The sequence below is a fragment of the Streptomyces sp. NPDC087844 genome (assembly GCF_044742785.1).
In the GTDB taxonomy this organism is placed as follows: Bacteria; Actinomycetota; Actinomycetes; order Streptomycetales; family Streptomycetaceae; genus Streptomyces.
Genome location: NZ_JBIUVD010000002.1, coordinates 230,686 through 344,607 on the forward strand (window position 1 = coordinate 230,686; position 113,922 = coordinate 344,607).

At 70.6% G+C, this 113,922-nt stretch carries 102 protein-coding genes (1 of these 102 only partly in view); 54 read left to right on the forward strand and 48 right to left on the reverse strand.

The annotated features are described in order from the left end of the window. The first annotated feature begins 257 nt into the window (after positions 1–257). Entirely contained in the window at positions 258–662 is a 405-nt protein-coding gene (locus ACIOKD_RS04640; RefSeq protein ID WP_402078129.1) for an ATP-binding protein, read from the forward strand. Positions 663–909: 247 nt separating this feature from the next. Here the strand turns inward: ACIOKD_RS04640 and ACIOKD_RS04645 are convergent, their stop codons facing one another. Next, positions 910–2,352 carry an ATP-binding protein gene (locus tag ACIOKD_RS04645; RefSeq protein ID WP_402079177.1) on the reverse strand — a complete coding sequence of 481 codons (1,443 nt, stop codon included), beginning with the start codon at positions 2,350–2,352 and terminating at the stop codon, positions 910–912. Next, positions 2,352–3,041, reverse strand: a complete 690-nt coding sequence (locus ACIOKD_RS04650; RefSeq protein ID WP_402078132.1) for a response regulator transcription factor — start codon at positions 3,039–3,041, stop codon at positions 2,352–2,354. Before ACIOKD_RS04650 ends, ACIOKD_RS04645 begins: the two co-directional genes overlap by 1 nt. A gap of 185 nt (positions 3,042–3,226) precedes the next feature. On the opposite strand from ACIOKD_RS04650, the gene ACIOKD_RS04655 reads away from it, so the two are divergent. Further along, a complete protein-coding gene (locus tag ACIOKD_RS04655) occupies positions 3,227–5,695 on the forward strand; it encodes an MMPL family transporter (RefSeq protein WP_402079180.1) in 2,469 nt (822 codons plus the stop codon). Between the two features lie 43 nt (positions 5,696–5,738). Here ACIOKD_RS04655 and ACIOKD_RS04660 read toward each other — a convergent pair whose 3' ends face one another. From ACIOKD_RS04660 to ACIOKD_RS04680, 5 genes are all read right to left on the reverse strand, one after another. After that, positions 5,739–6,545: a TetR/AcrR family transcriptional regulator gene (locus tag ACIOKD_RS04660; RefSeq protein ID WP_402078134.1), complete on the reverse strand. Its 807-nt coding sequence runs from the start codon at positions 6,543–6,545 to the stop codon at positions 5,739–5,741. Between the two features lie 10 nt (positions 6,546–6,555). Further along, on the reverse strand, positions 6,556–7,077 hold the full coding sequence (locus ACIOKD_RS04665) for a thiol-disulfide oxidoreductase DCC family protein (protein WP_402078136.1): 522 nt from the start codon (positions 7,075–7,077) through the stop codon (positions 6,556–6,558). After that, on the reverse strand, positions 7,074–7,481 hold the full coding sequence (locus ACIOKD_RS04670) for a hypothetical protein (RefSeq protein WP_402078138.1): 408 nt from the start codon (positions 7,479–7,481) through the stop codon (positions 7,074–7,076). Before ACIOKD_RS04670 ends, ACIOKD_RS04665 begins: the two co-directional genes overlap by 4 nt. 140 nt (positions 7,482–7,621) lie before the next feature. Then, entirely contained in the window at positions 7,622–8,032 is a 411-nt protein-coding gene (locus tag ACIOKD_RS04675) for a VOC family protein (RefSeq protein ID WP_402078139.1), read from the reverse strand. Positions 8,033–8,481: 449 nt separating this feature from the next. After that, positions 8,482–9,219: an SDR family NAD(P)-dependent oxidoreductase gene (locus ACIOKD_RS04680; RefSeq protein ID WP_402078141.1), complete on the reverse strand. Its 738-nt coding sequence runs from the start codon at positions 9,217–9,219 to the stop codon at positions 8,482–8,484. An 84-nt stretch (positions 9,220–9,303) separates the two neighbouring features. Here ACIOKD_RS04680 and ACIOKD_RS04685 point away from each other — a divergent pair, with 84 nt between their 5' ends. Further along, on the forward strand, positions 9,304–10,002 hold the full coding sequence (locus ACIOKD_RS04685) for a TetR/AcrR family transcriptional regulator (protein ID WP_402078143.1): 699 nt from the start codon (positions 9,304–9,306) through the stop codon (positions 10,000–10,002). A 108-nt stretch (positions 10,003–10,110) separates the two neighbouring features. Here ACIOKD_RS04685 and ACIOKD_RS04690 read toward each other — a convergent pair whose 3' ends face one another. Then, positions 10,111–10,410 carry a lysine transporter LysE gene (locus tag ACIOKD_RS04690; protein ID WP_402078145.1) on the reverse strand — a complete coding sequence of 100 codons (300 nt, stop codon included), beginning with the start codon at positions 10,408–10,410 and terminating at the stop codon, positions 10,111–10,113. Between the two features lie 97 nt (positions 10,411–10,507). Then, positions 10,508–10,708, reverse strand: a complete 201-nt coding sequence (locus ACIOKD_RS04695; protein WP_402078147.1) for a DUF397 domain-containing protein — start codon at positions 10,706–10,708, stop codon at positions 10,508–10,510. Positions 10,709–10,951: 243 nt separating this feature from the next. Between ACIOKD_RS04695 and ACIOKD_RS04700 the strand changes: the two genes are divergently transcribed. The 3 genes from ACIOKD_RS04700 (at position 10,952) to ACIOKD_RS04710 (ending at position 12,404) form a co-directional block, all read left to right on the forward strand. Next, the gene (locus ACIOKD_RS04700; protein WP_402078149.1) at positions 10,952–11,506 is read left to right on the forward strand and encodes a TM2 domain-containing protein; all 555 of its coding nucleotides are present in this window, start codon (positions 10,952–10,954) and stop codon (positions 11,504–11,506) included. Further along, the gene (locus ACIOKD_RS04705) at positions 11,499–11,909 is read left to right on the forward strand and encodes a DUF2752 domain-containing protein (protein ID WP_402078153.1); all 411 of its coding nucleotides are present in this window, start codon (positions 11,499–11,501) and stop codon (positions 11,907–11,909) included. Before ACIOKD_RS04700 ends, ACIOKD_RS04705 begins: the two co-directional genes overlap by 8 nt. Positions 11,910–12,140: 231 nt before the next feature. Beyond that, entirely contained in the window at positions 12,141–12,404 is a 264-nt protein-coding gene (locus ACIOKD_RS04710) for a TM2 domain-containing protein (RefSeq protein ID WP_398286529.1), read from the forward strand. Between the two features lie 93 nt (positions 12,405–12,497). Here ACIOKD_RS04710 and ACIOKD_RS04715 read toward each other — a convergent pair whose 3' ends face one another. The 5 genes from ACIOKD_RS04715 to ACIOKD_RS04735 all read right to left on the reverse strand — a co-directional run bounded on the left by ACIOKD_RS04715 (position 12,498) and on the right by ACIOKD_RS04735 (position 16,833). Beyond that, entirely contained in the window at positions 12,498–13,277 is a 780-nt protein-coding gene (locus ACIOKD_RS04715; RefSeq protein ID WP_402078155.1) for a succinate dehydrogenase iron-sulfur subunit, read from the reverse strand. Then, positions 13,277–15,031, reverse strand: coding sequence for a succinate dehydrogenase flavoprotein subunit (gene sdhA / locus ACIOKD_RS04720; RefSeq protein ID WP_402078158.1), 1,755 nt, complete (start codon positions 15,029–15,031; stop codon positions 13,277–13,279). The genes ACIOKD_RS04715 and sdhA overlap by 1 nt, the downstream gene beginning before the upstream one ends. Positions 15,032–15,050: 19 nt before the next feature. Continuing rightward, a complete protein-coding gene (locus ACIOKD_RS04725) occupies positions 15,051–15,545 on the reverse strand; it encodes a succinate dehydrogenase hydrophobic membrane anchor subunit (RefSeq protein ID WP_402078161.1) in 495 nt (164 codons plus the stop codon). 8 nt (positions 15,546–15,553) lie between these two features. Further along, positions 15,554–15,934: a succinate dehydrogenase, cytochrome b556 subunit gene (gene sdhC / locus ACIOKD_RS04730; protein WP_210880708.1), complete on the reverse strand. Its 381-nt coding sequence runs from the start codon at positions 15,932–15,934 to the stop codon at positions 15,554–15,556. Positions 15,935–16,221: 287 nt separating this feature from the next. Beyond that, positions 16,222–16,833 carry a 2-oxo-4-hydroxy-4-carboxy-5-ureidoimidazoline decarboxylase gene (locus ACIOKD_RS04735; RefSeq protein ID WP_402078163.1) on the reverse strand — a complete coding sequence of 204 codons (612 nt, stop codon included), beginning with the start codon at positions 16,831–16,833 and terminating at the stop codon, positions 16,222–16,224. Between the two features lie 279 nt (positions 16,834–17,112). Here ACIOKD_RS04735 and ACIOKD_RS04740 point away from each other — a divergent pair, with 279 nt between their 5' ends. The 4 genes from ACIOKD_RS04740 (at position 17,113) to ACIOKD_RS04755 (ending at position 20,998) form a co-directional block, all read left to right on the forward strand. Further along, the gene (locus ACIOKD_RS04740; RefSeq protein WP_402079183.1) at positions 17,113–18,696 is read left to right on the forward strand and encodes a glycoside hydrolase family 20 protein; all 1,584 of its coding nucleotides are present in this window, start codon (positions 17,113–17,115) and stop codon (positions 18,694–18,696) included. Positions 18,697–19,031: 335 nt separating this feature from the next. Continuing rightward, positions 19,032–19,703: a DUF4328 domain-containing protein gene (locus ACIOKD_RS04745; RefSeq protein ID WP_402078165.1), complete on the forward strand. Its 672-nt coding sequence runs from the start codon at positions 19,032–19,034 to the stop codon at positions 19,701–19,703. Positions 19,704–19,793: 90 nt separating this feature from the next. Next, a complete protein-coding gene (locus tag ACIOKD_RS04750) occupies positions 19,794–20,309 on the forward strand; it encodes a hypothetical protein (RefSeq protein WP_402078167.1) in 516 nt (171 codons plus the stop codon). 98 nt (positions 20,310–20,407) lie between these two features. Further along, entirely contained in the window at positions 20,408–20,998 is a 591-nt protein-coding gene (locus tag ACIOKD_RS04755; protein ID WP_402078169.1) for a hypothetical protein, read from the forward strand. Positions 20,999–21,108: 110 nt separating this feature from the next. Here the strand turns inward: ACIOKD_RS04755 and ACIOKD_RS04760 are convergent, their stop codons facing one another. Next, the gene (locus ACIOKD_RS04760) at positions 21,109–23,856 is read right to left on the reverse strand and encodes an FG-GAP-like repeat-containing protein (protein WP_402078171.1); all 2,748 of its coding nucleotides are present in this window, start codon (positions 23,854–23,856) and stop codon (positions 21,109–21,111) included. A 397-nt stretch (positions 23,857–24,253) separates the two neighbouring features. On the opposite strand from ACIOKD_RS04760, the gene ACIOKD_RS04765 reads away from it, so the two are divergent. The 6 genes from ACIOKD_RS04765 to ACIOKD_RS04790 all read left to right on the forward strand — a co-directional run bounded on the left by ACIOKD_RS04765 (position 24,254) and on the right by ACIOKD_RS04790 (position 30,690). Beyond that, entirely contained in the window at positions 24,254–24,697 is a 444-nt protein-coding gene (locus ACIOKD_RS04765; RefSeq protein WP_402079186.1) for a hypothetical protein, read from the forward strand. A gap of 115 nt (positions 24,698–24,812) precedes the next feature. Then, positions 24,813–25,430 (forward strand): RNA polymerase sigma factor, encoded by a 618-nt coding sequence (locus ACIOKD_RS04770; protein WP_402079188.1) that lies wholly within the window; start codon positions 24,813–24,815, stop codon positions 25,428–25,430. 39 nt (positions 25,431–25,469) lie between these two features. Next, positions 25,470–26,282 carry a hypothetical protein gene (locus ACIOKD_RS04775; protein ID WP_402078173.1) on the forward strand — a complete coding sequence of 271 codons (813 nt, stop codon included), beginning with the start codon at positions 25,470–25,472 and terminating at the stop codon, positions 26,280–26,282. A gap of 271 nt (positions 26,283–26,553) precedes the next feature. Continuing rightward, positions 26,554–28,059, forward strand: a complete 1,506-nt coding sequence (locus ACIOKD_RS04780) for an ATP-binding protein (RefSeq protein ID WP_402078176.1) — start codon at positions 26,554–26,556, stop codon at positions 28,057–28,059. Between the two features lie 751 nt (positions 28,060–28,810). After that, positions 28,811–29,500: an RNA polymerase sigma factor gene (locus tag ACIOKD_RS04785; protein ID WP_402078180.1), complete on the forward strand. Its 690-nt coding sequence runs from the start codon at positions 28,811–28,813 to the stop codon at positions 29,498–29,500. Continuing rightward, the gene (locus ACIOKD_RS04790) at positions 29,500–30,690 is read left to right on the forward strand and encodes a hypothetical protein (protein WP_402078182.1); all 1,191 of its coding nucleotides are present in this window, start codon (positions 29,500–29,502) and stop codon (positions 30,688–30,690) included. The genes ACIOKD_RS04785 and ACIOKD_RS04790 overlap by 1 nt, the downstream gene beginning before the upstream one ends. Before the next feature lie 209 nt (positions 30,691–30,899). Here the strand turns inward: ACIOKD_RS04790 and ACIOKD_RS04795 are convergent, their stop codons facing one another. Continuing rightward, complete coding sequence (locus tag ACIOKD_RS04795; protein ID WP_402078185.1) at positions 30,900–31,766, reverse strand: L,D-transpeptidase family protein; 867 nt, start codon at positions 31,764–31,766, stop codon at positions 30,900–30,902. Between the two features lie 143 nt (positions 31,767–31,909). On the opposite strand from ACIOKD_RS04795, the gene leuE reads away from it, so the two are divergent. Then, positions 31,910–32,563 (forward strand): leucine efflux protein LeuE, encoded by a 654-nt coding sequence (leuE, locus tag ACIOKD_RS04800; protein WP_402078187.1) that lies wholly within the window; start codon positions 31,910–31,912, stop codon positions 32,561–32,563. 56 nt (positions 32,564–32,619) lie between these two features. On the opposite strand, the gene ACIOKD_RS04805 is transcribed toward leuE, so the two are convergent. After that, positions 32,620–34,131, reverse strand: coding sequence for an FAD-dependent monooxygenase (locus ACIOKD_RS04805; protein WP_402079191.1), 1,512 nt, complete (start codon positions 34,129–34,131; stop codon positions 32,620–32,622). A 129-nt stretch (positions 34,132–34,260) separates the two neighbouring features. On the opposite strand from ACIOKD_RS04805, the gene ACIOKD_RS04810 reads away from it, so the two are divergent. Next, on the forward strand, positions 34,261–34,902 hold the full coding sequence (locus tag ACIOKD_RS04810; RefSeq protein ID WP_402078190.1) for a TetR/AcrR family transcriptional regulator: 642 nt from the start codon (positions 34,261–34,263) through the stop codon (positions 34,900–34,902). A gap of 51 nt (positions 34,903–34,953) precedes the next feature. On the opposite strand, the gene ACIOKD_RS04815 is transcribed toward ACIOKD_RS04810, so the two are convergent. The 3 genes from ACIOKD_RS04815 to ACIOKD_RS04825 are packed head-to-tail and all read right to left on the reverse strand — an operon-like array spanning position 34,954 to position 38,440. Beyond that, positions 34,954–36,135: an acyltransferase family protein gene (locus tag ACIOKD_RS04815; protein WP_402078192.1), complete on the reverse strand. Its 1,182-nt coding sequence runs from the start codon at positions 36,133–36,135 to the stop codon at positions 34,954–34,956. Next, positions 36,132–37,466 (reverse strand): alpha-2,8-polysialyltransferase family protein, encoded by a 1,335-nt coding sequence (locus ACIOKD_RS04820; protein ID WP_402078195.1) that lies wholly within the window; start codon positions 37,464–37,466, stop codon positions 36,132–36,134. The genes ACIOKD_RS04815 and ACIOKD_RS04820 overlap by 4 nt, the downstream gene beginning before the upstream one ends. Then, positions 37,463–38,440 carry a glycosyltransferase family 2 protein gene (locus ACIOKD_RS04825; protein ID WP_402078197.1) on the reverse strand — a complete coding sequence of 326 codons (978 nt, stop codon included), beginning with the start codon at positions 38,438–38,440 and terminating at the stop codon, positions 37,463–37,465. The genes ACIOKD_RS04820 and ACIOKD_RS04825 overlap by 4 nt, the downstream gene beginning before the upstream one ends. A gap of 198 nt (positions 38,441–38,638) precedes the next feature. Between ACIOKD_RS04825 and ACIOKD_RS04830 the strand changes: the two genes are divergently transcribed. From ACIOKD_RS04830 to ACIOKD_RS04890, 13 genes are all read left to right on the forward strand, one after another. Then, complete coding sequence (locus ACIOKD_RS04830) at positions 38,639–40,024, forward strand: DUF6716 putative glycosyltransferase (protein ID WP_402078200.1); 1,386 nt, start codon at positions 38,639–38,641, stop codon at positions 40,022–40,024. 133 nt (positions 40,025–40,157) lie between these two features. After that, positions 40,158–41,468, forward strand: a complete 1,311-nt coding sequence (locus ACIOKD_RS04835) for a cytidylyltransferase domain-containing protein (RefSeq protein ID WP_402078203.1) — start codon at positions 40,158–40,160, stop codon at positions 41,466–41,468. Positions 41,469–41,482: 14 nt separating this feature from the next. Then, positions 41,483–42,421: an N-acetylneuraminate synthase family protein gene (locus ACIOKD_RS04840; RefSeq protein ID WP_402078206.1), complete on the forward strand. Its 939-nt coding sequence runs from the start codon at positions 41,483–41,485 to the stop codon at positions 42,419–42,421. 66 nt (positions 42,422–42,487) lie between these two features. After that, positions 42,488–43,720: a hypothetical protein gene (locus ACIOKD_RS04845; protein ID WP_402078208.1), complete on the forward strand. Its 1,233-nt coding sequence runs from the start codon at positions 42,488–42,490 to the stop codon at positions 43,718–43,720. A 364-nt stretch (positions 43,721–44,084) separates the two neighbouring features. Beyond that, positions 44,085–45,350: an amidohydrolase gene (locus ACIOKD_RS04850; RefSeq protein ID WP_402078211.1), complete on the forward strand. Its 1,266-nt coding sequence runs from the start codon at positions 44,085–44,087 to the stop codon at positions 45,348–45,350. A gap of 209 nt (positions 45,351–45,559) precedes the next feature. Then, positions 45,560–46,639: a BMP family protein gene (locus ACIOKD_RS04855; protein ID WP_402078213.1), complete on the forward strand. Its 1,080-nt coding sequence runs from the start codon at positions 45,560–45,562 to the stop codon at positions 46,637–46,639. 421 nt (positions 46,640–47,060) lie between these two features. After that, a complete protein-coding gene (locus ACIOKD_RS04860) occupies positions 47,061–48,110 on the forward strand; it encodes a BMP family protein (RefSeq protein ID WP_402078216.1) in 1,050 nt (349 codons plus the stop codon). 317 nt (positions 48,111–48,427) lie between these two features. Next, complete coding sequence (locus tag ACIOKD_RS04865) at positions 48,428–50,080, forward strand: ABC transporter ATP-binding protein (protein WP_402078218.1); 1,653 nt, start codon at positions 48,428–48,430, stop codon at positions 50,078–50,080. Continuing rightward, entirely contained in the window at positions 50,077–51,207 is a 1,131-nt protein-coding gene (locus tag ACIOKD_RS04870; protein ID WP_402078221.1) for an ABC transporter permease, read from the forward strand. Before ACIOKD_RS04865 ends, ACIOKD_RS04870 begins: the two co-directional genes overlap by 4 nt. Beyond that, the gene (locus ACIOKD_RS04875) at positions 51,204–52,466 is read left to right on the forward strand and encodes an ABC transporter permease (RefSeq protein ID WP_402078224.1); all 1,263 of its coding nucleotides are present in this window, start codon (positions 51,204–51,206) and stop codon (positions 52,464–52,466) included. The genes ACIOKD_RS04870 and ACIOKD_RS04875 overlap by 4 nt, the downstream gene beginning before the upstream one ends. Next, positions 52,463–52,876: a cytidine deaminase gene (locus ACIOKD_RS04880; RefSeq protein WP_402078227.1), complete on the forward strand. Its 414-nt coding sequence runs from the start codon at positions 52,463–52,465 to the stop codon at positions 52,874–52,876. Before ACIOKD_RS04875 ends, ACIOKD_RS04880 begins: the two co-directional genes overlap by 4 nt. A 109-nt stretch (positions 52,877–52,985) precedes the next feature. Then, positions 52,986–54,272 carry a thymidine phosphorylase gene (locus ACIOKD_RS04885; RefSeq protein WP_402079194.1) on the forward strand — a complete coding sequence of 429 codons (1,287 nt, stop codon included), beginning with the start codon at positions 52,986–52,988 and terminating at the stop codon, positions 54,270–54,272. A gap of 107 nt (positions 54,273–54,379) precedes the next feature. Then, the gene (locus ACIOKD_RS04890) at positions 54,380–54,964 is read left to right on the forward strand and encodes a Uma2 family endonuclease (protein WP_402078229.1); all 585 of its coding nucleotides are present in this window, start codon (positions 54,380–54,382) and stop codon (positions 54,962–54,964) included. Between the two features lie 17 nt (positions 54,965–54,981). Here ACIOKD_RS04890 and ACIOKD_RS04895 read toward each other — a convergent pair whose 3' ends face one another. Continuing rightward, positions 54,982–55,902 carry an AEC family transporter gene (locus ACIOKD_RS04895; RefSeq protein ID WP_402078232.1) on the reverse strand — a complete coding sequence of 307 codons (921 nt, stop codon included), beginning with the start codon at positions 55,900–55,902 and terminating at the stop codon, positions 54,982–54,984. A 286-nt stretch (positions 55,903–56,188) separates the two neighbouring features. On the opposite strand from ACIOKD_RS04895, the gene ACIOKD_RS04900 reads away from it, so the two are divergent. Continuing rightward, entirely contained in the window at positions 56,189–56,575 is a 387-nt protein-coding gene (locus ACIOKD_RS04900; RefSeq protein ID WP_402078235.1) for an STAS domain-containing protein, read from the forward strand. On the opposite strand, the gene ACIOKD_RS04905 is transcribed toward ACIOKD_RS04900, so the two are convergent. Both ACIOKD_RS04905 and ACIOKD_RS04910 read right to left on the reverse strand, forming a co-directional pair. Continuing rightward, the gene (locus tag ACIOKD_RS04905; protein WP_402078238.1) at positions 56,459–57,481 is read right to left on the reverse strand and encodes a sigma-70 family RNA polymerase sigma factor; all 1,023 of its coding nucleotides are present in this window, start codon (positions 57,479–57,481) and stop codon (positions 56,459–56,461) included. The two genes, ACIOKD_RS04900 and ACIOKD_RS04905, sit on opposite strands and share 117 nt — an antisense overlap. 187 nt (positions 57,482–57,668) lie before the next feature. Further along, on the reverse strand, positions 57,669–58,979 hold the full coding sequence (locus ACIOKD_RS04910; RefSeq protein WP_402078240.1) for an MFS transporter: 1,311 nt from the start codon (positions 58,977–58,979) through the stop codon (positions 57,669–57,671). A 62-nt stretch (positions 58,980–59,041) separates the two neighbouring features. Here ACIOKD_RS04910 and ACIOKD_RS04915 point away from each other — a divergent pair, with 62 nt between their 5' ends. Beyond that, positions 59,042–60,004: a LysR substrate-binding domain-containing protein gene (locus ACIOKD_RS04915; protein ID WP_402078243.1), complete on the forward strand. Its 963-nt coding sequence runs from the start codon at positions 59,042–59,044 to the stop codon at positions 60,002–60,004. Here ACIOKD_RS04915 and ACIOKD_RS04920 read toward each other — a convergent pair. Then, positions 59,958–60,989 (reverse strand): helix-turn-helix domain-containing protein, encoded by a 1,032-nt coding sequence (locus ACIOKD_RS04920; protein ID WP_402078245.1) that lies wholly within the window; start codon positions 60,987–60,989, stop codon positions 59,958–59,960. The genes ACIOKD_RS04915 and ACIOKD_RS04920 overlap by 47 nt on opposite strands. 368 nt (positions 60,990–61,357) lie before the next feature. Between ACIOKD_RS04920 and ACIOKD_RS04925 the strand changes: the two genes are divergently transcribed. Continuing rightward, a complete protein-coding gene (locus ACIOKD_RS04925) occupies positions 61,358–61,831 on the forward strand; it encodes a hypothetical protein (protein ID WP_402078247.1) in 474 nt (157 codons plus the stop codon). 42 nt (positions 61,832–61,873) lie between these two features. On the opposite strand, the gene ACIOKD_RS04930 is transcribed toward ACIOKD_RS04925, so the two are convergent. The 3 genes from ACIOKD_RS04930 to ACIOKD_RS04940 all read right to left on the reverse strand — a co-directional run bounded on the left by ACIOKD_RS04930 (position 61,874) and on the right by ACIOKD_RS04940 (position 63,838). Beyond that, on the reverse strand, positions 61,874–62,080 hold the full coding sequence (locus tag ACIOKD_RS04930) for a DUF397 domain-containing protein (RefSeq protein WP_402078249.1): 207 nt from the start codon (positions 62,078–62,080) through the stop codon (positions 61,874–61,876). Continuing rightward, positions 62,077–62,955, reverse strand: coding sequence for a helix-turn-helix domain-containing protein (locus ACIOKD_RS04935; RefSeq protein WP_402078252.1), 879 nt, complete (start codon positions 62,953–62,955; stop codon positions 62,077–62,079). The genes ACIOKD_RS04930 and ACIOKD_RS04935 overlap by 4 nt, the downstream gene beginning before the upstream one ends. A gap of 121 nt (positions 62,956–63,076) precedes the next feature. Further along, positions 63,077–63,838: an alpha/beta hydrolase gene (locus ACIOKD_RS04940; RefSeq protein ID WP_402078255.1), complete on the reverse strand. Its 762-nt coding sequence runs from the start codon at positions 63,836–63,838 to the stop codon at positions 63,077–63,079. 113 nt (positions 63,839–63,951) lie between these two features. Between ACIOKD_RS04940 and ACIOKD_RS04945 the strand changes: the two genes are divergently transcribed. After that, positions 63,952–65,106, forward strand: a complete 1,155-nt coding sequence (locus ACIOKD_RS04945; RefSeq protein WP_402078258.1) for an adenosine deaminase — start codon at positions 63,952–63,954, stop codon at positions 65,104–65,106. 125 nt (positions 65,107–65,231) lie between these two features. Next, the gene (locus ACIOKD_RS04950; RefSeq protein WP_402078261.1) at positions 65,232–65,585 is read left to right on the forward strand and encodes an ATP-binding protein; all 354 of its coding nucleotides are present in this window, start codon (positions 65,232–65,234) and stop codon (positions 65,583–65,585) included. A gap of 139 nt (positions 65,586–65,724) precedes the next feature. Here the strand turns inward: ACIOKD_RS04950 and ACIOKD_RS04955 are convergent, their stop codons facing one another. From ACIOKD_RS04955 to afsQ1, 5 genes are all read right to left on the reverse strand, one after another. Next, the gene (locus ACIOKD_RS04955; RefSeq protein WP_402078263.1) at positions 65,725–65,928 is read right to left on the reverse strand and encodes a PspC domain-containing protein; all 204 of its coding nucleotides are present in this window, start codon (positions 65,926–65,928) and stop codon (positions 65,725–65,727) included. Positions 65,929–66,029: 101 nt separating this feature from the next. Then, on the reverse strand, positions 66,030–66,596 hold the full coding sequence (locus ACIOKD_RS04960) for a VanZ family protein (protein ID WP_402078265.1): 567 nt from the start codon (positions 66,594–66,596) through the stop codon (positions 66,030–66,032). A gap of 146 nt (positions 66,597–66,742) precedes the next feature. Then, positions 66,743–67,507 carry a hypothetical protein gene (locus ACIOKD_RS04965; protein ID WP_402078268.1) on the reverse strand — a complete coding sequence of 255 codons (765 nt, stop codon included), beginning with the start codon at positions 67,505–67,507 and terminating at the stop codon, positions 66,743–66,745. Then, a complete protein-coding gene (locus tag ACIOKD_RS04970; protein WP_402078270.1) occupies positions 67,507–69,102 on the reverse strand; it encodes a sensor histidine kinase in 1,596 nt (531 codons plus the stop codon). Before ACIOKD_RS04970 ends, ACIOKD_RS04965 begins: the two co-directional genes overlap by 1 nt. After that, positions 69,099–69,776: a two-component system response regulator AfsQ1 gene (afsQ1, locus tag ACIOKD_RS04975; RefSeq protein WP_402078273.1), complete on the reverse strand. Its 678-nt coding sequence runs from the start codon at positions 69,774–69,776 to the stop codon at positions 69,099–69,101. Before afsQ1 ends, ACIOKD_RS04970 begins: the two co-directional genes overlap by 4 nt. A 318-nt stretch (positions 69,777–70,094) precedes the next feature. Between afsQ1 and ACIOKD_RS04980 the strand changes: the two genes are divergently transcribed. Continuing rightward, complete coding sequence (locus ACIOKD_RS04980; protein WP_402078275.1) at positions 70,095–70,859, forward strand: SigE family RNA polymerase sigma factor; 765 nt, start codon at positions 70,095–70,097, stop codon at positions 70,857–70,859. Between the two features lie 265 nt (positions 70,860–71,124). Here the strand turns inward: ACIOKD_RS04980 and ACIOKD_RS04985 are convergent, their stop codons facing one another. Then, positions 71,125–71,856, reverse strand: coding sequence for a uridine kinase (locus ACIOKD_RS04985; RefSeq protein ID WP_402078278.1), 732 nt, complete (start codon positions 71,854–71,856; stop codon positions 71,125–71,127). A 52-nt stretch (positions 71,857–71,908) separates the two neighbouring features. Here ACIOKD_RS04985 and ACIOKD_RS04990 point away from each other — a divergent pair, with 52 nt between their 5' ends. Further along, a complete protein-coding gene (locus ACIOKD_RS04990) occupies positions 71,909–72,313 on the forward strand; it encodes a hypothetical protein (RefSeq protein WP_402078280.1) in 405 nt (134 codons plus the stop codon). 136 nt (positions 72,314–72,449) lie between these two features. On the opposite strand, the gene ACIOKD_RS04995 is transcribed toward ACIOKD_RS04990, so the two are convergent. The 3 genes from ACIOKD_RS04995 to deoC are packed head-to-tail and all read right to left on the reverse strand — an operon-like array spanning position 72,450 to position 75,782. Further along, positions 72,450–73,376 (reverse strand): aldehyde dehydrogenase family protein, encoded by a 927-nt coding sequence (locus tag ACIOKD_RS04995; RefSeq protein WP_402078283.1) that lies wholly within the window; start codon positions 73,374–73,376, stop codon positions 72,450–72,452. After that, positions 73,369–74,805: an aldehyde dehydrogenase family protein gene (locus ACIOKD_RS05000; RefSeq protein ID WP_402078285.1), complete on the reverse strand. Its 1,437-nt coding sequence runs from the start codon at positions 74,803–74,805 to the stop codon at positions 73,369–73,371. The genes ACIOKD_RS04995 and ACIOKD_RS05000 overlap by 8 nt, the downstream gene beginning before the upstream one ends. A 17-nt stretch (positions 74,806–74,822) precedes the next feature. Continuing rightward, on the reverse strand, positions 74,823–75,782 hold the full coding sequence (gene deoC, locus ACIOKD_RS05005; RefSeq protein ID WP_402078288.1) for a deoxyribose-phosphate aldolase: 960 nt from the start codon (positions 75,780–75,782) through the stop codon (positions 74,823–74,825). A gap of 781 nt (positions 75,783–76,563) precedes the next feature. Here deoC and ACIOKD_RS05010 point away from each other — a divergent pair. The 3 genes from ACIOKD_RS05010 to ACIOKD_RS05020 all read left to right on the forward strand — a co-directional run bounded on the left by ACIOKD_RS05010 (position 76,564) and on the right by ACIOKD_RS05020 (position 80,231). Continuing rightward, positions 76,564–77,241, forward strand: coding sequence for a PH domain-containing protein (locus tag ACIOKD_RS05010; RefSeq protein ID WP_402078291.1), 678 nt, complete (start codon positions 76,564–76,566; stop codon positions 77,239–77,241). A gap of 248 nt (positions 77,242–77,489) precedes the next feature. Next, entirely contained in the window at positions 77,490–79,187 is a 1,698-nt protein-coding gene (locus ACIOKD_RS05015) for a hypothetical protein (RefSeq protein WP_402078294.1), read from the forward strand. Between the two features lie 204 nt (positions 79,188–79,391). Further along, on the forward strand, positions 79,392–80,231 hold the full coding sequence (locus ACIOKD_RS05020; protein ID WP_402079197.1) for a hypothetical protein: 840 nt from the start codon (positions 79,392–79,394) through the stop codon (positions 80,229–80,231). Between the two features lie 55 nt (positions 80,232–80,286). Here the strand turns inward: ACIOKD_RS05020 and ACIOKD_RS05025 are convergent, their stop codons facing one another. The 3 genes from ACIOKD_RS05025 to ACIOKD_RS05035 form a co-directional block, all read right to left on the reverse strand. Continuing rightward, positions 80,287–81,918 (reverse strand): phospho-sugar mutase, encoded by a 1,632-nt coding sequence (locus ACIOKD_RS05025; RefSeq protein WP_402078297.1) that lies wholly within the window; start codon positions 81,916–81,918, stop codon positions 80,287–80,289. A gap of 215 nt (positions 81,919–82,133) precedes the next feature. After that, entirely contained in the window at positions 82,134–82,958 is an 825-nt protein-coding gene (locus tag ACIOKD_RS05030) for a purine-nucleoside phosphorylase (RefSeq protein ID WP_402078299.1), read from the reverse strand. Positions 82,959–83,102: 144 nt separating this feature from the next. Next, the gene (locus ACIOKD_RS05035) at positions 83,103–83,540 is read right to left on the reverse strand and encodes a gamma-glutamylcyclotransferase (RefSeq protein ID WP_402078302.1); all 438 of its coding nucleotides are present in this window, start codon (positions 83,538–83,540) and stop codon (positions 83,103–83,105) included. Positions 83,541–83,680: 140 nt separating this feature from the next. On the opposite strand from ACIOKD_RS05035, the gene ACIOKD_RS05040 reads away from it, so the two are divergent. Beyond that, positions 83,681–85,129, forward strand: a complete 1,449-nt coding sequence (locus ACIOKD_RS05040) for an NAD(P)H-quinone dehydrogenase (RefSeq protein WP_402078305.1) — start codon at positions 83,681–83,683, stop codon at positions 85,127–85,129. Between the two features lie 246 nt (positions 85,130–85,375). Next, positions 85,376–86,338 carry a DeoR/GlpR family DNA-binding transcription regulator gene (locus tag ACIOKD_RS05045; protein ID WP_402078307.1) on the forward strand — a complete coding sequence of 321 codons (963 nt, stop codon included), beginning with the start codon at positions 85,376–85,378 and terminating at the stop codon, positions 86,336–86,338. A gap of 112 nt (positions 86,339–86,450) precedes the next feature. Here ACIOKD_RS05045 and ACIOKD_RS05050 read toward each other — a convergent pair whose 3' ends face one another. Next, the gene (locus tag ACIOKD_RS05050; protein WP_402078310.1) at positions 86,451–87,017 is read right to left on the reverse strand and encodes a TetR/AcrR family transcriptional regulator; all 567 of its coding nucleotides are present in this window, start codon (positions 87,015–87,017) and stop codon (positions 86,451–86,453) included. Between the two features lie 197 nt (positions 87,018–87,214). Continuing rightward, complete coding sequence (locus ACIOKD_RS05055) at positions 87,215–88,987, reverse strand: acetyl/propionyl/methylcrotonyl-CoA carboxylase subunit alpha (RefSeq protein ID WP_402078313.1); 1,773 nt, start codon at positions 88,985–88,987, stop codon at positions 87,215–87,217. Positions 88,988–89,360: 373 nt separating this feature from the next. Here ACIOKD_RS05055 and ACIOKD_RS05060 point away from each other — a divergent pair, with 373 nt between their 5' ends. Further along, a complete protein-coding gene (locus ACIOKD_RS05060) occupies positions 89,361–89,882 on the forward strand; it encodes a hypothetical protein (RefSeq protein WP_402078316.1) in 522 nt (173 codons plus the stop codon). Between the two features lie 60 nt (positions 89,883–89,942). On the opposite strand, the gene ACIOKD_RS05065 is transcribed toward ACIOKD_RS05060, so the two are convergent. Then, positions 89,943–90,563, reverse strand: coding sequence for a Maf family protein (locus ACIOKD_RS05065; RefSeq protein ID WP_402078319.1), 621 nt, complete (start codon positions 90,561–90,563; stop codon positions 89,943–89,945). 31 nt (positions 90,564–90,594) lie between these two features. Next, positions 90,595–90,723, reverse strand: a complete 129-nt coding sequence (gene mmpB, locus ACIOKD_RS05070; protein ID WP_307537137.1) for a morphogenic membrane protein MmpB — start codon at positions 90,721–90,723, stop codon at positions 90,595–90,597. Positions 90,724–90,880: 157 nt separating this feature from the next. On the opposite strand from mmpB, the gene ACIOKD_RS05075 reads away from it, so the two are divergent. Beyond that, complete coding sequence (locus ACIOKD_RS05075) at positions 90,881–92,023, forward strand: SGNH/GDSL hydrolase family protein (RefSeq protein ID WP_402078323.1); 1,143 nt, start codon at positions 90,881–90,883, stop codon at positions 92,021–92,023. A gap of 97 nt (positions 92,024–92,120) precedes the next feature. Here ACIOKD_RS05075 and ACIOKD_RS05080 read toward each other — a convergent pair whose 3' ends face one another. Continuing rightward, positions 92,121–92,330 carry an acyl-CoA carboxylase epsilon subunit gene (locus tag ACIOKD_RS05080; RefSeq protein WP_402078326.1) on the reverse strand — a complete coding sequence of 70 codons (210 nt, stop codon included), beginning with the start codon at positions 92,328–92,330 and terminating at the stop codon, positions 92,121–92,123. A gap of 189 nt (positions 92,331–92,519) precedes the next feature. Beyond that, on the reverse strand, positions 92,520–94,118 hold the full coding sequence (locus tag ACIOKD_RS05085; RefSeq protein ID WP_402078327.1) for an acyl-CoA carboxylase subunit beta: 1,599 nt from the start codon (positions 94,116–94,118) through the stop codon (positions 92,520–92,522). Between the two features lie 136 nt (positions 94,119–94,254). On the opposite strand from ACIOKD_RS05085, the gene ACIOKD_RS05090 reads away from it, so the two are divergent. Next, the gene (locus ACIOKD_RS05090) at positions 94,255–95,160 is read left to right on the forward strand and encodes a biotin--[acetyl-CoA-carboxylase] ligase (RefSeq protein ID WP_402078329.1); all 906 of its coding nucleotides are present in this window, start codon (positions 94,255–94,257) and stop codon (positions 95,158–95,160) included. A gap of 473 nt (positions 95,161–95,633) precedes the next feature. Beyond that, a complete protein-coding gene (locus ACIOKD_RS05095) occupies positions 95,634–96,740 on the forward strand; it encodes an adenylate/guanylate cyclase domain-containing protein (protein ID WP_402079199.1) in 1,107 nt (368 codons plus the stop codon). 139 nt (positions 96,741–96,879) lie between these two features. Here the strand turns inward: ACIOKD_RS05095 and ACIOKD_RS05100 are convergent, their stop codons facing one another. Beyond that, positions 96,880–97,743 carry an enoyl-CoA hydratase/isomerase family protein gene (locus ACIOKD_RS05100; protein WP_402078332.1) on the reverse strand — a complete coding sequence of 288 codons (864 nt, stop codon included), beginning with the start codon at positions 97,741–97,743 and terminating at the stop codon, positions 96,880–96,882. Between the two features lie 126 nt (positions 97,744–97,869). Here ACIOKD_RS05100 and ACIOKD_RS05105 point away from each other — a divergent pair, with 126 nt between their 5' ends. From ACIOKD_RS05105 to ACIOKD_RS05120, 4 genes are all read left to right on the forward strand, one after another. Beyond that, entirely contained in the window at positions 97,870–99,036 is a 1,167-nt protein-coding gene (locus tag ACIOKD_RS05105; protein ID WP_402078335.1) for a diguanylate cyclase domain-containing protein, read from the forward strand. A gap of 99 nt (positions 99,037–99,135) precedes the next feature. Further along, entirely contained in the window at positions 99,136–100,674 is a 1,539-nt protein-coding gene (hutH, locus tag ACIOKD_RS05110) for a histidine ammonia-lyase (protein WP_402079201.1), read from the forward strand. 211 nt (positions 100,675–100,885) lie between these two features. Beyond that, positions 100,886–101,089: a cold-shock protein gene (locus ACIOKD_RS05115; protein WP_006126182.1), complete on the forward strand. Its 204-nt coding sequence runs from the start codon at positions 100,886–100,888 to the stop codon at positions 101,087–101,089. Positions 101,090–101,229: 140 nt separating this feature from the next. Further along, positions 101,230–102,891, forward strand: coding sequence for a DEAD/DEAH box helicase (locus tag ACIOKD_RS05120; RefSeq protein WP_402078338.1), 1,662 nt, complete (start codon positions 101,230–101,232; stop codon positions 102,889–102,891). A 30-nt stretch (positions 102,892–102,921) separates the two neighbouring features. Here the strand turns inward: ACIOKD_RS05120 and ACIOKD_RS05125 are convergent, their stop codons facing one another. Continuing rightward, complete coding sequence (locus ACIOKD_RS05125; RefSeq protein ID WP_402078340.1) at positions 102,922–105,024, reverse strand: glycosyltransferase family 4 protein; 2,103 nt, start codon at positions 105,022–105,024, stop codon at positions 102,922–102,924. Positions 105,025–105,040: 16 nt separating this feature from the next. Further along, positions 105,041–105,937 carry an alpha/beta hydrolase gene (locus ACIOKD_RS05130; protein ID WP_402078342.1) on the reverse strand — a complete coding sequence of 299 codons (897 nt, stop codon included), beginning with the start codon at positions 105,935–105,937 and terminating at the stop codon, positions 105,041–105,043. Between the two features lie 418 nt (positions 105,938–106,355). On the opposite strand from ACIOKD_RS05130, the gene ACIOKD_RS05135 reads away from it, so the two are divergent. The 3 genes from ACIOKD_RS05135 to ACIOKD_RS05145 form a co-directional block, all read left to right on the forward strand. Beyond that, positions 106,356–107,912, forward strand: coding sequence for an FG-GAP and VCBS repeat-containing protein (locus ACIOKD_RS05135; RefSeq protein WP_402078344.1), 1,557 nt, complete (start codon positions 106,356–106,358; stop codon positions 107,910–107,912). A gap of 80 nt (positions 107,913–107,992) precedes the next feature. After that, complete coding sequence (locus ACIOKD_RS05140; RefSeq protein ID WP_402078346.1) at positions 107,993–111,595, forward strand: LamG-like jellyroll fold domain-containing protein; 3,603 nt, start codon at positions 107,993–107,995, stop codon at positions 111,593–111,595. Between the two features lie 119 nt (positions 111,596–111,714). After that, positions 111,715–113,922 carry the start of a polymorphic toxin-type HINT domain-containing protein gene (locus ACIOKD_RS05145; RefSeq protein WP_402078348.1) on the forward strand. 4,704 nt of this gene lie beyond the right edge of the window, so only the first 2,208 of its 6,912 coding nucleotides appear in the window; it begins with the start codon at positions 111,715–111,717; its stop codon lies beyond the right edge, outside the window.

Consider the following 113,922-nt stretch of genomic DNA (forward strand, 5'->3'; position numbering starts at 1 on the left):
TGATCCGGTGAACCGTGACGTGCGGGACGCCGGCCGTCGCGCCGCGACAGGGCCTGAATCAGCGGCTGAGCAGTGCGTACGTGGGAGGCCGGGGTGCCTGTCGGACGGCAGGTGGCCCTCCGGTTGTGGAGCCCCGACGGGGCCGGCACGGCGACCGGCTGTCGCGTTCACGCGGGGTTGCAATTGCGCGCGTGACGCATCGGGTCCGCGTCACGCAGCATGATGTGACGGAGGCGTGCGCGGGGGGAGGAGCAAACGTGTTGAGACGCAACTCCTTCCGGCTGCCCCGGCACCCGGCTTCCGTCGGGCTCGCGCGGCGCCGGGTGCGTGACCATCTGTCGAACTGGGGTCACAGTTCCGGGGAGCGGGCGTTCGAGGACGTGGTGCTGCTCGTGTCCGAGCTCGCGACGAACGCGGTGCGGCACGCGCCGTTGCTGGAGCGGGAGTTCGAGGTCGCGGTGACCACGCTCGCGGACGGGTCGTGTCTCATCGAGGTCTCCGACGAGAGCGCCGCGCAGCCGCGGCTGCGGTCGATCGGGGAGGACGGCGAGGAGTCGGGGCGGGGGTTGCGGCTGGTCGACAGCCTCACGACCGCGTGGGGAGTCTGGAGCCGGGGCCGCCACGGCAAAACGGTCTGGGCCCTGGTCCCGGCCCCGCGGTAGTCCCCTGGGCGCGGCCGATCTGTGGCCGGCCGCGCAGTTCCCCGCGCCCCTGGGTGAGAGCGGGCCCCCGTGAATGACTCTGCGGGCCGGTGGGGGGTGAGCGCGCAGTCCCCCGCGCCCCTGAGGGCGCCCCTCAGGGGGCAAAGCTGGGGCGTAGCCCCGCTCTTGAGGGGCGCGGGGAACTGCGCGGCCAGCCCCCACCGGGGCAGCGCCCTCGCGACTCGCCGATCGCCCCCCAGGGGAGAACTCACCCCGCACACAGCCCGGAGGGCAGCGTCACCGTCACCGCCAGGCCCGCCCCCGGCGAAGTCGTCACCGCCACCTCACCCCCGTGCGCCGCCGCGACCCCCTGCACGATGGCCATCCCCAGCCCGCTCCCCGCACCCCCACCCGCCCGGAAGAACCGGTCGAAGATGCGGGCGGCATCCTCCTCCGCCAGCCCCGGCCCCTCGTCGGCGACCCGCACCCGCACCACCCCGTCGACCCGCTCCAGACCGAGGGCGACCGGGACGTCCGCGGGCGTGTGCGTGCGTACGTTCGCCACGAGATTGCCCAGCACCTGCCGCAGGCCCGACTCGTCCGCCCGTACGAGGAGGGCCCCCTCGGCGCTCACCGACACCGGGCGGCCCGGTTGCTGGGCCCGCAGATCCTCGGCCGCGTCCCGCACCAGACGGCTCAGGTCGACGTTCCGGAACCGCAGTTCGGGCTGCTGGTCGAGGCGGGCGAGCGTGAGCAGCTCGTCGACCAGGCGGCCCATACGGTCCGCCTCCCCGGTCATCCGGTCCCAGGCACGCTTGCGCTCGGCCGGCTCCCGCAGCATGCCCTTGTCGTACAGCTGGAGATAGCCACGTATCGCCGACAGCGGTGTACGCAGCTCGTGCGAGGCGTCCGCGACGAACCGCCGCAGCTGGGCCGCGCTGCGCTCCCGTGTCCGGTACGCCACCTCGACCTGCTGCAGCATCGAGTTGAGGGCGAGCCGCAACTGCTCGACCTCCTGCGTGGGGTGGTGGCTGGACGGCACCCGGCGGGCCAGATCCCCCTCGGCGATCGCCGACGACGTCTCCACCATGTCCTCCAGGGGGCGCAGCCGCCGGCTCACGCTCAGCATCGTCAGGACGGCGAGCAGCGCCAGCAGCAGCACCCCGAAGAACAGATCCAGCTTGAGCGCCTTGGCCATGCCCTTGTGCAGCGCGTCGGTGGAGCCGGCGACCAGGATCACGGACCCGTCGGGCAGCGAGGCGCCGATCACCCGGAACGGGGAACCGTCCACCGTCACGTCGCGCGGGTCCGTGTCGCCGGTGAGCGCGCGGGGATCGCCCACCGCCGCGGCGAGCGCGCGCTGGTTCGCGGTCGGTTCGAAGGTGCCGAGCGTGAGGGCCCGGCCCCCGGAGTCGACCACCGCGAACAGCGAGTCCGCGTCCGGCGGGCCCTGCGCCTCCGGCGCCCTCCCCTCCCGGATGAAGGCCAGCGCGCTCAGCGAGTCGATCTGGCGCGCCGTCAGCTGCGTACTCTCCAGGGAGTCCCGCATCCTCAGGAGCTCCGAGTCGACCTGGTCCAGCAGGTAGTACCGCATGCCCATCAGGCTCACCGCCGTCGCCACGACGATGCCGAGTGCCAGCAGCGCCACATTGGCCACCGTCAGCTTGCCGCGCAGGGAGTGGATGCCGTGCCCGCGGCAGCGCCGGAGGATCACGCGAGCCCGTATCCGACGCCGCGCCGGGTCGTGATCACCGGGGCGCCGAGGGAGTCGAGCTTGCGCCGCAGATAGCTGATGTACGTCTCCACGACGGTCGACTCCGCCGGATGCTCGTACTGCCAGACGTGCCGCAACAGCTGCTCCTTGGGCACGATCCGGCCGCCGTTGCGCACGAGGAAGCGCAGCAGCGCGTACTCCGTGGGTGTCAGCTCGACCGTGCGGCCGGCGCGGTGCACCGAGTACGTCGTCTCGTCCAGCTCCAGGTCGCCGTAGCGCAGCGGCGGGCGCTCGGGCAGGACGTCGGAGGGGCGGGTGCGGCGCAGCACGGCGGTGATGCGGGCGATCACCTCGTCGATGTTGAACGGCTTGGTGATGTAGTCGTCGCCGAAGGCGAGCGCGCCGACCACCTCCGTGGGCGCGTCGCGCGCGGTGAGGAACACCAGGGCCAGATCGGGCTGTCCGACGCGCAGTTCACGGCCCAGCGCCCGGCCGTCGCCGTCCGGGAGCATCACGTCGAGGAGCGCCGCGTCCGGGCGCGTGCGCTCGGCCAGCGTCAGCGCCTCGCGGACGGTACCGGCCGTCATCACCTCGAAGCGGTGGTAGCGCAGGGCGATGGTCAGCACGTCCGCGATGCTCGGCTCGTCCTCGACGACCAGCACGGTCGCCCCCTCGTGAGCGGTCATGCCCCCAGTATCGGCGCGAGCACCGACAACGGGACCGGCTCTCCCTTGGGAGTTCCTTGTGAGTCATGGCCAGGTCATGTTCAGCGGCCCGCGCCGCGCCCGATGCTGTGCCGCAGGACCTGGGGGACCGACCGATCGACCGAATGAACAACCAAGCAACTAAGGGGCGTTGAGGCGTGACGACATTGGCACGGTGGTGCTATCGGCACCGGCTGGTGGTCCTGATTCTGTGGGTGGGGGCGCTGTTGGGGCTGGGCTTCGCGGGCTCCGCCGCGGGCACGAACTACGCGGACACCTTCACCCTTCCGAACACGGACTCCACGCGCGCGTACGACCTGATGCAGAAAGCGTTCCCGGAGCGGTCCGGCGACACCGACACGGTGGTGTGGAAGGTCGACGAGGGGACGGCGCGGGACGCGTCCGTACGCTCCCGGATCGAGCCCGCCCTCGAAGAGATCGGGCGCATGAAGGGCGTCGGCGAGGTCAGCAGCCCGTACGCCGCCCAGGGGGCCTCACAGATCAGTGAGAACGGGCGGATCGCGTACGCCCAGGTCACTTTCACCGAGCAGGCCAACGGTGTGCCGAAGGCGCTCGTGGAGGACGTCGTCGACACGGCGCGGGACGCCGAACGCGCCGGGCTCCAGGTGGAGCTGGGCGGCCAGGCCATCACCCGGACCCAGGAACCGCCCACCGGCATCGCCGAGACGGTCGGCATCCTGGCGGCGGCGGTCGTCCTCTTCCTCGCCTTCGGCTCGCTCTTCGCGATGCTGCTGCCCCTCATCGTGGCGATCGCCGCCCTCGGTACCGGCCTGATGGCGACCTCGCTGCTCAGCCATGTCACCGACGTGCCCGAAGTGGCGCCGCTGCTCGGCTCGCTGATCGGCCTGGGCGTCGGCATCGACTACGCCCTGTTCATCGTGACGCGGCACCGCCGGGGCATCCTGCGCGGCATGGAGCCCGAGGAGTCCGCCGTCACGGCCCTCAACACCTCGGGCCGCGCGGTCCTGTTCGCCGGCGGCACCGTGTGCATCGCGCTTGCCGGGATGCTGGTGATGAACATGCGCTTCCTGGACGGTGTGGTCGTCGCGACCTCGCTGACGGTCGTGCTGAGCGTGCTCGCCGCGACGACCCTGCTGCCCGCGCTCCTCGGAATGCTCGGCATGCGCGTGCTCAGCCGCAGGCAGCGCCGTCGGCTCGCCGCCGAGGGACCGGAGTCGCAGGAGGCGAGCGGACTCGCCGCCCGCTGGTCCGCGTACGTGCAGAAGCGGCCGCGGTCGATCGCCGCCGGGGCCCTGCTCGTGATGGTGGTCCTGGCGCTGCCCGTCCTCTCGATCCGGCTCGGCGCCACCGACCAGGGCAACCATCAGGACTCCACGACCACCCGGCAGGCGTACGACCTGCTGGCCGAGGGTTTCGGACCCGGCTTCAACGGCCCGCTCCAGGTGGTCGTGGACGGCGGAGACAGGGCGGACACGGACGCGCTCGTCGCGACCATCCGCTCGACCGACGGCGTCGCCCAGGTGGCCGCCGCGCCGCCCGCCCGGGGCGTCACGGTGATCCAGGTGGTGCCCACCACGTCACCGCAGTCCGAGAGGACGGACCAGCTGATCGACCGGCTGCGCGACGACGTGATCCCGGAATCCGGGACCGACGCCCACGTGGGCGGAGTGACCGCCGTCTTCAAGGATTTCGCTGCCGTCACGGGGGAGCGGCTGCCCTACTTCGTCGCGGCGATCATCTCGCTCGGCTTCCTGCTGCTGATGGTGGCCTTCCGCTCCCTGGTGGTGCCGCTGACGGCGGCCCTGATGAACCTCATCGCGGCAGCCGCCTCCTTCGGAGTGCTCGTCGCGATCTTCCAGTGGGGCTGGGGTACGGAACTGCTGGGCGTCGGCAAGGAGGGGCCGATCACCGCGTTCCTGCCGGTCATCATGCTGTCGCTGCTCTTCGGGCTCTCGATGGACTACCAGGTGTTCCTGGTGAGCCGTATGCACGAGGAGTGGGTGCACACCAAGGACAACGCGCGTGCGGTCCGGGTCGGCCTCGCCGAGACCAGCCGGGTCATCAACTGCGCGGCCCTGATCATGATCTGCGTGTTCTCCGCGTTCGTCCTCAGCGGTGACATGGAGGGCGCGATGGCGGGCATCGGGCTCGCGGCGGCGGTCGCGCTCGACGCGTTCATCCTGCGTACGGCCCTGGTGCCGGCCGCGATGCACTTCCTGGGCAACTCCAACTGGTGGCTGCCCGCGGGCCTGGAGAAGCGGCTGCCGCACCTGGCGGTCGAGCCCCGGGAGGAGACGGTCGACGGGCCTCACGCGCGCGTGCCCGACGCCGGGACCGGCACTGGCTCGGGTACTGGCACCGGTACCGGTACCGACGGCGGTTCCACCGTGATCCACGGCTTCGTCCGCACCCCGGACGGGGCGCCCGTCGAGGGTGCCGCGCTGACCCTGCTCTCCAAGGGCGGCCGCCAGCTCGACCGGGTGACCTCGCTCGCCGACGGCTCGTACATCGTCTCGGTCCCTTCCCCGGGCTCGTACCTGCTCGCGGTGACGGCCCAGGAGCACCCCTCCCGGGCCCGCCATGTGATGGTCGGCGCGGAACCGCTGGTGTACGACGTGGAGCTGGCGGAGGACGAGGTGGACGCGGTGAACTGACCGCGTCGGACAGGTACAGGACGCCGGAGACGCCGGAGAGGCACTATTCCGGAGACTGTTTCGCGGAGGGTTTCGCGGACTTCCTGGTGGGTTTGGCGGGGTCGGGCAGCGCGTTCGTCATCCCCGGCAGGAAGTCCGTGAACAGTTCGTGCACCTCGCGGACCAGAGGCCGCAGTACCCGGAAGCGGGCCAGCGAGACACCGAGGGAGGTGAGGCGGGCGCCGCGTTCGGCGAGGCGGTAACTGCGCTCGCGGCCCTCCGTACGGTCGAAGATCCAGTACAGGACCAGCCCCATCTGGGAGAGCCACAGCAACTCGGGCAGTACCTCCCGCAACTCCTGTGGAATCTTCGCCTTCGAACCGCTCAGCACCTCGCGGCAGACGCCGATGGCCTCCACGCGCGCGTGCTCCGACTCGGGCGAGAACGGGCTGAGCGGACTGTCCGGATCGGCGGCGTTCTTGAAGAACTGCACGGCGAACTCGTGGTACGGCGTCGCCACGTCCAGCCACGCCTTGAGGACCCCGGCGATCCGTTTCTCCAGATCCCTCTCGTGGTCAAGGACCTCTCGGACCGCCGCCCGGTGCTCGACGGCCATGCGGTCGTAGAAGCCCTGGATCAGGTGCTCCTTGCCCGCGAAGTAGTAGTACGCGTTGCCTACGGAGACCCCGGCCTCCTTGGCGATGGCCCGCATCGTCGTCTTCTCGTAACCCCGTTCCTGGAACAGGAGCATGGCGGTCTCCAGGATCAGGGCCCGGGTCTGCTCGCTCTTGCCGGGCGTTCGCGGGGCGCCGGGGCCTTCGGGCACCGCGGGACCGTCCGGGCTGGGGGCACTGTCGTTCGCTGCTGGCACGGGACAGAGCCTAACGAGGCGGACAGGTGCCGCCGTCGCAGGCGGGCGGGTCGTGGATCCACCCCACGGCCGGGTCGTACGACCATCCGTCGGCCGCGGTGTACGTACGCCCGCCCCAGTACCCCTCCCGGCGGGCCCGCTGCCCCTCGCGCCACTTGGCCGCGGCGAGCACCGCGCCCCGCGCGAGCCGGGCCCCGGCCGGGGTGCTGAGCCGGTGGGCCATCGGGCGGTGGTCGGCGAGCGCCCACAGAGTGACGACCCAGGCGGCGGTTCCCCGGTAGACCTGGCCCGCGTCCCCGATCACGGTGATCTCCTCCAGCGTCGCGGTGTGGTCGAGCCCCGGGTAGCGGCGCCTCGCCTCCGCCGACCCGGCGGCCACCAGTTCCAGGGGCACCAACTGCCGCTGCCGTACGAGCCAGTCGCGCAGGAAGGCGCAGAGCGAGCAATGGGCGTCGTACAGGACGGTGAGCCCGCGGACCGGGACGCGGGCGGCGTCCCGGTCCGGGCCCGTGGCGGTCGCCACCGGGGTCACGCCCCGGCCGTCGGCGCGACCCAGCCCTGCGGCGGCACGGGCGGCTGCTGCTCGCGCTCCATGACGCCCCGGCGCCGGATCCTGTTGAGCACGTACACGTTCCCCAGGTGCATGGCGCCGAGCACCAGGAGCACCACACCGAGCTTGGTCGACAGGGCCTCGAAGACCCCGCGGGCGTCGGCGATCTCGTCGTCCTGGTTCAGATAGAGCGCCACGAAGCCGAGGTTCACCAGGTAGAAGCCCACCACCAGGAGGTGGTTGACGGCGTCCGCGAGCTTCTCGTTCCCCTGCAGCACATCGGCCAGGAAGATACGCCCGTTGTGGCTGAGCGTCCGTGCCACCCAGACCGTCAGCGCGACGCTGATCAGCAGATATATGACATACGCAACGACCGTGAGGTCCATGGTCCCCGCCCCTTCTCGACTGCATCACTGTCTGCTCGACTGCCTTCTTGAACATGTTCAAAAGGCTGTCGAGAGAGAATGTAGACCTGTTTTTGAACACGTTCAAGCTGTGCGCGGGGGGTGTGGATGTGACGTGCGGCTCAGCCGGTGCGGGCCAGCTCCGGCCGCTTGGTGTAGTCGGTGAAGCCGATGACGTTGCCCCAGGGGTCGGCGACCTCGACGGTCCAGCCGGTGGCCACGGAGAGGGGCGCGTCGAGGGGTTGGACGCCCGCGGCGGCGAGGGCGTCGGCCATGGCCCTGGCGTCCCGCACCTCCAGCCACACCCGGGGGCACGCCCAGGCGGGCGGCCGGTGCCCGAGCTCGTCCTCCAGTCGCAGCAGCACGCCGGGCGTCTCCTTGCCGACCTTCAGCACGGCGATCCCGGCCTCGTCGAGCCGGAACCCGACCGTGAACCCGGCCCGCCGGTAGAAGTCCACGGCCTCGTCGAGGTTGCCGACGGGGAGGAGGACGTTGTCGAAACCGAGCAGTTCGTACGACTCTTCGTCTGACATGTCGTCAGATTAGGTGGTGGGGTGGGGGCGAGGGGGGAGGCGGCGGGGAGGGGCTGGGGGAGTCACCCGTGTGGCGTCTCGGTCACTCGTTTTGCTGGGCACGCCGTCATCGCCCCTGGGTGCGCTGAACCCACCAGGCGGGACTCCGTCCCGTGGGGGCAATGACGAGCGCCGCATCTGAACACGGGCTCGACGACGAGCCTGCGTACCGCTGGCCGATCCCGCCCCCCCTCCGGAGGGTTGGACCGCGGACGATCTCGATCCGACTTCGGCTCCGGTCGAGGCCGGCGTTGCCGGAGCGGCAGTCGGGGTGGCGGTCGCCGTCATCCGAAGCGGCCGCGGCCACGATCTCGTCGCTTCGAGAGTGCTGGGCTCGTACGACGCACGCGCGCGGCCGGGAGTGCGCCCCATCGCTCCGACGGAACCGGATGCGCACCACCGGCCGTCGGTCAGGCGCGGGTGTAGCCGCCGTCGACGAAGAGTTCGGCGCCCGTGACGAACGAGGAGGCGGCCGAAGCCAGGAAGAGGGCGGCCTCGGCGATTTCCTCGGCGTCGGCCAGCCGCCCCAGTGGCACGACGGCCTCGGCGAACCCGTCGACGTCCGGCCCCGCGGCGCGCAGCAGGGCAGGGGTCCGCGTGGGTCCCGGGCTGAGGACGTTGACCCGGAATCGACGCTCTCGCGATTGCCGGGCCCAGTTGTGCACGAGGTTGCTCAACGCTGCCTTCGAGGCGCTGTAGACCTCAAGGTGCTCATTGGGGCGCACGCTGTTGCTTGAGCCGATGACCAGGATGGAGGCGTTCTCCGCCAGCAGCGGAAGCGCCTTCTGGACGGTGAACAGCGGGCCCTTGACGTTGACGGCGAGTGTCAGGTCGACGTTCGCCTCGGTGTGGGCGCCGAGCGCGGCGTCCGCGACGATTCCCGCGTTGGCCACCAGCACGTCGATGCGTCCGGCCTCCTCGCGGACTCGCGTGTAGAGCGCGTCCAGGTCGGCCAGGACCGAGACGTCGGATCGTACGCCGGTGGCCGCAGGACCCAACTCCTTGACTGCCGCTTCGAGGCGGTCGATGTCCCGGCCGGTCACGAAGACCCGTGCGCCCTCCCGGACGAAGCGGTGGGCGATGGCCAGCCCGATCCCGCTGGTCCCTCCGGTGATCACGGCCACCTTCTCCTGCAGCACGCCTGGCATGTCGAACCCCTTTGGTTATGGAATGGATCGTCCATAACGTAGGCGGTAATGGACGATCGAGTCAAGAACGGATAGGCTGAGACCATGCCGAGACCACGCGCATTCGACGAACGCCAAGTCCTGGGAAGGGCCCGGGAACAGTTCTGGGCGACCGGCTACGCAGGAACCCGGATGGACGACATCGCCCAGGCGACCGGCCTGGGCAAGGGCAGCCTGTACGGCGCGTTCGGCGACAAGGGCAAGCTGTTCCACCGTGTGTTCGGCGACTGGTGCACCGCAGTCGTCGAGGTGGCCGAAGGGCGGCTGGCAGGTGGCCCGGACGCGGAGGCCTTGGTCCGGCTGTCGGGATACGTGCACCTGATGGCGGAGAACACCGCCTCCGACAGCGAGCGCCGCGGGTGCCTGTTGGCCAAGGGCGTGGCGGAACTGGCCCAGCACGATCCGACGGTCGCCGGACGGTCGGCCGAGACCATGACGGCACTGCTGACCCTGCTGCGGACGGAGATCAGCGCAGCCCAGCGCCACGGCGACATCGACAGCACTGCGGATCCGGAGCGGTTGGCGGCACTGCTGCTGACGGTGGTCCGCGGTATCGAGGCGGTGGGCAAGGCCGGCCTGGCCCCGGAGACGCTGCGGACTATCGCGGATACCGCACTGGCGGTCCTGCCCATGCCCGAGGGGCGGAAACGCCTAGCGACCGGGCTCTCCCACGGTCCCGACACCGGTGATCGCGCGACGACCTCCCCCTCCCCGGCCTCTCCCCGGAGGCCGCTCCGTTCTTGACCTGCCGTAGCTGATCGTTTCGCGCTCATGACCCGCAGCCTGTGCGGCCGGCAAGTGCGAACACGGTGGCCGCACTCTCCCTGGCCGCCGTCGAGTGCGCGAACGACTTCACAGGCAGTCGCAGCCCGGGGCGTAGAACAGCAGGAAGACGGCCGTAGCCGCGGTCAGGACGAAACCGGCCGTGGCCACGGCGGTGAGGCCCCGGCGGCGGTGCCCTTTCGGGGAGTCGCGCAGGGCTCCCCAGGCGCCATGGGCGAGCGAGAGGCTGAGCAGTCCGGCACCTGCGGCGGTCAAGCGCGGACTGAAGGACCAACTCAGGTAGGCGACCTGGGCCAGGCAGAGGAGCAGGGCGCAGGCGAGCACGCTGAGAAGCACCTCGGTGACGGCTTCACCGACCGTCTCCGTCAAGAACTTGCCGACCCCTTTCACCACCCCGCGACCCCTCATGCCGCACCGCTCGTCTCATCTACGACGCGGCCCCGAACCCGGCCCCGAACGGCCGCGCTCAAGGGCGCTCGGCTATCTCCTGGCGGACTGCGCGGACGGCGACCAGCAGTGAGTGGAGGCCCGGGGGGTGGAGGGTGAGTGTGGTGGTCGGGTCGTCGGATTCGCGGAGGCGGAGTGTTCCGTCGGGGGCGGTGGCGAGTTCCAGGCAGTTGCTGGCCTCGCTGCTGAACGAGGACTTCTGCCAGCGGAGTTCGGTCATGACGGGTCCTTTCGCAGATCTGCGATGAGTCCGTGGATGAGGACGGCGGCGGCAAGGAGGTCTGGGTCGAGTGGCGTGCCCTGGATGAATGAGGGCGGGCCCCGCATCGGGCCGGTCACCCCCTGGATGCGGAAGGTGCGGACATGTCGTGACCGAACCGGCTTCTCTATCGACCGTTCTCTCCGGCAAGATGACCTGAACTGATTCTTTTCATACATCATCCCGTCCCCAGGAGCAGTCACCGTGAGCGAGCAGCCGTCTCAGCCGCAGCAGCCCCCTAACCAGCCGCCCGGCTACGGCTATCCGAACTCCGGGGACACCCCTCCCGGTTACGGGTACCCGAACCCGGGCGCCGTCCCGCCCGGCGACGCGAACCCGTACGGGGGCGGGCAGCCGGGCTCCGGGCCGTACCAGCAGCCCGGACAGCCCGGACAGCCGGGGCAGCCGTACGGGCCTCCGCAGTCCGGGTATCAGCAGGGGCCGGGGTACCCGCCCCCCGGCGGTTACGCCCCGCCCGGCGCGTACCCTCCTGGTGCCTTCACCGGTGACCCCAACGCCCCGTACGGCTACGACCCTTACGGGCGCCCGTACTCCGACAAGTCGAAGATCATCGCGGGTGTCCTCCAGCTCTGCCTGGGAAGCCTCGGTGTCGGGCGGTTCTACATCGGCAGCGTCGGTATCGGGCTCGCCCAGCTCTTCACCTGCGGCGGGCTCGGGATCTGGGCCCTCATCGACGGAATCATGCTGCTGACGGGGCACAACGCCACGGACGCCCAGGGCCGCCCCCTGCGTGGCTGAGACGGGCCCCGTGCGCGCGGAAACACTGCGGCGCCCGGCGGCGGCACCCCTCGCGGTGCTCGTCGCCGGGGCCGTCGGCGCGGGCTATCTGTACGGCACCGACCCGCACGAGCCCGGTCACGTCCTGCCCGCGTGCCCGTTCCGCTTCGTCACCGGGCTGCTCTGCCCGGCCTGCGGCGGCACCCGGATGACGTACGACCTGATGCACGGTCAGTTCGCCGCGGCCTGGCTCGACAACAGGGCGCTGCTGCTCGCCTCGCCCTTCGCCCTCGCGTTGCTTGCGCGCTGGATCGTGGAGGGGCTGCGCGGGCGTCGCTGGCGGCCTGAACTCAGTCCCCGCGTACAGGTGTTGGTGCTGTCACTGGCCGTGGCGTGGACCGTGGTTCGCAATATCCGGAGCTGATTCAGGCATAACTTGATCACGGGATGGGAACAATAGAACGTTTACCCTCCCAGTCGCCCCTGTGTTCTCCGTACGCTCACACGGCACAGGGGGGATGACGTGTACGCGGCTATGCCGTTACGCGCTTTTTTGGCGGTCTCCGTCATGGGTCCTTCCTGGTACCTCTCCGGAGCGGGTCCGCTCTCGCTCCGGTCTCATTCCGCGCCATCCAGTCACCCAGGAGCACGTCTCATGACCGTCCCCACCCCCTCTGCCCCGTACGGCGTCGACCCGCAGGGCCGCCCCTACTCGGAGAAGTCGAAGATCGTCGCGGGCATCCTGCAGATCTTCCTCGGCACGCTCGGCATCGGCCGTTTCTACGTCGGCTCCGTCGGCGTGGGTGTCGCGCAGCTGCTCACCTGCGGTGGCCTGGGCTTCTGGGCGCTGATCGACGGCATCCTGTTCCTCACCAGCAACGACCGCACCGACAAGGAAGGCCGCCCGCTGCGCGGCTGAGTCGGCAGAGGCATGAAGAGGGCCCCACTCCGGCGGGAGTGGGGCCCTCTTGCTATCGGTCCTGCCGGCGGTCTCGCCAGCAGTTCCAAGACCTCAGAAGCGGCGCGTGATCAGCGCCCTCTTCACTTCCTGGATCGCCTTCGTGACCTCGATACCGCGCGGGCAGGCGTCCGTGCAGTTGAACGTCGTGCGGCAACGCCACACGCCGTCCTTGTCGTTGAGGATCTCCAGGCGCTGCTCTCCGGCGTCGTCACGCGAGTCGAAGATGAAGCGGTGGGCGTTCACGATGGCGGCCGGACCGAAGTACTGGCCGTCGTTCCAGAACACCGGGCACGAGGACGTGCAGGCGGCGCAGAGGATGCACTTCGTCGTGTCGTCGAAGCGCTCCCGGTCCTCCGCCGTCTGCAGGCGCTCGCGCGTCGGCTCGTTCGTCTCCTTCGTGACCAGGAACGGCATCACGTCGCGGTACGCCTGGAAGAAGGGCTCCATGTCCACGACCAGGTCCTTCAGCACGGTGAGGCCCTTGATGGGCTCGACCGTGATGGGCTTGGCCGGGTTGATGTCCTTGATCAGGGTCTTGCAGGCGAGACGGTTCTTGCCGTTGATGCGCATGGCGTCCGAGCCGCAGATGCCGTGCGCGCAGGACCGGCGGAACGTCAGCGTGCCGTCCAGGTCCCACTTGATCTTGTGCAGCGCGTCGAGGACACGCTCCTTGGGGTCGATCTCCAGCTGGAAGTCTTCCCAGACCGCTTCCGCCGAGTTCTCGGGGTTGAAGCGGCGGATGCGGAACGTGGCCGTGATGTACGGGGAGTCGGCGAAGCCGGGCTCGGGGGTGCCGGCCGCGTCTGCCTTGTCCAGGGTCGGGGTTGCCATCAGTACTTACGCTCCATCGGCTGGTAGCGGGTCTGCACGACCGGCTTGTAGTCGAGACGGATCGACTCGGTGCCGTCGTCGCCGACCTCGCGGTACGCCATGGTGTGGCGCATGAAGTTGACGTCGTCGCGGTTGGGGTAGTCCTCGCGGTAGTGACCGCCGCGGGACTCCTTGCGGGCGAGCGCGGACACGGCCATGACCTCGGCGAGGTCGAGCAGGTTGCCCAGCTCGACGGCCTCAAGGAGGTCGGTGTTGAACCGCTTGCCCTTGTCCTGGACGGACACGTTCAGGTAGCGCTCGCGCAGCTCGGCGATCTTCTCGACGGCCGTCTTGATCGTCTGCTCGGTGCGGAACACCATGACGTTGGCGTCCATGCACTCCTGCAGCTCGCGGCGGATGTCCGCGACCCGCTCGTTGCCCGTGGACGCCCGCAGCCGTTCGATCTGCGCGACGACCAGCGAGGACGGGTCCACGGGCAGATCGATGTGCGAGACGGTGGAGGAGTACTCCGCCGCCGCGATGCCCGCGCGCTTCCCGAACACGTTGATGTCGAGCAGCGAGTTCGTGCCCAGCCGGTTGGCGCCGTGCACGGAGACGCACGCGACCTCACCGGCCGCGTACAGGCCCGGGACGACCGTGGTGTTGTCGATCAGGACCTCACCCTGGACGTTCGTCGGGATGCCGCCCATCGCGTAGTGCGCGGTGGGCTGGATCGGGATCGGGTCCGTGTACGGCTCGATGCCGAGGTACGTACGCGCGAACTCCGTGATGTCCGGGAGCTTGGCGTCCAGCTGCTCCGGCGGGAGGTGCGTGAGGTCGAGGTAGACGTGGTCGCCCTCGGGGCCGCAGCCACGGCCCTCACGGATCTCCGTGTAGATGGAGCGGGACACGACGTCACGGGACGCGAGGTCCTTCATGACCGGCGCGTACTTCTCCATGAAGCGCTCGCCGTCCTTGTTGCGGAGGATGCCGCCCTCACCGCGGGCGCCCTCCGTCAGCAGGATGCCCATGCGCCAGATGCCGGTCGGGTGGAACTGGAAGAACTCCATGTCCTCCAGCGGCAGGCCCCGGCGGTAGACCGCGGCCTGGCCGTCACCGGTCAGGGTGTGCGCGTTGGACGTCACCTTGAAGAACTTGCCGGTGCCGCCGGACGCGTAGATCACGGCCTTCGCCTGGAAGACGTGGATCTCACCGGTCGCCAGTTCGTAGGCGACGACGCCCGCCGACTTCTTGACGCCGTCGACCTCTACGATCAGCTGGTCGAGGACGTAGAACTCGTTGAAGAACTCCACACCCTCCTTGACGCAGTTCTGGTAGAGCGTCTGAAGGATCATGTGGCCGGTGCGGTCCGCCGCGTAGCAGGACCGGCGGACCGGGGCCTCGCCGTGGTTGCGGGAGTGACCGCCGAACCGGCGCTGGTCGATGGTGCCGTCCGGGGTCCGGTTGAACGGCAGGCCCATCTTCTCCAGGTCGAGGACCGCGTCGATGGCCTCCTTCGCCAGGATCTCGGCGGCGTCCTGGTCGACCAGGTAGTCGCCGCCCTTGATCGTGTCGAAGGTGTGCCACTCCCAGTTGTCCTCCTCCACGTTCGCCAGCGCGGCGGCCATACCGCCCTGCGCGGCGCCCGTGTGGGAGCGGGTGGGGTAGAGCTTCGTCAGCACGGCGGTCCGGCTGCGCTTCGTCGACTCGATGGCCGCGCGCATTCCGGCGCCGCCGGCGCCGACGATGACGGTGTCGTACTTGTGGATCTTCATGATTCTCGCAGCCCCGTGCCTAGCGGATGTTCGGGTCGAAGGTGAAGATCACCAGCGTGCCCAGCAGGATGGTGAACACCGTGGCGGTGTAGAGCAGGCCCTTGAGCCACAGCCGGGTGTCCGCGCGCTCCGCGTAGTCGTTGATGACCGTACGCAGGCCGTTGGCGCCGTGCAGCATCGCCAGCCACAGCATCAACAGATCCCAGACCTGCCAGAACGGGGAGGCCCAGCGGCCCGCCACGAAGGCGAAGCCGATCTTGGAGACGCCGCCGTCGAGGACGAGCTGGATGAGCAGGTGGCCGAGGACCAGGACGACCAGGACGACGCCGGACAGGCGCATGAAGAGCCAGGCCTGCATCTCGAAGTTGCCGCGGGAGGACTTCGGGGTCTTCCTGGTCCGCTTGCGCGGGGGTTCGATCAGGGGGGCCGGGTTGTCGACGTCGTAGAGGGACGCGCCCTCCACGGGGCCGATACCGGACGCGGTCTTCTCGGTGGTGCCTGAGTTGTTCGACATCTTGCGCGTCAGCTCCCGAAGACTTCACGAGCGGCGTGGCCGAGGACGGGGTACAGGGCCCCGATCATCAGCACGACCCAGATGCCGACAACGGTCCAGAGCATCTGCTTCTGGTAGCGCGGGCCCTTCGACCAGAAGTCGACGGCGATCACCCGCAGGCCGTTGAGCGCGTGGAAGAGGATTGCGGCGACGAGGCCGTACTCCAGCAGCGCGACGATCGGCGTCTTGTAGGTGGCTACGACCTTGTCGTAGTCCTGGGGAGAGACACGGACAAGAGCGGTGTCCAGCACGTGTACGAACAGGAAGAAGAAGATGAGGACGCCGGTGACTCGATGAGCCACCCAGGACCACATTCCTTCCCGGCCGCGGTACAGCGTTCCAGCCGGCACGGAAGAACCCTCCGGGAGCGGGGATTGGGGCCTGCCGGCTTCGATGTCGGTCGGCCCGGCCGGGTACGGTCCACCGGCCCTGGCCATCGTAGCGACGTGTTGTCGGAACGTTTACGGCGGGCCTACCGATGTGATCGAACTGGCAGGCAAAGGGGTACGTATGGGCTATTCCGGATGTGGTGTGGCTGGCTGCGTCGTTCCCCGCACCTCTGGAAAGGCTGAAAGACCGCGCCGTTCCCCGCGCCCCCGAAGCCAACGACTGCGCCGTTCCCCGCGCCCCTGAAAGGCTAAAGGCCCAAGACTGCGCCGTTCCCCGCGCCCTTCGGGGTGGCTTCCAGGGATCTGGTCAGGCGGCCTCGGGTCAGGTGGCGTAGTTCTTCGGCTGCGAGGGTCAGTTCCTTGTCCGGGTCGTTGGCCAGGCGGGAGCTGATTTCGGTCAGGACCAGGTCGGGGGACTCCTCCGGGGGCGTGTCGTCCAGGCAGATGACGAAGACATGACCGAAACGGCTCTCGTACGCCGCGTGGGCGGCGCTCAGTGCCATGTGCGCGGCGGAGTACGCGCCGTCCGGGAGGAGCGTGAGGGATTCGCAGGCCAGGGCTTCGGCGACATCGGCCGGCGTCAGGTCGTACGCCGCCTCGTCGGACGCGGCCAGCAGGGCGTCCAGGTCGGGATAGGGGCGGTGCGCGGCGATACGGCGGGCCCAGTGGCAGCTGCCGCAGCAGGCCAGCAGCGTGCGCTCGGCCTCGTCGGCGGGCATGGCGTTGAACCGGGCCAGGCCGGTGGGGTGGCGCCCGGGCGATGCCGGTGTGGCGACGGCCTGGCCGGGGAGACGGGAAGGACGGTGCGCGGGCAGCGTGGGTTCCTCGGCGGTTCGGCGGCGCCGGGAGGTGCGCCACACGTGGTTCGGCAGGGGGTCAGGAGGAGCGAGAGGGTCAAGTGAGAGATGTGTTCTCAACGGTATCGAGGCTTGGCCGGAGCTGTCCGAGAGATGCCCGGACTTCACCCGTAAGGGAGAGTTTCAGGACAGATGGTGGACGGCGGCACCGGGAGCCGGGGCTTAGGTTCACAGCGGAGGTACAGCCTACGGGGACGGGCCAGGGCGAGTGATCGGGAGAGTGAGTGATCTGTGGTGAACGGGCGTAGACGCAAAAGGCCGGCATCGGTCCACAAAAAGCCCCTGTTGGTCGGCGCGGGCGTCGTGGCGGTCGTGGCGGGCGCCGCGCTGACCGTGGGGCTCTGGCCGAGCGGCGACGCGGGCACGCCCTCGACGCGGCGGCCCACCGGGGAGAGAAGCGCCCTGGTGCCGGCCGCCTCCCCGGCCCCGTCACCCGATCGGACGTATCCGATGTCACGGACGCCCCGGACGATACCGGCCGTGCGCGAGCACACCCCCGCGCGCGGACCAGGCTGGCGGCCCGCGAAGGGCGGCCGTGTGGTCGTGGGCGACGACGCGCTCGCCGACGAGGGGCGGCTTCTCGCGAAGGAGCTGGGGCTGACCTACGCGGGGCAGGGGCAGGCGCGTGCCGGGGACGTCGGGCTGAACCTCACGGACGAGGACGCGAACGCCGAGTCGTACACGCTGCGGGTGGCGGACGGGCGGGTGCGGATCAGCGGTACGCAGGAGGCGGGCGTCTTCTACGGCACCCGCACGCTCAAGCAGGAGGTCCACGGGAACGCCACGGCGCCCGAGGGGGTCGTACGCGACTCGCCTGCCAAGCCGCAGCGCGGGTTCATGCTGGACATCGCGCGCAAGCATTTCACCGCCGCCTGGATCGAGGACCGGATCCGTGAGCTGGGCGATCTGAAGTACAACCAGCTCGGGCTGCACTTCTCCGACGACCAGGGCTTCCGGATAGCCTCCGACTCGCACCCCGAGGTCGTCTCGGAGGAACACCTGACGAAAGCAGAGGTGCGGCGCATCCTCGCGCTGGCGAAGAGCCGGCACATCGCCGTCGTGCCCGAGATCGACTCGCCCGGACACCTCGGCGCGGTGATCGCCGCGCACCCGGACCTCCAGCTCCGTAACACCGCGGGTGTCGTCTCGAAGGGCGCGATGGACATCTCCGAGCCCGCCGCCGGGAAGATCGTCGACGAGCTGCTGAACGAGTACGCCGACCTGTTCCCCGGGCCGTACTGGCACCTCGGCGCCGACGAGTACCAGGCGCTGACCGTGGCGAACCCGGCGGCCTCGTACCCGCAGCTGGCCACCGCCGCGACGAAGGCGTACGGATCCGGCGCCGGGATAGCCGACCTGGCGACCGGGTGGCTCAACGACCGGGCCGACACCATGCGCGGGCACGACCGGACCCTGCGCGCCTGGAACGACGGGATCTTCGCCGGGGGCACCGTCCAGGCGGACAAGGACCTCCAGGTCGCGTACTGGACCGGCAAGGAGATCGGCGCGCGGCAGCCGACGGAGTACCTGCGGTCCGGGCGCGAGATGCTGAACTACAACGACGAGTACCTGTACTACGTCCTCGGGCAGCCCAACACCTTCGTCTACCCGACCGGGCAGCGCATCTACGAGCAGTGGACCCCCCTCGTGGTGCGCGGCACGACCCCGGTGTCCAAGGAGTACGACGACCAGATCCTCGGCGCGTCCTTCGCCGTCTGGTGCGACCTCTCGGGCTCCCAGACCCAGGCCCAGGTGGCGGCGGGCATCCGGATGCCGCTGCGGGCGCTGACGCAGAAGCTGTGGGATCCGCGCAGGCCGGGGTCGTCGTGGGCCGACTTCAAGGCGCTGGCGGGGAAGCTGGGCTGAGGGCCCCGCCGGCTCCGGCAGGCATGGTGTCCGGCCGGCATGGTGTCCGGCCGGCGTGACGGTCGAATCCGAGTGGACGGGCGGGGCGTGCGAACCGTATGTTCCGGGGGCCGCGCGAGGCCTCTGGGGAGAGGGCGCGCCCGGCCTCTCCGCGCGCCTCTTCAGCGCGCCCTGTCCACGCACCTTCGGGGGACCGCTCGCCCATGCTCTGTGCCCACTGCCGTCAGAACGCCGCGACACCGGGCGGCACCCTCTGCGAGAACTGCGCCGGCGCCCCGGCTCAGCCCGTTCATCCTTTTCAGCCCGTGCAGGCGGGGGCGTACGGCGGAACGCCCATGAACCAGCCGCACGGCCCCGCCTGGCTGCGTTCGCCCGTCGGGCTCGGGAAGGCCGCCGCCGTGGCGGTCGGGGTGGCCGCCGTGACCGATCTGTTCGCGGTCTGGGCCGGCCTGCTGACGTACGACGTCGCGGACCGGCTGGCGGGCGACGGGTTCGGCGCGGTGGTCGCGACGGAGGTCGACCGTGCGGACGTGACCTACACCGTGGCCGGGATCGTGCAGACGGTCGCGTTCGTCGTGGCCACCGTCCTCTTCCTGGTCTGGTTCCAGCGGGCGCGGGTCAACGCCGAGGTGTTCGACCCGTTCGGGCACCGGATGAAGCGCGGCTGGACCTGCTGGAGCTGGTTCGTGCCCGTCGTCAACCTGTGGTTCCCGCGCCGGATCATGGAGGACGTCTGGGAGGCGAGCAGCCCGGCGGGGCGGGCGTCCCACGGTCTGGTCAACGCCTGGTGGACGCTCTGGATCGTCGCGCTGGTCGCCGACCGGGTGGGCGCCACCTCGTACCGCCTGGCCGAGACGCCCGAGGAGATCCGGGACGCCGCCGGCCATGTGGTGTTCGCGGACGCGGCCCATCTGGTGGCCGGTGTCCTCGCCGTCCTGGTGATCCTGCGCCTCACGCGCATGCAGGACGAGAAGGCCCGTGGCGGCGCCTTGGCCGTAGCTGTGTAGTTTCTGGCGCCTTGCGTGTTCCGGTGGCGAACTACTGTGCGTGTGTGGTGTATTCGGCGCTGGCCGGACCGACACACCGGGGGGAGCGGCATGGGCTACTGGGGATATTTCGTCGTGGGCAGAAGCGAGCGCCCGCTCGCGGAGCTGGGCGCGTTATCGGGTGCGGCGGGCATGACGCTGCACGAGACGGCGGACGGCGGCTGGCAGGTCTGGGAGTACCCGAACGCTCCCGACGGGGGCGCCTCGGACGTGGGGAACATGAACGCCCTGGCGGAGGAGACGGGCGCGCCCGCGCTCTTCGGATACGTCATGGACAGCGACTGCGTGGTCGTCGAGGCGGCCGCGCCCGACAGCGGGGCCTGGACGACCTGCCTGGCCAGGGACGCGATGGCCGGGTACCTGGGCGGGAACAAGGACGGACTGGCCGTCGACGACTTCTTCCTGGACCCGCGGGACGCCGTCGTGCGGGCCCTTGCCTGGGCCGCCGAATCGGGCCGTGACGCGTCGGAGGAACGTCTCCTCGACGTGCTCAGTTCCGACGCGAACCCCTCGGCCGAGATGCTGTTCTTCCGGTTCCTGGACCGACTGGGCGTCATCCCCATGTAGATTTCGGCCACTTCGCACTGTGACGTTCCGGCCACTGTGCACGCAGTAAGGGGAAGTGCGGGCTCCGCAACCAGCGGCGGCCCACCGAGGGAGGCGTGATGAGCCTGGTGGAACTGATCGCTCGGGCCGACGAGCTGGGTCTCGCGGCCGGCGGTCTGGCGTGCCTGGACAGGTGCGTGCCCCTGTTGGGCGGCGACGACGAGATCCTGCGCCCCCTGTGGGCGGGCCTCGCCGAGTCCGAGGAGGGGTTCCGGGACTGGGGCGAGTGCGTCGAGCAGGTGCGCGCCAAGCTCTATGTGGCGGACGGCCCGGGCAGCGGCGCGTCGGCCGAGGGCGAGGCCGTCGCCCTGGCGCACCGCATGCTCGGCACGGCTCCGGCGGAGCGGACCACCGCGAACCTGCGGGAGTGGGCCGACGCCTGCTCGGTCGCCGCGCTCCAGATCCACGGCCTCCTCGACGCCACGGCCCGCGCCGAGTCCGACGGCGCGGCCTCGGCGCGGGACCGGCGCGAGGGCCGTACGCAGGACATGTCGCCGCTCGTCGCCGCCGAACTGCGCCGCCAGGTCAGCGTTCTGGAACTGGTGTCGGCGCACGGCCCGGCGGGTCTGCGTCAGGCGCGGGAGCTCACCACCGAGGGCCGGCGCGTTCTGCGCGCGGTGGTCTCCCGACGGGCCCGCGGACGCACCTGAGCACCCGGACGAACCCCCTACGAACCCGTACGCGAGCGCTCGCGCCGACGCGGAAGGCCGGGACCCTGTTCCGTACGGGGTCCCGGCCTTCCGGCTGTGCCACGTGATGCCTACGGGGTCAGGACCTGGCCCAGCCGCGTGCCCGTCGCCGTGCCCAGCTGGGTGACGCCGTAGTACGCCGACTTGGCGACGGAGACGCCCGAGGCGGTGCTCGGCAGGTACAGCAGCGTGCCGTTGTACGCGTCCTCGCCCTCCGCGCCGACGAGCAGGTGGGCGCGGCCGTGGCCGGAGAAGTCCGTCAGTGAGACGGACGAACCCAGCTTGTCGTCCTTCTCCGTGGACCCGGCGACGCCCGTCGTGTCCTGGGAGAAGGAGAGCGAGCCGGTGCCGGTCAGGCCGGCCGAGGCGCCCTTGAGGAGCCAGACCGCGCCCGCGTTGGCCTTGTTGGCGCCGCTGCGGGTGATGTCCTCGTTCGGGGCGCCGGTGAGGACGTCCGCGAAGCCGTCGGCGTTGAAGTCGCCCACGGAGACCGAGGTGCCCATCGCGTCACCGGACTCGTTGGCGCCCTCGACGCCCGCCGTGCTCTGGGTGATCTTCGTCAGCCCGGTGGTGGTGAAGCCCGTGGACGTGCCCGGGACCATCGTGACCTGGCCGCCGGAGATCGCGCCGGACTCGGACGCGTACGGCTGGCCGATGACGATGTCGTCGTAGCCGTTGCCGTTCACGTCGCCCGCGGCGAGCGAGCGGCCGCCCTTGACGGAGAGCGTGGACACCTTCGACAGGCCCAGCGACTTGGACCCCTTGAACCAGGTGACCTTGCCTGCGCCGGACGCGTCGCGGTAGTTGAGCGCCACGTCCGCGTAGCCGTCCCGGTTGAAGTCACCGGTCGCGGCGTCCGCGTACGCGAGGGCGCCGGAGGCGGTGGTGAGGTCGCCGGCGACCTCGTGGCCGTCGTCGAAGCGGGCCGCCCAGTTGCCGCCCGTGCCGGTGGCCGCCGTGAAGACGTCCGCCCTGCCGTCGGCGTTGAAGTCGCCGACCGCGACCGTCGCGCCGAACCGGGCGCCGGCCGGCTCGTAGTCGTCGCCCAGCGCCATGGTGTCGGCTCCGAGGTCGAACTTCGGGCCGTACAGGATCGTCACCGCGCCACGGTCCGCGTGACCGGTCGTGTCGTCCTCGCCGGGCGCGCCGATGGCGATGTCCGCGTAGCCGTCGGCGTTGATGTCGCCCCAGGCGGTGGCCGTGCCCCACTGGTCGCCCGACTCGGCCGCGCCCGGAACGTTGGCGGTGCCCTGGTTGAGCTTCACCTTGGAGGCCGATACGGGGCCGTTCAGACCGCCGGGCACGAGGGTGAGCCAGCCGCTGCCCTGCTTGGGCGTGGCGGCGACGAGGTCGCTGACGCCGTCACCGTTGAAGTCGGCGGTCGGGACCGCGGAGTTCCTGGCGGGACCGGAGGCGTACCGGCGGATCTCGCTCAGCTTCGAGTAGAGGTTCTTGCCGGGGCACTCGGTGGCGAAGCCGTCACGGTGACCGGAGATCGTGTTCAGCGTGGCCGGCTGGCCCGACTTCCACACACCCGTGTCGGCCGCGGCGGTCAGGGTGACCTGGCCGCTCGGGCTGCCGCCGTACTGGCCGAGCTTCCACGCGGCGACGCGCGCAACGGACTCAAGGGCGGCCCGCGTCGGCTTGCCCGCGGCCTTCGCCGCGGTGGTGGAGGTGGCGGCGGCGCCCTCGAAGTCACCGAGGACGGCGATGCCGGCCGAGTCGCCGTTGAAGCCGTACGTGTGCGCGCCGCGCACCGGCAGGTCGACGCCGCCCGCGCGGCCCTCGAAGATCCGGCCGCACTTGTCGACCAGGAAGTTGTAGCCGATGTCGTTCCACAGCTCGGTCTGCACGTGGTACGCCATGATGCCGCGCACCAGCGCGGGGGACTCGGCGCAGCTGTAGTCGTTCGTACCGACCGTGTGGTGGACGAAGACCGCGCTGACCTTGTCGATGTACTCCGGCGCGTCCTTGACCGCCGACTCGGCGGCGCCCCACTGGGCGCGGGGGACGATCGGCGGCTGCGTCACCGTGGACGGCGGCGGGGACGGGACCGGGTCGGGCGTCGGGGAGGCCGGCGCGCTCTCCGACGCGCTCTCGGACGCGCTCTGCGAGGTGCTCTCGGCGGGCGACGCGGGAGCACCGGTCGTGTCGGTCGGGTCGGCCGTGCCCGTGGGCTCCGTGCCCGCCGAATCCGCCGGGGACGCGGAACCCGGGGCGGCGTCGGCCGGGGTCGGCGAGCCGGTCGGATCCTCGTCGGCGAAGGCGGCGCTGTCCATCGAGAGACCCGTGGTCGCGCTCAGCGCCTTGTTCTTCGCCTCCGCCGAGGTCACGCCCGGGTCCACGAGGCTCAGCTCAAGTCCCTTCGGCAGACCGGAACTCGCCGAACTGTCGGCCGCGACCACCCGCGCCTCGACACCGTCGCTCGGGCCGACCCAGAGCGGATCGGAGGCGCCGCGCGCCTCCTTGGCGCCCGGCTCGGCCTTGTCCACCGGATGGAGTTCCAGGTCCAGGCTCTGCCAGCCGGTCCACTCGTCCGAGCCGAGCGCGCGGGTCCTCACCTGGGCGGTGCCGTCGAGTTCGGCCTTCGCGCCGGTCCAGGAGATGCCCAGCAGCGAGAACTGAGCGGTGCTCGTCCGCTCCACCTCGCGGCGGCCCGTGCCGTCGCTGCTCATCGCGAGCTCGTGGACCTTCACGGGCCGTTTGCTGCGCGCCGCGTCCACCGACGGGTCGTCGCCGGGGTTCGCGACCGCGTACGTCACGGCGCCCGCTCCGGCCAGTACGACGGCTCCTGTCGTCAGCCACGCTCTCCGCTTCAAACTCAGCGGTTTGTACGCATGGTTCGTCCGGCGACTCAAATACCCCACCCCTAGAAAAGCAGCACAAAATGCCCACCCGTCACAGGGGTGGCTTCTTAGTTCAGCGCCAACTCCGGACCGAACATCACCCAACAGGGCTGTGCGGTACGTCACCCCAGAGCGGGTACGACGCTTGAAGAGAGTGGATGGTTGTACGGATTCCGGTGAATTGCCGCGTGACTTTTGTCACCATGGGGACGTGTGATGTTCGGGTCACCCGGCCCGCTTGGTGTTGCGGACCGGCCGTGGCTCTCGCGGCCCGGACGTGACCGAGTGAGGGGGCGCAGGCGTGGTGGGGACGAGCGCGGAGTCGGGAGAACCCCCGCGCGTGACCCGCAGGCTCTCGGCCGACCTGCGGATGCGGCAGCACGCGGCACGGTTCGTACGGGACGTCACGGCCCGCAACCAACTGCCGCTGGACTACTCCGTCGCGAGCCTGCGCGTCGTCGACTTCATAGTCGACGGACTGCGCAGGAGCGGCCGGGACCACGCGGCCGTGGGACGCGTGCTGTTCGGGCTCGGGGTGTACGCGGGGGAGGTGCTGGTGCGGCGGGCCGGTGCCGCGTGGATCGAGTTCGACCAGGGGCAGCGGGAGTTGTTCGGCCAGCCGGTGGGCGTACGGATGCCGGACGGGCGGGTGTGGAATCCGCTGGGCAAGGTCGTGAAGCGGTTCGAGGCGGGGGAACGGGAATCCCTGCGCACGTTCTATCTGCAGTTGCACGGGCGGGCGCGGGCCGGACCGCCCGGGTCGCCGGGGCGGCCCGGATGCGTGGAGGCGGGCGGTTCGGCTGACGAACTGTGACGTTTCCGCGCCGCCCGGCGCAGATGACCTTGAGGGTGTGTGCGATCGCAGCGGTCCGCGCCGCGTGGTGCGGGTGCGGTACGGGAAGTCCGAACCCGGTGCGAACGAGGCAGTGTTGGGCCAGGGAGGGGAGTCCCGCCGCGTGCGGTCGTCCGACGGGGAGCTGGGCCTGGCCGTCGCGCGGGCGCAGCAGGGGGACGAGGACGCCTTCGCGGTCGCGTACCGGATCGTGCAGCCCGGACTGCTCGGGTATCTGCGGGGCCTGGTCGGCGCCGAGGCGGAGGACGTGGCCTCGGACGCGTGGCTGGAGATCGCCCGGGATCTGGGGCGGTTCCGCGGGGACGGGGCGGGGTTCCGCGGCTGGACCGCGACCATCGCCAGGCACCGGGCGCTCGATCAGCTGAGGCGGCAGAAGGTACGGCCGCGGGCGTCCGGGCTCGAACAGGACCTGCTCGACCTGCCTGCCGCCCAGAGCACGGACGGCCAGGCCCTGGAGTCCCTCGGCACGCAGTACGCCCTCGAACTCCTCGCGACCCTGCCGCGCGACCAGGCCGAGGCCGTGCTGCTGCGGGTCGTCGTCGGTCTCGACGGTCCCGCGGCCGGGCGGGTCCTCGGCAAACGCCCCGGCGCGGTACGCACCGCCGCCCACCGGGGCCTGAAGCGGCTGGCCCGCCGCCTCGGCGCCGAGGGTGTGACGGAAGACGGGCCCCGGACGCTGGGGGAGTCGGGATGAACGGCAGACAGTCCTTCGGCGGCGAGAGTGGATGCGGACATGGGTGAACGAGAGGGCGACAGCACCCGGCCGGACCTCGGCGCCCTGCTCGCCGCCGCCGTACGGGGCGAGGAAGCGGACGCCGACGCCGACGCCGACGCCGACGCCGACGCCGACGCCGAGAAGCGGGCACTCGCCGCGTTCCGGGAGGCCCGGGGCGAGGGGGCGCGCGGGGCGGTCCGTACCCGGCGGCGGGACGACTGGCGGCCCGCGGGCGAGCGGCGCGCCTGGTCGCTGCGGACGACGCTGGTCGCGCTGGCGGCGAGCGTGACGCTCGGCGGGGTGGCCGTCGCGGCCATCGGCTCGGGCGTGGGCGGGCGGGACGACGGGGGTGAGGTCGACAGGGCTCGGCGGCCGTCGAGCAGTTCCGCGGCCGACCCGGGTGTCCCGGTCGGTGCCGGCACACCCGGTGCGTCCGGGCCCGGCCCCACCGACCGGCCCTCCGCCGCTCAGGACACCGAGGCCCACTGTCGCGCGTACGACTCCGTCAAGAAGCGGGGCAAGGCGCTCGACTCGACCGCGTGGCGGCGGCTGGTCCGGGCCGCGGGCGGCGAGGACGAAGTGGCGGCGTACTGCGCGGCGCGGCTGGCCGAGGCGAAGGAAAAAAAGAACGCCAAGAACGCCAAGAACGCCCAGAACGCCAAGGGCGGCAAGAACAGCAAGAGTTCCAAGGCAGCCGAGAAGGCGGAGAAGGCGGTGGGGGCCGAGGGGAGTAGATCGGCCAAGCCGTCGAAGACACCGGGCAACGGCGTAACGAAAAGCTCAAAGGACGCAAAGAGCGCAAAGAGCGCGAAAAGCGCGAAGAGTGGTTGAGGATGAGGGAGCGCAGGCTGCTCCGCCGATGGCAACGGCCGGGGCCGCCACCCTGGCCTGGCAGCAGGATGAAGATCCATGGCCAAGCATTTCGTCGTCCGTGTGCAGCTTCTCACTGTCCGTCTGCATCAGTCCCGATCCAGGTGTTTCTGGCTGCTCCTGGCCGCTGCTGAGGGTGCTGCAAAGCTGATCTGCGGTTCATTCGAGTACGACGACTCCCGTCGAAGTAGACTTAGACGAGATTCGTCACAGTCGATGTGCAGGAGAGCGAGTGAAGAAAAGCCTGTCGGCCAAGCCGGGCGACGTGGTCGACCGGGACCGGGAGTGGGATCTGCTCGTGGAGTTCCTCACCGATCCGGATCCGGCGATGCGGCTCGGCATCGTGTCGGGGCGGCGGCGGCACGGGAAGTCGTACCTTCTGCAGGCACTGTCCGAGCAGGTCGGCGGCCTGTACGTCACGGCGGTCCGGGAGGAGGGGCGACTGCCCGCGATCCAGCGGTTCAGTGACGCGGTCGCTGCCCATGCCGGCCTGCGGCAGGGGAGTCTTCGTCTGTCCGACTGGCGTGACGTCCTGTCCAACGCCCTTGATGTGACCTCCCGTTCGCCGCACCCGCTCCTGGTGATCGACGAACTGCCGTACTTGCTCCAGCACTCGCCTGAAATCCCGGGACTGCTGCAACAGCTCTACGACGAGCGTCAGCGGGGTGCCAGGCCCGGTGCAGGGCCGGGCCCGCGTCTGATCCTTTGCGGCTCGGCGATGAGCGTCATGCACGAACTGCTTTCGGGGACCAAGCCGCTGCGGGGACGTGCCGTGGTCGATCTACGACTGGGCGCCTTCGACTACCGTGGCAGCCGGACCTTTTGGCAGATCGCCGACCCGCTGACCGCGCTGAAGGTGCACGCGGTCCTGGGCGGAGCCCCCGGCTACCGGCCGGTGGCTGCCCGGCCGCATCCAGGAGGCGGCTTCGACAGCTGGCTCACTCGGACACTGCTCGACCCGGGGCGGGCGGTGTACTCGCGTACCGAGACCGAGTACCTGTTGCGCGAGGATCCGAGAATTACGCAGCACACGCTGTACTACGACGTCCTCACCGCCATCGCCAACGGCGCCACCACCCCCAGCAAGATCGGTGCCGCTCTTGAACGTCCGCGCAACGCCGTCGCCCACCCTCTCGGAGTCCTGGAATCCACCGGCTACATCCGGCGGGAACAGGACATCCTCCGCTCCAAGCACCCCGTCATCACCCTTGCCGACCCTGTCATCCGCTTCAACCAGCTCATCACCCTCCCGCAGGCCGCCGCCGTGGAGCAGGGCTTCGTCGAGCAGGTGTGGCAGCAGGCTGCACCGACCTTCAACTCCAAGATCCTCGGACCGCACTTCGAGGATCTGGCCCGAGACTTCACCCGTCGTTACGCCCACACCCTGCTGCCTGGTGGACTGCCCGGACCGGTCGGCACCACCGAGGTCGCCGACCAGGCCGCCCGCACCAAGCACGAGGTGGATGTCATCGCCCTGGCCGCCGGCGAGCGCCCGCAGGCTCCCCGCGCGAGGATCGCGCTACTGGGCGAGGCCAAGGCGACTGCGGCCCGCCGGGGTACCGGCGACCTGGAGCGCCTGGAACGTATCCGTGCCCTGCTCACGGATCAGGGGTACGACACCACTACCACCACGCTGGCCCTGTACTCCCTGCACGGCTTTTATCCCGATTTGGTCGACCTGGCCGACCGGCGTGACGACATTCTGCTGGTCGATCTGCCCACCCTTTACGGCAGCTGACACGCGAGTCGCCGGCTTTGAACCAGGGGAGCGCGAGTGCGCGACCCACGGTGCCATCACCCCCAGGTAGAACGCGGCCCGGAGAGCGCCGCCGAGGGTGATGGCGGCGCAGTCCGTGAACCCGAGCCTGTCAGCAGGCCGGCGACGGTCAAGGCGGTCGAGACGCATGAGCTCAGCGTCCGCGCCCCGCCGGTGACCGTCGACCCGGCGAAATCCTCATACCTGGCAGCAGCGCGCTACCGTGTGTGGCTCGGAAAGTGGACGGGTCCGCGTCGAATCGGTGGGGGCCGGGCGTAGGTGTCACGCACCGCAGGTGGGACAGGGCGGGGAGTGCCTGAAGTGCGGTGGAAAGTCGCCGCTACCGTGGGCCAGGTCTCCTGCCGCCGGGCTGTCGGTCGGTCACGCGTTGGCCGCGGCGGTCACGGATTCCGAGCATCGCCCCAAACCAGATCCTTGAAGCCGAGGCAACGGCCGGGGCCGCCACCCCCCACAGGAGAGGCCCCGGCCGTCGCGCGGCACGGGCCGCGCGGCGGCCCGTACTCTCCTCAGCGCCGACGGTGCGTTTTGTGTCACACCCAACGCCGCAACGAGTTAGTTGCAAGTTGTACGGACATGGACGCGCCCCGGTTTCAAGCCGTAACGTGCATTTCGCGCCGGATGCGGGGCAGGACCGCAACCATCGACCGAGAGACCACGACGGAGACGACCCGGTCCGCGAGAGCGGCGCCGGCCGGGCGCGATAAGGGGCGCGGTGCTGGGGGACGACGCGGAGCTGACCGCCGCGGTGGTTGCCGCACAGTACGGGGACGAGACCGCGTTCCGTACTGTGTACCGAGCCGTGCATCCACGGCTCCTGGGGTATGTGCGGACGCTGGTCGGTGACCCGGACGCCGAGGACGTGACGTCCGAGGCCTGGCTGCAGATCGCCCGGGACCTGGAACGGTTCAGCGGAGACGCCGACCGGTTCCGCGGCTGGGCGGCCCGGATAGCCCGTAACCGCGCGCTCGACCACATACGTATGCGCGGGCGGCGCCCCGCGACGGGCGGCGACGAGAGCGAACTGACCGGCAGGGCGGCCGAGTCCGACACCGCCGGTGAGGCCATCGAGGCGCTCGCCACGGGCCGTACCCTCTCCCTCATCGCCCAGCTCCCGCAGGACCAGGCGGAAGCCGTCGTGCTGCGCGTCGTCGTCGGTCTCGATGCCAAGACCGCCGCGGACACCCTCGGCAAACGGCCCGGCGCCGTCCGCACAGCGGCGCACCGCGGGCTGAAACGCCTCGCGGAACTGCTCGGCGCGGACCCGGAGGCGGCTGCTCCGGAATCGGTGGGCTCCCTCGGCTCGGTACCCCAGCAGAGACCCCCGCACACAGGGCCGCGTACCCGTGCGGTGACGTCGGCCGGTGTGACGCATACGCCTTCGCGTACGCAGAAGGACATGTGATGGCCGACGAGCGCTCTGTCTTCCCAGGGGACGATCCCACGCCCCCGGGCCGGTGGCTGGACCGCGACGCGGCGGAACGACTGCTGCGTGGCGAACCGCTCGAAACCGTCGACGCCGGCATCCGCGCCCAGGCCGACCGACTGGCCGAGGCACTCGACGAACTGGGCGCGCTGGGTGCCGTGGACGCCATGGGTGCGCTCGGCGCCGGGCCCGCGCCGACCGGTGGTGAACGCGTTGCCGATCGCGGTACCGAACTCCCGGGCGAGGAAGCCGCGTTGGCCGCCTTCCGCTCGGCGAGTTCAGGCCGGAGCGAGGAGACGGTCCTCGCCGGGCCCTCCCGTACGCGTTCCGCGGCGCCCTTCCCGTCCCCGTCGACCTCCTCGTCCCCAGGGGCTTCCCCGGACGCGGGACTCGTCCGGCTGGGCCGTTCCACTCCGGACCGCCGTGCCCGCTCCCCGTGGGGCCGCCCGGTGCGCTACGGCCTCGCCGCCGCGCTGGCCGCCGGGATGATCGGCGGGGTCGCCGTGGCCGCCACCGCCGGTGTCCTGGCCTTCGGCGGGGACGGGCCGGAACCGGGTGCCTCCGCGACGGCCGACGTCACCGAGAACCGCCCGCTCCGCACGCCGTCCCCCGGGACGACCCGGCGCGGCGATGTCCCGCGGCCCGAGGGCAGCGCCGGTGCACCGACCGGCGAGGGCTCCGCCCCGAGCGGCGAAGCCCCCGAAGCCACGGGTACGGGCGCACGACCCGACTCCGACGACACCGGGCGCGAGAACCGGCAGGGTCAGCGGTGGGCCAGGATCGCCTCGGCCTGCCGTGACATCCGCGACGGCAAGGACCTCGACGCCGGGCGCAGACGCACCCTGGAGGACGCGGCCGGGGGTGCCGAGCAGGTGCGGAAGTACTGCAGAGGCGTCCTGAAGACCGGGAACCGCGACTCCGGCGACGGCGGCGACTGGAGCGACCCCGGTTCCGGGCACACCGACTCCGGCAAGGGCGACAACGGCAAGGGCAACGACGGCAAGGGCGACAACGACGACGACGGCGACGTCGGCGATGGCAGCGGCGGCGGTAACGGTGGTGACGACCGCGGCGGCCACCTGGGTGCGGGCACGTTCCAGGGTGACGAGGACCAGGCGACCCCGACCCCACGGATCAGTGCGCTCGCGGAACTGACCCGCCGCTTCTGACCTGCGCTTCCGTTCGGTTCACACGCGTGTGCCGGCCAGGTGTGACGTTTCCAGCCGTCCCGACGCAGTAGTAAGCGAGCCGACTGGTCATCGGCTGTCGCACGAGCCGGGGTTCCCCCCGTACTCACGGCTCAGTGCACAAAAGGCGCGGGCGGGACACGTTCCCCCGGTCCCGCCCGCGCCCGCACCTCTTCTCCGCCGCACGGCGCTCACCAGTAGATGACGACCTTGTCGCCGTCCCTCACCTGCGAGAACAGCGCCGCGATCTTGCCCTCGTCCCGTACGTTCACACAGCCGTGCGAGCCGCCGTAGTAGCCCGTCCCCGCGAAGTCCGCGGAGTAGTGGACCGCCTGGCCGCCGCTGAAGAACATCGCGTACGGCATGGGGGAGTCGTAGAGCGTCGACACATGATGGCGCGACTTGAAGTAGACGTTGAAAACACCTTCGCGGGTGGGCGTGTACTGCGAGCCGAAGCGCACTTCCATCGTCGAGACGGTACGGCCGTCGATCATCCAGCGCAGGGTGCGGCTGGTCTTGCTGATGCACAGCACCCGGCCCGTCAGACAGCGCGGGTCCGGCTTCGCGGCCGGCTGGCCACCCGACGCGTACAGGTCCCACTTGCCCGGCTCGCGGGTCATCCCCAGCAGCCGCCGCCAGGTCACCGAGTCCGTGGTGCCGGTCTTCGGCAGGCCGCGCTTGCCCTGGAATCCCTTGACCGCGTAGACCGTCGAGGCGTCGTACGTCCCCGTGGGCCCCTCGTAGAGCCACAGCACCTGCCGCAGCCGGGCCTGCAACTCCCTCACGTCCCCGCCCCGGTCGCCCGGCGACCACAGGACCTTGGGCGCGGGCTGCCCGCCGGAACCCGGCGGCTTGGCGTCGCCGGGAGAACGGCCGGCTGGTGACGACGCGCCCGCGGACGACGGCGCACCGGCGGACGGCGAACCGGCCGGTGACGCGCCCGGCGGGCCCGCCGGCTGGATGGTGCACCCGCTCACCACGGCGAGCGCTGCCAGCGCCGTCGCCGCCGCGACTGATCTCCACACACCTGATGTACGCAACACACCTGATATACGCATTTGAACCCCCCGCCGCTCATCGATCCGCTCATCGATCCGGTCGTCGATCCGGTCATCGGTGTGCCGTGGTGACATCCGAGCGGCCTTCTCATCCGGCGGAACCCCGTCGTGCGGTGTCATACCCGGATGCGACACTGCCTCTCATGCTTGGCGTAACCGATCTGCCCACCTACCTCGTCGGTCTCGTGCTGATTGTGCTGTTGCCGGGGCCGAACTCGCTCTATGTGCTGTCCGTCGCCGCACGGCGGGGTGTGCGGACCGGGTATCAGGCCTCCGCCGGTGTCTGGTGCGGTGACGCCGTGCTGATGACGCTGTCCGCGGCCGGTGTCGCGTCCCTGCTGCAGGCCAACGCCCTGCTGTTCGGGATCGTGAAGTACGCGGGCGCCGGTTACCTCACCTGGCTGGCGTTCGGGATGCTGCGGGCGGCGTGGCAGATGTGGCGGACCCGGCGGGAGCGGGGCGAGGCCGAGGAGGCCGCCGCACCGGCCGTCGAGGAGCGGCCCTTCCGGCGGGCGCTCGTCATCAGTCTGTTCAACCCGAAGGCGATCCTGTTCTTCGTGGCATTCTTCGTTCAGTTCGTGGATCCGGGCTACGCGTATCCGGCCCTCTCGTTCGTCGTGCTCGGCGCCTTCGCCCAGGTCGCGAGCTTCCTCTACCTCAGCGCGCTGATATTCGGCGGGACGAAGCTGGCGGCGGCCTTCAAGCGGCGCAGGCGGCTCTCCGCGGGGGCCACCTCCGCCGCCGGCGCCCTCTTCCTGGGCTTCGCCGTCAAACTGTCGCTCGCCAGTTCCGTCTGAGGCCTGCTTGCAACAGCTCTTGCAACAGCTCTTGAAACAGCTCTGCTGACACAGCTCTAGAGGGCGCCCACCCGCGCCGCGTACTCCGCCAGGCCCCGCGCAGACCCGCCCGACTCGCTGGATTCGCCCGCCCAGCCCACGTAACCGTCCGGGCGGACGAGGAACACCCCGGTCCCGTAGGCCTCGTAGGCGGGGAAGCGGACCGTGCGGATGCCGGGGAGGTCCGGCGCCTCCGTGTCCGTGCCGACCGTGAGCAGTGTCCAGTGCGGGCCCCGGAAGGCGTCGAAGAGGCGGATCCCGGCCCGGCTGCCGTCCGGTGCGCGGTCGCCGGCGCGCAGGGCCCCCTCGGGCAGGTCCGTGCGCGTCTCCACCGCGAGCGCCGAGCCCCGGTAGCCGAGGCCGAGTTGCTGGGTGGCCGCGCCGCGCCGCACCTCACCGCGGTGGATGCCGGTGGACAGGCCCAGCATCTGCGCGGCGATGGGCATCCGCTCCTCCCCGTACGAGTCGAGGAGGGCGGCCGGGGCGGACCCCCGCAGCACGGCCGCGAGTTTCCAGGCCAGGTTGTAGGCGTCCTGGACGCTGGTGTTGAGGCCCTGGCCGCCCGCGGGCGAGTGGACGTGCGCCGCGTCGCCCGCCAGGAAGATCCGCCCGTCCCGGAACCGGTCCGCCATCGCGGCGCGCGGCCGGAACTCGGAGGCCCAGCGGACCTCGGTCACGTCGTCCGCGGACAGGTGCGTGCGCGTGGCGACCAGCTTGCGGATGCCGTCGAGGGACAGGTCCGGCTCGGCGGACGGGTCCGCGAAACCGGCCGTCAGCTGGAAGTCCTCGGTGTGGGGGAGGGGGCAGATCCCCAGGAAGCCGCCCCGGAGGCCCTGGCCGCCGCCCTGGCCGCCGCCTTCGCTCGCGCCGACGGCGTCGGTGGGCGGGAAGAAGTGCCAGTTGTCGCGGTCGAGGCCGGTGACGCGGATGTCCGCGACCAGCGCCGGAGCCGGGTCCACGGGCTCGCCGGTCATCCCGATGCCCAGCGCGCGCCGCACGGCCGACCGGCCGCCGTCCGCGGCGACGGCGTAGCGGGCGCGCACCGGGGCGCCGGACGCGAAGCTCGCCGTCACCCCGTCGGCGTCCTGGACGAGACCCACCAGCTCCCGGCCGAAGGCGACGCCGCCGCCCAGCTCCGCCAGGCGCGCGTGCAGGATCTCCTGTGTCCGCCACTGCGTCACCATCAGCGCGAAGCCCGCGTACGGTTCGGCCTCCGTCGCCTCGACCTCGTCGAACATCCGGTGCTCGCCCTGCCGTTGCCCGTCCTTCCAGACCATGCCGACGGGGTACGTGCCGCCGCCCGCCCGGAGCGCGTCCAGCACGCCGAAGTCGTCGAAGACCTCCTGCGTGCGCGGCTGGATCCCCTTGCCCCGCGAGCCGGGGAAGAGGGTGGCGGACCGCTCCACGACGAGGGCGCGTACGCCGTGCCGGGCGAGGTCGAGCGCGAGGGCGAGTCCGGTGGGACCGGCGCCCACGATCAGGACGTCGGTCTCGGCCGGTACGGCGGGGGTGTCCACGACGGCATCCATGACGGCATCCACGGCGGGATTCGCGGAGGCATCCACGGCGATCTCCTTAACGTCGTTAAGTTCCATGCGCCGAGGATGCACTTAACGACGTTAAGCTGTCAAGGCGGGACCTCCGGATAGGGTGCGAACGTGGCTGCAGGGAAGATCGACCGAGCGCTGGTGGCCGACACGGCGCTGCGTCTGCTGAACGAGGTCGGCCTCAACGGCCTGAGCCTCCGTGTCATCGCCAAGGAGCTGGACGTCAAGGCGCCCGCCCTCTACTGGCACTTCAAGGACAAGCAGGCGCTGCTGGACGAGATGGCGACGCAGATGTACCGGCGGATGCTCGCCGGTACCCCGATCCCACCGGGCACGGACTGGCGCGAGCGGCTGCTGGCCGCCAACCGGGGCCTGCGTGCCGCGCTGCTGAGCTACCGCGACGGGGCCAAGGTCTTCAGCGGCTCGCGCTTCACCGGCACCGAGCACGCCGCTCAGATGGAGGAGAACCTGCGCGCCCTGGTGGACGCCGGGTTCACCCTCCGGCAGGCGGTACGCGCCTTCACCACCGCATACCTGTACACGCTGGGCTTCGTCACCGAGGAGCAGGGCGTGCATCCCCTGCCGGGGGAGCGCCGCGAGGGGTACGACGTGGACGCGCGCGCCGAGAGGCTCGCCGGCCATCCCCTGTCGGCGGCCGCGGGCCCGCTGATCTTCGAGGGGTACGACGAGGGATTCGAGGAAGGGCTCATGCTGCTGCTGGATGGGATCGAGGCACGCTTCGGAGCCGGCTGATCCGGTTGTTCCGGCCGGCCGACCCGAGCGTCCGGCGCGTTCAGCGCGCGTTCAGCGCGGCTTCGACAGTGCCGAGCGCAGCCGTGGGGTCAACCGGTCCTCGACCAGGCGGTTCAGCAGCCAGGCCAGGATCAGCATCGTCACGACCGTCAGCAGTGCCGTCGCGTACGACGGAAGGCCCAGGCTCTGGTGGTAGGCCTTGATGGCGACCCAGCCCAGGTGCTCGTGGACCAGGTAGAAGGGGTACGTCAGCGCCCCGGCCACCGTCAGCCACGGCCAGTTCGCCCGGTTCAGCAGGCCCAGCGCGACCGCGGCGACCGCCATGAAGCCCAGGGTGACGACCAGGATGATCCCGGTCGAGCTGCGGTTGGAGAAGAACTGCGGGTCGGGCGCGTGCCACAGCCTCGCCACCGCGTAGTGCTGGCCGATCAGCCAGCTCACGAGCACGATGCCCCAGGCGTACGCGTCGCGCCGGTCGCGGTGGACGAGGTAGAGGCCGATGCCGCCGATGAAGAACGGCGCGTACTCGGGCATCAGGATGAGGTCGAGCAGCGGCTCCCGCGCGGCCTGGGCGATCGCCGCGGCGAGGGTCCAGCTCGCGCAGAACAGGATCACGCGCTGCCGGGTCGCGCCCGGCAGGACCACGCAGAGCGCGAACAGGGCGTAGAAGCGGACCTCGGCCCAGAGCGTCCAGCAGACGCCGAGCACCCGGTCGGCGCCCAGCGGTTGCTGCATGAGCGTCAGGTTCACCAGCGCGTCACTGGGCGAGACGGCGTGGTACGCGACCACGGGCAGCGCGAAGACGGCCGTGACGAGGACGATCGCCGCCCAGTACGCCGGCATCAGCCGGGAGACCCGCGAGGCGAAGAACGAGCGCAGACTCCGTCCCCAGCCGCTCATACAGATCACGAAGCCGCTGATGACGAAGAAGATCTGCACGCCCAGGCAGCCGTACGCGAACCAGGTGTGCAGGGTCGGGAACTGGAGCTGTGGAGAGGTGCCCCAGGCCCCGCTCACCTCGCCGTCCCGGCCGCCGTAGTGGTACGCGGCGACCATCAGGGCGGCGATCAGCCGGAGCCCGTCCAGCGCGCGCAGGCGCGGGACGTGCTTCTTGGGAACTATCCGGGGAGGGACAGAGGCACTGTCGCCCGCCTCGGTGGAGGGGCCCGCCTCAGCAGAGGCGTCCGCCCCCGGAGAGGACGTCAGGGCGGGCGACGATTCCACGGTGCTCATCCGAGTGTGGCCCTCTTCAGGGATCGGGCGCGCTTGGCCACACGGCGCACGGTCGCGTTGCGCGGGATGAAGGCGAGCTGGGCCGGTACCGCGCCGGGCAGGCCCAGCGAGGTGAGGCGCCGCCGCTTGAAGTAGCGCCAGGTGTGGTCGTTCAGCCGCCGTGTCAGATACTGCTCGGCGCCCGGCCGGGTGTCCGGGTAGATCTTGGGCTGCATGGCGAAGCCCACGGCCCTTACCAGCTCGGACAGTTCGCCGGCGGTCATGCCCTGGCGCTGTTCGGCGACCGCCGTGCGGTCCGTCAGCTCCGGCAGCAGCGCGTCCACGATCGTGACGGGGACGCGGTTGCTGTTCTCGTACGGGGTGAGGCGTTCGAGGAGGGGCTCCGTGCCGATGCGGGCGACCGGGAGGCCGTACAGCGCGGAGGCGGTGAGCAGTGCGGTGGAGAAGCAGCCCACGACCAGCGCGGGGCGCATCCGCTGGTAGAGCACCTCGGCGAGGACCGGGGTGTCGAGCACCGTGAGGTCGGCGCCGATCCGCTTCGCCTCCTTCTCCAGGGCGCGCGACCAGCGGGCCGGGGCGCTGGGGTGCGGCTTGAACACGATGCGTTCGTGCCCGAGTTCGACGGCGCCCTTGAGCATCCGTACGTGCAGGTCCTCCTCCTCCTCGGAGGTGAGGATGCCGAGGGCGGAGAGGTACTGGCCGAGCAGCAGGGCCGGTTCGTCGATGGCGGGCAACTCGTCGCCTGTTTTGACCAGTTCGGTCAGGACGTCGGTGAAGACCGCGGTCGGCACGATCTCAGGGCCGACACCGAACTCCGTGAGCAGCAGGGGGGTGAGGCCCGGCACCAGGTCGAGGTGGAGGAGCCGGTCGATCCGGGTGCCGACCAGCGGGTCGATCTTGTTGCGGGTCGGGCCGTAGCTCATCAGGCCGTCGGCGTAGACGGTGACGGGGGCGCCCGTGAAGATCTGGGTGAGGCCGAGTGCCGGGTTGACCTGGATCGACTCGACGACCAGTTCGACGTCGTCGTCGCCGAGTTCCCAGGCGAGCCGCAGATGCCGCTCCCACAGCGGTACGTCGTCGAGCCGCGGGGCCCAACCGCCCGGGTGGAACGGGGAGATGGTCTCGTTCCACGAGATCACGTCGTCGAACCGGCCGCGCAGTTGCGTGAAGCCGGGCATCTCGTCGACGCCGGGTGTCGTCTCGGGCGTCGCCGCGTTGTTGGAGACCAGCAGGACGCGCCGGTCCGCGGGGCGGAAGCAGCCGGCGTCGACGGCCGCGGCGAGTGTCGCCGTGCCGTACAGCGTCGACGCCATGAAGATCTGGGTCGTCACGCGGACACCCCCGCGGCGGCCGGCCGGCGGCGCAGTCGACGCAGTCGCGTCGCGCGCTGTATGTCCATGGAGTCGAGGGCGTCATCGAGGACGTCCTGCGGCATACGCCGCAATGCGACGGCACTCATCGACTTCAGTTTCCGTGCCACGGGCGGCTCGAACCTTTCGATGGATCCCAGGTGATGGGAAATAATCGCACAGTAGGTCCGCACGGCCTTCGGGAGGAGTTTATCCGCGTCCCGGTCCTGTGCCGTTTCGCTTACCACCTGGTCGAACGCGCGAATGAAATCCAGCTGCCGTACGTCACCGATCTGCGTGAGTGAGGAGGCGACACCGCGCCGGTAGAACACCCCGAGGAGGCCCACCGTGGCGAACGACTCCGCCTCCCGGTGCAGCTTCCAGATCCACGGCCGGTCCTCGGCCGTGCGCAGCCCGTCGGTGAAGTGCAGCAGGCCCCGGTCGGTCAGCCTGCGGTGGTAGATGCCGGCCCACGCGTACGCGTAGTCGACGGAGGTGGAGCGGTCGGCGGGCAGGATCGCCTCGCGCGGATCGAGGACGACACCGCGCCTGCCGTGCGGCACGCGGTGGACGGTGCGGGCCCGCGCGGTGCACTGGACATGGTCCGTGCGCACGAAGTCGCAGCCCAACTCCTCGATGGAGGCGAGCAGTTGCTCGTAGTAGCCGGGGGCGAGCCAGTCGTCCCCGTCGAGGAACGTGAGGTACTCGCCACGCGCCGCGTCGATGCCGGTGTTGCGCGCGGTGGCCAGTCCTCCGTTCTGCTCGTGTCGGACATGCACCGCGCCCGGGAGCTCGCGCTCCGCGCGCGCGAGGATGTCCGGCGTCTCGTCGCGGGAGCAGTCGTCGACGAGGATGAACTCGAAGTCGTCGCGTGCGTTCGCACGCAGACTCTTCAGGGTGTCGGGCGCATATTGCTGCACGTTGTAGAACGGCACGATGACGGAGAGCTTGACCACCCGTGTGACGTTAGGCGGCGGCCCGGCATTCGTCTTGACCGTCGGTGAGATGCCAGGTGAACGACACGTGGCGGAATGGTGAACCGGGCCTTATTGCGGGCGTATCCGGGGTCGCAGCGCCATTCGGCGGTGTGCTGTTAACCCTTTGTTGTATTCCGGTTGGGCCGGTGCTCGGAATCGGTTCCTAGCGTCTTGGGTGTGCCAGCAAGTACCAAGAAGTCCCTGCGAGTGGCCGTCCTCGCCGATTCCGATACCCGGTGGAAATGGGGCGCGCTCACCGCGAACCGTATCGCACCGGCCGATTCGGACATCAGGCTCGACGGCTACCTCCTGCGGGGCCGTGCGACCCCCACCGCCCGTCAGCTCGAAGAGGTCGGCGTGCGCGCCGACTCCCTCCGGGAGGTCACCTCTGTCGAGTTCCTTCGGGAGATGGCCCGCGAGGAGGCCGCGTACGACGTCCTCGTGCTGTCCCTCGTCGGGGGCGGGGTCCAGGCGATGCTGCACGGGCTCTCCCACCAGTGGCGGGAGCGCGCGGCGACGGGGAGCACGAAGCGGCCCGTGGTCGTCACCGGCTATGTCGGCGTCGTCTACGAGAAGCTCGCCGACGGACTGCTCCTGCGGCACGGCGCGGACCTCGTCCTCGCCAACTCCCGCCAGGACGCGGACCGCTTCACCGCCGTGTACGAGGGAGTGGGCGCCGACGCCTCCTCGGTGACCGAGGTCGCCCTGCCGTTCCTCGGCGGCGCCCCGTACGAGAAGCACGACCCGTCCGCGAAGCAAGGGCGCAGGCCCTACACGGTCGTCTTCGCCGCGCAGCCCTCCGTACCGGAGAGCCGCAAGGACCGTACGTACCTGCTGAACCGGCTCGTCCAGCACGCCAGGCTGCACCCGGAGCGCGAGGTCGTGCTGAAACTGCGGTCCAAGCCGGGCGAACACACCACGCACATCGAGGAGCAGCCCTACCAGCGCCTCGCGGAGCGGATCCCCGGCGGCCCGCCCGACAACCTCCGTCTCGTGTACGGACACATGGGCGAGGTCCTCGACCGTACGGACCTGCTGGTCACCGTCAGTTCCACGGCGGCCCTGGAGTCCCTGCACCGCCGGATCCCCACCGTGGTCCTCACCGACCTCGGGGTGCGCGAGTCGCTCGGCAACCACCACTTCGCGGGCTCCGGCTGCCTCGCCTCCTGGGACCAGCTGGACGACGGGCACATCCCGTCGCCCGACGAGCGGTGGGTCGCCCGCCAGGGTGTCGCCGCGGCCTCCTCCGAGGGCGCGCAGGCCGAGGGCGGCTCGTACGAGACGGCCTTCGACGCGGCCCGCGAGCGGATCGCCGGGCTGCTCGACGGGGGCACGCTGCCCGACCTCACCCCCTACTACACGCCTGTCACCGCGCCCGGCTACCTGCCCGGCATCCTCGCCCGCCACCACCTCGCGCCGGACGGCAGCCCGCTGCCCGGCGCGCCCGACGCCGACCGGGAGCCGGGGCCTGTGCGGCAGATCGTGCGGCGGGCCGCGCGGGGTGCGTACCGGCACGGGGTGCAGCGGGTGGCGCCCGTCATCCGGCGGATGGGGGAGCTGTGAGCTTTCCCCTGCCGGGGGGTCGGCTCCCCACTGCCGTCTTGGACCTGCGGGTCCGTCGTGGCCGGGCGCGCAGTTCCCCGCGCCCCTCCGGGGCACGACGACCGTCGATCCCGTCGATCAAGGAGTACAGGTAATGACCAAGTCCGAAGCGGGGCGGCTCAAGCCGGTGGCTCGTGTGCTCGCGGTGATCCCGGCGCGGGGCGGCTCCAAAGGCGTCCCCGCGAAGAACCTGCTGCCCGTCGGCGGTGTGCCCCTCGTCGCCCGTGCGGTGCGCGAGTGCCGGGCGGCCCGGCTGGTGACGGACGTCGTGGTCTCCACCGACGACCAGGCGATCGCCACCGCCGCCCGCGAGGCGGGCGCCGAGGTCGTGCTGCGGCCCGCCGCCATCGCAGGCGACACCGCGACCTCCGAGGCGGCCGTCCTGCACGCCATGGACGCCCACGAGGCCCTGCACGGCTCCGCCGTCGACGCCGTGCTCCTCGTGCAGTGCACCAGCCCCTTCATCATCCGCGAGGACATCGACTCGGTGGCCGGCGCGGTCGTGGAGAACGGCGCGGACACCGCGCTGACCGTGGCGCCCTTCCACGGGTTCGTCTGGCGGGACGCCGACGACGACCCGGCCGCGGTCGACACCGGGCTGACCCGGTCCGTCGGCGGCGGCACGACGATCGCCGACACCACGGCCACGGCCACGGCCACGGACGGCGGTTACGGCGTCAACCACGACAAGTCGTTCCGGCCGCGCCGCCAGGACCGACCCCAGGACCTCCTGGAGACCGGCGCCGCGTACGCCATGAACGCCGCCGGACTGCGCGAGCACAAGCACCGCTTCTTCGGCCGGACGGAACTCGTCCGCACCGACCCCGCGCGGGTCCTGGAGATCGACGACCCGCACGACCTCGCCCGCGCCCGCGCCCTCGCGCCGCTCTTCGACGCGAACAGGCCCGGCGCCCTCCCGACCGCCGACGACATCGACGCGGTCGTCCTCGACTTCGACGGCACCCAGACCGACGACAGGGTGCTGATCGACTCCGACGGACGGGAGTTCGTCTCCGTGCACCGCGGGGACGGACTCGGTATCGCGGCCCTCCGCAGGAGCGGCCTGTCGATGCTGATCCTGTCCACGGAACAGAACCCGGTCGTCGCCGCCCGCGCACGGAAGCTCAGGATCCCCGTGCTGCACGGCATCGACCGGAAGGATCTCGCACTGAAGCAGTGGTGCGAGGAACAGGGCATCGCGCCCGAGCGCGTGCTCTACGTCGGCAACGACGTCAACGACCTCCCGTGCTTCGCCCTCGTCGGCTGGCCCGTGGCGGTCGCGAGCGCCCACGACGTCGTACGCGGCGCCGCACGCGCGGTCACCACCGTCCCCGGTGGCGACGGCGCGATCCGAGAGATCGCCAGCTGGATCCTCGGCCCCTCTCTCGACTCCCTCGACAAGTAAGGAACGTCTCCACCATGAGCAACAACTCCCGTCTGCGTCAGTTCGGTTCGAAGACCGCAGGACCCGGCCACCCCGTCTATGTCGTCGGCGAGATCGGCATCAACCACAACGGCGACCTCGAAAACGCCTTCAAGCTGATCGACGCCGCCGCCGAGGCCGGCTGCGACGCCGTGAAGTTCCAGAAGCGCACCCCGGAGATCTGCACCCCGCGCGACCAGTGGGACATCGAGCGGGACACCCCCTGGGGCCGGATGACCTACATCGACTACCGCCACCGCGTGGAGTTCGGCGAGGACGAGTACCGCAAGATCGACGAGTACGCCAAGTCGAAGAACATCGACTGGTTCGCCTCCCCGTGGGACACCGAGGCCGTCGCCTTCCTGGAGAAGTTCGACGTCCCGGCCCACAAGGTGGCGTCCGCGTCGCTGACCGACGACGAGCTGCTGCGCGCCCTGCGCGGCACCGGCCGCACGGTCATCCTCTCCACCGGCATGTCGACGCCGAAGCAGATCCGCCACGCGGTCGAGGTCCTCGGCAGCGACAACATCCTGATGTGCCACGCCACGTCGACCTACCCGGCGCAGGCCGAGGAGCTCAACCTCCGCGTCATCAACACCCTCCAGGCCGAGTACCCGAACGTCCCGATCGGCTACTCCGGCCACGAGACCGGCCTGCAGACCACGCTCGCCGCGGTCGCCCTCGGTGCCGCGTTCGTCGAGCGCCACATCACCCTGGACCGCGCGATGTGGGGCTCCGACCAGGCCGCCTCCGTCGAGCCGCAGGGCCTGACCCGCCTGGTCCGCGACATCCGCACCATCGAGGCCTCCCTCGGCGACGGCGTCAAGAAGGTCTACGAGTCCGAGCTGGGACCGATGAAGAAGCTGCGCCGCGTCTCGGGCGTCGTCGCCGAGGCCGAGATCGCCGCCGCCGCGGGCGAGCCCGTCGCGGTCTGATCCACCCCCCCACCCCTTCGTCACTCCCACCCCTTCCGATTCCAGGGAAGCGACGGTCGTACGTCGATGAGTCCCCGCGCCGGGTCCACCGGCCCCCAGTCACCCGCCACGCTGGCTTTCGTGGAAAGCCCGGTGCAGCTCCTGAACGTCCTGGAGTGGGCGCACGCGCACGCCCTGAAGGCGGCGGCCCTCAGGAGCACCGGCGAGACCTTCGGACCCCCGGGTCCGGAACTGGGAGCCGGCCGGCCCGGCGGAACCGGCAGGTTCGGCCGCTCCGGCAGGCCCGGCGGGTCGGGCAGGCCCGGCGGGGCCGGTGACGCCAGGCCGGGAGAGGCCGGCGCCGGCCTCACGCTCGTCGTCCTGTCGCCCACCGACCCGATGACCCGCGGGCAGCTCAGGCGGATGGCGGAGCTGGCCAGGGACGAGGGGTACGAAGTGCGCTGGGAGGAGGCGAGGGGCGGCACGACCGCGCCCTTCCACACGGTCGGCGGACTCGCGCCGCTGCTGCGGCGCGCGCGGCGCATCGTGATGGGCGACCCCTTCTCGCGGTACGTGCAGCTGCTGCTGACCATCACCCGCGCCCGCGACCTCGTCGTCGTGGACGACGGGACCGCGACCATGGAGTTCGTCTCCCAGCTGGCGCGCGGAGAACGGCTGGTGCGCTGGCACCGGCGCGGCGGGCGCCCCGGGGCCCGGGACCTGGTCTTCGCACCGGTCTCGGCCCGGGCCCGCCGCCGGCTCACCCCCGGCGCCGGACGCCGGGTGGAGATCTTCTCCTCCATGCCGATCGACGACACGCCCGAGGGCGTCGACGTCTCGGCCAACGACTTCGCGTGGACCCGGGCCCGCTTCGGCCCGCCCCGCATCACGAAGGGCGCCGACCTGGTCGGCACGTCCCTGGTGGAGACCGGGGTCGTGGACCCCGACCGCTACCTCGAAGCGGTGAAGGGACTGGCCCGCACCTACGGGGCCACCCGGTACTTCGCCCACCGCAGGGAGAGCCCCGAGAAACTGCACCGGCTGGCCGTCGAGACCGGCCTGGAGATCGTCCGCCCGGACCTCCCCCTGGAACTGATCGCCCGGCGCGGCCCCATCGGCCGCACGATCCTCAGCTTCCCCTCCACCGTGGTCCACACCCTGCCGCTCGCCCTGGCCGGCACGGACGTCAAGGTCGCCGTCTTCGACATCGACCCGGCCTGGCTCACGAAGAACGCCTCCCCCCGGGCCCAGGGTTTCCTCTCGGGCGTCACGGACACGGCACGCGACGTCCACCGCCTGTCGGCGATCACGGCCACCTGAGCGGCCCCGGCGGGGCTCCGCCGCCCGTGGGTCCGACCGGCAGGGGTGTGTCCGGCAGGGTGTGTCCGGCAGATGAACGGAACCGTTCGGGCGTCCGTATGCGTGGTATGCGTAGAGAGCCTGTTTCCGGGGACCCGGGAACACGTGTCGCCGCTCGGAGGTTTTCCCACAAGGAGGGCCGGATCCGGATCCGCCTGGGCAGGCGTGGGAGCCACTGGTCCAAAAAGCCGGGCGAGTGTACCCAAGTCAGTCAAACTGTATGCGCCGCGCGGCTGGATTCTCTGTCCCGAACGAGTTGCAGTTTTGTTGATCGCAGGGCAGTTGGCCGTCGCGTCGCCCTACCCTTCAGAGGGTGAACCAACTGATGTCGCAAGAGTCCGAGGCCGATTCCTCCGAGGAAGCGTCGTCCGGGGAAGTGCCGCCCGGGGGAGAACTGTCCGGGGGGGCAGCGCTTCCCGGTGTGCTGTCCGAGGCGCTGCGCGCCGAACTCGTCGCGTTCCGCCGTGACTTGCACATGCACCCGGAGCTGGGCAACCAGGAGTTCCGCACCACCGCCGCGATCAAGGAGCGGCTGGAGCGGGCCGGTCTGCGGCCCCGCGTGCTCCACGCGGGAACCGGGCTCATCTGTGACATCGGCGTACCGGATCCCGCGCTGCCGATGCTCGCCCTGCGCGCCGACATCGACGGCCTGCCCATCCCGGACATGAAGGTTGGGTGCGCCTACCGCTCGACCGTGCCGGACCGCGCCCACGCCTGCGGGCACGATGTGCACACGACCGTCGTGCTGGGCGCCGCCCTCGTCCTCGCGGACCTGCACGAGCGGGGTCTCCTCGACCGGGCCGTACGGCTGATCTTCCAGCCCGCCGAGGAAGTGCTGCCCGGCGGCGCCCCCGATGTCATCAAGGGCGGCGGCCTCGACGGCGTCGGACGCATCGTCGCCGTCCACTGCGACCCCCGCGTCGACGCCGGGCGCATCGGCCTGCGGTACGGGCCCATCACCTCCGCCTGCGACCGGGTCGAGGTCTCGCTGGACGGGCCCGGCGGGCACACTGCCCGGCCGCACCTCACCACCGACCTCGTCACCGCCGCCGCCCGGGTCGCCGTCGACGTGCCGGCCGTCGTGGCCCGGCGGGTCGACGCCCGCTCCGGACTCTCCCTGACCTGGGGGCGGATCGAGTCGGGGCACGCCTGCAACGTGATCCCGCAGCACGCCGAACTCTCCGGCACCGTACGGTGCCTGGACCTCGCGGCCTGGCACGCCGCCCCCGATCTGGTGCACGCCGCGATCGACGAGGTCGCCACGCTCCACCGGGCGAAGTCCGAGATCAACTACGTACGCGGGGTGCCGCCGGTCGTCAACGAGCCGGGCGCCACCGATCTGCTGCGCGCGGCGATGACCGCCCGGCTCGGGGCGAACTCCATCGAGGACACCGAGCAGAGCCTGGGCGGGGAGGACTTCTCCTGGTACCTGGAGCACGTGCCCGGTGCCATGGCCCGGCTCGGGGTGCGTACGCCGGGCGAGCGGACCGTGCGGGACCTGCACCAGGGGGACTTCGACGCCGACGAGTCGGCCATCACGGTGGGCGTCGAGCTCTTCACCGCCGCAGCGCTGCTGCAGGCGCGCGGCTGACTCACGGGCGAGGGGGTGCCCCGATCGGCACCCCTTCGTCCCCTTGTGTCACTCGTACGTAACCGGCGGTGGGCGTTCGTAACCGGCCGTCGGCACGAATCGATAACGGCAGTGATGAACCCCGTTCCCCTCCCCTTCTACGCGCGTTACTGTGCGCCGCAGTCAGCGTCTGCAACGGCGCCGTTGGGGAATGTAAGGGGTGCTCTCTCATGCGTCGGATCTCTCGGAGAACCAGGCTTTCTCAAGCCGCTGTCGCCGTCGCGGTGGTCGTCGTCGCGGCCGCGGGCTGCGGCGAGACCAGCAACGAGTCGTCGGACGGCGGCACCGAGTCCGGCTCCGGGTCCGGCTACAAGGGCAAGGGCATCGGACTCGCCTACGACATCGGCGGCCGGGGAGACCAGTCCTTCAACGACGCCGCCTACTCCGGGTTCGAGAAGGCCCGCAAGGAATTCAAGATCGGCGGCAACGACATCGAGCCGAGCGACGGCGAGTCGGACGCCGACAAGGTGCAGCGGCTGACCCAGATGGCGAAGGCGGGCTACAACCCCATCGTCGGCGTCGGCTACATCTACGCCCCGGCGGTCAAGGAGGTCGCCGCCAAGTACCCGAAGGTCACCTTCGCCGTCATCGACGACGCCCAGGTGCAGGCGGAGAACGTGGCCGACATGGTGTTCGCCGAGGAGCAGGCCTCCTACCTCGCCGGTGTCGCCGCCGCCAAGGCCACCAAGAAGGACCACGTCGGTTTCATCGGCGGGGTGGACATACCGCTCATCCACAAGTTCGAGGACGGCTTCGTCCAGGGGGTCGAGTCGGTCGACCCGAAGATCGAGATCGAGAAGCGGTACCTCACCGAGAAGCCCGAGGACGGCGGGTTCTCCAACCCGAGCATGGGCAAGGAGGCCGCCAGTGGGCAGGTCGAGGCCGGCGCCGACGTGATCTACCACGCGGCCGGTCTGTCCGGCCAGGGCGTCATCCAGGAGGCCGCGGCGCAGAAGGTCTGGGCGATCGGGGTGGACTCGGACCAGTACAAGCAGAAGGCGCTCGACGCGTCCAAGGAGTGGATCCTGGGGTCCGCGCTCAAGGACGTCGGCGGTGCGGTGTACGAGGTCGCCAAGTCCGTCGTGGACGGGAAGCCGCTGTCCGGTGAGCACCGGGGCGACCTGAAGTCGGGTGGCGTGGGCTTCGCCGACTCCAACCCGAAGTACAAGGAGATGACGGATGTCGTCGAGGCCGTGGACAAGGCCAAGGAGGACATCATCAGCGGCACGGTGACGGTCAAGACCGACTGACGCCCTGGCCAGTGGGGGCGCGTTCTCGGCTGCGGGCCGCCAGGGCTGGGCCGCGCAGTTCCCCGCGCCCCTGAAGGGCGGGGCTGCGCCCTTGCCCTGGCGGCGCGGGGGCCGGACCGGGCTTTTGAGGGGCGCGGGGAACTGCGCGATCAGCCCCCACCGGCCCGCAGCCGACGAGACACCGCCCCGCCCCACCCACCTGCCCCCGTCCCCCACGCCACCCCGGCCGAGGGACACGCCTCGCAGGTCGTACGCCCCTTGCCTCCCGCAAGGGGCGTTCGACGTTCCGTAGTCTGTACGCCATCTGTGGCCACAGCTCGATAACGCCCGGACAGAAGGGGTTTTCCGTCTGGTCTACGCGCGTTACGCTGCGGCGGAACCAGCGCCTGGTATGGGCGCTTGCACAAAGGAGTCACGTTCCATGCGCCGGGTGTCCCGAATCGCTGTCGCGGGCGTTGCGACCGCTACCCTCACCGCCGCCCTCGCTGCTTGCGGCGGCACTTCCAACGACGCCGCGGACAGCGGCGACGGCAAGAGCAAGGGCATCGCCCTCGCGTACGACGTCGGCGGCAAGGGCGACCAGTCCTTCAACGACGCCGCGACCGCCGGAATGGAGCAGGCCGCCTCGGAGTTCAAGTACGGCTCCAAGGCCGTCGAGCCCACCGACGGCGAGTCCGACGCCGACAAGGTGCAGCGCCTGCAGACGCTGGCCAAGGCCGGCTACAACCCGGTGATCGGCGTCGGCTACGCCTACGCGCCGGCCGTCGCCGAGGTCGCCGACAAGTTCCCGAAGATCACGTTCGGCATCGTCGACGACGAGACGATCGACAAGAAGAACGTCGCCGACATGGTCTTCCACGAGGAGCAGTCCTCCTACCTCGCGGGCGTCACCGCGGCCCTCACCACCAAGTCCAGGACCGTCGGCTTCGTCGGCGGCGTGGACATCCCGCTGATCCACAAGTTCGAGGCGGGCTACAAGCAGGGCGTCGCGGACACCGACCCCAAGGTCAAGGTCGTCTCGCAGTTCCTCACCGAGAAGGCCGAGGACGGCGGCTTCGCCAGCCCCGACAAGGGCAAGACCGCCGCCGAGGGCCAGATCGAGGACGGCGCCGACGTGGTCTACCACGCCGCGGGCCTCTCCGGTCAGGGCGTCATCGAGGCCGCCTCCGCCGCGAAGGTGTGGGCGATCGGTGTCGACTCCGACCAGTACAGCCAGGACGCCCTCAAGCAGTACAAGCAGTACATCCTCACCTCGGCCACCAAGGACGTCGCGGGCGCGGTCTACAACCTCGCCAAGTCGGTCCAGGACGGCAAGCCCGAGACGGGTGTCGTGCGCGCCTCGCTCAAGACCGGCGGCGTGGGCCTCGCGGACTCCAACCCCGACTTCAAGGGCAACGCCAAGCTGCAGGCGGCCCTGAAGAAGGCCTCCGAGGGCATCAACGACGGCACCATCAAGGTCAAGACCTCGTAGTGACCGCCCGGAGCAGTGGCTCCGGGCAACCGCCCGTAGTAACCATGGTCAATCGGGCGCTGTAATGGCAGCGTTACGGTCGCGAAAACGGGGTGTGGGAAGGATGGCCTTCCCGCGCCCCGTTCGCGCGGCGGATGACCCGGGCCTGTCCGGGAGGCATGGATATGCCTGGATGTGCCCGGAACATCCGACTCCGCAGTAGTAGTTGAAGCAGGGGCGCTACGCGCGTAGATGGCCCCTTTTCCAAGGAGTACGCCATCGACGCGTCCAGCAGCCCTCCGCTCGCCGCACACGCACACGCGACGTCACAGTCGCCCGTGTCGGTCGAACTCGCGGGGATCACCAAGCGCTTCCCCGGTGTCGTCGCCAACCACGACATCCACCTGTCCGTCCGCAAGGGCACCGTGCACGCCCTCGTCGGCGAGAACGGGGCCGGCAAGTCCACCCTGATGAAGATCCTCTACGGCATGCAGAAGCCGGACGAGGGCACCATCGCGGTCGACGGCGACCAGGTCGCCTTCGCCGGCCCCGCCGACGCCATCGCGCGCGGCATCGGCATGGTCCACCAGCACTTCATGCTGGCCGACTACCTCACCGTCCTCGAAAACGTCGTCCTCGGCAGCGAGAAGCTGTACGGCATCGGCGGCGGCGCCCGCGACAAGATCAAGGAGATCTCCGCGCGGTACGGCCTCGGGGTCCGCCCGGACGCCCTCGTCGAGGACCTCGGCGTCGCCGACCGCCAGCGCGTGGAGATCCTCAAGGTCCTCTACCGCGGCGCCCGCATCCTGATCCTGGACGAGCCCACCGCCGTCCTCGTGCCGCAGGAGGTCGACGCGCTCTTCGACAACCTCCGCGAGCTCAAGGCCGAGGGCCTGTCCGTCATCTTCATCTCCCACAAGCTGGGCGAGGTCCTGTCGGTCGCCGACGAGATCACCGTCATCCGCCGCGGCACGACGGTCGGCACGGCCGTCCCCGCCGAGACCACCTCCCGGCAGCTCGCCGAGATGATGGTCGGCAGCGAACTGCCCACCCCCGAGACCGCCGAGTCGACGGTCACCGACAAGCCCGTCATCCAGGTCGAGGGCCTCACCGTGTACGCGGTCGGCGGCGCCTCGCTCGGCGAGACCGGGACCGTCGGTGCCACCCCGGCAGCCGGGTCGCTCGCGGGCGACGCGGCCGGCGGCGACGCCAAACGCGTCCTGGACGACGTCACCTTCACCATCCACGCCGGTGAGGTCATGGGCATCGCCGGGGTCGAGGGCAACGGCCAGACCGAACTGGTCGACGCCCTGATCGGCCTCAGGAACGCCGACTCGGGCACCCTGCGCTTCATCGGCGAGGAGATCACCTCCTGGCCCACCCGCAAGCGCCGCGAACAGGGCGTCGGCTACATCCCCGAGGACCGCCACCGCCACGGCCTGCTCCTTGAGGCCCCGCTGTGGGAGAACCGCATCCTGGGCCACGTCACCGAGAAGCCCAATGCCAAAGGCATGTGGCTGGACATAAAGGGCGCCCAGGCCGACACCCGCCGCATCGTCGAGGAGTACGACGTCCGGACGCCCGGCATCGACGTCACGGCGGCCTCCCTGTCCGGCGGCAACCAGCAGAAGCTGATCGTCGGCCGCGAGATGAGCCACAAGCCGCGCTTCCTGATCGCCGCCCACCCCACCCGCGGGGTGGACGTCGGCGCGCAGGCCGCGATCTGGGACCAGATCCGCGAGGCCCGCCGCGAGGGCCTCGCGGTGCTGCTGATCTCCGCGGACCTGGACGAGCTGATCGGCCTCTCCGACACCCTCCGGGTGATCTACAACGGCCGGCTCGTCGCGGACGCGGACCCGGCGACCGTCACTCCGGAGGAACTGGGTTCGGCCATGACAGGCGCCGCCTCCGGTCACCTGGAGCACGTGGAGCCGGCAGAGGGCAAAGAGCACGCAGCGCAGGCAGAAGCCCCGGAGGACGAGGCCCGATGAAGAAGTTCGACAAGGAGCGAGTGCTCCTCGCGGTGGCCGGACCGGTCATCGCGCTCGTGGCGGCCGTGGTGCTGACCTCGTTCGTACTGATCGCCTCGGGCAAGAACCCGATCGAGCCGTACACCCTGATGTTCGAGCAGGCCGGTTTCGCCGACGTCCAGGTCCTGATCATCAACCAGGCCGGGGTCTACTACCTGGCCGCCCTCGCGGTCGCCGTCGGCTTCCGTATGAACCTCTTCAACATCGGCGTCGACGGCCAGTACCGCCTCGCCGCGATGATGGCCGCGGTCGTCGGCGCGCACGTCTCACTGCCCGCCGCCCTGCAGATCCCGTTCCTGATGCTGATCGCCGTGCTCACCGGTGCCTTCTGGGCCGGTGTCGCGGGCGTCCTCAAGGTGACCCGCGGAGTGAGCGAGGTCGTCGCGACGATCATGCTCAACGCCATCGCCACCAGCCTCATCGGCTACCTCACCCTCACCGAGGTCTGGGGGCAGCCGCTCGGCAACAACCAGACGACCGGCGTCATGAAGGAGTCCGGCTGGTTCCCCGGCTTCGACATGGGCGACGCGGGCGAGATCTACGGCTTCACCCTGATCGCCGTACTCGCCGGTGTCCTGTACTGGCTGGTCCTCAACCGCACCCGCTTCGGCTTCGACCTGCGCGCCACCGGCGCCTCCGAGACCGCCGCCGCCGCCTCCGGCGTGGACGCCAAGCGCATGGTCCTCACCGCGATGCTCATCTCCGGCGGCATGGCGGGCCTCGCGGGACTGCCGATCCTCCTCGGCGACGCCCACACCTACAGCCTGTCCTTCCCGACCGGCCTCGGCTTCACCGGCATCACCATCGCGCTGCTCGGCCGCAACAACCCGGTCGGCATCGCCTTCGCCGCCCTGCTGGTCGCCTTCCTCGACAAGGCCTCGCCCGCCCTCGACTACGCGACCCCGGTGGCGTACGACAAGGAGATCGCGGTGATCATGCAGGGCCTCATCGTGATCGCGGTCGTCGTCTCCTACGAGGCCGTACGCGTCTGGGGCCTGCGCCGCCAGCAGCGCCGGGTCGGCGCCGAACTGGCCGCCGCCGCTGCCGCCGCCAACGACAACTCCAAGAAGGAGGTGGCTGCCCGATGAGCACCTCGACCGTCGCCAAGCCGCAGGCGCCAAAGCCCGCCCGGGGCCGCCGCCGCATCTCGCTCCCGGTCCTGCTCCTGCTCGTCGCGGGCCTGCTGGTCCTGGTCTCCGTCGTCCGCCTCGTCACCGACGCGAACGGCATCACCTCCACCGGCCAGATGTCCACCGCCCTGCGCCTGGCCGTACCGATCGGCCTCGCAGGACTCGGCGGGCTGTGGGCCGAGCGCGCGGGCGTCGTCAACATCGGCCTCGAAGGCATGATGATCCTCGGCACCTGGTTCGGTGCCTGGGCCGGCTTCCAGTGGGGCCCGTGGACCGGTGTCGCCTTCGGCATCATCGGCGGCGCGCTCGGCGGCCTGCTGCACGCGATCGTCACCGTGACCTTCAACGTCAACCACATCGTCTCCGGTGTGGCCATCAACATCCTGGCCCTCGGCGCCACCCGCTACCTGTCGACCTTCGCCTTCGAGGGCGAGGAGGGCGGCACGTCGAAGCAGTCGCCGCCCGTCGACTCGCTCGGCACCTTCGACATCCCGGGGCTCTCGGACTGGCTGCAGACCCTCAACGGCAAACACTGGTTCCTGGTCTCCGACCTCGCGGGACTCGTCGGCGGCATCTTCACCGGCCTGTCCCCGCTCACCGTGATCGCCGTCGCCCTCGTCCCGGTCACCTGGTGGGTGCTGTGGCGCACCTCCTTCGGGCTGCGGCTGCGCTCCTGCGGCGAGAACCCGGTGGCCGCCGAGTCGCTCGGCGTCAACGTCTACAAGTACAAGTACCTGGCCGTGATCATCTCGGGCGGCTTCGCGGGCCTCGGCGGCGCCTTCCTCTCCCTGGTCGCCTCCAACATCTACCTGGAGGGCCAGACCGGCGGACGCGGCTACATCGGCCTCGCCGCGATGATCTTCGGCAACTGGATGCCGGGCGGACTCGCCCTGGGCGCCGGCCTGTTCGGCTACACCGACAGCCTCAAACTCCGCGGCGGCGGCACCAACGTCCACGCCCTGCTCCTCCTGCTGGCCCTGCTCCTGATCATCGGCGCCGCCTACTTCGTATGGAAGAAGCGTTACGTCCACGCGGCGGTCACCACGCTCATCGGCGTCCTGGTCTTCCTCTGGTACACCACCACCAACGAGGTCCCGAACCAGGTCGTCACCGCGACCCCGTACGTCGTCACGCTGCTGGTCCTCGCGCTCTCCGCGCAGCGCCTGCGGATGCCGAAGGCGGACGGCATGCCGTACCGGCGGGGGCAAGGAAAGTGACGCGGACCGACACCGTTTCCGCGACTGTCGACTGGGAGGCCCTGCGGGAGGTGGCGCGCGAGGCGATGTCCCGCGCGTACGCCCCCTACTCGGGCTACCCGGTCGGGGTCGCGGCCCTGGTCGACGACGGCCGGGTGATCTCCGGCTGCAACGTGGAGAACGCCTCGTACGGACTCGGCCTGTGCGCCGAATGCGGCCTGATCTCGCAGCTCCAGAACACCGGGGGCGGCCGGCTCACGCACTTCACGTGCGTCGACGGCCACGGCGAGATCCTCGTCCCGTGCGGCCGCTGCCGCCAGCTCCTGTACGAGTTCGGCGGCCCCGAGCTGATCCTGGAGACCCCGGCGGGTCTCCTCCCGCTCTCCGAGATGCTGCCGCAGGCTTTCGGCCCGGAGCACCTCACCAGGTGATCCATGGGCGGCCCCCTGGGGACTCCGGGGGCCGCCGCACCACTGACTGCTGCCCCACTGACTGCTGCATTACTGACTGTTGCACTACCGAAGGGACGCCATGACCGCGTTGTCGATGGACGCCATCTCCGTGATCCGCACCAAGCGGGACCGCGGCGAGCTCAGTGACGGGCAGATCGACTGGGTCATCGACGCGTACACGCGCGGTGACGTGGCCGACTACCAGATGGCCGCCCTCAACATGGCGATCCTGCTCAACGGCATGAACCGCCGGGAGATCTCCACCTGGACGGCGGCCATGATCGCCTCCGGCGAGCGCATGGACTTCTCGGCCCTGTCCCGTCCGACGGCCGACAAGCACTCGACCGGCGGCGTCGGCGACAAGATCACACTCCCGCTGGCCCCCCTTGTGGCGGCCTGCGGCGCGGCCGTCCCGCAGCTGTCCGGCCGCGGCCTCGGCCACACCGGCGGCACCCTGGACAAGCTGGAGTCGATCCCCGGCTGGCGCGCGCTCCTGTCCAACGAGGAGATGCTCTCCGTACTGGACTCGGTCGGCGCGGTGATCTGCGCGGCGGGCGACGGCCTGGCCCCGGCGGACAAGAAGCTCTACGCGCTGCGTGACGTGACGGGCACGGTCGAGGCGATCCCGCTGATCGCCTCCTCCATCATGTCGAAGAAGATCGCGGAGGGCACGGGCTCGCTCGTCCTGGACGTGAAGGTCGGCACCGGCGCCTTCATGAAGACCATCGAGGACGCCCGCGAGCTGGCCTCCACGATGGTCGGCCTCGGCACGGACCACGGCGTACGGACGGTCGCGCTCCTGACCGACATGTCCACTCCGCTCGGGCTGACGGCCGGCAACGCCCTCGAAGTCCGCGAGTCCGTCGAGGTTCTGGCGGGCGGCGGCCCGTCCGACGTCGTGGAACTCACCCTCGCCCTGGCCCGCGAGATGCTGGCCGCGGCGGGCATCAAGGACGCCGACCCGGCGAAGGCGCTGGCCGACGGCTCGGCGATGGACGCCTGGCGTCGCATGATCTCCGCCCAGGGCGGCGACCCGGACGCCCCGCTGCCCACCTCCCGCGAACAGCACGTGGTGAAGGCGGGGGCCTCGGGCGTCCTCACCCGCCTCGACGCCTACGACATCGGCGTCGCCGCCTGGCGTCTGGGCGCGGGCCGCGCCCGCAAGGAGGACCCGGTGCAGGCCGCCGCGGGCGTCGAACTCCACGCCAAGCCCGGCGACACGGTGACCGAGGGCCAGCCGCTCCTCACCCTCCACACGGACACCCCCGAGCGCTTCGAGTACGCGCTGGAGGCGGTGACGGGCTCGTACGACGTGGCCGCCGCCCCCGGCACGACGTTCACGGCGGCACCGGTGGTGCTGGAACGTATCGCCTGACATACGGCTTGACCTGCAGGTTACCCATTCGGGTGAACGGGATCGGTGGACGGCCGCCGGTCCCGTTCGGCATGCTGTGATCGGTGACGTACCGATAGGAGACCGCCATGAGTGCACTCACCGTCGACCACGAGCCCGAGCGGAACTGGGACGACCTCGTCCGGTTCCGGGAGGAGATGGAGTGGCCCGAGGGCAGCAAGGTGGAGATCATTGAGGGGATCGTCACCGTGTCGCCTACTCCCGCGAACCAGCACAACCTGATCGCTGATGTTGTCCAGCGCCGCCTGTATTCAGCGATTCCCGATGACTGGGGGATCTTCCAGACCCTCTCCATCGCGGTGCCCTCGCGTCTAGGGATGTTCATTCCGGACCTCGTCGTGGTGCCCACGAGGGAGATCGACGGCCCCGGCAACTACATCCCGGCCGGCGCGGCCGAACTCGTCGTGGAAGTCACGTCCAAGTCCAACGCCCGGCACGACCGCGTCAGCAAGCCCGCCGCCTACGCTGCTGCGGGCATCCCTCTCTACCTGCTCATCGACCGCTGGGCGCCGGGCGGCCCCACGGTCACGCTCTACGGCGAGCCCCAGGGCGACGTCTACCGGGTCCTGCACGCGGGAAAGTTCGGCGAGCTGATCGTGTTGCCGGAGCCCTTTGACCTCAAGCTCGACACGAGCGTGTTTCCCGTCCACTGAGCGTCCATCGACGGGCGTCACCCCAGCAACGCCGCGATCACCACCAGCACCGGCACAGCCAGCATCGTCGACAGCAGGATCGACTCTCGGGCCAGGACCTCGCCGACCCGGTAGCGCGAGGCGTACGTGAAGAGGTTCTGGGCGGCAGGCAGGGCCGAGGTGACGACCACGTCGAGCAGGGGCTCGCCCCGCAGGCCGAAGACTCCCGCCGCCAGGGCCCAGGCCGTCAGCGGCTGCCCCACCGACTTCAGGGCGACGGAGAGCAGCACGGGCGCCCGGTCCGCCCCACGCCCCGGCATCGTGCTGCCGCACAGGGAGATCCCGAAGGCGAGAAGCACGGCCGGTACGGACATGTTGCCGATCAGGGTCAGCGGATCCATGACGGGCCCCGGGACGGTCAGCCCGGTCGCCGAGACGGCCACCCCGGACAGCGAGCCGATGGCGATGGGGTTGCGGACGGGGACGGTCACCCGCCGCCAGACCGACTGCTTCTCGCCCGCGCCCGACAGGTCGAGGACCGTCAGCGCGACCGGCGTCATCACGATCTGCTGGAACAGCAGGACGGGCGCGACGAGTGAGGCGTCCCCTAGGACGTACACGGCGATCGGGATGCCGAGATTGCCCGCGTTGACGTAACTGGAGCAGAGCGCGCCGATCGTCGTACGGCCCACGCCCCAGCGGCGTACGGCACCGACCGCGACGAAGACCCCGGCCACCGCGAAGGTGCTGACCGCCGTCACCAGCAGCCGGTTCGACAGGATCACCGACAGGTCGGCCCGCGCGAGGGTGGTGAAGAGCAACGCGGGCGTGGCGACATGGAACGCGAGCTTGGTCAGCACCTCCCGTCCGTTGTCGCCGAGATACCCCCGACGCCCGATCAGATACCCGACCCCGATGACCACGGCGATGACCGCGAATCCGTTCAGCACCCCTTGCACGGGACCTCCCGCGAGCCCGGGGGCCGGCGGAGCCCGGGTATCCGGGGTGGGACGGGCGGCGATTCATGGGTCATACACCCAACCCTAGGGCCGGGAGGGCCCCCACCGTCCCCGGGCTTCCCGCCACCGCACGGGGGCTCCGCCCCCTCGCCCCCGTCCGCGCCGTTCCCCGCGCCCCTCAAGTCGGGGCTGCGCCCCGTCAGGGGCGCGGGGAACGGCGCACCCAGCCCTCACTCACCCGCACCCGACAAACACCCCAGCCGACCGCAGGTCACCCCGCTCAGCGATGAGTTCCGCACCCCGCCCGGGTCTACCGCACGTGGACCCCACGACACCCGACGTACTCGTACTGCCCGGCCCCGTCACCAAGGACGACGTGCCGAGGCTCTGCGAAGCCGTGCGCACACGGCTGCAGCACACCACAGCCGCCGTCGTCGTCTGCGACGTCACAGACCTGGGCCCACCCGGCCTGACGACCATCGACGCACTGGCGAGGATGCAGCTCGCGGCCCGCCGCGCCGGAGGCCGCCTCAGACTCCGCGCCCCGGACCCCGCCCTACGCGCGCTGCTCGCCCTGGTCGCCCTGCCCTTCGAGCTGGAGAGGCAGCCCGAACAGCGGGAACCACCGCTGCGTGTCGAGGAAGCAGTGGAACCCGGTGATGCGCCCCTCTGAGATCTCCAGCACCTGCACCGCCCATGCCACCCGCCCCCCGGTCTCCGGGTCGGGCTTGTACTGGGCGAAGCCCGGCAGTCCGTTCACCGCGACCGGGACCAGGTGGGAGTCCGCGCAGGGCGCACCGAGCGTGGTCATGAAGCCCGTGATGTCCGAGGGGCCGGTCAGCCACAGGTCGAACGGCGGCATCGTCATCACGGCGTCCTCGTGCAGGAGGGCCGTCAGCGCCGCCATGTCGTACCCCTCGAAGGCGGCCACATAGCGATCGAGCAGCTTCTGCTGCTCCTCGTCGAGCGGATCGGAGGTGGCGGCCCGCGCGGCGGCACTCCCGCTCCCGCTCTCCGAGAGCGTCGCACGCGCCCGTTGGAGCGCGCTGTTCACGGAGGCGACCGTGGTACCGAGCAGCTCGGCCACCTCGCTCGCCTTCCACGCCAGGACCTCACGCAGGATGAGCACCGCCCGCTGCTTGGGCGGCAGCTGCTGCAGGGCGGCCATGAAGGCGAGGCGCACCGATTCCTTGGCCACGGCGGCCTCGGCCGGGTCGGCGACCGTCGGCAGCACGCGCGCGTCCGGCATGGGCTCCAGCCAGGTGTTGTCCGCGCGAGGCGTCAGGGCGGCCCGCGCGAGGGGCGTCGAGTCCGTCAGATCCATGGGCCGGGCCCGTTTGTTGCCTGCGGTCAGCATGTCCAGACAGACGTTCGTCGCGATCCGGTACAGCCACGAACGCATCGAGGAGCGGCCCTCGAACTTGTCGTAACTGCGCCAGGCGCGCACCAGTGTGTCCTGGACCGCGTCCTCGGCCTCGAAGGACGAGCCCAGCATCCGGTAGCAGTACCCCGTCAGCTCGACCCGGTGCTTCTCCAGCCGGACATCGAGGTCTTCCACCGTCGCCGTACCGTCGCTCATAAGCCAACCCACCCCTGTGGCCTTGTCCGCCGTGCGAGCACCGCCCCATTGCGGTACCAGCACTCCGGAAGCTACCGCAGCCCACTGACAATGGCCCCCCGGGACGAAAAAGGTGCAGGTCAGGACAGTTACTGTCCTGACCTGCACCCACCTGTCCGCCGGTTGCCCCCGGTGAGCCCCGGGTGTGTCAGTGCTGCACGGCCACCAGCCGCCGCCGCGTCCGGGCCGCGTGCGACCCGAGCACCGTGATGCCCACGACCCCGGCCACCGCCAGCAGGCCGAGCGCGACCGTCCCGGCCCAGCCGCCGGAGTGGTAGGCGACCGCGCCGAGCGTGCCGCCCGCACTGGAGCCCAGGTAGTAGGCGGACTGGTACAGCGCCGAGGCCTGGGCGCGGCCCTCCTTCGCCGTGTGGCTGACGGAGGAGGACGCCACCGCGTGCCCGGCGAAGAACCCGGCCGTGATCAGCACAAGACCGAGCAGCACGAACGGCAGCGAGTCGGCCAGCGACACCAGCAGCCCCGCGGTCGTCGTGGCGCCCGCGAGATACAGCGCGCCGCGCCTGCCGAGCCGGCCCACCAGCTTTCCGGCGGTCGACGCCGAGACCGTACCGACCAGGTAGACGAGGAAGATCGAGCCGATGAGGCCCTGCGGAAGGGAGAACGGGGCGTCGGTGAGGCGGTAGCCGATCACCGTGTAGACGGCGCCGAACACCGTCATGAACAGCGCGCCGATCGCGTAGAGCCTGCGCAGCAGCGGGTTCGCGAGGTGAGCGCGGACCGTGCGGACCAGCGCCGCGGGGCGCGGCGAACCGGCCTTGAAGTGCTTGGGCGCCGGGATCAGCAGCCGGAAGGCGACGGCGCAGCCCACCGCGATCACGCCGATCACCGCGACGGCGACCCGCCAGCCCCACTCCTGCGCGGCCCAGCCGGAGATGACACGGCCGCTCATCCCGCCGACGCTGTTGCCCGCGACGAACAGGCCGATGGCGGTGATCAGTGCCTTCGGCCGTACTTCCTCCGCCAGGTACGCCGTCGCCGAGGCCGGCAGCCCGGCCAGTGCCGCGCCCTGGACGGCCCGCAGCGCGATCAGCCAGCCGACCGAGGGGGCGAAGGGCACGAGCAGTCCGACGGTCACCGCGACCGCGAGCGACGCCGTCATCAACGTACGCCGCCCGAACCGCTCGGAGAGCGCGCTCAGCGGCAGGACGAACAGGGCCAGTGCGCCGGTCGCCGCCGACACCGTCCAGCTCGCGCTGCTCGCCGTGACCCCGAAGTCGCGCGAGATCAGCGGGAGAAGGGCCTGGGTGGAGTAGAGGAGTGCGAAGGTCGCGACCCCGGCGAGGAACAGGGCGAAGCTCATCCGGCGGTAGCCGGGCCCGCCCGGGGTCAGCCGGGTGTCGACGGAGACCACTTCGGCGGGGACGGCGGCTTCGGTGGGAGTGGCGGCGGCGGAGGGGGCGACCACGCCGGTGGACGCCCCGGTACTGGCGGAAGGCATGTTTCGAACCTAAAGTCCTCCCCGTCATCCGTCCAATGCATGGAATCGCCATAATCGTTCCTGTGATGCATCAGCAGAGGTCAGAGGGTCGCCTGTCACCGTCCGGTGACACAGAAGACAGCGCGGGCATGTCGAGGTTGCTCGCCCCACGCCTGGCGTACTTCGCCGGAGTCGCCCGCACCGAGCACGTGACGCGGGCAGCGCGGGAGATGCAGGTCCCGCAGTCGACGCTGTCCCGGGCGATGGTCCGCCTCGAACAGGACCTGGGAGTGGACCTCTTCGCCCGCCGGGGCCGCACGGTCTCCCTCACACCGGCCGGCCGTACGTTCCTCGGCTCCGTCGAACGGGCGCTCGCCGAGATCGAGCGGGCCGCCGACGAGGTACGGGCCGACGCCGACCCCACCACCGGCAAGGTCGCCTTCGGCTTCCTGCACACCATGGGCTCCGAGACGGTACCCGCCCTGATCCGGGCCTTCCGCGTAGACCACCCCCGCGTCCGCTTCAGCCTCGTCCAGAACTACGGCGAGGCGATGATCGAGCGGCTGCGCTCCGGCGAACTGGACCTCTGCCTCACGTCCCCCGTCCCGGACGCCCCCGACCTGGTCGGCCGCCGCCTGGACGAACAGAAGCTCCGCCTGGTGGTCCCGGCCGACCACCGCCTGGCCTCCCGCCGCCGCATCCGCCTCGCCGAGGCCGCCGACGAGGCCTTCGTCACCCTGGAACCCGGCTACGGCCTGCGCCGCATCACCGACGACCTCTGCCGGCAGGCGGGTTTCCGCCCCCGGGTCGCCTTCGAGGGCGAGGAGGCAGAGACCCTGCGAGGCCTGGTGGCGGCGGGCCTGGGAGTGGCCCTCCTGCCCCCGCCGGCCGTCCCCCGACCAGGAGTGGTGGAACTGACGGTCACCGCCCCCCGGGCGGCCCGGGAGATCGGCGTCGCCTGGCTGGACGGCCACCCGGACACACCTCCGGTGGCGGCCTTCAAGAAGTTCCTGCTGTCGAAGAGGGGTTCGTTGCTGCCGGAGTGAGGGGAGGCCCCTCCCGCGGCGTGGGGTCGTTTCGGCCGCTCTGGTCGCGCCAGGCCCGTGGCGAGATTCCGTACGCCTGCTTGAACACCTTGCTGAAGTGGGTCGCGTCCACGAAGCCCCAGCTGCGCCCTATCGCGGCGATGGTCCGCAGCCGGCCGTGCGGGCCGGCCAACTCCCGCCTGCATTCGGCCAGGCGGTGTGCACGGATCCAGTCTCCGAGGCTGATGCCCGACCGGGACAGCACGGCGTAGAGATGGCGTACGGAGATGCCGTGCACGGCGGCGATCCTTGCCGCCGACAGACCGGGGTCAGCCAGGTGCGTCCGGATGTACTGGGTGATCCGCAGGCTGAGTGTCGCCTCCATCGGTGCTCCGGCCCGGCGGGAGCTTCCGTGCTGCGAGGTCAGGACGGCGCGGAGCAGTTCGATGCTGGGCTCCACGACGGCGTCGGCGTGCGGACCGTGCCGCAACTCGTCGGCGGAGGCCAGTTGCGAGAAGTAGGTGAAGGCGAGGCGCGCGACCGGGTTGCCGGGGCCCAACGTGGTCGCGGAGACGTCTCGTAACAACCGCTCGGGGAGCGCGAGCGCAGCGCGGGGGAGACGGAGGAAATGGTGGTCGACCCCCTCGTCGAAGAGAAGCGTGTAGGGAGAGGTCGATTCGTAGACGGCGAAGTCCCCGGCGCCCAGCAGGCATTCGCGGCCGTTCTGCACCACCAGGCTGGTGCCCGTCATCTGAAGTCCGAGGAAGACGAACGGTTCCTCGTCCACCCGGGCCAGCCGCTCCGTCCGGCGGATGGTGACGGCGGTCGCCCGCGCCGACAGGATCCTGAGGGGCCCGACAGCGCCGAGCCCTATACGAACGGAGATGTCCTCCGCCGGCAGAGGATGGTCGATATCGACCGCCACCACGGATTCCCACACCGCGTTCCGGACCACTTCCTCCCGGTCCTGCGGCGGCATGAACGCGGTGTCCAGGACCGGGCTCATGAGGCGGGCCCTCTGGGTCGGTCATAAAGCCGGCCCGACGATATCTCGCCGTGCTCCCCCATAAGACACCCTTCCCCCGCGCACGGTTCCTGACGTCAGCTTGGCAGGATTCGCTCTTGCCGCGCAACGCTTTCGGCGCGTGTGGGCAGGGCCTCTGACCTGATGTGTTCCATGACGCGGAGTCAACTCGACCCGGTGCACGACTGACAAAGTTTCCTGCACCACGGACAAAGTCCGAAGGCCGCGACGACTTTAAATTCCATTAGTGAGGCCGTCACTTCTGAGTCAAGAAGGACACGCCGAGTGAAGGAAGAAAATCCTCTGTCGTTCTTTGCTGCTTCCGCGGCTCATCGAACTGAAGGGACACCATGACCCTCCGCGCGATACGTACCCGCCTGGGCGCCACCGCCCTCGCCGTCACCGCCCTCGCCACCGGTGCCGTGACCATGAGTGCCTCGCCCGCCTCCGCCGACAGCATGTACGGCTGCTCGTACCCGCGTGTGTGTCTGTACGACGGCTCCTACGCGAGCGGCAGCATCTTCAGCTACTACCAGGACACGACCTACCAGGCCATCATCGGCGGCGGGAACCGGGTGGACGCGGTCGTCAACACCCGCAATGACGACTCCGTCTGGCTGATCGACCAGGGCGCTTCCCCGGACGCGTACATCTGCATCCCGCGGAACACCGCCGTCAACCTCGGCAGCTACACCCACCCCAACGGCACCACCTGGGCGAACGACGCCGACGCCATCAAGATCTGGGGAGACCCGGACACGGGGACGTGCAGCGGCACCACCCAGGTGCGCCAGGGCCGCATCGCCGACGGCTGGCGCCCCTGACGGACCGGGCCGTCCCCGGGTACTTCGGTCCCGGGGACGACCTCACCCCGAGGTCGCGTACGCCACGAACTCGGCCCAGGCCTCCGGCAGGAGCGCGAGTTGCGGGCCGCCTATGTTCTTCGAGTCGCGGACGTGGATGGCATCGGGGGAGGAAGCTACCTCCACGCACGAGTCGCCTTCGCTGCCACTGCTGTAGCTGCTCTTGAACCACGCGAGCTCGGTGGCGTCCCCGGCAGAGTTGCGCATCATGTTTCCCCCAGCAGTTGTTTGATGTGGGCCATGGACTCACGGGGTGTGAGCGCTTGGGCCCGGACGATGCCGTACCGCATTTCCAGGATACGGAGTTGCCTGGGCTCGCTGACTTGTCGACCGTTGGACACGACCGGCGAACGTCCCACTGCCGAGCCGTCGACGAACTTCAACACCTCGATCCCGCCGTCGACCCCCGCATGCTCCTCGCGATCCATCGGCATCACCTGTAGCTCGACATTCCGCAACTGCGCGAGCAACAGGAGGTGTTCGAGCTGACGGCGCAGCACCGCTGGTCCGCCGAGCGGACGTCGGAGTGTCCACTCCTCCACGATGAAACTGAGCTCGGGCGCCGGGTCCCGTTCGAAGATCGCCTTGCGGGCCACGCGCGCGGCGATGAACTTCTCCACCTCGTCCTCCGCATACGCGGGGCGCCGCATCATGAGCAGCCCGCGCGCGTACTGCGGCGTCTGCAACAACCCGTGGATGTTGAGGGGGTCGTACAGCTGAAGTTCGACCGCTCGCCCCTCGCCATCCGCGATGTCCCGCACCTTCTTGGGATAGCGGACCTTCGCCACGTCCTGCTTCATCGCCGAGAGCAGGCCGCCGGCCCCCAACACCTCGTCCGCGCGGTCCAGGTACTCGGGTCGTGGAATCCGCATGCCTCCCTCGACCTTGAAGACCAGAGCCTCCCCGTACCCCACCGCCTCCCCGAACTCCCCCGCCCGCATGCCCTTCGCCTCGCGGCGCAGTTTCAGCTGGCGGCCCACCATCGCGACCACCGCCACGCCCCAGTCGTCGTCCGGGTCGACCTCCCAACCCGGCTCGTCCGCCTCGCTCTTCAGCTGTTCCGCGACATCGTTCACCTGCGTCATCCCGCGCCCCTCCGCCGTCCCGCCTCGTCACGGAACACGGTAGACACGTGCGACCACACAGAGCGACGCGAATCAGGAAAAGTCCACCCACGTCAGGGGCGCGGGGAACTGCCGGTCCAGGTCACCGCCGCAGCGACCGGCCGAAGCCCGACGCGAGCGGCATCCGCAGCCCCAGCGGTGGCGGAGCCGCCAGCGCGTCCTCCACCGGCCGCGAGAACGCCCGCCCGAACAGCGTCCCCATCACGAAGTCCTCCGCGAGCGCGTGCACTTCGTCCCGGAACGCGTGCAGCGCGTGCCGGTCCGAGTGCACCTCGAACCGGCAGATGTCCCGGTTCGCCTTCTTGGCCCGCGCCGCGAGCCGGAACGACAACTCCGGGTCCGTCCGCTGGTCGTTGGTGCCGTGCACGATCAGCACCCGCCGCCCCGCGAGCTGCTTCACCGGTTCGGGCGGTGCCGCGGCATCCTCCTCGGGCAGCCAGGGGGACAGCGCCAGCACGGAGTCGACGGCGGTGTGGCCTCCCGCGTGCAGGGCGGCCCGGCCGCCCATGTCCAGCCCGACCAGACAGACGGACACGTCCCCGTACCGCCGTACGATCTCGTCCGCGGCCCACGCGGCGTCCTGCGCCAGATGCGCCTCGCTCCCGTTCCAACCGCGGAACCGGTAGTGCACCACGTGCACCGCCAGCCCCTCCGTACGTCCCGCGCGGGTGAGCCGGCGGCCCAACGCCCTCACCGACGCGGTCGCCAGCATCGGTGAAGGTCTGCGCGAGGAGGTCTTGTCGCCGCCCGGCAGCAGCAGCACCACGCCGCTCACCGCCGTCGGCTCCGTGCCGAGTGCCCGCCCCAGCCGTGCCGTGCGAACCGGCGTCGCTTGCTGTGCCATGACAAAACAGTGTCAGAAGTAATGGTGTACGCCATCCGTCCGCACGGTCACCGTTACATATCGACGGATCCGCGCAAGGAGAGATCTACGCGCGTAGGCGTTAGAGTGCGGAAATGACGAGCCAGACCAAGAACACCCCGAGCTCGGAGCAGATCCGCCGGGCGCCGAAGGTCCTGCTGCACGATCACCTGGACGGTGGCCTGCGCCCCGGGACGATCGTCGACCTCGCCCGTGACGCGGGCTATACGGGCCTCCCGGAGACGGACGCCGACAAGCTCGGCATCTGGTTCCGCGAAGCCGCCGACTCCGGTTCGCTGGAGCGGTACCTGGAGACCTTCGCGCACACCTGCGCCGTCATGCAGACCCGCGAGGCGCTGGTCCGCGTCGCGGCCGAGTGCGCCGAGGACCTGGCCGAGGACGGCGTCGTCTACGCCGAGGTGCGGTACGCGCCTGAGCAGCACCTCGAAGCCGGGCTCACCCTCGAAGAGGTCGTCGAGGCCGTCAACGAGGGCTTCCGCCAGGGCGAGCGGCTGGCCCGCGAGAACGGCCACCGCATCCGCGTCGGCGCCCTCCTCACCGCCATGCGGCACGCGGCCCGTGCCCTGGAGATCGCCGAACTGGCCAACCGCTACCGGGACCTGGGCGTCGTCGGCTTCGACATCGCGGGCGCCGAGGCGGGCTTCCCGCCCACCCGTCATCTGGACGCCTTCGAGTATCTGAAGCGGGAGAACAACCACTTCACGATCCACGCGGGCGAGGCCTTCGGGCTCCCCTCCATCTGGCAGGCGCTCCAGTGGTGCGGCGCCGACCGGCTGGGCCACGGCGTGCGCATCATCGACGACATCCAGGTGCAGGACGACGGCACGGTGGAACTGGGCCGCCTCGCCTCGTACGTACGTGACAAGCGGGTGCCGCTGGAGCTGTGCCCCAGTTCCAACCTCCAGACGGGCGCCGCCGACTCGTACGCCGAGCACCCCATCGGGCTGCTGCGGCGGCTGCACTTCCGGGCGACCGTGAACACCGACAACCGCCTGATGTCCGGCACCAGCATGAGCCGGGAATTCGAGCACCTTGTCGACGCTTTCGGTTATTCGCTCGACGACATGCAGTGGTTCACAGTCAATGCGATGAAATCAGCATTCATTCCTTTCGATGAACGACTGGCCATGATCAATGACGTCGTCAAGCCCGGTTACGCCGAGCTGAAGTCCGAATGGCTGTTCCAGCAGACCGCCTCCACCAGCGGTTCTGTGCGCGAAGAGGGCTGAAGTCACAGGGCGGGAAGCGGCCGGGTGGCGACGACTCGGCCGCTTTTCGATGTTTGCGGGGCGCGCTCGCACGTGATTACCGTTTCGGACCGCTCGAATCCCCGTCACAGCATGCAAGGACGAAGATGAAGCAGTCTGCTGCCAAGACCCTCGGTGTCGCCGCTCTCGGTGCCGCCTTCGCCGCCGCCGGTGGCGGTGCGGCCGAGGCCGCCCCCGCGGTTCCGGACGTCGCCCCGGCGCTCTCCACCGCCACCAGCGCGCTGCCGGTGGAAGGACTCACCGACAAGCTGCCCGGCGGCGGCGAGGGGGTCGCCAACGGTCAGCGGGCACTCGGCACTGCTGTCACCGCCGCCCAGCCCGCCGTCACGGACCTTCTCGCGCAGGGCCCGACCGCGCCTGTCGCCGGTCTGCTCGGCGGCCTGCCCCTCCAGGGCCTGCCCACCCACGGCCTCCCCGTGAACGGCATCCCGCTGGGCTGACCCCGGCCCCCGCGGTTCCGTAGCGCCGCTTCCGTAGCGCCGCTTCCGTACGCGCCGCCCCCGTACGCGCCGATGGGGCGCACCCCCGCTCGGGTGCGCCCCATCGGCGTGCTCGCGGTCACTCACGAGCATGCGGGTGTCACCAGGCCGTGCGGGTCGCCTTGCCCTCCGCGGGGAAGAGGATCCACAGCGCTATGTAGAGCAGGAACTGCGGGCCCGGCAGCAGGCAGGACACCAGGAAGATCACTCGCATCGTGGCCGCGGAGGTGCCGAAGCGCCGCGCCAGCGCTGCGCACACTCCGCCGATCATCCGGCCGTCGGTGGGGCGGGCAAGGCGGTTCATTGCGACTCCTTCGTGAGTGTCGTCGGACGGATCCGGGGCTTCCTGCGCGGTCACCCCGTCTGACATCCACGGTACGGACACGAAGAGTCACGGGCGTCACTCTATGGAGCGATGCCGACCCTGGGAATTGTCGGGGTAAGACCCTGAGTCGACTCCTCCACCGCTTCCGTGCGGCGCAGCGCGGCGGCCCGGCGACGCAGCAGGGCCCGGCGGCGCAGGGCGGCCCGCGCGGCCGGTACGACGGCGAGATGGGCCAGCGCCACGCCCACGGTGTTGAGCAGCAGCGAGTCGACGTCCACGACCTGGCCCGGCACCCCGGTCTGCAGGAGCTCGATGCCCATCGACAGCAGCGCGCCCGCGGCGACCGTCCGCATCAGGGACAGCAGCGGGGAGACGGCGAGCCTGCCGCCCGCGAGCGGCAGCAGCACCCCGAGTGGGGCGAGCAGCAGCAGGCCCTTGCCGATGGCGTGGGCCGCCGCCTCGGGACCCAACGCCAGATCGGCCCTGATGCCGGCGAACGGACGCAGGTTCGCGGCGCTCACCCAGGGCACGTCCAGGGGCCGCAGCGTGACCCAGGCGACAAGCGCGAGATGTGCGACGAGGAGGAGACCTCCCGTCACACGGACGCGGTTCACGGCGGTTTCGCCGGTCGAGCCTTGACGCTGCACGACCCCCAAGACGCGGCCACCGGCAGGATCGGTTCCGTGTGACGGCGGCGCTTGGCCCGCACGGGTGAGGCGTGCGCCACAGACGGGCTCCGGCCGGCCGCTTCGGGACGGCCTCCACAAGGCGCCTGCCCGCGGAGCAGGAGGGCTCAGGCCCCGTCGGCCCGCGTCGAGGGCGGGGTCTCCGTGCCCGGCCGCGTACGCACGGCCTCCGTGCACTCGTAGCGCCGCGAGGCGTCGGTGCCGGGGCCGCCCAGGGTCACCGTGCCGTCGTCGGAGGCGGCCTCCGAGTCGCTGAAGGTGCAGATGATCTGCGCCAGCGCGTACGGGGTCAGCTCCGCGGGCGCCGTGCTCAGCCGGAGCGCGTCACCCGGGTCGGTGCGCTGCGGGCCGGTCACCGTCAGGCCCTTCGGCAGGGTCGTCGAGTAGTTCGCCTGCTTCTCCGCGTCCGACGGGGACTCGGAGAGCTCGTCGAGGAGGGCCTGCGCGGCCCGTACCCGGTCCGTCTCCGCGGGACCCGCCTCGATGCGTACGGTCCGGTCGACCGGCGCGAGCTGGGAGGAGCAGACGAGGAAGACCTGCACGAGGATGCCGCGCGAGGACTGCGTACCGATGTCGGGACCGGTCAGCGCGCACGGCACCCGGGAGGGCGCGGGGCCGAAGTCGGTCGGCACCTCCGTCGCCCGGATTCCGCACCCGGCCAGCGCCAGCGCCATGGCCAGCAGCGGAACGGCGAGCGCCGGACGGACCGCACGGACCGCGCGCAGGGCTCGTGCCGCGCGCAGGGCTCGTGCCGCGCGCAGGGCTCGTGCCGCGCGCAGGGCTCGTGCCGTACGTGCCGTACGTGCCGTACGTGTCGCACGCGGGGCGCGTATGCCCTGTGTCTCCGGTGTGTCCTGTCGTCGTACGGGCATCACACGCCCCCCTCCGTGCGGTCGGCGTCGGCCCCGTGGGCGTCCTCGGCCCCGGGATCCCCGTGGTCCTCGGGGTCCTTCGGCTCGGAGGAGTCGAGCGGCAGGCGCAGGGTGAAGACAGCGCCGCCCTTGGGTGAGTTCGCGGCGGTGATGTCGCCGCCGTGGATGTGGGCGTTCTCCAGGGCGATGGACAGGCCGAGGCCGCTGCCCTCGGAGCGCGGCCGGGAGGCGCTCGCCTTGTAGAAGCGGTCGAAGACGTGCGGCAGGACGTCCTCGGGGATGCCGGGACCGTGGTCCTGCACCTCGATGACCAGGTCGGCGCCCTCCGCGCGCACGCACACGCGCACGGGGGAACCGCCGTGCTTGAGGGCGTTGCCGATGAGGTTCGCGAGGATGACGTCCAGGCGGCGCGGGTCGATGTGCGCCATGATGCCGCGCGGGGCGTCCAGTTCCACCGCGTCCAGCCAGGCGCGCGCGTCGATGCACGCGGTGATCTGGTCGGCGATGTCGACGGTGTCGGAGACGAGCCGGGCGGTGCCCGCGTCGAAGCGGGTGACCTCCATCAGGTTCTCCACGAGGTTGTTCAGCCGCCGGGTCTCGCTGACGACGAGCCGTACGGCGGGCTCGATCATCGGGTCGACGCTGCCGGTCTCGGCGTCGAGCTCCTCCTCCAGCACCTCGGTCACCGCGGTGATCGCGGTCAGCGGTGTCCGCAGTTCGTGCGACATGTCCGCCACGAAGCGCCGGGACGCCTCGTCGCGGGCGCTCATGTCCGCGACCCGTTTCTCCAGCGCCTCCGCCGTGCGGTTGAACGTCCGTGACAGATCGGCGAGTTCGTCCGTCCCTGACACCCGCAGCCGGGTGTCGAGCTTGCCCTCGCCGAGCCGCCGGGCGGCGGTCCCCAGCCGGTGCACCGGCTTCAGCACGGTCGTCGCGGCGGCCTGCGCGAGGAGCGCGGAGCCGATCAGCGCGAGTCCGGTCGCGATCCCCAGCGACCAGGCGAGCGAGTTGAGATCCTTGGCCTCCGGCTCCAGCGACTTGAGCATGTACCCGGTCGGCCCGCCGCCGATCACCTTGGCACCGCCCACCAGATACGGCTTGTCGCCCTGCACGGTCCGCTGCCAGTACAGGTGGTACGCGTACTTGTTGCGCGAGGAGATCTTCTGTTCCTTGTTCACCGCCTTCTGGAGGGACTGCGGTACGTCCTCCAGCGTGAAGGTGTCCAGGTCGGAGTTGCCGCGGACGGCCTTGCCGTCCGCATCCTCGGCGATCAGCAGCACGCTGAAGCGCTGGCTGCTGTTCGCCATCTGCCCGGCGGCGCGCTGCAGTTCCCCCTGCGTGGGGTGCTGCCGCAGTGTGCTGGCGCGGGTCTGCATCGCCTGCTGGAAGTCGCCGAGCACCGCGTCCTGCGTACGGGTGAGCACGGCCTCGCGGTTGAGCCAGTACGCGATCCCGGACGCCGACACGGCGGCGGTCAGCGCGACCAGCCCGAACACCACGACCAGGCGCAGCCGAAGACTGGTGAAGCGCAGCCCCGCCATGACCGTCCGACGGGCCGCCGCCCAGCCACGGAGCTTGTCCTGCGGTTTGGTCACTGAGGATTGTCCAGCCGGTAGCCGACGCCGCGCACGGTACGGATCAGGGTCGGCGAGGACGGCACGTCCTCCACCTTCGCGCGCAGCCGCTGCACACACGCGTCGACGAGCCGCGAGTCGCCGAGGTAGTCGTGCTCCCACACCAGCCGCAGCAACTGCTGCCGGGACAGGGCCTGGCCGGGGCGGCGGCTCAGCTCCAGCAGCAGACGCAGCTCGGTGGGCGTCAGCTGCAGGTCCTCGCCGTCCTTCGTCACGGTCATCGCGGCGCGGTCGATCACCAGCGAACCGAAGGTCGCCGAATCGTTCGCCTCGCGCTCGCCGCGGCGCAGCACGGCCCGGATCCGGGCGTCGAGCACTCGCCCCTGCACGGGTTTGACCACGTAGTCGTCGGCGCCGGACTCCAGCCCGACCACGACGTCGATGTCATCGCTGCGCGCGGTCAGCAGGATGATCGGCAACTGGTCCGTCCGCCGGATGCGCCGGCACACCTCGAATCCGTCGATGCCTGGCAGCATCACGTCGAGGACGATCAGATCAGGCCGCTGCTCGCGCAACAGCTTCAGTCCGTCCTCGCCGGTGGCAGCGGTGGCCACCCGGTGTCCCTGGCGCGTCAGCGAGAGCTCCAGGGCCGTCCGGATGGCGTCGTCGTCCTCGATCAGCAACAGGGAAGGCACGGACGTCATTCTGTCCCATGACGTGGGCGGGTATCGACTGTTGGAGCGCTCCCACACATGTCCCGCGTACGAGTGCGTGGCCGAGGTGTGCCGATGTGCCGGATGAGTAGCCGTACGACGCTTCTCTGTGATCGCTCTGTGGGATATCTGGCCCCGCCCCCTGTGACAGCTCTGTGACAGTCGGGGGACACCGTCATGAAGTGGCCCCGGCAAGCTTTTGGTCACAAGCACGGAAGCACCGCAGCGAAGCCGCGACACAGTCGGCGACGAAGCGGGCGAAGTGCCAGAGAACCGAAACTCCACGACGGGGGGCGCGAGATGAACACGCTGCACAGCACCAGCACTGGCGCAGTTGTCACGCGGCTCCACGACGTCACAAGGAGCACCGAGAAGTCCGGTGTGGGTGGGGGAGGGCGTGGGTGCGCTCGCGGCACCGGGCGTCAGCACACCGGGTCGTACATGACGGTGGTCGACGCACATGCGGGGGGAAGCGGCACGGGGGCCGTCCACGGGGGAACGGGGGCGGCGTACGGGGAGGTCACGGGGGAGCGGCACTCGGTGTCGGAGGCGGAGTTCACCGCCTACGTCCAGGAGCGCCGCGCCTCCCTGTACGCGACCGCGTACCACCTGACCGGTGACCGTTTCGAGGCCGAGGACCTGCTGCAGAGCGCCCTCTTCTCGACGTACCGGGCGTGGGACCGCATCAGTGACAAGGCCGCGGTCGGGGGCTACCTCCGCCGCACGATGACCAACCTGCACATCAGCGCGTGGCGCCGCCGCAAGCTGAACGAATACCCGACCGAGGAGCTGCCGGAGACGGCCGGCGACACGGACGCGATGCGCGGCACCGAACTGCGCGCGGTCCTGTGGCAGGCGCTCGCCCGGCTCCCCGAACTCCAGCGCACCATGCTGGTCCTCCGTTACTACGAGGGCCGCACGGACCCGGAGATCGCGGGGATCCTCGACATCAGTGTCGGCACGGTGAAGTCCAGCATCTGGCGGTCGCTCCGCCGGCTGCGTGAGGACGACGTCCTCAGCTTCGGCCGTGACGAGGAGGAGTCCTTCGGGGAGCTCGTCGCCTGAAGGCTGTGGGGGGCTGTCCGTCACTCCGGGGGGAGGCGTCGGGCAGTGAAAGAAGTTCGTCACTTCGGGGGAGGTGACGAACGGCTCGGGGGAGCAACGGGGAGCAACACCCGGGGGGAACCAACGGGGTCCGGGGGGACCACGGGGGAGCACGAAGAGCAGCGGGACCGGAGGGGCCGGGGGGCCCAACCGGCCCCGCTGCTTTTTGCTTTCGGGGGCGCGGGGAACTGCGCAATTCTCAAGGGGCGCGAGGAACTGCGCGTGCTCAGCCCCCGCTCACCCGCAGATGATCCACAACCTCCGGCGCGGAGCGCGAGGCCGTGGCCAGCCTCTCCAGCGCCTCGTCGCGATCACAGGCGTACGCCCCGAGCGCGGTCTGCCGGGACACGATCGACCGCTCGTCCCGCATCAGCCGCCACCCCCGCCGAAGCAGGAACGGCACGGACTTGCGGCCCTCGCGAAGATCCCGCAGGAACCGCCGCCGGAACGTCGTCACGGCGCCCCGGCTGAGACAGAGCGCATCGGCCAGCAGCCCCGCCTCCCGGCACCGCTCCACTATCTCCGCCGCGAAGATGCCCTCGGCGATGAAGACCGGGGTCCCCTCGAAGTCGATGGTCTCGGCACCCGTACGCGCGCTCAGTGAGATGTCGTACACGGGAACGCTCGTACGCCCCGTTCCGCACAGCTCCGCGATCGCCGCGACAGCCGCGTCCGCGTCCCAGGACAGCGGATGGTCCCAGTCGATGTCCGAACTCCCCGCCACCTGCGGCAGTGTCGGGTCGTGGCCCTCCTTGTAGAAGTCGTCGAGCCGCAGCACCGGGAGGCCGGAGCGGGCCGCGAGAAGGGACTTGCCGGAGCCGGAGGGGCCGCACAGCAGTACGACACGGGCGGTTGCCGGGGAATTCGGGAGAGGTGAACTCACGAGACACCAGTGTGCGGCATCATCCGCTCCCGGCCGAGCCCGCGGGTCGCCTTTGGAACGCACGTCACTCCTCAACTACCCTGTGTGTCGACCTGATTACTTTGCGCGGCAGAAGGTGGCAGCAGCGATGGCACGACACTCGGCCCTTCAGAACCCGACCGCCCGGCGCGTGCTGCTGGTCCTCACCACCGCGGGGATCGTGGGCGGCGCCGGTGCGACCGTGGCGGCCGCGGACACCGATCCCGTGGTGGAGGGGGTCCGTACGCGTCCGACCTCGCTGGGCAACATCGACCCGCAGGCCGGACTGCAGGCCGTCACCGGGACGGTCGGTTACGTGACCGGGCCGGTCGCGGGACTGAAGCCCAACCCGCTGGCGGGCACGGGCGTCGACCCGCTCGACAACGGGCTCGGCACCCAGGTGGCCGACTTCCCGCCGCTGGCCACGACCATGCTCACGGCGCCGGTCGCCCAGGCCCAGTCGCTGGGCGGCGTCCCGGTGCTGGGCCAGGCGACGACACTGCTGGGTGCCTGAACCGTACGGACGGATCGCTACGGACGCGCCGGTGACGCGCCGGTGACGCGAGAGAGAGCCGCGCCTCCCCCGGACGGTGGGGAAACGCGGCTCTCCCGCTCTGGTGGGCCGAACGCCGGCCCGGTGGAACGCCGCCCTAGTAGGACGAGCCGGACGCGCCCAGCGCTCCCGTCGGGTGCCAGACCGTCTTCGTCTCCAGGAAGGCCGTGAGGCGGTCGATGCCGGGCGTGGTGAAGTAATCCACAGGCTGTGGACGGACGACCCGCTTGAGGTTGTCGGCCGCCGCGATCTCCAGTTCCTTCGCGAGTGCCTCGTCGGCGCCGGCCAGGTCGATCGCGTTGACGTCCTGGTGGGCGGCGAGCGGGGCCGCGATCTCCGCCGTACCGCCCGTGAGGATGTTGACCACGCCGCCCGGGACGTCGGAGGTCGCCAGGACCTCGCCCAGCGACAGCGCGGGGAGCGGGGACTTCTCGCTCGCGATCACGACCGCCGTGTTGCCGGTCGCGATCACCGGGGCGAGCACCGAGACCAGTCCGAGGAAGGACGACTCCTGCGGGGCGAGGACCGTCACCACACCCGTCGGCTCGGGGGACGAGAGGTTGAAGTACGGGCCCGCCACCGGGTTCCCGCCGCCGACGACCTGTGCGATCTTGTCGGTCCAGCCCGCGTACCAGACCCAGCGGTCGATCGCCGCCTCGACCTGCTCGGCGGCCTTCGCCTTCGACAGGCCCTCGGCGTCGGCGACCTCGTGCACGAACTGGCCCTTGCGGCCCTCCAGCATCTCCGCGACGCGGTAGAGGACCTGGCCGCGGTTGTACGCGGTCGCGCCGGACCAGCCGCCGAACGCCTTTCGGGCGGCGACGACCGCGTCACGGGCGTCCTTGCGGCTCGCGCGCGGCGCGTTGGCCAGCCACTTGCCCTTCGAGTCGGTCACCTCGTACACCCGGCCGCTCTCGGAACGCGGGAACTTCCCGCCGACGTACAGCTTGTAGGTCTTGAAGACGCTCAGGCGCTGCGGCGCACCCTGCGTGGTCTTCTCCATGCTCTTCGGCTTGTCAGACATCGAGGTACGCCTCCAGGCCGTGGCGACCGCCCTCGCGGCCGTAGCCCGACTCCTTGTAGCCGCCGAACGGCGAGGTCGGATCGAACTTGTTGAACGTGTTGGACCAGATGACGCCCGCGCGCAGCTTGCTCGCGACGGCCAGGATCCGGGAACCCTTCTCGGTCCAGATGCCCGCCGAGAGGCCGTACTGGCTGTTGTTGGCCTTCGCGACCGCCTCGTCCGGGGTGCGGAAGGTGAGGACGGACAGCACCGGGCCGAAGATCTCGTCGCGGGCGACGGTGTGCGCCTGGGTGACGTTCGTGAAGAGCGTCGGGGCGAACCAGTAGCCCGACGACGGCAGTTCGCAGGACGGGGACCAGCGCTCGGCGCCCTCGGCCTCGCCCTGCTCGACGAGCGAGGAGATACGGGCGAGCTGCTCGGCGCTGTTGATCGCGCCGATGTCGGTGTTCTTGTCGAGCGGGTCGCCCAGGCGCAGCGTCGAGAGCCTGCGCTTCAGGGAGGCGAGCAGCTCGTCGTGGATCGACTCCTGGACGAGGAGCCGGGAGCCCGCGCAGCAGACCTGGCCCTGGTTGAAGAAGATGCCCGTGACGATGCCCTCGACGGCCTGGTCGATGGGGGCGTCGTCGAAGACGATGTTCGCGCCCTTGCCGCCCAGTTCGAGCGTGACCTTCTTGTTCGTGCCCGCGACCTGGCGGGCGATGGCCTTGCCGACGGCGGTGGAGCCGGTGAAGGCCACCTTGTTCACGTCCGGGTGCTGGACGAGCGCCGCGCCCGCGTCGCCGTAACCGGGCAGGATGTTGACGACACCCTTGGGCAGGCCCGCCTGGCGGCAGATGTCCGCGAAGAACAGGGCGGACAGGGGGGTCGTCTCGGCGGGCTTCAGCACCACCGTGTTGCCCGTCGCGAGGGCCGGGGCGATCTTCCAGGCCAGCATCAGCAGCGGGAAGTTCCAGGGGATGACCTGGCCGGCGACGCCCAGTGGGCGCACCTCGGTACCGAAGCCGGCGTGTTCGAGTTTGTCCGCCCAGCCCGCGTAGTAGAAGAAGTGCGCCGCTACGAGGGGGAGGTCGGCGTCCCTCGTCTCCCTGATGGGCTTTCCGTTGTCCAGCGTCTCCAGGACGGCCAGTTCGCGGCTGCGCTCCTGGATGATCCGGGCGATACGGAACAGGTACTTGGCCCGCTCGGAGCCGGGCAGCGCGGACCACTTCCCGAAGGCCCTGCGGGCGGCGTGCACCGCGCGGTCGACGTCCGCCTCGCCCGCCTGGGCGACCTCGGACAGGACCTCTTCGGTGCTCGGGCTGACCGTCTTGAAGACCTTGCCGTCGGCGGCCTCGGTGAACTCGCCGTCGATGAACAGGCCGTAGGAGGGCGCGATGTCGACGACGGAGCGGGACTCGGGCGCCGGTGCGTATTCGAATGCGGAAGCCATTGCGGAAGCCATGTGGATCAGTCCACCGTCACGTAGTCGGGGCCGGAGTAGCGGCCGGTGGCCAGTTTCTGGCGCTGCATCAGCAGGTCGTTGAGGAGCGAGGACGCGCCGAAGCGGAACCAGTGGTTGTCCAGCCAGTCCGCGCCCGCGGTCTCGTTGACCAGTACCAGGAACTTGACGGCGTCCTTCGTGGTGCGGATGCCGCCGGCGGGCTTCACACCGACCTGGACCCCGGTCTGCGCGCGGAAGTCGCGGACGGCCTCCAGCATCAGGAGGGTGTTCGCGGGGGTCGCGTTGACGGCGACCTTGCCCGTCGAGGTCTTGATGAAGTCAGCGCCCGCCAGCATGCCGAGCCAGCTCGCGCGCCGGATGTTGTCGTACGTCGACAGCTCGCCGGTCTCGAAGATGACCTTCAGGCGGGCGGCGCCCGAGGCCTCCTTCACGGCGACGATCTCCTCGTACACCTTCAGGTACCTGCCCGAGAGGAACGCCCCGCGGTCGATGACCATGTCGATCTCGTCGGCGCCCGCGGCGACGGCGTCGCGCACGTCGGCCAGCTTCACGTCGAGCGCGGCGCGGCCGGCGGGGAAGGCGGTCGCGACGGAGGCGACCAGCACGCCGGACCCGGCGACGGCTTCCTTCGCGGTGGCCACCATGTCCGGGTAGACGCAGACGGCGGCGGTCGTCGGGGCCGTACGGTCCGTGGGGTCCGGGTGGACGGCCTTGGCGCCGAGCGCCCGGACCTTGCCGGGGGTGTCCGCGCCTTCCAGCGTCGTCAGGTCGACCATCGAGATGGCGAGGTCGATGGCGTACGCCTTCGCGGTCGTCTTGATGGAACGGGTGCCGAGCGAGGCGGCACGCGCCTCCAGACCGACCGTGTCGACGCCGGCGAGCCCGTGAAGGAACCGACGCAACGAGGCGTCTGACGCGGTCACGTCCGTGAGTGCGTGAGCTGCGGAGGATGCAGTGGTGGGCATGGTCACCACCCGAGCATATCTACGCGCGTAGCGGCTGTACAGCCCCGGGAGGTCCCTGGCTGGGGGTGTGTTCGTCCGTGGGGGCGTGGGGGCGTGGGGGCGTGGGGGTGGGGGTGGGCTGCGCCGTTCCCCGCGCCCCTTGGGGGTGCCGCTGCGGGGCGGCCCCTGCGGGGCGGCCCTCGGTTTGGCGCCGTGCTGGGCTGCGGGGCGGCGGGGGTGGGATGCGCCGTTCCCCGCGCCCCTGAGAGGGCTGGTCGGGGGTCGTTTTTTGTCTGCGGGCGCGTGGGGGTTGCTCGCGCCGTTCCCCGCGCCCCTTTGCGGGGCGCCCGGCTGGGGCCCGTCAGGGGGTGCGGGGGACTGTGCGCCCGGCCTCGTGCTCCCGCAGGGGACGATGTTCCCGGCTGGTGGCCTTGGAGGGGCCGCCTTGCAAGGGGGCGGGGGAACGGCGCGGCCCGCCCCCACCATGCCGCAGGCGACTGTGTTGCCCGGCTGGGCCCTCTCAGGGGCGTGGGGGGCTGCGCGCACAGGCCCCGCGCTCCCGCAGACGGCGACGTTTCCGGCCAGTCGCCCTTGAAGGGGGGCCTGTAAAGGGGCGTGGGGAACTGCGCGGCCCGTCCCCATCGTGCCGCCGGCGACCGTGTCGCCCGGCCGGGGGCCCCTCAAGGGCGCGGGGAACTGCGCGAGCAACCCCCGTCGGCGTCGCGGACGACAACGACCCCCCACCCGTGGAGCGACCCCCGTGGAGCGACTCCCGTGGAGACGGTCAGGCAGAATCGGGAGTATGACGACCCCGGACCACCAGCCCCCCGCACCGGAAACCCCGAACCCTCCGGAACCCCAGTTCAAGGACAGGGTCTACCGGTCCCCCTCCGGTATCGCGGGCGGCGCGCTGCTCCTCGCCATCGCGGCCTGGCTCGGCATCGACGCGCTGGTCACGGGCGAGGGCCGCACCCCATGGTTGGCGCTGGCCACGCTGCTCCTGCTCGTGCCGCTGGTCGCCGCCTTCACCCTGCGCCCCGCGGTCCACGCGAACGAACAACGCATGCGCATCCGCAACCCCTTCCGGGTGATCACGCTGCCCTGGGGAGCCGTCGAGACGTTCAGGTCCGGCTACTCGAACGAGGTACTCGACAAGACCGGCACCAAGTACCAGGTCTGGGCCGTACCGGTCTCCCTGCGGGCCCGCAACAGAGCGGCACGCAAGGAGGCCCGCGGCGACACGACGGGCGCCCGCGGCCGCCTCGGGCAGCCCCGGCAGTCCCCCCACCCCGCCACGGTGGCCACCGGCCCCGTACGCGCCCCTGGCGACCAGATCATGGACGAACTGCGCGAACTGGTCGAGGCCCGCGGCAAGGACCCGCAGGCCCAGGGCGACGTGTCGGTGCGGTGGGCCTACGAGGTCGTGGCCCCCGCGGCGGCCGGAGCGGTCCTGCTGGCGATCCTCCTGTCAGTGGCCTGATCCCGCACGACACCCGACGACACCCGACGAGACCCACGAGACCCCACGACACCGCACCCCCGCCCGCCCGCCGCACTCGGAGCGAGCCCCCTTGAGGCGGATGGCCACGCCCGCCCGTACGAGAGGGCGGCACCCGCAACGGGCGCCGGGACGTCCGCCGCCTGGGCGGGTCGTTTCGCTCGCTACTGTCACCATCGGTGCCCGCGCCGGTGTCGGCACCGGTGTTTCCACGCGATCCAGGAGTGCATGTGTCGTACGACGAGCCGCTGAGACTGCCCGCGGCCGCGATACCCGACGACTGCCGGGACTGGACGGCCGGCCGGGCGGCGGGCTGGTCGGCCGCGCTGCCGTCGCGCTGGACGTTCCTGCGGGTGCGCCGGTCGATCGCCGGCGCCGTGACCACCTTCGCGCTGTGCGCGGGCGCCTGGGCCGCGATGCTCGGCGGACTGTGGCCGTTCGTCGCGGCGGGCTTCGCGGTGTACGTCCTGTGGGTGCTCGCGCGGCCCGAACTGGTCTGGGCCGGAGCGCCCGCGCTGCTCCTGGGGCTCGCGGTGCAGGCATCGTCCCTGCCGTGGGCGGTGACCGCCGTCGGGGCGTTCGTCGTGGTGGTCTCCTGGGCCGCCGTCGCCGTACGCCTGCGGGCCCGCGGTGCCCAGCTGGAACAGGCACTGGAGGCCGCCGCGGACGGCACGGCACAGGTCCCCGACGCGCGGGCCCCGGTGCGGCGCGGACGCTTCCTGTTCCCGCTCGGCCTCGTGGTGCTCGGGCTCGGTGCGCTCACCGGCGGCACCGCCCATCTGTGGGGCACGGTCGACGACCGGCGCGGTTCCTGGGTCATGGCCTTCTATCTGACGGGGCTCGGCCTGACCGCCCTGGTCTCGGCGTGGCTGGGACGCCACCGTGCCGTCGCACTGCGCCGGGCCCCCGCACCCGTACTGCGTGTTCTCGTACGCGACGACGCGCAGGGCACCACGGAGGTGTACGCGGCGGACGACCTCGCGGCGATGCGGCCGTTGTTCACGGTGGAACTGACGTCGTACGACGGTGAGTCGGACGAGGCCGACGAGGCCGACGAGGATGAGCCGGACTCGGCCGATGCCGATGCCTATGCCGGTACAGATGCCGCCACCGGGGCCGACGAAGAACTGGAGCGGCTTCTCGACGCGGTCGACGACGGCGTCCCCGGGCCGGTCCGCGAGGCCGTCCTCTTCGGCGCCCCCTTCGACGGCGCCGAGCTCGTCGTCCTCAGCGCGGACGAGGACCCGGACCAGCCGCCGCTGACGGAATGGTCGGCGGGACCGGTCCGCCCGCTGTCGCCGAGCGCGGGTGTGCGGCGCATCGCCAGGGAGAAGGCCCGCGAGGAGCAGAACCGCCAACTGGAGCGGCAGGCCAGGGAGTCGGTCGTGGACCGCGCGCCCGCGACGGTGCGCCGCTGGCGTGCGGGCTGGCTGGACTGGATGGCCGCCGCGCTGCTGGTCCAGTGGGGCGTCTGGCTCACCTGGGCCGGGTTCACCGAGGCCGAACCGACCTCCTGGAAGCTGGCTCTGGCCGCCGCGCTCGGTCTCTACGGAGCCGCCCGCGTCCCCGTGAAACTCGCCTGGCGCATCACCGCGGACCGCTCGGGCCTGTGGGTCACCGGGCTGCGCGGCCCCCGGCACGTTCCCTGGGACGACATCCGCTCCGTACGCCGCCGGTCCTTCGAACTGAAGCTGCGCTGGCGGGACGACGACTGGTCGGTCGCGGCGCCGCGCTGGGCGTGGTTCGAGCGACGACGCGGCCTGGTCCATCCGTACGACGCGCTGGCGGCCGAGCTGTCGGCCATGCGCGAGGACCCGGCGCTGCGGCCCACCGGAGAGAGCACCACCCCCGAACGGGGCCGCCCGCTCTGGCCGCTGGCCGTCGTGCTGGCGCTGGCGTGGGCGGCGGTCCTGGTGGTGTGGGGCTGAGGGCCCAGGGAGCCAGGGGCCAGGGGCGGAGGCAGGAGCAGGCGGGGTGGCTCGCGCGCTCGTCGGCTGGTTCGTTCGTCGGGCCGGGTAGGCAACCCGCGCCCGTGCCGGTGGCGACCTGAGGGTGAAATCCCGTCCCCCACCGAGGAGTTCACCGTGCCCACTGTGCCCACTGTGCCGACCGTGTTCACCGTACGCAGACACCTGACGCGTCTCGTCACCGTCCTCGCCGCACTCGTCGCGCTGGTCGCCGCGCCCCTCCTCCCGGCGTCCCAGGCGAAGGCCGCCGACCAGTGGAACCCGCCCGCGAACCTGGTGCAGCCGCTGGACGAGGTGTGGAACCACGTCTCGACGACCTATCCGGACCTCCACGGCTTCCGCAACTACGGCTGGGACCAGGTCATGGCCAACCGGGGAAGCATCAACTACTGCGTCCGCTGGGAGTCGGACGCGCCGGTCAGCACGGCCCTGCGGGACCAGATCCACACCGCCCTGAAGAAGCAGTTCGGCAAGTGGACGGCGGCCATGCTGGACAACGGCACGGGCCACAACGCCTGGCCGTACACCAGCGTGCCGGTCGACATCGTCGGCTGGGCGGTGAAGAACCGCTCCACCCTCCAGTGGACCGACAACTCGGTCGACGTCTACGCCGGAAACCTCGACAGCGGGGGAGCCCCGCAGTGCGCGCCCGACTGCGGCCGGTTCTTCCACCAGGACGGCGACTACTCGAAGTGTCCCGGCGGCGCGGCCCGCCACTACGACCAGTCCCTCTGGCTGACCAAGGACTTCCAGGGCGGCGCCGGGGGTGACTGGGGCCAGCGGGTCGGCCAGGAGTACTTCACCGGCGCGCTGTCCCAGGAGGACATCCACATCTACCTGCACGAGGTCGGCCACACCTTCGGCCTCGACGACTTCTACGACTGGACGCCGACGGGCCAGTGCTGCTTCCTCATGAAAGCGGGCAGCGCCACCTACATCACGGAGTTCGACAAGTGGATGTTCCGGGACTTCTGGCGCCACCTGAAGAGCCGTTACGGGCTCTGAGGGGCGGAAGCGGTGACGGACCGGCGCTTCCGGTGGCGCCGGTCCGTCGGGCCGCTCAGATGCCCGCGGCCGCCGACAGGTCCCGCTTGACCGCCGACAGCAGCTCCGTCGCCTTCGCGCGCGCCGCCGGGAGGCCGTCGTGGGTGCCCACCGGGACCACGACCTCCAGGTAGCACTTCAGCTTCGGCTCCGTACCGCTGGGCCGGACGATGACACGGGCGCCGTCCAGCGTGTAGCGCAGGCCGTCCGTGGGCGGCAGCAGGTCCGTCCCCTGGGCGAGGTCCTCGCTCCTGGTGACGGGCAGGCCCGCGAGGTGAGCGGGCGGCTGTTCGCGCAGCCGGCGCATCGCGTCGGAGATGACGGAGAGGTCGTCCACCCGGACGGACAGCTGGTCCGTGGCGTGCAGACCGTGCTCGACGGCGAGGTCGTCCAGCAGGTCGAGGAGCGTGCGGTCCTCCGCCTTCAGCTCCGAGGCCAGCTCCGTGATGGCCAGCGCGGCCGTGATGCCGTCCTTGTCCCGTACGCCGTCGGGGTCGACGCAGTAGCCGAGCGCCTCCTCGTAGCCGTACCGCAGGCCCTCCACCCTGGCGATCCACTTGAAGCCCGTCAGGGTCTCCTCGTACGCGAGACCCGCCTTCTCGGCGATGCGGCCGAGGAGGGAGGAGGAGACGATCGACTCCGCGAACGTGCCGCGGGCGCCCCCGCGGACCAGGTGCGCCGCGAGGAGCGCGCCCACCTCGTCGCCGCGCAGCATGCGCCAGGCGCCGCCGTCCTTGACGGCCGCGGCGCAGCGGTCCGCGTCCGGGTCGTTCGCGATGATCAGGTCGGGGTCGGTCTCGCGGGCCTTCGCGAAGGCGAGGTCCATCGCGCCGGGCTCTTCCGGGTTGGGGAAGGCGACGGTGGGGAAGTCGGGGTCCGGCTCCGCCTGCTCGGCGACGAGGACGGGCGCGGGGAAGCCGGCCCGTTCGAACGCCGCGAGGAGCGTCTCCTTGCCGACGCCGTGCATCGCCGTGTAGACGGTGCGGGCGGTCCGCGGGGAGCCGGGGGCCAGGACCGCGTCCGTGCGCTCCAGATAGGCGTTCAGGACGCCCTCGTCGAGGGTCTCCCAGCCGGAGTCCGGGCGGGGGACGTCGGCGAGGCTCGCGACCGCGGCGATCTCCGCGGCGATCTCGGCGTCCGCCGGGGGCACGATCTGGCTGCCATCGCCGAGATACACCTTGTAGCCGTTGTCCCGCGGGGGGTTGTGGCTGGCCGTCACCTCGACGCCCGCCACCGCGCCCAGGTGCCTTATGGCGTACGCGAGTACGGGCGTGGGGAGGGGGCGGGGGAGTACGGCGGCGCGCAGGCCCGCGCCCGTCATGACCGCGGCGGTGTCGCGGGCGAAGTCGGTGGACCTGTGGCGGGCGTCGTAGCCGATGACGACGAGGCCGTCCGTCTGTCCCTTCGCCTTCAGGTACGCGGCGAGGCCGGCGGCGGCGCGGATGACGACCGCGCGGTTCATGCGCGTCGGGCCCGCGCCGAGCTCGCCCCGGAGGCCTGCCGTGCCGAACTGGAGGGTGCCGGCGAAGCGTGCGGTGAGCTCCGCGGTGTCCTCGGCGTCGATGAGCTTGGCGAGTTCCTCGCGGGTGTCCGCGTCGGGGTCCTCGGCCAGCCATGCCTTGGCCCGCGCGATGAGTTCGTCCTGCACGAGGGTCGACCTCTTTTCGTTCGTCTGTACGTGGTTGTGTACCCCGGTTTCCCTCGGGGGAGCCGCCCCCGAACCCCGGGTCCTCAAACGCCGGACGGGCTACCACTGGCCCGTCCGGCGTTTGAGGACGAGCGCGCAGCGCGATCACGGGGGCGAGGGCGCGAAGCCCCCATGCGTGACGATGGGGGAGGGTAGGGGCGGCGGGGGCGAGAAACCTACAAGCGGTCCAGGACCTGTGTGAGGAGCGCCCCCATGCGCGCGGCCGAGTCCCGCCCGGCCTGCAGCACCTCCTCGTGGTTCAGCGGCTCCCCCGTCATCCCCGCGGCGAGGTTGGTCACCAGGGAGATGCCGAGCACCTCGGCCCCCGCCTCCCGCGCGGCGATCGCTTCGAGCGTGGTCGACATCCCGACCAGGTCCGCCCCGATCACCCGAGCCATCCGGATCTCCGCCGGCGTCTCGTAGTGCGGGCCGGGGAACTGCGCGTACACGCCCTCTTCGAGCGTCGCGTCGATCTCCTTGCACAGCGCCCGCAGTCGCGGTGAGTACAGATCCGTCAGGTCGACGAAGTTCGCGCCGACGATCGGGGACGTCGCCGTCAGGTTGATGTGGTCGCTGATCAGGACCGGCTGTCCGGGCCGCATCCCCTCGCGCAGCCCTCCGCAGCCGTTCGTCAGCACGATGGTCTTGCAGCCGGCGGCCACGGCCGTCCGGACCCCGTGCGCGACGGCGGCGACCCCGCGGCCCTCGTAGTAGTGCGTGCGGCCCAGGAAGACGAGCGCGCGCTTGTCGCCGATCCGGTACGAGCGGACCTTGCTGCCCTGCCCCTCGACCACCGGCGGCGGGAAGCCGGGCAGGTCGGTGACCTGGAACTCGGCGTCGGGCGCACCGAGGGCGTCCACGGCCGGCGCCCAGCCGGAGCCCAGCACGAGGGCGACGTCGTGGGTCTCGGCGCCCGAGTATTCCCGCAGGCGCGCGGCGGCGGCGTCGGCGGCGGCGTACGGGTCGCCCTGGATGTCGTCCGGAAGAAGAGATGCGTTCACGCGCATGAGGGTAGCCGCTCCCGGCCTACGCGCGTAGATGTTGATGGACACGGGTTCGCGATCGTTGTCTTGTTGTTTCCGCCGAAGTGCTCGACCGAACCCCGACGCGGGCGCGTCCCGTGGATCGGCGGGGCCGTCGGGGGGTCAGCAGGGGCGCTTGCGCAGCTCCATCACGTAGTCGTGCGGTGCGCCCGCCGACTCCGCCGCGTCCGCGAGCTCGCCGAGGTAACGGGCTGAGGGGAGCCCTCCCTCGTAACCGTTGAGGACGTACAGCCACGCCGACTCCTCGCCCTCCAGCGTGTGGACCCGTACGCGCATCCGCCGGTAGATGTCGAGGCCGACACCCTCCCAGCGGTCCAGGGACTCCTCGTCCGGGGGAGCGATGTCGTACAGCGCGACGAAGACCTGCGAGCGCGGGGCCTCGGCGATCGTCGCCAGCGCGCCCTCCCAGCCCATGTGCTCGCCGCCGAACGTCAGCCGCCAGCCGTTGAGCCACCCCGTGGCGCGCAGCGGCGAGTGGGGAGCGCGGCGCGTCATGAGCCGCGGGTCGAGATTGCCGGCGTACGCGGCGTAGAGCGACATGGGACCGAGGGTACGGCAGCGGACGCATGTGACTCTCCCGTAACCGCGGCCCCTGATCGCCCGACCGTGCCACCCCGATCGCCCGCCGGCGACACCCGGACAGCGCCCCCGTGCGGAAGCACCTTGAGGCGTGCGGGACAATGGAGTACGTGACTCGGATCGTGATCATTGGCGGCGGACCCGGCGGATACGAAGCGGCCCTGGTGGCCGCCCAGCTCGGCGCGGAGGTGACCGTCGTCGACTGCGACGGCCTGGGCGGTGCGTCGGTGCTCACCGACTGCGTGCCGTCCAAGACCCTCATCGCGACGGCCGAGGTGATGACCACCTTCGACTCCTCGTACGAGGAGCTGGGGATCATCGTCGCCGACGACACTCCGCACATCGACCAGCCCGCGCGGGTCGTCGGCGTGGACCTCGGCAAGGTCAACCGCCGCGTGAAGCGCCTGGCGCTCGCCCAGTCCCACGACATCACGGCCTCCGTCACCCGTGCCGGGGCGCGGGTGCTGCGCGGCCGGGGACGGCTGGAGGGCATGCAGGCCCTGGACGGCTCCCGCAAGGTCGTCGTACGGGCCGCGGACGGCAGCGAGGAGACGCTCGTCGCCGACGCCGTGCTCATCGCCACCGGCGGGCACCCCCGGGAACTGGCCGACGCGCAGCCGGACGGCGAGCGGATCCTGAACTGGACGCAGGTCTACGACCTGGACGAGCTCCCCGAGGAGCTCATCGTGGTCGGCTCCGGTGTCACCGGCGCCGAGTTCGCCGGCGCCTACCAGGCCCTCGGCTCGCGCGTCACGCTCGTCTCCAGCCGCGACCGCGTGCTGCCGGGCGAGGACCCGGACGCGGCGGCCGTCCTGGAGGACGTGTTCCGGCGGCGCGGGATGAACGTGATGGCCCGCTCGCGCGCCGCGTCCGCCAAGCGGGTGGGCGACCGGGTCGAGGTGACACTCGCCGACGGCCGTGTCATCACCGGCTCGCACTGTCTGATGGCCGTCGGCGCCATCCCCAACAGCCAGGGCATGGGCCTGGAGGAGGCCGGGGTCAAGGTCCAGGAGTCCGGGCACATCTGGACCGACAAGGTCTCCAGGACCACGGCCCCCGGCGTGTACGCGGCCGGTGACGTCACCGGGATCTTCGCGCTCGCCTCCGTCGCCGCCATGCAGGGCCGTATCGCCATGTACCACTTCCTCGGTGACGCGGTCGCCCCGCTCAATCTGAAGACGGTCTCGTCGAACGTCTTCACCGACCCCGAGATCGCCACCGTCGGCTATTCGCAGGCGGACGTCGACGGCGGCGTCATCGACGCCCGGTGCGTGAAGCTGCCCCTGCTGCGCAACCCGCGCGCCAAGATGCAGGGCATCCGGGACGGCTTCGTGAAGATCTTCTGCCGTCCCGGCACCGGGATCGTCGTCGGCGGTGTGGTCGTCGCGCCGCGCGCCTCGGAACTCATCCACCCGATCTCGCTCGCGGTCGACAACAACCTGACCGTCGAACAGGTCGCGAAGGCCTTCACCGTCTATCCGTCCCTGTCGGGCTCCATCGCCGAGGTGGCCCGTCAGCTGCACACCCGGAAGTCCACGGGCGAGGGCTGAGCACCGACGGTCGGCGCGGGGCCCCCGAGCGGGTCCGGCGCGGTGCGGAAAGCGGTGCCCTGAGCGGTTTCCCGCTGGTCACGTGGATCGGCCGCCCCTCTGGTCACGGGGAGTCGTCGACCATTCATCTGGCATAGGCGCCCGGATTAGGCGCGTATACCACTTCGGGTACTGCCATGCGAACAACTTCTGTTATTCGGCGCAAACTGCTGAAAGCAGACGGTCGTTGGGGTTACTGTCAGTTTCGTGTTCGCTGCAGAACGTCGTCAATTGATCCTCGAAATGGTGCGAGCAAATGGAGCCGTGTCGCTCCGTGAGCTCGCCCGCGTCGTCCAGACCTCCGAAGTGACCGTACGGCGGGACGTGCGCGCACTGGAGGCAGAAGGACTCCTCGACCGCCGACATGGCGGTGCGGTATTGCCGGGCGGGTTCACGCGGGAGTCCGGCTTTCCGCAGAAATCTCATCTCGCGACCGCAGAGAAGACGGCCATCGCCGACCTCGCCGCGGGTCTCGTCGAAGAGGGCGAGGCCATTGTGGTGGGGGCGGGAACCACCACGCAGGAGCTGGCCCGCCGGCTCGCGCGGGTGCCGGGGCTGACCGTCGTCACCAATTCCCTGCTGGTGGCCCAGGCGTTGGCCCATGCCAACCGTGTGGAAGTCGTGATGACCGGCGGCACCCTGCGCGGTTCCAACTACGCCCTGGTGGGCAGCGGGGCCGAGCAGTCCCTCCAGGGGCTGCGGGTGTCCCGGGCCTTCCTGTCGGGAAGCGGGCTCACCGCGGAGCGCGGCCTGTCCACCTCCAACATGCTGTCGGCCTCGGTCGACCGCGCGCTCGTCCAGGCGGCCGCCGAGGTCGTCGTCCTGGCCGATCACACCAAGCTCGGCGCCGACACGATGTTCCAGACGGTGCCGACCGATGTGATCACCCGGCTGGTCACGGACGAGCCACCGGCCCAGGACGACCGCGCGGCCACCGAACTGCAGGCCCTGGCCGACCAGGGCGTGCAGATCGCGGTGGCGGGAGCGGGTGGTTCGGGCGGCGATACGGTCCCGGCGGGGCGCCAGACGCCACGCCGGGACGTGCCGCTGCCCGGCCCCCGACGCGGTCAGGTGCCCGGCGCCGGACCGCAGTTGCGCAGCGCCGCGGCGGTGCTGGGCGATCAGGCCCAGAGCGAGCGGGCGCGGGTCGCCGATATGCGCAGACGCTGACACGGCTGGTACAGCGGTGCCGGTGCCGGTGATCGGTGGTCGGTGACGGACGGGGGTCCAGTCCGTGCGTCGGAACGCGCCGCGCCAGTGGTCATGTTCGGTGTGCGCGGTGTCAGTTCTTGAGGCCCCGCAGCGTCAGTGCCAGCAGGCGGTCGGCCAACTCCGGGTCGCCCGGGGACTCTTCGGCGGCCAGCGCGATCGCGTTGGTCAGCTGAAGCAGATCACCGATGGCGACACCGGTGCGTACGGAGCCCGCTTGCTGCGCGCGCGTGAGGAGGGCGCTGCCCGCCTCGCGCATCGGGCCGCTGCACTGCGCGAGCGCCGAGGCGTCGTCGTGCGAGGCCGACATCAGCGCGCGTGACAGTCCGCGGTACTCACTCGCATGAGTGATGACGGCGCGCAGCCAGTTCACGAGCGCCGTGCACGGGTTCGGAGCGTCGAGTAGTTCGCGTGAGCGGGTCAGCAGGTCGCTCACCGCGTCCGCGAAGACCGCGTTCAGCAGGGCGTGGCGGTTGGGGAAGTGGCGGTAGAGGGTGCCGATGCCCACGCCCGCGCGTTTCGCCACGTCCTCAAGGGAGGCGTCGGCGCCGTTCCGGGCGAAGGTGGCTCTTGCCTCTGTGACCAGGCGGTCGTGGTTGCGGCGGGCGTCCGCACGCATCCCTGCCGGGGGGTTGGCCATGGGTTTACCTGACCTCTCTTGCGTCCCGCAGCGTGGTTGTGGCTGGACCGATGACCGTTTCGTCTGCTTCTGAGGGCTGGGCGGTTGGACGGGGCTGCGGGCCGGTGGGGGTTGCCCGCGCAGTTCCCCGCGCCCCTGGAAAGCGCCGGACGGGGTGCGCCTCAGGAGGCGCACCCCGTCCGGCGTGAGGGCTGGGGTCAGTCCTTGATCTCGCAGATGACCGCGCCCGAGGTGAGGGAGGCGCCGACTTCCGCCGCGAGGGCCTTGATGGTGCCCGAGCGGTGGGCGTTGAGGGGCTGCTCCATCTTCATGGCCTCCAGGACCACGATCAGGTCGCCCTCCTTGACCTCCTGGCCCTCCTCGACGGCCACCTTCACGATGGTGCCCTGCATCGGCGAGGCGAGCGTGTCGCCGGAGGCGGCCGGGCCGGACTTCTTGGCCGCGCGCCGCTTGGGCTTGGCGCCCGCCGCGAGTCCCGTACGGGCCAGGGACATGCCCAGCGAGATCGGCAGGGAGACCTCAAGGCGCTTGCCGCCGACCTCGACGACGACCGTCTCACGGCCCGGCTCGTCATCCGTGTCGGCGTCCGCGGGAGCGGTGAAGGCCGGGATCTCGTTGACGAACTCGGTCTCGATCCAGCGGGTGTGGACCGTGAAGGGGTCCGTGGAGCCGGTCAGCTCGGGAGCGAAGGCGGGATCGGCGACCACCGCGCGGTGGAAGGGGATGGCCGTGGCCATGCCTTCCACGGTGAACTCCTCCAGCGCGCGGGCGGCCCGCCGCAGGGCCTGCTCACGCGTGGCGCCGGTGACGATCAGCTTGGCGAGCAGTGAGTCCCAGGCCGGGCCGATGACCGAACCGGACTCCACGCCCGCGTCAAGGCGCACACCCGGTCCCGACGGCGGGGCGAAGGTGGTCACGGTGCCGGGGGCGGGCAGGAAGCCGCGGCCCGGGTCCTCGCCGTTGATGCGGAACTCGAAGGAATGGCCGCGCAGCGGCGGGTCGTCGTAGCCCAGTTCCTCACCGTCGGCGATCCGGAACATCTCACGGACCAGGTCGATACCGGAGACCTCCTCGGTGACCGGGTGCTCGACCTGCAGTCGGGTGTTGACCTCCAGGAAGGAGATCGTGCCGTCCGCGCCGACCAGGAACTCCACGGTGCCGGCGCCGACGTACCCGGCCTCCTTGAGGATCGCCTTGGAGGACGCGTACAGCTCCGCGACCTGGGCGTCGGAGAGGAACGGCGCGGGCGCCTCCTCGACCAGCTTCTGGTGGCGGCGCTGCAGGGAGCAGTCACGGGTGGAGACGACCACCACGTTGCCGTGGGAGTCGGCCAGGCACTGGGTCTCCACGTGCCGCGGCTTGTCGAGGTAGCGCTCCACGAAGCACTCGCCGCGGCCGAAGGCGGCGACGGCCTCGCGCACCGCGGAGTCGAACAGCTCGGGGATCTCTTCGAGGGTGCGGGCCACCTTCAGACCGCGACCGCCACCGCCGAAGGCCGCCTTGATGGCGACGGGCAGACCGTGCTCCCGGGCGAAGGCGACGACCTCGTCGGCACCGGGCACCGGGTCCGGCGTACCGGCGACCAGCGGCGCGCCGGCGCGCTGCGCGATGTGCCGGGCCGCGACCTTGTCACCGAGGTCGCGAATCGCCTGCGGCGGCGGGCCGATCCAGGTCAGGCCCGCGTCCAGGACGGCCTGGGCGAAGTCGGCGTTCTCCGAGAGGAAGCCGTATCCGGGATGGATCGCGTCCGCCCCGGAGTCCTTGGCGGCCTGCAGCACCTTGGCGATGTCGAGGTAACTGCTCGCGGGGGTGTCACCGCCCAGCGCGAACGCCTCGTCCGCGGCCCGCACATGCAGTGCGTCCCGGTCCGGCTCGGCGTACACCGCCACGCTCGCGATGCCGGCGTCTCGGCACGCCCGGGCGACACGAACAGCGATTTCGCCACGGTTGGCGATCAACACCTTGCGCACGTTGGCTCCCTCTCCTTGAAACAAGCCGAGTTTAGGGACTGCCGACACGTCGTTTCGACCCGTCCCCGATGGTGAGCTTGCCCACACGGAGCGTGATGCAAGGCCTGCTCGCCCGCGAATTCCCTTGCCCTACCTCGGTACGCAGGGGGCTTGCCTTGCACCCTAACTCTCCGGTGTGGCCAAGGTCTCTGTGAGTCCGTGCCGCGCGCCACTCGGTTTCTTTGTGGAGACCCTACGAATGGCCCAACGATTCTTTGCCCTCCGCAGATCCCTTGTCCCTGGGTTTACTCGTTAGTAGCGTGCTCGCTGGCGTACAGATACCTGGGGTAACAGGGGCCCTGCTCGGGCGGAAGTCGAAAGTGGGTGGGGGCCGGTGGTCCGCAGACCGGTGGCATGGGTGACCGCGATCGTGCTCTTCGCGGAAGCGGTGGGCATCGCGTTGGTCAACTGGTTCATGGGGGTCGTCGTCGACCGGCAGGACATGTCCCTGGCGGGGCTCGACCCGGACGTGATGTCCACGTCGTCGAAGGTCGCCGGGCTGGTCTTCGGCCTCTACTTCGCGCTCTGCGGCTTCACCGCGCTGCGCGTCGGCCTGCGCGACCGGGCGCCCGCGGGCCTCGGCCGCATCCTGCTGATCAGCGCGGCGGTGGTGCACGCCCTGCTCGGCGCGTTCACGGTCGGCCTGGTGGGCTGGGGAGCGTTCGCGTTCATGATGGTCGTGCTGGGGCTGATCGTGCTCATCTTCATGACGTACGACCGGCTGGACCGGCTGGAGGCCACGAGGTCCGACGCGGGGCCGGACGCGGGGCCGGACGCGAGCCCTGGGAGCCCCGGGAACGCCGAGGGTTCCGGGGGCGGTGTGCTGCCTCCGCCCCCGGCGGCTTCCCACTCCTGATCTGCTCCTGATCTGCTCCTGCTCTGCTCATGACTTGCTCGTGGCCCGCCCCGGCGGGGCTCACTTCTCGCGCGGGGTCCACAGGTCCGTGATGCCGACGCCCAGTTCGGCCAGCAGGCGGCGCACCAGTGGCAACGAGAGTCCGATGACGTTGCCGTGGTCGCCGTCGATGCCGTCGACGAACGGGGCCGAGCGGCCGTCCAGCGTGAACGCCCCGGCGACGTGCAGCGGCTCGCCCGAGGCGACGTACGCGGCGATCTCGGCGTCGGTCGGCTCGCCGAAGCGGACGACGGTGGACGCCACCCCAGAGGTGTGACGGCCGGCTTCCGTGTCCCACACGCAGTGGCCGGTCTGCAGGATGCCCGCCCGGCCGCGCATCGACTTCCAGCGCGCGGTCGCCTCCTCGGCGTCGACCGGCTTGCCGTACGCCACGCCGTCCAGTTCGAGCACCGAGTCGCAGCCGATCACCAGGGCGCCGGCGACCTCGGGCCGCGCCGCGACCACGGACGCCTTCGCCTCGGCGAGGGCGAGCGCCAGGTCGGCGGGGGTCGGGGCGGTCACGGCGTCCTCGTCGACACCGCTGACGATGACCTCGGGGTCGAGTCCGGCGTTCCGCAGCAGTCCGAGCCGGGCGGGGGACTGGGAGGCGAGAACGAGCCTGCGGCGTGGCTGATCAGTCATGCGGTCAGCGTATCGGCGGGGCCGTGGAGGCTCACATCAGGCCGAGGATGACCATCGCGAACACCACGGCCAGCGCGATCAGGACGCCGAGCCGCCGCAACATGTCCTGCATGTCGCGCAGCTCCTTGGGCGGCTCGTTCTCCGGGTCGGACCACAACATGTCTCCGATCGTGACTCCGGCACGGCTCCGGACGCCTGAGTACGCGTACTCATTTTGATTAAAAGGGCCGATGGTTCCATTAGTGGGTCGATGCCTGCTACCGTTCGCGGAGCCACTAAAGGGGCTCTGATCCCATTAGGAACTGGAGGGAACCGCTGTGTTCACCACCGCCTGGACCGCCTCTCCGCAGTCGCCCAGCATCGGCTTCACCCCCAACTGGTCGCAGGAGGGCTTCTGGCGCCAGTCCCTGCGGCAGGTCGTCCGCCTCTCCGCGGGCGGCGACCGCGTCCGGATCCGCCTCTCGAACGCGTACGGGACCTCGCCGCTGCGGATCGCGGGCGCGACCCTCGCCCGTCCGGCCGCCGGTGTCGGTGCCGCCGGTGCCGCGCTGCGGTCCGAGCCGGTGCGGCTCGCTTTCGGCGGGGCCGCGTCCGTGGAGATCCCGGCGCGCGGGGAGATCGTCGGGGACGCGGCCGAGCTGGCCGTGGCGGCCGGGGAGTCGGTGACCGTCACCCTCCACCTCGATGCCGTCACCGGGCCCGCCACCTTCCACGCGCAGGCCTTCACGACCAGCTACCGGGGCGCGGGCGACCTCCTGGCGGAGACCGGGGGCGCGGGATTCGACGAGGCCACCGAGTCCTGGTACTTCCTGTCCGGGGTCGATGTCTCCGCCGGGCGCACGGACGGCGTGGCACTCTTCGGCGACTCGATCACCGACGGGTTCGGGTCCACGCCGGGTGCGAACCGCAGATGGTCCGACGCCCTCGCGGCGCGCACGGGGCGGCCTGTGCTCAACGCCGGCATCGGCGGGAACCTGCTGCTCAACGACTCCGCCTGGTACGGGGAGAAGGGCGTCCACCGGCTGGAGCGGGATGTGCTCGGCATGGCCGGCGTCGACACCCTCGTCGTGCTGCTCGGGCTCAACGACATCGGGTTCAGCGAGGGGGCGGCGGAGCCCACGTACCGACCCGCGCCGCTGGTCGAGGTGCGTGAACTGATCGCGGGGCACCGGGAGTTGATACGGCAGGCGCGGGGCCGGGGGCTGCGGGTCGTCGGGGCGACCCTGCTGCCCTTCGGGGGGTCCGATCACTGGGGGGAGCGGGCGGCGAAGGTGAGCCATGAGTTCAACGAGTGGGTTCGTCGCTCGGGGGAGTACGACGTCGTGGTCGACCTCCACGGGGCGCTGGGCGGGGCCGGGGAGGTCGACGCGCTGTGTCCCGCGTACGACTTCGGCGATCACCTGCACCCGAATGATCTCGGGTACGAGGTGATGGCCGACGTCGTGGGGTCGGTTCTCTGACCGCGGGCGCGTCGTGGCTGGTCGCGACCCGCGGCGGAGCCTCACATGTCACAGTCTCGCGCCCCTTGACGGGGCCCCGAAGGGGCCCGTTCAAGGCTCAGCGGGGCCAGAAGGTGTGGGCCCAGGACTGGGGGCCCGGGGCCGGTAGGCGGTGGTGGGACAGGCGGGACGGGTCCGACCACGCGTCCCTGCTCTTCGCCGCGCCGGGCGGGGGCGTTGCCGCCGCCGCGGCGCGGGCGCGGACCACCGCCAGGGCGGCGGCCAGCTCCTCGGGGGTCGGGTTGCCCCGTACGACCTTGATGTTCATGACCGCTCCCGTTCTCGACAGGGCCTAGTGCCGCGGCAGGCAACGTTTGCCCGTTAAGGAGCGGCGTCCGGTGCGTGCTCTCGGTGTGCCGGCCGGAAGCCCTCGTACTGGACGTACTTGGGTTTTCGGCCGGTGCAGCGAGAGTGCGTGCCGGGCGTCGCGACGGGGCGAACGTTGCCTGTCGCGGCACTAGAGGGGGATGTTGCCGTGCTTCTTCGGCGGCAGGGACTCCCGCTTGGTGCGCAGTGCCCGCAGGCCGCGTACGACGTGGGCGCGGGTGTCGGAGGGCAGGATCACGCCGTCGACGTAACCGCGCTCGGCCGCCGTGTAGGGGTTGAGGAGCGTGTCCTCGTACTCCTGGATCAGTCGGGCCCTGGTGGCCTCCTGCTCGTCGGCGGGGGTGGCGGCGATGGCGCGCCGGTGCAGGATGTTCACCGCGCCCTGCGCGCCCATCACGGCGATCTGGGCGGTCGGCCAGGCGAGGTTGAGGTCCGCGCCCAGGTGCTTGGAGCCCATGACGTCGTAGGCGCCGCCGAAGGCCTTGCGGGTGATGACCGTGATGAGGGGGACGGTGGCTTCCGCGTACGCGTAGATCAGTTTGGCGCCGCGGCGGATGATGCCGGTGTGCTCCTGGTCGACGCCAGGGAGGAAGCCGGGGACGTCCACGAAGGTGAGGACGGGGACGTTGAAGGCGTCGCACGTGCGCACGAAGCGGGCCGCCTTCTCGCTCGCGTCGATGTCCAGGCAGCCCGCGAACTGCATCGGCTGGTTGGCGACGATGCCCACCGGCTGCCCCTCCACCCGGCCGAAGCCGGTGAGGATGTTCGGCGCGAACAGCGGCTGCGTCTCGAAGAACTCGGCGTCGTCAAGGACGTGTTCGATCACCGTGTGCATGTCGTACGGCTGGTTGGCGCTGTCCGGGATCAGCGTGTCCAGCTCGCGGTCCTCGTCCGTCGTCGTCAGGTCCGCCTCCTCGGGGAAGGCGGGCGGCTCGCTGAGGTTGTTCGACGGCAGGTAGGACAGCAGCGACTTGACGTATTCGATCGCGTCCTTCTCGTCGCCCGCCATGTGATGGGCCACGCCCGACACCGCGTTGTGCGTGCGCGCGCCGCCCAGCTCCTCGAAGCCGACGTCCTCGCCGGTGACCGTCTTGATGACGTCGGGTCCGGTGATGAACATGTGCGAGGTCTGGTCGACCATCACCGTGAAGTCGGTGATGGCGGGGGAGTAGACCGCGCCGCCCGCGCACGGGCCGACGACCAGGCTGATCTGGGGGATCACACCCGAGGCGTGCGTGTTGCGGCGGAAGATCTCGCCGTACATGCCGAGCGCCGCCACGCCCTCCTGGATACGGGCGCCGCCCGAGTCGTTGATGCCGATGACCGGACAGCCGGTCTTCAGCGCGAAGTCCATCACCTTCATGATCTTCTGGCCGAAGACCTCACCGAGAGCGCCGCCGAAGACCGTGAAGTCCTGGGAGAACACGGCGACCGGACGGCCGTCCACCGTGCCGTAACCGGTCACGACCCCGTCCCCGTACGGGCGGTTGTCCGCCAGGCCGAAGTCCGTCGAGCGGTGCTGGGCGAACTCGTCGAACTCGACGAAGGAGTTCTCGTCCATCAGCAGGTCGATCCGCTCACGGGCCGTCAACTTGCCCTTGGCGTGCTGCTTTTCGACGGCGCGTGCCGAGCCGGCGTGCGTCGCCTCGTCGATGCGGCGCCGCAGGTCCGCGAGCTTGCCCGCGGTGGTGTGGATGTCGATCTCGTGCTGCTGTTCCGGCTCGGACATCGGGATGCGGCTCCCTGCCTGCTCAGTGGGGACGTGAGGGTGAGGTGCTCAGAAGGGGGGTTGGCTACTCATCCGTAGCGTAGTGGCGTGCCTACCGTTCGGCAGTGCGGCGTTTACCACACCTAGGGTGGGTTGCATGACGCCGCGAGATGACTCTGAAGCGAACAGCGATGCGAACAGCGATCGGTGGTCCGACCTGGAACGTCCGCCGCTCAACGCCGTGGCGCTGCGCCGCGCGCTCGTGCGGAACGGGGCGCGCGGAGGGCTCTGGTCCGACGTCCAGGTGGTGGCCCGTACCGGGTCCACCAACTCCGACCTCGTCGCCCTCGCCGCGGACGGCAGGGCGGCGGAGGGCATGGTGCTGATCGCCGAGGAGCAGGACGCCGGACGAGGGCGCCTCGACCGGCGGTGGACGGCGCCCGCCCGCTCGGGCCTCTTCTTCTCCGTCCTGCTGAAGCCCACCGGGGTGCCCGTCGAGCGGTGGGGCTGGCTGCCGCTGCTCGCCGGGGTCGCGATGGCGACGGGGCTCTCGCGGTCGGCCGGCGTGGACACGGCACTGAAGTGGCCCAACGACCTGCTGGTGACGGTGGAAGGCGCGGAACGCAAGGTCGGCGGCATCCTCGCCGAACGCGCAGGGGCCGACGCGGTGGTCGTCGGCATCGGCATCAACGTCACGCTCCGCGCCGACGAGCTGCCCGTGCCGGGCGCCGGATCGCTCGCCCTCGCGGGAGCGGTGACCACCGACCGGGACACCATCCTGCGGACCGTCCTCCGCTCGCTCGAACAGTGGTTCGAGAAGTGGCGGAGCGTGGGAGGCGACCCCGCCGCATCCGGCCTCCAGGACACCTACGCCGCCGGCTGCGCGACGCTCGGGCGGGAGGTACGCGCGGAACTGCCCGGGGGCACGTCGATCACCGGCGAGGCGGTCGCCCTCGACGGCGACGGGCGGCTCGTGCTGGCCACCGCGGAAGGGGTGCAGCAGCCCGTGGGTGCCGGGGACATCGTGCACCTGCGCCCGGCGGGATCCCCGGGGAACGAGTGACGGACGGGCCCAGCGGGGTACGCGGGACGTTCCGCGCGTTCCCTGCTTTCGGCACCTGTTCGTGCTGGTGGTGAGCGGGGGGCGCACCCGGGCCGTACGACAGGGAGCGGGCCGGGAGCGGGCCGCCGGACGTACGTGGACGGAGTGGGTCATGGGCCGTCCGGCCTCGGCGGTCGGGAGTGAGCCACAGCACACCTGCCGTAGAGTTGAGGCCGGTCGATACCTGACCGCGGCAGATCGGAAGGGCAGCAGGCGTGACGGTCGACGACAGCGGTTCGGGCACGGGTGACCCCGCCTCCGACGGGGAGCCGGGGCGTGCCGCCGGGTCTGTCGCCGACACGGCGGCCGCGCGGGTCGACCGCGCCGAGCTCCACGCGCGCGTGGAGGAAGAGGAACAGGACCCAGTGGACGCGCAGGACGGCCGGACCGACGTGCAGAACGGCCGGGCGGACGTGCGGGACAGCCGCACCGACGTGCAGCACAGCCGGACGGGCGGGCAGGGCGGCCGGACCGACCAGCCCGGCGACGAGTCCGACGACGATCCGCTCGCGCTCCGGCTCGAACAGCTCATCCTGGGCGCCGAGCGCCGCTACACCCCCTTCCAGGCGGCCCGCAGCGCCGGTGTCTCCATGGAGCTGGCCTCCCGTTTCTGGCGGGCCATGGGGTTCGCCGACATCGGCCAGGCCAAGGCGCTCACCGAGGCGGACGTACTGGCCCTGCGGCGGCTGGCCGGTCTCGTCGAGGCAGGGCTGCTCAGCGAGGCGATGGCGGTCCAGGTGGCCCGTTCCACCGGCCAGACCACGGCCCGGCTGGCCGAGTGGCAGATCGACTCGTTCCTGGAGGGCCTCACCGAGCCTCCCGAGCCGGGCATGACCCGCACCGAGGTCACGTACCCCCTCATCGAGCTGCTGCTGCCCGAGCTGGAGGAGTTCATCGTCTACGTCTGGCGGCGCCAGCTCGCCGCCGCGACCGGCCGTGTCGTGCAGGCCGCGGACGACGAGGAGATGGTGGACCGGCGCCTGGCCGTCGGCTTCGCCGACCTCGTCGGCTTCACGCGGCTGACCCGGCGGATGGAGGAGGAGGAACTCGGCGAGCTCGTGGAGGCCTTCGAGACCACCGCCGCCGACCTGGTCGCCGCGCACGGGGGACGGCTCGTCAAGACGCTGGGCGACGAGGTGCTGTACGCGGCCGACGACGCGGGGGTGGCCGCCGAGATCGCGCTGCGTCTCATCGAGACGATGGCCAACGACGAGACCATGCCGGAGCTGCGCGTGGGCATCGCGTTCGGCACGGTCACCACGCGCATGGGCGACGTGTTCGGTACGACCGTGAACCTCGCCTCCCGGCTGACGTCGATAGCTCCCAAGGACGGGGTCCTGGTCGACGGAGCGTTCGCGGAGGAACTGATCCGCACGGGCGACGCGCCCGCCTCCGAGGCCGTGGCCGTCGAGGAGGCCGTCGCCGCGGAGAAGGAGGGCGAGGAGCCGCCGACGTACCGCTTCGGGCTCCAGCCGATGTGGCAGCGCGCGGTGCGTGGGCTCGGCGTGGTCGAGCCGTGGCTGATGAGCCGACGGGGCTGAGGCCCGCTGTCCCTGGGGGCTGCGCCCCCAGACCCCGCTGTCGCGCTGCGCGCGCTCGTCCTCAAACCCGGACGGGCTGGATTTCCAGCCCGTCCGGCGTTTGAGGACCAGGGGTTCCGGGGCGGCGCCCCTGAGGGAACTACTCCCCGGGCCACTCCGGCCGGCGCTTCTCGTTGAACGCCGCCACGCCCTCCGCCCGGTCCCCGGAGAACGCCACCGACCGCCACGCCGCGTCCTCGATCTCCAGGCCGGCCCGGAGATCGAGCCCGTGCCCGAGCCGCAGCGCCCGCTTGGCGGCCCGAAGCCCCACGGGCGAGTTGGCGGCGATGCGCGAGGCCAGCGCCAGCGCCTCCGCCCGGTCCTCCCCGTCACCGACCAGGACGTCCACCAGCCCCAGCTCCCGAGCCTCCGCGGCCTCCACCCGCCGCGCCGAGAAGATCAGCTCGGCGGCCCGCGCGGCCCCCACCCGCCGCGGCAGCAACTGCGTACCGCCACCCCCCGGGATGACGCCGACCGACACCTCGGGCAGGCCCACCACGGCCGTGCCGTCCGCCACGATCAGGTCGCAGGCCAGCGCCAGCTCGAAGCCGCCGCCCAGCGCGAAGCCGTGCACGGCGGCCACGGTCGGCATCGGAAGCTCCAGCACCCCGGTGTACGCCGCCCGCGCGATGGGACGCTGACGGACCAGCTCGGCGTCCGTGAGGGAGTTGCGCTCCTTCAGGTCGGCGCCGACGCAGAACGCCCGCTCGTGGGTCGAGGTCAGCACCACCACGCGTACGTCCCGGTCGGCGGCCAGCGCCTCGCACGCCGCGGCGATCGAGCGGGCCATCCCGGACGACACGGCGTTCATGGCCTTGGGCCGGTCCAGGGAGAGTTCCGCGACGTACGAGGCATGGCGCCGCACGGCCACGTACTCCCCGAACCGTCGCGTCGAGTCCTGGTCCGCCTGGTCCGCCCGGTCGGCCCGCTCCGCCTGGTTCGCGCGGTCGCCCTGCTCCGTCATGTCGCTGCTCCCCGGTTAACGTGGGTTAACTTCCGGGGTCGATCATCCCAGTGGGCCGCCCGCGAGGAAACCCCTGTTCGCCGCCTCGACCTCCCATACTCATACAAACCTACCTAACCTAGGGTAATGGGTGGTGACGATGTGCGACTGAGGGCCGTGGTGGCGCTGGCACAGGGCATGGCCGCCGCGCCCGCCCCGCGGGAGTCGTGGCGCGCGGCGGCGGACGGCGGCCGCCGGGCGCTGGACGGGGACTTCGCCGCGCTGTCCGTGTGGGAGCGGCAGCTGGGGCGGCTGCGGGTCCTGGTGAACACCGGGGAGCGGGCTCCGGGCGAGGAGGAGTTCCCGGAGTCGGAGACGTATCCCGTTCATCAGTTCCCCGAGATCACCGAGTTCCTGCACGAGCGCTGGGCGGGCGGCGGCGAGCCGAACGCCTGGGTCGAGACGGCGGACGGTCCGGCCGCCGGGAGCGCCGAGTACTGCCTGGACGAGCCTCCGAGCGGTAGCTGGGGGCGGGTGGCCGCGCTGCGGCGGCGCGGACGCGGCTGCTGCGTCGTCGCGCCGATCGTGCTGCACGGGCGCGCCTGGGGCGAGCTGTACGTCGCCCGGTCGGCCGGAGCGCCCGTCTTCGTCCGTGCCGACGCCGACTTCGCGACCGTCCTCGCCTCCGTGGTCGCCGCCGGGATCGCGCAGACCGAACGGCTCGAAAAGGCCCGGCGGCTGGCCTTCACCGACGCCCTCACCGGTCTCGCCAACCGCCGGGCCGTGGACATGCGGCTGGATGAGGCCATCGAGTGCCATCGCGCGCAGGGTGTGGTCGTGAGTCTTGTGGTGTGCGATCTGAACGGGCTCAAGCGCGTCAACGACACCCGGGGGCATGCCGTCGGTGACCGGCTTCTCGAACGTTTCGGGTCGGTGCTGTCCCTGTGCGGCGCGATGCTTCCCGGCACGCTCGCCGCCCGTCTCGGCGGCGACGAGTTCTGCCTGGTCGCGGTGGGCCCCGCCGCCGACGAGGTGGTCCGCGTCGCCGAGGAGCTGTGCCGCCGGGCCGGCGAGCTGGAACTGGGCGAGGGGGTCGCGTGCGGGATCGCCTCGACCGGGGACCCCCTCGGGCCCGTCCGCTCGGCCCGCCGGCTCTTCCGCCTCGCCGACGCGGCCCAGTACCGCGCCAAGGCCGTACGCGCCACGCAGCCCGTCGTCGCCGGGCGTGAGGGCCCCGACGATCCCGTCGTACGCCTCGCCGACGCGCCCCCGCGCGTGGCGGCCGAACGGCGGCGCTTCAGGGGGCGGCGGTAGACCGGTCGCGGGACCTCGGAGCGGCCGGGATGTAAGGGCTCAACCCCACACCCGGTAGTGACATCATCGCATTCACTGCGTACGCTTCTGAATATGGATATGCACTCTGTGGTGGTGGGGACGAGCGGGGTCACCGCGTCCGACGTGCTGGCCGTGGCGCGCGGCGGCGCCCGGGTCGAGCTCTCCGGTGAGGCGGTGGCGGCGCTCGCCGCTGCCCGCGAGATCGTCGAGGCGCTGGCCGCCAAACCCGAACCCGTCTACGGGGTCTCCACCGGCTTCGGAGCCCTCGCGACCCGGCACATCAGCCCGGAGCTGCGGGCGCAACTGCAGCGCAACATCGTGCGCTCGCACGCCGCCGGGATGGGACCGCGCGTCGAACGCGAGGTCGTACGGGCCCTGATGTTCCTGCGGCTCAAGACCGTCTGCTCCGGCCGTACCGGCGTACGCCCGTCCGTCGCGCAGGCCATGGCCGACGTCCTCAACGCCGGGATCACCCCGGTCGTCCACGAGTTCGGCTCGCTCGGCTGCTCAGGCGACCTCGCGCCGCTCTCCCACTGCGCCCTGACGCTGATGGGCGAGGGGGATGCCGAGGGCCCGGACGGCGAGGTCCGCCCGGCCGGTGAACTGCTCGCCGAGCACGGCATCGAGCCCGTCGAGTTGAGGGAGAAGGAGGGCCTGGCCCTCCTCAACGGCACCGACGGCATGCTCGGCATGCTGATCATGGCCCTCGCCGACCTCGACAACCTCTACAAGTCCGCAGACATCACGGCCGCCCTCAGCCTGGAGGCGCTCCTCGGGACCGACAAGGTCCTCGCGCCCGAACTGCACGCCATCCGGCCGCACCCCGGCCAGAGCGTCAGCGCCGCCAACATGCTGGCCGTGCTGAAGGGTTCGGAGCTGACCGGCCATCATCAGGACGACGCCCCGCGGGTGCAGGACGCGTACTCGGTGCGCTGTGCCCCGCAGGTGGCGGGCGCCGGCCGCGACACCATGGCCCACGCACAGCTGGTCGCCGACCGCGAACTGGCCGCCGCCGTCGACAATCCGGTCGTCCTGCCCGACGGACGGGTCGAGTCGAACGGCAACTTCCACGGCGCCCCGGTCGCGTACGTGCTCGACTTCCTCGCCATCGTCGCGGCCGACCTCGGCTCCATCGCCGAACGCCGCACGGACCGCCTCCTCGACAAGAACCGCTCGCACGGGCTGCCGCCCTTCCTCGCGGACGACGCCGGCGTCGACTCGGGCCTGATGATCGCCCAGTACACGCAGGCCGCCCTGGTCAGCGAGATGAAGCGGCTCGCCGTACCCGCCTCCGCCGACTCCATCCCGTCCTCCGCGATGCAGGAGGACCACGTCTCGATGGGCTGGTCGGCCGCCCGCAAGCTCCGTACGGCCGTGGACAACCTGACCCGGATCGTCGCCATCGAGCTGTACGCCGCCGCACGCGCCGTCGAGCTGCGTACCGGACTCACGCCCGCGCCGGCCTCACAGGCCGCCATCACCGCCGTCCGGGCCGCCGGAGCGGGGGGCCCCGGGCCGGATCGCTTCCTCGCCCCGGACCTCGCCGCGGCGGACGCCTTCGTGCGCGGCGGCCACCTGGTCGCGGCGGTGGAGCCGGTGACGGGCCCGCTGGCCTGACGAAGATCGTGTTCGAGTGATTCGAGTGAGCGGCGGGGCTGTCGTGCGGCGTGTCACGTCGTGGCAGCCCCGCCGATTCGTGTGCTAGGGTTCATAGCGAAACGTTTTTGGTACCCATTAACTTGTGCGCCTGAAAGGATTCTCTCTCAGGCGCGTTTTGTTTTTCCGGTCATTTCCGGATGGGAGCCACACCTATCCAAGGAGAAATGACATGGCTACTGGCACCGTGAAGTGGTTCAACAGCGAAAAGGGCTTCGGCTTCATCGAGCAGGACGGCGGCGGCGCCGACGTCTTCGCCCACTACTCCAACATTGCCAGCTCTGGCTTCCGTGAGCTGCAGGAGGGCCAGAAGGTCTCCTTCGACGTCACGCAGGGCCAGAAGGGCCCGCAGGCGGAGAACATCGTTCCCGCCTAATTCCGGGACGCGCATCACGCGAGCCGGGGTCCGCACCTTCGGGTGCGGGCCCCGGCTTGTGCTGTCCGTGTGTCCCAGAGCACGGGAGACCGTGAAAGCACGGGAGACCGTGCGGCCCAGGAAGGAACTCCAGATCCAGCATGACTCGATCCGAACGTCCTGAACGACCCGTCGGCGGGCGACCGGCGAATTCCCGGGGTTCTCGCGGCTCTCGTGGCACACGCGGCGGAGGCCAGGCGGCCCCCGCGAACGGCGGCGGCAGAAACGTACGCAAGAAGCCCATCGCGCAGGCCGCCCCGCCGCGCGAGTTCACCCTGCCGCAGACGATCACGCCCGCGCTGCCCTCCGTCGAGTCCTTCGACGCGCTGGACATGCCGGCCGCGCTCGGCAAGACCCTCAGCGCCCAGGGTGTGACCGACCCCTTCCCGATCCAGGGCGCCACACTGCCCAACTCCCTCGCCGGACGCGACATCCTCGGCCGGGGCCGTACCGGCTCGGGCAAGACCCTCGCCTTCGGCCTCGCGCTGCTCGCCCGCACCGCCGGCCGGCGCGCCGAGTCCAAGGCGCCCCTCGCGCTCGTCCTGGTGCCCACGCGCGAACTCGCGCAGCAGGTCACCGACGCGCTCACGCCGTACGCCACGGCTGTGAACCTGCGGATGGCGACCGTCGTCGGGGGGCTCTCCATCGGCAAGCAGTCCGCCCTGCTGCGGCGCGGTGCCGAGGTGCTCGTCGCCACACCGGGGCGCCTCAAGGACCTGATAGACCGGGGCGACTGCACCCTCGCGCAGGTGCGGATCACCGTCCTCGACGAGGCCGACCAGATGGCCGACATGGGCTTCATGCCCCAGGTCACGGCGCTCCTCAACCAGGTCGAGCCGAACGGTCAGCGCATGCTGTTCTCGGCGACCCTGGACAGGAACATCGACAAGCTCGTGCGGATGTACCTCACGGATCCCGTCGTGCACTCCGTCGACCCCTCGGCCGGCGCGGTGACGACGATGGAGCACCACGTGCTGCACGTCGCCGACGAGACGGACAAGAAGGCCGTCGCGATGCGGATCGCCGCCCGCGACGGGCGCGTGCTCCTCTTCGTCGACACCAAGCGCTCGGCCGACCGCTTCACCAAGCGGCTGCTCGCCAACGGCGTACGGGCCTCCGCGCTGCACGGCGGACGCTCCCAGCCGCAGCGCACCCGCACGCTCGACCAGTTCAAGACCGGTCTGGTGACCGCCCTCGTCGCGACCAACGTGGCGGCCCGCGGCATCCACGTCGACGACCTCGACCTCGTCGTGAACGTCGACCCGCCGACCGACCACAAGGACTACCTGCACCGGGGCGGGCGCACCGCTCGCGCGGGGGAGTCCGGCAGCGTGGTCACGCTGGTCCTGCCGGAGCAGAAGCGGGACATGACGCAGCTGATGACCAACGCGGGGATCAGTCCGCACACGGCCCGCGTCAAGTCGAGCGACGAAGAGCTCGTACGGATCACCGGGGCGCGGGAGCCTTCCGGGGTTCCCGTCGTCATCTCCGTACCGGAGCCCGCGGTCGCTCAGCCGTCGCAGGGGAAGCCGCGGGCGCGGCGCGGTGGTGGCGGAGGCGGTGGCGGTGGCGGCCGTGGAGCGGCTGCCGCGGGTACGCGGTCCGCCGGTACGCGGTCCGGTGGCGGTGGCGGTGGCGGTGGTCGCGGCGGCGTCGGCGGCGGTACCCGTGGCCGCGGTGGTGCGGCCACGGGAATGCGTTCGGGCAGCGCGGGCAACCGCGGAACGAGGGGTGGACAGGGCGGCGGCCGGAAGTCGGCCTAGCAGGGGCCTGGCAGGGGCCTGGAAGGTAGGTCACACGGCGTCGATCGCCAGGTCGTTGGTGACGGTGAAGAAGAAGCGGGCCTGAACCGGCAGGTCCGCCGCCGTTACCAGCGCCGTACGCGGATGCCTGTCCGTCCCTTTACGGTCCACGATGTCGCCGACGATCCGTCCCACACGTATCGGTTCGGCGGAGTGGGAGGGGCGGACGAAGAGGTCCCACAGGGACTTGTCCGCATCCGTCGGACGGGACAGCGACGTCAGCCGGGCCTGGAACGTCTCTCCTCCGTCGTCGGAGGTCGCCGGTGCCTCGAAGTCGTGCGCGGTCCCGCTGCGGGAAACCCCCGACAGTACGGCGCCCCGGCCCAGCACGGCCCCGTAGAGCATGCCCCGTAAGGACAGGGAGCCGTCGTCGGTGTGCAGAGCGGTGGCTTCCGCGTGGGCGGCGCGGCTGAAGGTCCGCAGGGCCAGGTAGCCGTCCTTGGTCGGGTAAGGGATCCACCAGGCGAACGCCCGGCCCGCTTCGCAGGTCCCCGCCCCGGGTCTCGCGCCCAGCAGTCCGCGCTGTTCGACGAGCCCAGCTCTGAGCCGTCGTGACGCGCCGTCCTCCGAGCGCTCGACGTGCAGGTCCCAACGCCCCTCACCGAGAGCGAGCCGCCGGTGAGTCAGCTCCGCGGTCCACGGTGACTTCGCGCCGCTCGGCCGCTCCAGCGGGACACGCACCTCGCCGTCACCGTGCCTTTGGCGCAGCACCAGTGCGAGGGCGTCGCCGGAGACTCCCGACGGGTTCACCGTCATACGTATGCCGCCGGCCGAGTCGGTGGTGCAGCCGCCCTTCGGGCGCAGCGGCCGCGGCCGGTCGTCCGGGACCGAGGCCACCGCCGGGACGGCGGCGACCGTCGGAGGCGTGGTGCTCGCTCCCCGCGCGACGGACCGCAGCGTGCCCACCATGCGGCGCACCTGGCGCGTGACCTTGGCCGCCGGGGAGGTCCGGGCCTCCCGTAGTTCACCGATCAGCACTTCGTACCGGTCCGCTATCTGTCGCGGGGAGTACTTCTGCGCGGTCGCCCTGGCGGACTTACCCATGGACCGTCGCCGATCCGCGTCCTCGATCAGTCGCAGCAGCCCGGCGGCGAGCGCTGCCGGATCCCCGGGCTTCACCAGCAGACCGTCCGAGCCGTGGGTGATGATCTCGCCGGGGCCGTGCGGACAGTCGGTCGCGACCACGGGAACACCGGCGTGCATGGCTTCCAGGATCGTCATGCCGAAGGACTCCCAGTCCGAACTCACGGCGGCGATGGAGGCCTTGGCCCACTCCGTCTCCATGGTCGTGTGCGGTCCCATGAGGAACACGTGGTCGTTCAGCCGGAGTTCGTCTATGGCGGCACGCAGGGCGGCGCTTTCCGGCCCTTGCCCGTAGATCCGCAGTCGCCAGTCGGGGTGTACGGCGACCACCTTGGAAAAGGCGTCGATGAGGAGGTCGTACCGCTTGACCGGCATCAGACGTCCTGCGGCGACCACCAGGGGGGCCTGTGTGTCGGAGCGTTCGGCCCTTGGCCTCGGCGCGGCGTTGGGTATGTCGGTGATGCGAGTCCTCAGGCCGGGTAACCGCGTGCGGTGATCCGCCGCGTCCTGCGCCGAAACGGTGACGAAGGCGTCCAGATGCGCCATCGCGTCGTTCTGCGCCACCCGGACTCCGGGGACGTGATTGTCGTACGACAGGTGCTCCTGCCCTATGCGCAGGTAGCGGGACGCACCGTGCTCGGCCAGGAAGACGACCAGCGCGGGACGGGTCGCGACTACGACATCGGCGTCCGTCTCGTCGAGAAAGCGGCGCAACCGTTCGTCCGTGAGTTCCGTGTAGCGGTGCGCGAGGACCTCGGTGGGCGGCACGACGCGGGAAGGACGGGCCGCGAAGGGATGTCCGCCGTCGAACGCCGACGAGTCCGGGCGCTCGTCCACGAGCGGGACGAGGCGGACCTTGCCGCTCACGCCGAGGAGAGGCGTCTCCCCGGTACGCAGGACCGAGACGATCTCGACCTGGTGCCGTGCGGCCAGCGCGCCGGCCAGGTTGAGCGTGGAGCGGACCGTGCCACCGATGGCGTAGGCGTTGTGCAGCAGAAAAGTGATCTTCAAGAGCGTGATGTCCTGCCTAGGAAGTGTGGTTGGCGATCCAGGCCAGGACTCTGTCCGGCAGACCGTGCACGTCCAGCAGACCGCCTCCGTGCGCACTGCTTCCGGGCACCGTCTCGACCGTGACCCCGGCCGGAGGCATGTCGTGGCCGATCTCCTCGGCTTCTTCCAGATCGAGCGAGTGCTGGACCGGGACGAAGTCCCCCTCGGAATGGATCAGGTACATGGGGGCGTCATTGGCACCGGAAGCACGATTCTTGGCAACCATGTCCTTCCAGGTGTCCCAGCAGCTCGCGTGCATGGACGTGTCGACGTCCGCCTCGTCCGGGAAGCAGCGCGCCAGGATCGTCGCGTTGTCGCGGACCTTGCGCTCCTTCGCCGTACTGGCATCGTGGTTCCCGTCGTTCCACGCGCGGTAGGGCGATGCGACGGGGGAGAGTGCCACCACACCGTCGAGCCGGTCGGCGCCGGAGCCGTAGGTGGCCAGCGTGGTCGCGATGTGGCCACCCGCGGACGAACCGAGGACCACGAGGTGCTCGGCGTCCAGGTTGAATTTGGCCGCGTTGGACTTTATCCAGTCAATGGCCGAAATTGCATCTGACCGCTGAGCGGGCCAGGCGGCGTCGAAATTCAGCCGGTAGTCGACTGAAAAAGTGGCGTAGCCGTTGTCTGCGAAGTACCGCGACCAGGTGGCCCAACCGGAATCCTCGTACCAGTACCCCCCGTGCAGGATGACAACACCTGGCTGCGCGGAATCTGCCGTATTCCAGTAAGCGTCGAGCTTCTGCCGGGCGTGCGAGCCGTAGGCGTGAGTGGATTCATTGCGTCCGGCGGCGGTACTGCTTTGTGTGTCCACCATTAGGAGGCTCGCGATCACGGCTGCACCGACGGTCAGGCAGACCCACAGGCGAATCACAGGTGTTCGCGTCCTCATTTTCTCGATGTCGGAGCTGTGGCCTCAAGTCGGACCGATATGCCCGATCCGTACCAGCGTGTGTCGACTGGGTGAGGTGCAGTTGTGACGGGTTGTCGAGCAGGCTGCAGCTAAAGGTGAAGTAAATATGAAGCTCTTGCTGAAGGTTCGTCAAGTAGGGGTGGGTGGCATGGCGTCACTTGTCCACTATTTATCTGGAAGATGATGATCTTCTCTTTTATAGCTGTTGGGGCAGTTTCTCCGGCGTAAAACGGACAAGGTCTTGACATGTGTGTGACGTCAACCATTACATTTGCCGCTGCTCCAGGGGCGGTTAGTCCAATCCTGTTGTTTCCATCTGCATCTATTGCGTTGAGAGAGCAAAACAACTGGAGGGCGGGGGTGACTCATGCGTAGGCGCATGAGCTCAGTCGGGCTGGCCGCAGTGGCAGCGATAATTTTTGCAGCGACCGGCGCAATTTCGTCTGGACAACCGGCGCAGGCAGCAGCCTGCGTCGGCGGGACCGCGACGGATTTCAACGGGGACGGCGTCACCGACACGGTTGTCGCGGACCCGAACGCCACCGTGAGCGGTGCGGTGCGGGCCGGCCTTGTCCGGGTGGTTCTCAGCGGCGGCAAGGGAGTCTTCGAGATCTCCCAGGCGACCAGTGGGATGAACGCCGTACCGGAGCGGGGCGACCAGTTCGGGGCTTCTCGCACCGCGTACGACGTCGACGGTGACGGCTGTACCGACCTGGTGGTCGGGGCGCCGTACGAGGACGTCACGAAGGACGGTGCCGACCTGCACGACGCCGGTGCCGTCTACGTGATCCACGGCACCGCCGCCGGGATCGGCGCGGGTTCCGCCGTAGAGAGTTACACCCAGGCCCAGTTCGATTCAGCCACGGTCACCGAGGAGTACGACCGGTTCGGGTTCGCCCTGCAGTCGGGTACGACATCGGGCGGAGCCGGCTACCTGGCCATCGGTGTGCCGGGGGAGAACGTCAGCAGTGATGGGACCGACTACGCGGACGCGGGCTGCATCCACTATCAGCAAGGTGCGACGAGAACCACGGTCAACCAGGACGACGCCGGAGTGCCCGGAACGGTTGAGGCTCACGACCGTTTCGGCTACTCGCTGACGGGAACCAACCGCTACTTCGCGGTGGGCGCTCCCGGCGAGACGATCGGCACGGAGGCGACCTTCGCCGGTGCGGTCACGGTCTTCAACCACACCCTGGCCAACAACGTGCCCACCGCTCTGGCCGGGCTCGACCAGGGCGCCACGGGCGAAGGGCTGGCCGGTGTGGCGGAACCCGATGACCAGTTCGGCACCGCGATGGACATGACGAACTTCCGGCCTGGCGATCAGACCTACAACTCGGATGCCCTGCTGGCGATCGGCGTGCCCGGCGAGGCGGTGGGCTCGGTGACAGGCGCAGGTGCCGCATCCGTCATCCGTATCCAGCCATCAGGCGCATACACCGAGCTGGCCGCGGTCGACTCCAGCACCGACGGCGTGGAGGGGTTTCCCACCGCAGGTGACTTCTTCGGCCAGCGTGTGACCGTCGCCAACACCGACACTACCGTGGTGAGCAGCAATGCCACGATCCGGCTGGCGGTAGGTATTCCCGGACGGGACGTCGGATCGGTCAAGGACGCCGGTGCCGTGCAGATTCTCCGTCCGCTGGACACCTCGATCGGCGCGAACGACAAGATCCTCAGCCGGACGGCCGGCACAGGTGCCCTGCCGGGCACGGCGACCTCACGCGACTACACCGGTATCAGCATGACCTCGGGCGGCGCCAACCTGTACCTGGGCGTGCCCTACAGCAAGGCTTCCGCCACCCCGCGGGGTGTGCTCTACGCCATCCCCTGGTCTGTCATCGACGGTTCAACGAACACCGGCACGACAACCTTCCAGCCCGGTGAGGGCGGGATTCCCGACGCAGGCACGGCCTTCGGCGTGGTCGGGTGACCCGCGACATGGCGAGAGAGAGAAACACCACGGTGAAGCGTCACGTGATCATCGCTCGAAGACACCGGCGGGTTGCCGTGGTGACCACTGTTCTGACCGCGCTGCTGGTCACCGGTCTTGCGGTCGTACCCGGTGCCAGTGGTGAGCCGCGCCGAGCGGCTGCGGCGGCCGGGGGAGAGCGGGGAGCGTTCGGAACTTCCGACGCGCAGGCCGAGGCGGCCTCGTCCGGCACGGAAGTGGAGGTGTTGGCGCTGCGAGACGAGCGGAGCACCACTGTCGCCAACCCAGACGGCACCTTCACGACCACCGAGTACGTCCAGCCTGTCCGTACCCGCAAGGACGGCGAGTGGGCGAAGATCGACACCACTTTGGTGAAGCAGGACAACGGGGGCTTCGCACCGAAGGCCGCGCTGACCGCCATGACCTTCTCCGGAGGCGGTAAGGGGGCGTTCGCCGAGATCGAGAAGGACGGGCGTGCACTCGGTTTGCACTGGCCGCACGCGCTGCCCACGCCGAAGATCGACGGATCCACCGCCACGTACCGCGACGTGCTTGACGGCGTCGACCTCCACATCACGGCGAGTGCGGAGGGCTTCTCGCACGTCCTGGTCGTCAAGAGCGCCGAAGCTGCCGCGCATCCGGAGCTGGCCGATCTTGAGTTACCGGTCGACACCAGGTCCGTCAAGCTGGCGACGACGGAGAACGGGGGCCTTGAGGCGCAGGACACCGGCAGCGGAGGCACTGTCTTCGAGGCACCGCAGCCCGTGATGTGGGACTCCAGCAAGGGTTCCAGGGAATCGGGCGCGGCGGCATCCACGGACTCCTCCACGCCGGGGCCCGACGCCGGGGCGAGTGGCGCGGTGGTCCCGCCAGACGGAACGCGGATAGCCGACGTTGCGGTGGAGATGACCGCCGACACGCTGACGCTGAAGCCTGACGCCGAGCTGCTCACCGGTGCGGACACCGTCTACCCGGTGTACATAGACCCCGTCGTGAGGACCGCGAACCGTACCGGCTGGACCATGGTGTCCTCCTACCACTCGTCCGCCGAGTTCTGGAAGTTCGACAAGGACGAAGGGGTGGGCGTCTGCCCGAGGAACATCTCCGCCCTCTGCGCTTCCGACACCGTCAACGACGTCAAGCGACAGTTCTTCGCGATCCCGACAGGGGCCTTCGAGGGCAAGGACATCGTGTCGGCCGAGTTCGCGGTGACGATGGTTCACACCTATTCGGACTCCGCCCGCGGCGTGCAGCTGAGCCGGGTCAACTCGACCGGTGCGAGCGCGATCAGCTCTTCCACGAACTGGGGCAATCAGCCCAGCTCGAAGGACGCCCTGACCACGGAGTCGCCCACCAACCCGGCCGGCTCCTGCTCATCCACGAATCAGAACGTCCGTTTCAACGTGCAGAGCACGGTCCAGAAAGCCGCCGACAGCAGTTGGGACACCACGACGTTCCGGCTCAAGGCGGTCGAAGAGGGCGACTACGCGTACTGGAAGCGCTTCTGTGGCAACGCGCATCTTTCTGTCACCTACAACAGGCCGCCGCTGCAACCTGCCACGGACGACCTGAAGATGACGCCCGGCGGGTCCTGCGAATACGGCAACGCCGCTGAGCACTATGTCTCCGAGGCACCGAGGCTGACCGCGTTCATCAAGGACTACGACCACGGCGACGCCGGAGGCAACACCGAGAGTCTCCGAGCCGAGTTCCACGTCTTCTGGACGGTCGGCGGCACATCCTACGACCGATACTCCACCACAGGGCCCAGGACCACCGTCGACGCGTCGAAGAGTGGCAACACCGGCGGGAACTCCTTCTCGTACACCGTGGGGAGCAACCTCGAAGCCGACCCGGACGACGCGAGTTACACGATCCCGCAGAACGTCACCATCGGTTGGGCGGTACGCGGCTTCGACGGCACCGGATGGGGCCCCTGGAGTACTGCCGGAGACGCGACGCGTTGCGAGTTCATCCACGACTCCACGGTCCCCAAGGCTCCGGTGATCACTTCCACCGAGTACCCGAACGACGATGCCTGGCACGCGGGCATCGGGGACTACGGCAGCTTCACGTTCGACTCACCGTCCGCGGACGTCACCCACTACAAGTACCGCTTCAAGGACGGTGACTGGACGACGGTGGACGCCGTATCCACAGGCGGGCCGGCCACCGTGCGCTGGATGCCGCCTGACGAAGGCCTGATGTACGTGGAGGCCAAAGCCGTCGACGGAGCGGGCAACGCGCAGAAGACCGCGAACTCGTTCGTGTTCCTCGTCAGCGACGGCAGGGCCCCGGCTGCGGGCTGGGCACTGGGCGACGCCAGGGGATCGGCTTCCGCGACGGGCATGAGCGGGGCGCCCAACGCCGTTCCGGGGTCAGGCGTGGCCTTCGGCGCGGAGGGGCCTCTCGGCGCCGCGGACGTCGCCGCTTCCCTCGACGGCTCCGAGAATTCCTATCTGGACGCCGGAAGTCCCGCCGTCGACACGAGCGGCACGTTCTCGGTGAGCGCATGGGTGAACCTGCCCGAACGGCCGGCCGACGACGTCACCGTCGTCAGTCAGGACGGCACCGCGAGCCCTGGCTTCGACCTCGGATACGACGTGGACACGGAGTCGTGGACCTTCCGCACCCCGATCAACGACATGGAGTCGATGGGCTCCTGGAAGGTGTCCGGAGCCACGGCCGTACCCGGCAGCTGGACCCATCTCATAGGCGTGTACGACGGCGAGCTCGGCACGCTCAGCCTGTTCGTCAACGGAGACCTGATCGAGAGTGACGTCCAGAAGCGCCGCACGACCTGGAACGCGACCGGCGGGCTCCAGATCGGCCGCAAGCTGTCGCTGGACGGCTACACCGGCAACTTCAAGGGACGCATCGCCGACGTCAAGGTCTTCGACCGGGTGGTGCCGGAGTCCGAGGGAGAGGAACTCGGCGGCATCTCCGCGAATCAGCTCGCCTACTGGCAGGTCGACAGCGCCACCACAGGACTCGCCCCGGAGGAGGGCGGAGGTAACGGTCTGTTGCTCGGCGGCGGCGCCGCGATCTATCTGCCGGACGACTCCTGCGACCCCGGGGCGGACCCGGACTGCGTGCCACCCGCCGAACCTCTGTGGGGTGACGGGCACCTGGTTCTGAACGGTACGGACGCGTACGCCGGCCGAGCGGCCGGTCTTCTGGCCAAGGAGGACAGCTTCACGCTCACAGCCCGTGCCCGCCTGGCCGCCGCCGGATCGACGAGGGACCAGACGGTCCTGGCGCTGGCAGGCGCCAACAGCAGTGCGATCAGCGTGCGTTACCTGGCTTCGGCAAGTCGGTGGCAGCTCACCATGACGGACAAGGACGCGGCGGGCGCGACCACCACCGAAGTCAACGCGAACGGGGTGCTGCCGAGCAGCGAAGGCGACGGAGACCATCTCGCGCTCGTCTACTCGGCGGTCTTCGGCGATGTCCTGCTCTATGTCAACGGCACCCTTGTTGCCCAGACCCCCTGGGACAACGCGTGGGACTTCACCACCGCATCGCTCCAGGTCGGCCGGACGCTGACCGGATCGACAGGAGCGGGCTACTTCGCAGGCGCGGTCGACGAACTCCGGATGTACCGCGGCGCGCTCGACGCGAGCATCGTGCCCACCGTCGCCGTACTTCCGGCCGGCGCGAGCATCGAGGAGACCGTGACGTGACGGCATGACCCGGGGGCGCCTCCCCCTGTCCTGGTCGCCCGGACCAGAGGGAGGCGCCCGTCCGTCCCCTTCGCGCGCTGCTCTTTCATCGCCTTCACTTCCTCTCCCACGGAGTTGTCATGCGCTCGCCCTTCCGCTCGCGACTGCGGGCACCCGTGCGAAGCACGGTGCTCGCGCTCGGTGTCGCACTGGCCATCGGCCTCCTGCCGCAGTACGTTCCCGAAGCCGCCGCCTCGGACGGTGACCGGACCAGGTCCGGAGCACAGACGAACTCGGACGACCCTGTCCGGGGCAAGGACATAAAGGCGCGCGCGTACGGCAAACCGGACCCCGCGGCGAAAGCAGCCGTGAAGTCCGCGGCCGAGACCGACTGGCCGAAGGCCGCTTCGGACGAGGTCGGTCTGCCCGCGGTGAAAGAGAGACCCGTCAAGGCCGCCGGTCTCCCGGTCGAGATCGCCGCCACCGGTACCACCAGCCCCGACTCGGTGCGTGTCGCGGTCCTCGACCGCAAAAAGGCACAAGCCGCGGGCGTCGACGGCGTGTTGCTCACGGTGGCGCGCGCGGACGGCGCCGCGAGCAGGGCGCCGGTCCGGATCGCCCTCGACTACACCGGATTCGCCGACGCCTACGGGGCCGGATACGGCTCCCGACTGCGCCTGGTCCGATTCCCGGCCTGCGTACTGACCACCCCGCTGAAGAAGGCCTGTTCCACGCCCGAACCGCTCGACAGCACCAACGACGCGGTGGAGCGGACCCTGACCGCCAGGGTCGCCGCAGCGGCCGACAGTCCCGGCCTCCCCACCCGGCTGGGCACGACGGCGGCAGACTCCCCGGTCACGGTCCTCGCCGCCACCGCCGCCGCCTCCGGTGACCACGGAGACTTCGGCGCCACCTCACTGCAGCCCTCCTCGCAGTGGAGCGTCTCGACCGCCTCCGGTGCCTTCAACTGGTCGTACCCGATCACGGCCCCACCCGTACCGGGCGGCCTCGCCCCCCAGGTGGCCCTCGGCTACACCTCGCAGTCCATCGACGGCCAGACCGCGACCACCAATAACCAGGGATCCTGGGTCGGGCAGGGCTTCTCCTACGAGCCCGGATTCATCGAACGCCGCTATAAGCCCTGCAGCGACGACGGCCACGACGACACCAACGGGGACCAGTGCTGGGGCGGCGCCAACGCCACCATCTCCCTGGCGAGCGGTTCCTCGGGAGAACTCGTCAAGGACGACACCACCGGCGAGTGGCGCATAGCCTCGGACGACTTCAGCAAGGTCGAGGAGCTCAAGGACGCGACGAACGGCGACAACAACGGTGAGCACTGGAAGGTCACGTCCGACGACGGAACCCAGTACTACTTCGGCCTCAACCAGCTTCCCGGTTTTGCCACGGGCAACGAGGAGACCGACTCCACCTGGACCGCCCCCGTCTACGGAGACGACTCGGGCGAACCCTGCTACGACGCGACCTTCGCCAATGCCTTCTGCACGCAGGCCTGGCGCTGGAACCTCGACTACGTGGTGGACCCGCAGGGCAACGCCATGTCGTACTTCTACAACAAGGAGACCAACCACTACACCCAGGGCCTGAAGACCGGCGAGAACGGAAAGTCTTACGTCCGTGGGGGATACCTCAAGCGCGCCGACTACGGTCAGCGCGCCGGCGAGGTGTACGGGACCAAGGCGTCGGCCCGTATCGTCTTCGGCACCGAGGAACGCTGCATCGGTGACCTGACGGACTGCTCCGTCGCCGCGCTCACCGACTCCACGGCGGCCGACTGGCCCGACGTGCCGTGGGACCGTAACTGCAAGGCCGACACGAAGTGCGTCGGGCAGAATTCCCCCACCTTCTGGACCCGCAAGCAGCTCGCGAAGATCACGACGCAGGTCCGCAGTGGCGACAGCTCGTACGAGGACGTGGACGCTTGGGCACTGGGCCACCTCTTCACCGACAACGGTGACGCCTCGAAGTCCCTGTGGCTCGACTCCATCGATCACACGGGGCTCGTCGGCACCGACGTGTCGGTCCCTTCGGTGAAGCTTCACGGCAAGCAGCTCGCCAACCGGGTCGATGTGGCCGGAGACAACATTCAGCCCTTCATCCGCTTCCGGATGTCCTCGGTCGAGAACGGGTCCGGCGGCGTTCTGTCCGTCAACTACGCCGACGCGGAATGCAAGGCATCGAGCCTGCCTGCTCCCGGAAAGTCCACGGCTGCCTGCTACCCGGTGAAATGGCATCCGCCGGGTGTGACCGATCCGATCTCCGACTGGTTCCACAAATATGTGGTCGCCTCCGTCGTGGAGACGGACCTGGTCGGTGGGAGTCCGGAT

Excerpts from the sequence above, each read along its gene's own strand:
- ACIOKD_RS04650 (WP_402078132.1), bottom strand. The coding sequence starts at position 3,041 with ATGACCGCTCACGAGGGGGCGACCGTGCTGGTCGTCGAGGACGAGCCG.
- ACIOKD_RS04670 (WP_402078138.1), bottom strand. The coding sequence starts at position 7,481 with ATGGACCTCACGGTCGTTGCGTATGTCATATATCTGCTGATCAGCGTC.
- ACIOKD_RS04675 (WP_402078139.1), bottom strand. The coding sequence starts at position 8,032 with ATGTCAGACGAAGAGTCGTACGAACTGCTCGGTTTCGACAACGTCCTC.
- ACIOKD_RS04680 (WP_402078141.1), bottom strand. The coding sequence starts at position 9,219 with ATGCCAGGCGTGCTGCAGGAGAAGGTGGCCGTGATCACCGGAGGGACC.
- ACIOKD_RS04685 (WP_402078143.1), top strand. The coding sequence starts at position 9,304 with ATGCCGAGACCACGCGCATTCGACGAACGCCAAGTCCTGGGAAGGGCC.
- ACIOKD_RS04695 (WP_402078147.1), bottom strand. The coding sequence starts at position 10,708 with ATGACCGAACTCCGCTGGCAGAAGTCCTCGTTCAGCAGCGAGGCCAGC.
- ACIOKD_RS04710 (WP_398286529.1), top strand. The coding sequence starts at position 12,141 with ATGACCGTCCCCACCCCCTCTGCCCCGTACGGCGTCGACCCGCAGGGC.
- ACIOKD_RS04715 (WP_402078155.1), bottom strand. The coding sequence starts at position 13,277 with ATGGCAACCCCGACCCTGGACAAGGCAGACGCGGCCGGCACCCCCGAG.
- sdhA (WP_402078158.1), bottom strand. The coding sequence starts at position 15,031 with ATGAAGATCCACAAGTACGACACCGTCATCGTCGGCGCCGGCGGCGCC.
- ACIOKD_RS04725 (WP_402078161.1), bottom strand. The coding sequence starts at position 15,545 with ATGTCGAACAACTCAGGCACCACCGAGAAGACCGCGTCCGGTATCGGC.
- ACIOKD_RS04745 (WP_402078165.1), top strand. The coding sequence starts at position 19,032 with ATGAACCAGCCGCACGGCCCCGCCTGGCTGCGTTCGCCCGTCGGGCTC.
- ACIOKD_RS04750 (WP_402078167.1), top strand. The coding sequence starts at position 19,794 with ATGGGCTACTGGGGATATTTCGTCGTGGGCAGAAGCGAGCGCCCGCTC.
- ACIOKD_RS04755 (WP_402078169.1), top strand. The coding sequence starts at position 20,408 with ATGAGCCTGGTGGAACTGATCGCTCGGGCCGACGAGCTGGGTCTCGCG.
- ACIOKD_RS04765 (WP_402079186.1), top strand. The coding sequence starts at position 24,254 with ATGCGGCAGCACGCGGCACGGTTCGTACGGGACGTCACGGCCCGCAAC.
- ACIOKD_RS04775 (WP_402078173.1), top strand. The coding sequence starts at position 25,470 with ATGGGTGAACGAGAGGGCGACAGCACCCGGCCGGACCTCGGCGCCCTG.
- ACIOKD_RS04790 (WP_402078182.1), top strand. The coding sequence starts at position 29,500 with ATGGCCGACGAGCGCTCTGTCTTCCCAGGGGACGATCCCACGCCCCCG.
- ACIOKD_RS04795 (WP_402078185.1), bottom strand. The coding sequence starts at position 31,766 with ATGCGTATATCAGGTGTGTTGCGTACATCAGGTGTGTGGAGATCAGTC.
- leuE (WP_402078187.1), top strand. The coding sequence starts at position 31,910 with ATGCTTGGCGTAACCGATCTGCCCACCTACCTCGTCGGTCTCGTGCTG.
- ACIOKD_RS04805 (WP_402079191.1), bottom strand. The coding sequence starts at position 34,131 with ATGGATGCCGTCGTGGACACCCCCGCCGTACCGGCCGAGACCGACGTC.
- ACIOKD_RS04815 (WP_402078192.1), bottom strand. The coding sequence starts at position 36,135 with ATGAGCACCGTGGAATCGTCGCCCGCCCTGACGTCCTCTCCGGGGGCG.
- ACIOKD_RS04835 (WP_402078203.1), top strand. The coding sequence starts at position 40,158 with ATGACCAAGTCCGAAGCGGGGCGGCTCAAGCCGGTGGCTCGTGTGCTC.
- ACIOKD_RS04840 (WP_402078206.1), top strand. The coding sequence starts at position 41,483 with ATGAGCAACAACTCCCGTCTGCGTCAGTTCGGTTCGAAGACCGCAGGA.
- ACIOKD_RS04845 (WP_402078208.1), top strand. The coding sequence starts at position 42,488 with ATGAGTCCCCGCGCCGGGTCCACCGGCCCCCAGTCACCCGCCACGCTG.
- ACIOKD_RS04850 (WP_402078211.1), top strand. The coding sequence starts at position 44,085 with ATGTCGCAAGAGTCCGAGGCCGATTCCTCCGAGGAAGCGTCGTCCGGG.
- ACIOKD_RS04855 (WP_402078213.1), top strand. The coding sequence starts at position 45,560 with ATGCGTCGGATCTCTCGGAGAACCAGGCTTTCTCAAGCCGCTGTCGCC.
- ACIOKD_RS04860 (WP_402078216.1), top strand. The coding sequence starts at position 47,061 with ATGCGCCGGGTGTCCCGAATCGCTGTCGCGGGCGTTGCGACCGCTACC.
- ACIOKD_RS04870 (WP_402078221.1), top strand. The coding sequence starts at position 50,077 with ATGAAGAAGTTCGACAAGGAGCGAGTGCTCCTCGCGGTGGCCGGACCG.
- ACIOKD_RS04875 (WP_402078224.1), top strand. The coding sequence starts at position 51,204 with ATGAGCACCTCGACCGTCGCCAAGCCGCAGGCGCCAAAGCCCGCCCGG.
- ACIOKD_RS04890 (WP_402078229.1), top strand. The coding sequence starts at position 54,380 with ATGAGTGCACTCACCGTCGACCACGAGCCCGAGCGGAACTGGGACGAC.
- ACIOKD_RS04900 (WP_402078235.1), top strand. The coding sequence starts at position 56,189 with ATGAGTTCCGCACCCCGCCCGGGTCTACCGCACGTGGACCCCACGACA.
- ACIOKD_RS04905 (WP_402078238.1), bottom strand. The coding sequence starts at position 57,481 with ATGAGCGACGGTACGGCGACGGTGGAAGACCTCGATGTCCGGCTGGAG.
- ACIOKD_RS04910 (WP_402078240.1), bottom strand. The coding sequence starts at position 58,979 with ATGCCTTCCGCCAGTACCGGGGCGTCCACCGGCGTGGTCGCCCCCTCC.
- ACIOKD_RS04920 (WP_402078245.1), bottom strand. The coding sequence starts at position 60,989 with ATGAGCCCGGTCCTGGACACCGCGTTCATGCCGCCGCAGGACCGGGAG.
- ACIOKD_RS04925 (WP_402078247.1), top strand. The coding sequence starts at position 61,358 with ATGACCCTCCGCGCGATACGTACCCGCCTGGGCGCCACCGCCCTCGCC.
- ACIOKD_RS04930 (WP_402078249.1), bottom strand. The coding sequence starts at position 62,080 with ATGATGCGCAACTCTGCCGGGGACGCCACCGAGCTCGCGTGGTTCAAG.
- ACIOKD_RS04935 (WP_402078252.1), bottom strand. The coding sequence starts at position 62,955 with ATGACGCAGGTGAACGATGTCGCGGAACAGCTGAAGAGCGAGGCGGAC.
- ACIOKD_RS04940 (WP_402078255.1), bottom strand. The coding sequence starts at position 63,838 with ATGGCACAGCAAGCGACGCCGGTTCGCACGGCACGGCTGGGGCGGGCA.
- ACIOKD_RS04945 (WP_402078258.1), top strand. The coding sequence starts at position 63,952 with ATGACGAGCCAGACCAAGAACACCCCGAGCTCGGAGCAGATCCGCCGG.
- ACIOKD_RS04950 (WP_402078261.1), top strand. The coding sequence starts at position 65,232 with ATGAAGCAGTCTGCTGCCAAGACCCTCGGTGTCGCCGCTCTCGGTGCC.
- ACIOKD_RS04955 (WP_402078263.1), bottom strand. The coding sequence starts at position 65,928 with ATGAACCGCCTTGCCCGCCCCACCGACGGCCGGATGATCGGCGGAGTG.
- ACIOKD_RS04965 (WP_402078268.1), bottom strand. The coding sequence starts at position 67,507 with ATGCCCGTACGACGACAGGACACACCGGAGACACAGGGCATACGCGCC.
- ACIOKD_RS04980 (WP_402078275.1), top strand. The coding sequence starts at position 70,095 with ATGAACACGCTGCACAGCACCAGCACTGGCGCAGTTGTCACGCGGCTC.
- ACIOKD_RS04990 (WP_402078280.1), top strand. The coding sequence starts at position 71,909 with ATGGCACGACACTCGGCCCTTCAGAACCCGACCGCCCGGCGCGTGCTG.
- ACIOKD_RS04995 (WP_402078283.1), bottom strand. The coding sequence starts at position 73,376 with ATGTCTGACAAGCCGAAGAGCATGGAGAAGACCACGCAGGGTGCGCCG.
- ACIOKD_RS05000 (WP_402078285.1), bottom strand. The coding sequence starts at position 74,805 with ATGGCTTCCGCATTCGAATACGCACCGGCGCCCGAGTCCCGCTCCGTC.
- deoC (WP_402078288.1), bottom strand. The coding sequence starts at position 75,782 with ATGCCCACCACTGCATCCTCCGCAGCTCACGCACTCACGGACGTGACC.
- ACIOKD_RS05010 (WP_402078291.1), top strand. The coding sequence starts at position 76,564 with ATGACGACCCCGGACCACCAGCCCCCCGCACCGGAAACCCCGAACCCT.
- ACIOKD_RS05035 (WP_402078302.1), bottom strand. The coding sequence starts at position 83,540 with ATGTCGCTCTACGCCGCGTACGCCGGCAATCTCGACCCGCGGCTCATG.
- ACIOKD_RS05040 (WP_402078305.1), top strand. The coding sequence starts at position 83,681 with ATGGAGTACGTGACTCGGATCGTGATCATTGGCGGCGGACCCGGCGGA.
- ACIOKD_RS05050 (WP_402078310.1), bottom strand. The coding sequence starts at position 87,017 with ATGGCCAACCCCCCGGCAGGGATGCGTGCGGACGCCCGCCGCAACCAC.
- ACIOKD_RS05065 (WP_402078319.1), bottom strand. The coding sequence starts at position 90,563 with ATGACTGATCAGCCACGCCGCAGGCTCGTTCTCGCCTCCCAGTCCCCC.
- mmpB (WP_307537137.1), bottom strand. The coding sequence starts at position 90,723 with ATGTTGTGGTCCGACCCGGAGAACGAGCCGCCCAAGGAGCTGCGCGAC.
- ACIOKD_RS05080 (WP_402078326.1), bottom strand. The coding sequence starts at position 92,330 with ATGAACATCAAGGTCGTACGGGGCAACCCGACCCCCGAGGAGCTGGCC.
- ACIOKD_RS05085 (WP_402078327.1), bottom strand. The coding sequence starts at position 94,118 with ATGTCCGAGCCGGAACAGCAGCACGAGATCGACATCCACACCACCGCG.
- ACIOKD_RS05090 (WP_402078329.1), top strand. The coding sequence starts at position 94,255 with ATGACGCCGCGAGATGACTCTGAAGCGAACAGCGATGCGAACAGCGAT.
- ACIOKD_RS05100 (WP_402078332.1), bottom strand. The coding sequence starts at position 97,743 with ATGACGGAGCAGGGCGACCGCGCGAACCAGGCGGAGCGGGCCGACCGG.
- ACIOKD_RS05105 (WP_402078335.1), top strand. The coding sequence starts at position 97,870 with ATGGGTGGTGACGATGTGCGACTGAGGGCCGTGGTGGCGCTGGCACAG.
- hutH (WP_402079201.1), top strand. The coding sequence starts at position 99,136 with ATGCACTCTGTGGTGGTGGGGACGAGCGGGGTCACCGCGTCCGACGTG.
- ACIOKD_RS05115 (WP_006126182.1), top strand. The coding sequence starts at position 100,886 with ATGGCTACTGGCACCGTGAAGTGGTTCAACAGCGAAAAGGGCTTCGGC.
- ACIOKD_RS05120 (WP_402078338.1), top strand. The coding sequence starts at position 101,230 with ATGACTCGATCCGAACGTCCTGAACGACCCGTCGGCGGGCGACCGGCG.
- ACIOKD_RS05135 (WP_402078344.1), top strand. The coding sequence starts at position 106,356 with ATGAGCTCAGTCGGGCTGGCCGCAGTGGCAGCGATAATTTTTGCAGCG.